Source organism: Bacillus cereus (genome assembly GCF_002564555.1).
Lineage (GTDB): Bacteria > Bacillota > Bacilli > Bacillales > Bacillaceae_G > Bacillus_A > Bacillus_A cereus_K.
On the sequence record NZ_NUVD01000024.1, the window covers coordinates 230,536 to 345,878 of the forward strand.

Below are 115,343 nucleotides of genomic sequence, written 5' to 3' on the forward strand. Positions count from 1 at the left end.
GATGAAATCGGAGATCCACTCGTTCATTTAATTCGTAATGCGATTGATCATGGTGTTGAGACTATTGAAAAACGCCGTGATGCTGGTAAAAATGAGACAGGCACTATTAAATTAGAAGCGTTTCATAGTGGGAATCATGTCGTTATTCAAATTACGGATGATGGAAACGGTATTTATAAAGAAAAAGTATTAGAAAAAGCAATTAAAAATGGTGTTGTAACAGAAGCAGAAGCAAATAAATTAACGGACCGTGAAGTGTTTGATTTAATCTTCCAACCAGGATTTAGTACAGCCGAAGTAGTATCGGATCTTTCAGGACGAGGAGTTGGATTAGATGTTGTGAAACATACAATCCATAGTCTAGGCGGACATTTAATTATTGATTCTGAGGAAGGAAAAGGAAGTACATTTAGAATTGAACTTCCGTTAACGTTGTCTATTATTCAATCGATGCTTGTTCAAACAAATGATACACGTTATGCCTTACCTCTTGGTAATATTGTCGAAGCGATTCGAATTAAGAGAGAGGATATCCAATCCTTACAAGGAAAAGATGTGTTAAACTATCGCGATCAGATTATTGAAGTGAAGCATTTAAGTACTGTATTTGGTGAAAAAACAGTAGATGAGGCGTTTGCGTCATATGATAGTCAAATGGTTCCTGTGTTAATTGTTCGTAATACACATCGCAGCTATGGACTTATTGTAAACACAATTATCGGTCAAAGAGAAATAGTCTTAAAGTCATTAGGTGACTTCTTTGCAGAGAGTTCTAACTATTTCTCTGGCGCGACGATTCTCGGTGACGGACGAGTGGTCCTCATTTTAAACCCAGAAGGTTTATAATAGGAATGAAGGAAAGCCCCCCACTTGTATACAATTGGGGGGCTTTTTGGCTAATCGTTACTATTAAAACATGCAAACATAGAAATAAATACATATTAATATTTTATGTAATAAGTTTGTCAAAATATAATGAGTGAAATAAATTGAGAATTTATCCCACTATATGTGAGGTGGGAGTCGGTCTCTCCTTAAACGCTCGATTGGTGTGGGATGAAAAGACACCCAATGATTAAAGTTTCACTTTATATCATTTGATAGAAAAACAGAAATGAGGAGGCAGGAAAAATGCCTAAGCAACATACAAAAGGGGATACGAGCACAAGTGTGCTAGAGAAAGAAAAAGAGCATTTAACGCCTCAAGAATGCGATATTCTTGGTGAAATCGCAAATATATCATTTGGTTCAGCTTCGACAGTATTATCAACAATTTTGAATAGGCAAGTAAGTATAACGGCTCCTCATGTAGAGTTAGTAGATTTATATGATACAAGAGATGTTGAGATTCCGCATGTCGTACTAAATATTCATTTTACAAATGGATTAGATATGGAAAATCTTCTTGTACTCAAGCAAGATGTTGCTTTATCTATTGCTGATTTAATGATGATGGGGACAGGTGAAGTGGAAGAAGGGAAAGAACTTGGTGAATTAGAGCTAAGTGCAGTACAAGAAGCGATGAATCAAATGATGGGATTCGCCGCAACGTCTATGTCGGAATTCTTCCAAGATACAGTAGATATGTCTCCGCCGACAATTAAAGTTGTAAAGCTATCAGAAGAGATGGAGAAAATCTCTGGCAGTGATGGGAATAATACGATCGTTAAAGTATCGTTTGATTTAAAGATAGATAATCTTGTAAACTCTAAACTTGTACAAATTGTTTCAGTTGAACATGTGAAACAAATGGTAAATAAATTAATGCAATTATCTAGTGAAGTAGAAGAAAAAGATGAACCAGCGGAAGTGTTGAAAACTGAGGTTGTAGAGGAACATATTGAAAAAGAGCAATTAACACAAGAAGAGAAAGATGTACTTGGTGAAATTGCGAACATTTCAATTGGCTCTGCCTCAACGGTATTATCTACACTTTTAAATCAGCCAGTTACGATTAGTACACCACATGTGGAAGCAATTAATGTGCGTCATTATGATGGAGTGCCCGTTCCGTTTGTTATTTTAAATGTCGATTTTGTTGAAGGACTAAAGAATGAGAACATGTTCGTATTTACGAAAGATGTTGCTTTGACAATGGTAGATTTGATGATGATGGGAACAGGGGAAATTGACCCTGAAAAAGAGCTTAGTGAATTAGAGCTAAGCGGTATTAAAGAGATTATGAACCAAATGATGGGACATGCAGCAACAGCGATGTCAGAAATATTTAAAGAAAAAATGGACATGACGCCGCCAAATGTTAAATTTGTTACGTTAAAAGAAGAAATGGAGTACTTGGGAGAAGCAATGGTAGTAGACGAACTCGTCCAAATTACGTTCAACCTTGAAATTGGTGATCTTCTTCAATCGAAAATGTATCAAATTTTACCGATTGGAGAAGCGAAAGAAATGGTAAGACGACTTTTGTATCCAATGGTGGAAGAGGAAGAAGAGATTGCCCCGGAAGAAATTGAAGAAGAGATTGTGGAACCTGTTGTTCAACCAATTGAATTTAAAGAAGTGAAAGAAATTGAGCCAGTGTATATGGATACGTCCCTTCTACAAAATGTAGAAATGAATGTTAAATTTGTATTTGGAAGTACAGTGAAAACGATTCAAGATATATTAAGTTTACAAGAAAATGAAGCGGTTGTACTGGATGAAGATATTGATGAACCGATTCGTATTTATGTAAATGATGTATTAGTGGCATATGGTGAACTTGTGAATGTAGATGGATTTTTCGGAGTGAAAGTGACGAAAACGCTGTAAGGCGTTGAAATAGGAGTTTGAACAAGTAGATGAAAAACGTAAAGTTTTTTCTAGTTTGCTGGCTATGTATACACGTGTGCTTGTTCTTCCCTTTGCAAAGTCAGGCGGAAGAACAAATTGAGCCAGAGCAAAAAACAAATGAAGTGAACGTGCAAGAAGAAAGTAAGGAAGTTCAAAAACAGCCAGAACGAGTGGAAATGAATCAAGGTGAAGATGAACAAAAAGAAGTAGAAAGTGAACAAGAGAATGAAAGAAAGATAGAAACGGATCAAGGGGTTATTACAGTAAATAAGCAGGAACTAAAAGTTGGCGAAGAAGTGCGAATTGCTGTAGAACCAAATAAGAAAAACATCCAAAGTATGACAGGTATACTGCAGTTGCAAAAAAATGGTGAGCAGTATGCACAAGAAAGAATGCTATCTTTTGAGTATGAAGAAGAAACGAATCTATGGATTGCTAACTATAAGGTCGGAAGCTTTGATTTGCAAGGTGATTGGAACCTTCAGCTTGTTCAAAGGTATAAGGAGAATGAGAAGGAAGAGCTTCTAGAAAATGAAGTGAAAGTTCCACTCGTTCGTATTAAAAATGAAACGCCAACTATAGATAAAGAATTGCCGAAGTTACATACAGTTACTATTGATGAAGCGAAAGAGAACTTAATTGAACGGAAACAGGGAGATTCTATACATATACGAGTGAAAGCGTCAGATATAGAATCGGTTGTGAAAGAAGCTCGCGTTATATTAAAAGGGAAAGAAGATAAAGAGATTACTTTTTTATTAGATTACAATAAGCGCGACAGGGATTGGCAAAAAGTATTTGAAATAACGGATGAGTTGCCAATTGGACCATACAAACTATTTGTGGAAATAATAGATGTGGCAGGAAATAAAATTGTGGTGGAAAGTGAATACATCGTTTCTGTTTTGGAACAAAAAATAGAAGATAGTAAAAAAACAGAAGAACAAGAGAATCAAAATAAATTAGAAGATAAGAAAGAAACTGAGGAGCCGGAAGATTCGAAAGTAGAGACCACGCTTCCAGAAGAAAAACTGCCAGGTGTTCAAATTCCAAAGCAAAATGAGAAAGAGAAAGAAGAAATCAACAACGTTATAAAAGGGCCATTGACAGATGATAAGCAAGTAAGTAATGTGAAGGCTCAAAAAGAAAAAACAAACAAAAATAACAATCAAGTCGTTTCAAAAAAGACAGAAAAAATAGAAGAACCGCAAGAGAAAAAGGAAGAAAAAAGTGAACAGGATGTACAAGCTTCCAATGTATTTGCTATAATGTCAGGTTTATTCGTATTGTTTTTAGTTTTAAAAAGTAATAAAGAATGGGGCTAATTATTTCATAGTAGTGGAGGCGCTTAAATGGAAATAAACCGTACGACAATTGAAAATAAGACGCTACAACCATTAAAACAGCCGAAAGCTATCTCAGAACATGAAATTCAGAAAGAACGAAAGCGAAGTTATTTAGTTTTTACTGGACAGTCCAAAATCATTATGAAAAATAGTGAAATAGGAATTTTGCTCGCAAGTTTAGGTGATGGAAAAATTGTGAAAGACATGCTTTCTAAAGAGATGGATACAGTGTTGCAACTCTTTAAAAAGTTGCATACGTTATCTGACGAAGGAAGGCAAACAGAAAAAATATATGAACAAGTAATTAGAAGCCTGCAAGGGCTTGTAAAGCAGGCATATATAAAAGAACTTCCCTTATTAGATGGAACGTATGATTTCGCTGAAGTACAACTATCATTTGGTAGAAAAGTGCATATTCCGTTACTAGATGTAAGTGCACTTATTTCTAGAGTGGAAAGTGATTCTTCAGAAGGAAATATAAATTTAATGGTAACGGTTATTACTGCTTATATGACGAAATTGTCAAATGAAACGGTTTTAATTAGCGGCATGGATCGCATGACTAAAGAACGAGATGTAAGTGTATGGAGAGCGCTCGCGGAAATGAATATGGCACAATTATCTCAGGCGTTGAAACACACAATGCAAGAACATAAATGGTCTATGACGTTTCTTTTTCTCTTTGTATGGGTTGTTTGTATTATTTTAATTCAAGTTATATAAGAAAATGAACGGAACTCCAAATTATGGACACAAAAAAATCCCTGTGATTCGGGGTTATTTTAAACCGATTAATCCGTATCAATTATTACTATTAGTTAGTTTTTTTGAATTGGATTCTACAATTTCTCGTTATGAATTTAGCAAAAAGATATAAAAAAAATCANNTGATTTTTTTTATATCTTTTCGTAGAAGAATGTATCAAATCGCTGAAGATTGTAGCGTTCAGGTGTTAAAATTTGTTCTGTACTACCAACAAATAGTACGCCACCTTTTCGTAAGGAACGGCTAAATTTTTCATATAGTTTTACTCTTGCTTCTTCTGTAAAGTAAATCATTACATTACGACAAATAATTAGATCGTAATTTGTATCAAATGACTGCATGAGTAAGTCGTGTTGTTTAAATGTAACGTTTTGCTTAATGTTTTGGTGTAATGTATACATGTCGTTCTCTTTTGTAAAATAGCGCTCTTTCAAATCGGTAGGTAATTCTTTTAAAGAACGCTCTGCATATTGACCACGTTTTGCTGTTTCTAATATATGAAAATCAAGATCCGTTGCTTGTATTTCATAGCGAAATGGAGCTAGATGTTTCGATAAAATTAAAGAGAGTGTGTATGGCTCTTCACCGGCAGCGCAAGCGGCACTCCATATTTTTAGTTTTCCATTATTTTGTTCAAGTAATTTTGGTAGCGCTTTCGTTTCTAGCGTTTGCCAGCGTTCTTTATTTCTGAAAAACTCTGAAACGTTAATGGTAATATAGTCAATAAAACTTAAAAATAAAGTTTGATCGGCACGTAAATGGCTTAAAAAATTAGTGTAGTTTTCAAAGCCTTTTCTAGTAATAAAAGCATCGATTCTACGGCGCATTCTATCTTGTTTATACGAAGCGATATCCATATTGAATTGCTGTTTAAAACTAGCGATAAAATGATCATAATCTTGTTCAATTATCATATTTACAATGGGCACAATAACGATATTGTGCCTCCTCCTTTACATCATACGGATTTTTTGTTCAAAGCTTTTTTTCATCTGCTTTTCATGTAAACCTGGTAAATCATAAATAACAGCATCAATCCCTGCTTCTTTTGCAATGTCAACAGGAATGACTGATGTATGTTTGTCTCCATTATAAAAACAAAGAACTAAATCGGTATCTTCAATAACTTGTTTTACAAAAAACATATAATCTGATCGGTAAATGGAGTCGGTAGGGTAATCAAAAGCAACGTACTCGGCCCCATGTTTTTTTAAGTAATCAACGACTTCTTGAAATTCATCTGTTAATGTTTGTAATGGTTGTAGCGTGTAAAGGCATAAATTTTGAGCAAGTCTTTCGTTTTCAATGAAAAAACGAAGAACCTCATTTTCGATAGATTTATAACATAATATATAAATTTTGTGTTTGTGAGCATAGTCAGTTAAAAATTTTTTAATTTCTTCTTGATCTAATGCTGTTAATTGATTTGAACCACAAAGAAAAATATTCATAGAATTGTGCCACCTCATGCTAAATTGTAACATATCTTCTATAAAAAAATAACTGCAAAATAGTAGTGTTCAGAGTATAATTATAAATAAATGGATTTTACGATTAAGTTTAGAAAGAAATAAAAAAATAAATAGGTGATATATATGCTGCGTTCTATCTCGCATAACCCAATTTTATCGCATATACCGCCTGCTACTCAAATGCCGAAAGAAGCTAATGTCAGGACAGGACTTGCATTTTCGGATAATTTGCATGCAGATCCGAAAAAAGATAAATTGCTAGAACAAATGGAAGCGTTTGTCGATAACATTGGAGAAATTAAAGAGAAAATAGAATTAGAATTAACGCTTGATAATGTGATGGAATACAAAAATACAGTAAAATCATTTTTGAATTTTTACGTTGATAATGTACTGCAATATAAAGATGTCATGTCTCGTCACCCACGTTACGGATATTCACAGAAAATGACGATTGTGAAACAGGCGGAAATTGGATTAAATGAATTAGAAGATGTTATGAACTTAATTAATACAAAAACAGGACATTTAGAAATGCTAAATCAAATTGGAGAAATTCATGGTTTAATTGTCAATTTAGTCTTGTAAAAGGAAAGGAAGCTATATGTACATACAATTATATGAAAAGCTTGTTATTATTCAAAAAGCGTATGAAAATATTCAAACGCTAGGAGAACAAATATATGAGAATTTAAAACATAAAAATGTAACTGCAGTTCAAAAGTTGCAAGTAGAGCAATTGCAATATATTGATGGTTTAAAACAATTATCAAGCTCATTTGAAGAAATGGTTGTTCAGTTTTGTAAGGAACAGGGAGTGAAATCATTTCGCGTGAGTGCGTTATTTTCGTATTTTTCTCATGAAGAAATTGAAAAAATAGAAAAATTACAAAGAGACATAGTCGGACTAGAAGAGAATGTAAAAATGATTCTTTTGAAAAATCAATATTACTTAAACGTACTATTAAAAACTACAGAAAGTATTGTGGATTCGGTTTCTGAATACAATTTGGAGAGAAACAATAATTCGCAAATCTTTATGAACGAACTATTGTAAAGGGGAAGTGAAGCATTATGAGATTATCTGATTATAATACCCCGCTTTCAGGCATGTTAGCGGCTCAAATGGGTTTACAAACGACAAAGCAAAACTTATCTAACATTCATACTCCTGGCTATGTTCGTCAAGCGGTGAATTACGGATCTGTTGGAGCGAGCAATGGCTATACGCCCCAGCAGCGAATTGGTTACGGTGTACAAACGTTAGGTGTTGATCGTATTACTGATGAAGTGAAAACGAAACAGTTTAACGACCAATTATCTCAACTCTCCTACTATAACTATATGAATTCTACTTTATCACGTGTAGAGTCTATGGTTGGGACGACAGGGCAGAATTCATTATCTAGTTTAATGGACGGGTTCTTTAATGCTTTTCGTGAAGTTGCGAAAAATCCAGAACAGTCAAATTACTACGATACATTAATTGCTGAAACAGGAAAATTCACAAGCCAATTAAATCGTCTTGCAAAAAACTTGGATACAGTGGAAGCACAGACGACAGAAGATATTGAAGCGCATGTAAATGAATTTAATCGCCTTGCTGCTAGTTTAGCAGAAGCGAATAATAAAATTGGACAAGCAGGCACACAAGTGCCGAATCAGCTTTTAGACGAACGTGATCGCATCGTTACAGAGATGTCTAAGTATGCCAATATAGAAGTATCTTACGAAAATATGAATCCAAATATCGCGAGTGTAAGAATAAATGGTATTTTAACAGTAAATGGACAAGACACATATCCACTTCAATTAAAGAAAGAAAAAGAGCCAATGTCTGTTGAAATTTATGGTTCTAAAATCCCTTTAACTAATGGAGCAATTCAATCGGCAATAGATACGAAAGCGAAGATTGCTAGTTATAAGAAAGATCTTGAAGACTTAATGAGTTCAATGAAAAAACAAGTGAATACAGTGATGGGGAAAGATTTCTTCGCTGGAGATAATGCGAAAAATATGAAATTAAATCCAGAATTCGAAAAAGATGTTTCGAAAATGAAAATATCTGCTGAAACAGCAAACAAACTGGCAGGAATTACAGATGGAGATTATAAAGAAGGTCTTTCATATAAACAAGCATTAGACCAACTTTTAGTTGGTGTAGCATCTGATAAAAGCGCAGTGAATGCTTATCAAAATATTCATAAAGACTTATTAGACGGTATTCAACAAGAAAAGATGAGTGTCGAAGGCGTTAATATGGATGAGGAAATGGTGAATTTAATGGCCTTCCAGAAATACTTCGTAGCGAATTCTAAAGCGATTACTACGATGAATGAAGTATTTGATAGTTTGTTTTCGATTATTAGATAACATGTAATAAAAAGAAAAAAGCACTTTCTTTATGTTGGAAGAGAGTATCAGGCAGAGTGTAGAAGCGGTCAGTGCCTTTAAGTGGACAAAGCCAAGTAAGCCGAGAGATATGAGGCGGTTATAGGGGAAGTTAGTTAATTAGAAAACTATGTTTCTTCACAAACAAAATAAAAACATAAGTACTTTTTTATGGTGTAGAGAGAGGTTGGCGCAGCTATAGAAGGGAATTGACGTACATAGATGTGGTTTCTTCTTTATGCCAATTCAAATATAGATAAAGGAGAAGATAGGGATGAGAGTATCTACATTTCAAAATGCAAACTGGGCGAAGAATCAGTTAATGGATTTAAATGTACAGCAGCAATATCACCGAAATCAAGTAACTTCAGGGAAGAAAAATCTTCTTATGAGCGAAGATCCGCTAGCAGCAAGTAAATCATTTGCAATTCAACATTCGTTAGCAAATATTGAACAAATGCAGAAAGATATAGCGGATTCTAGAAATGTGCTCAGTCAAACAGAAAATACATTGCAAGGTATTGTGAAATCGTTAACGAGAGTGGATCAATTAACGATTCAAGCATTAAATGGGACGAATAGCGAAAAAGAATTAAAATCAATTGGAACGGAAATCGATCAAATTCTAAAACATGTTGTCTATTTAGCGAATACGAAAGAACAAGGACGCTACATTTTTGGTGGAGACAGTGCAGAAAAGCCACCGTTTACAGATGACGGTACATACCAAGGTGGCGAAAACGATGTAATGTGGAAGTTGAATGATGGTTATGAAATTAAAGCATTTCGTAAAGGTGATGAGCTACTAACTCCTGTTATTCAAACGTTATCCAAGATGAAAGATGCTTTACAAAGTGGTGATCAAAAAGCATTGCAACCGTTTTTAGAGGAAAATAAGAAAAACTTAGATAATGTCATCAACCGTACGACAGAAGTTGGTTCAACGATGAATACTGTAGATACGTTCAAAACAATTTTAAGCGAACAAAACTTAGCACTTCAAGAAAATCGTAAAGAAATTGAAGATGTTGATTTAGCAGCAGCTATATCAGAGTTAGCGTACATAAATGCAACATATGAAGCGACGCTGAAGGCAGTTAGTACGATGAGTAAAACGAGTATTTTAGATTATATGTAAAGGATAAGGAGTGAGGAATATGGCAGGGACAATATCTGATTATGGTGGCAGGCAGCAAATATGGAATTTAGGAAATAACATGATAGATACATCGAAGTTAGTAGATTTAGAGCTACAAGCATTGGAAATGAAAAAATCACCATTCACTACGCAAAAGCAAACATTAACAAATGAAAAAAATGTGTATGCAAGCATGAAAAAAGAGTTTGGAAACTTGATGCAAGTATTTAAAGATTTGTACGCATTTAAAGGTGACGAAAAGAAAACAGCTCTATCGAAAGACGGCTTTATGATGGCACAAGCGGATTCCACTACAATTCCTGGAACTTATACAATTACAGTAGAACGAATAGCAGAAAGGCATCAAATAAATACAGGTTCACTTACGCCATCAAAAACTCCTGAAGGTACACAAGAAGAATTTAGTTTAGATTTAAAACTTGGAGTAGATGACGTATTTCAGATAAATGGAAAAGAAGTTAAAATCTCGAAAGATATGACATATAAAGATCTTGTCAATAAAATTAATAATGGGAATTATGGTGTATCGGTATATACATTGGGAGACCAACTATTTTTCACGTCTACTACTGCCGGGGAAAGTGGGAAGTTGAAATTAACTGATGGTGCAAATGGTTTTTTACAAAAAATAGGTCTAGTAACTTCTGCGACAAATGGCGATGGAACGAATGCAATTGCACATCAAGTGACAGGAGCGGTAAATGCTGAATTCACAATAAATGGAGTTAAAGGGAAGAGTACGACAAATAAAATTGATACAATTCCAGGATTAACTATTAATTTAGAAAAGGTAACTACAGAACCAATTACATTAACTGTTGAAGATTCTGATATAAAAAATTCGATAGATTTAATCAAAAAAATGAAAGATGAGTATAATAAGGCTGTTAAAAGTTTAGATTTATTTGCTGGTGAAAATGGAGTAATGCAAGGGAATAACGTTTCATTTGCTATCAGTAATGCAATGACAAGTATTTTTAAATTTTCTCAAGATGGTAAGTATTTATCCTCTTTCGGGATTCAAATTGATAAAACGGGGAATATGACACTTGATGAAGAAAAATTAAAAATGGCTTTTAAAGAGAATCCAGAATCTACGAAACAATTTTTCTTTGGTTTCAATGGTATAGGGCATGATGCTGAGAAAAAGTTTGATGGTATATTTGGAGATGAAGGGATTATTGGGAAACGCTCAAAAAGCATTGAAAAGCAAGTAACTGATTTAGAGAGAAAAATTCAAGATATTGATACAATTAATAAGGAAAAACAAAAAACAATTATTGATAAATATGCCAAGTTAGAAAGTACATTAGCGGAATTGGATAGCCAACTAAAAACAATTCAAGCAATGACAAAAACAAAAAGTGATGATTAATGAAATCTGAGGGTGTGATTATATGCAAGCATGGCAACGTTATATGCAAAATGATATTATGACGAGTAATCCAATTAAAAATACAATATTTGTATATGAGAGATGTATCGTTGAATTTCGTAAAGTAGAAGAACTTTTACATACATTTAAACTACAAGAAGGGGACGATCTTCTTGAAAAATTAGAACGTATTTTTGAAGAATTAAAGTTGCAATTAAATCCTGAGATTACGAAAGACTTATATGATAGTCTTTACAGTTTATACGATTGGATTAGTATTCAAATTCAAACGATGAAAGTAACGCGTGAAGCGAAAGACATTGATGCAATTGTACAAGTGTTACAAGATTTAATAGACGGTTACCGCGGAGTACTGGAAAATGAACAATGATATTTATCGAGCGTTTGTCAGCTGTTTTAATCAAATCGGTGAATTGCAAGTGTCAGATGAAGAGTTTGCTGAGAAGAGTGCGATGTTAAATCGCTGGATGATGACATTGGATGAAGAAGCGCGTGCGCAAGTTGCGGCAGAGGTGAGTCCGTTAATTATTAAGGCAGCTCAGCATATTCGAGATAAGCAAAAGATTTTGGAAGAAATGATAATGGAAAATGATGGGCGGATGAAAGCTAATTCATTTTACGGTAAATATTAATTATAAAGTTTGGGAACGAAATCCCCTTGTTACAAGGGGATTCATTCTTTTGTGTAAATAAAGAGTTCCGCTGATTGAGGTGTCGCTTTATGACTGTAATGAAAAAATAGTAGCCATCTAAATAATGTGAAAATCGATTTTAATTTGTAGTTCGTATATTGAAATGTTATAGGGATTACTGTGCGTATACAGTTTTTTGTATTCTTTTTCATATTTTTGTATTTTTCTAAAGACAATAATGAAAAAATGGAATAAAATATGTAAGGGTACTTAATAGGTAATATTTTAATAAATACATATAGGAAATTAAATAATGAAGTGAAACTTCCATCAGTGGATCATTATGTTCGAAATAGCAAGGGAGAAAAGGAAGGGTGTGGAATATGCCGGATTTAGTGAGCGATGTAAGTCACTATATGAATTACTTAGTGACGAAACGAAATGCGGTTTCTAGTAATATTGCAAATGCGAATACACCTGGCTATAAAGCACAAGATGTAACATTTGCTGAGCAGATGAATAAGAGTAGTGCATTATATAAAAACAATGCTGCAGATTTAAAAGGTAATCCAGATTTATACCAAACGAGTGAAATGCACTTACCGACAGTAAATACGAAAAATACATACGCAAAGATTCAAACGAAGTCAATGCAAACGAATAAAGATGGAAATAGTGTGGATGTAACGACAGAAATGCTAGATTTAATGAAAGCAAACCAATTATATGGTATTTCAATTAACGCGATTAATACACAATATGCAATTAACCAGGCAGCACGTGGGCGTTAAAAGTAGAAGGAGAGACAACGATGTTTCAGGCAATTAATGCAAGTGGCTCAGGGCTAACGACAGCGAGAAAGTGGATGGAAGTTACTTCTAACAATATTGTAAATGCGAATACAACAGCAGCTCCAGGGGCAGATTTGTATGAGCGCCGTAGTGTAGTACTTGAATCTAATAATAGTTTTGCGAATATGTTAGATGGGGCTCCTGCTAACGGAGTGAAAATAAAAAGTATTGAAGCAGACAAAACGGAAAACTTAGTGTATGACCCGACGCATCCGCATGCAAATGAAGAAGGGTATGTACGTTATCCGAATATTGATGTGACTGCTGAAATGACGAACGTAATGGTTGCTCAAAAAATGTATGAAGCAAATACAAGTGTATTAAATGCGAATAAAAAAATGCTCGATAAAGATTTAGAAATCGGCCGAGGATAAGGGGGAATGGGAATATGAAAATCCAACCAATGTTAAATACACAGCCGTTTGGAGCGATTCAGTCAATTGGTGCACCGAAAACTTCGCAAACATCTGCAGCTCCGGGAACAAAGTTTATTGATTTATTGGAAGATATGAATCAAACGCAAAACAATGCCCAAATAGCGGTATATGATTTATTAACAAAAGGGGTAGGGGAAACCCATGACGTTTTAATTCAGCAAAAGAAAGCTGAATCCCAAATGAAAACGGCAGCTCTCGTACGTGATAATCTAATAGAAAATTATAAGTCACTAATTAATATGCAAATTTAGGAAAATGGACGGGTGTGTTTAAATGGAAAAGATAAAAAATGTTTTCCAATCGTTAAAAACGTGGCATAAGTTAGTGATTGGTGCTGCGCTTTTAGCGATTGTAACAGGAGCACTTTTATACTTCACCTTGCCAGATAAATATGTTGTTGTATATCAAAATTTAAATGATACAGATAAGCAAGAGATTACAGCAGAATTATCGAAGCTAGGTGTCGAGTACCAATTAGCAGCCGATGGTTCGATTCGTGTGCAAAAGAATGATGCTCCATGGGTTCGAAAAGAAATGAATGGAATGGGCTTACCGTTTAATTCTAAAAGCGGTGAGGAAATTTTATTAGAAAGCTCGCTCGGTTCAAGTGAGCAAGATAAAAAAATGAAGCAAATTGTCGGCACGAAAAAGCAATTGGAGCAAGATATTGTACGAAACTTTGCAACAGTTGAAACGGCAAATGTTCAAATTACATTACCTGAAAAAGAAACGATTTTTGATGAGGAAAAAGCAAAAGGGACGGCAGCGATTACTGTTGGTGTGAAACGTGGACAATTATTAACAGCTGATCAAGTTGCTGGTATACAGCAAATGATTAGTGCGGCAGTACCTGGCGTAAAAGCAGAAGAAGTAAGCGTTATTGATAGCAAAAAAGGTATTATCTCAAAAGGAGCAGATGAAGCACATTCTAATAGTTCCTCTTCTTATGAAAAAGAAGTAGAGATGCAGCATCAAATTGAAGGTAAATTAAAGCAAGATATTGATGCAACATTAATGACGATGTTTAAGCCAAATGAATATAAAGTGAATACGAAAGTGTCTGTAAACTACGATGAGGTTACACGTCAGTCAGAAAAATATGGTGATAAAGGTGTACTTCGTAGTAAACAAGAGCAAGAGGAAAGCTCTACTGCACAAGAAGGGGCAGATACGAAGCAAGATGCTGGTATTACAGCGAACGGTGAAGTGCCAAACTACGGTACGAACAATAATCAAAATGGTAAAATCGTCTACGATAATAAAAATGGAAACAAAACTGAAAACTATGAAATAGATAAAACGGTTGAAACGATTAAGAAACATCCAGAATTAACGAAAACAAATGTTGTTGTATGGGTAGATAATGATACGTTAGTAAAACGAAGAATTGATATGACAACTTTCAAAGAAGCGATCGGCACAGCAGCTGGGCTTCAAGCTGATCCGAATGGCAACTTTACGAACGGACAAGTTAACGTTGTAACAGTTCAATTTGATCAACCGAAAGAAGAGAAACAGAAAGAACCAGAAGAAAGTGGTATGAACTGGTGGTTAATTGGCGGAATTACAGGTGGATTGTTAGCGCTTGCTGGTCTAGTATGGTTCTTCTTAGCGAGAAGTAAGAGAAAGAAAGAAGAAGAGGAATATGAAGAATACTTAGCAGAAGATGAAGTTGCTGCAAGTAATGAAAGCATTTTGGAAATTCCTGAAGAAAAAATAATACCAGAACCAAAAGTAAAAACTGAACCAGAAGAATCGAAAGAGCCAACGTTAGATGAACAAGTGCAGGATGCTACGAGAGAGCATGTAGAAGGTACTGCAAAAGTCATTAAAAAATGGTTAAACGGACAGTAGGGGAGGAACAACGATGTTAGATGAAATCTCCTCCAAAGAAAAAGCTGCCATTCTCATTCGTACATTAGATGAAGAGGTGGCAGCAAAAGTCATTGAATATATGACGGCTGAGGAAAAAGAAGTGTTACTTCGTGAAATCGCGAAGTTTCGTGTATATAAAACGGAAACGTTAGAAAATGTACTAGGGGAGTTCTTATATGAACTAAATGTAAAAGAATTGAACCTGGTGACTCCAGATAAAGAATATATTCGTCGCATATTTAAAAATATGCCAGAAGACGAGCTGGAAAAATTATTGGAAGACCTTTGGTATAACAAAGACAATCCATTTGAATTCTTAAATTCATTAACAGATTTAGAACCACTTCTTACAGTACTTAATGATGAATCACCACAAACGATTGCGATTATTGCTTCGTATATTAAGCCGCAACTTGCTTCTCAATTAATTGAGAGATTGCCAGATCATAAACGAGTAGAGACGGTAATGGGTATTGCAAAGCTAGAACAAGTAGATGGTGAATTGATTAAGCAAATCGGTGAATTATTAAAGGCGAAATTAAACAATATGGCATTTAGTGCGATTAATAAAACAGATGGCTTGAAAACAATTGTGAGCATTTTAAATAACGTTTCACGAGGTGTTGAAAAAACAGTCTTTCAAAAGTTGGATGAAGTCGATTATGCGTTATCTGAGAAAATTAAAGAGAACATGTTTGTCTTTGAGGACTTACTCGGCCTTGAAGATCTTGCACTTCGCCGTGTATTAGAAGAAATTACAGATAATGGTGTTATTGCGAAAGCACTTAAAATTGCAAAAGAAGAAATTAAAGAGAAACTATTTACATGTATGTCTTCAAACCGTAAAGAGATGATTCTAGAAGAATTAGATGGCTTAGGACCACTTAAGCTGACGGATGCTGAAAAAGCGCAGCAAACGATTACAGGTACAGTGAAAAAGCTAGAAAAAGAAGGAAGAATTATCGTTCAAAGAGGTGAAGATGATGTCCTTATTTAAAAACAGAATTCCGAAGAATTCTGTTTCTTTTTCTGAAGAAACGTATGAATTACAATTTCCAAAACCAATTCATGTTCAAGAAGAAATACAAGTAGATCATGAAGAAATTCGCGCACAGCAAGAATCGTTGCATATGGAAATGAATCAGCTAAGACAAGAACAGCAAACGTTAGAACGAGAACGTCAGCAGCTATTGCAAGATAAAGAAGAGTTTCAAATGCATATTCATGAGCAAATGGAGCAGATGGAATTAGCACGTATACAGTTTCAAAAAGAGCAACAAGAAACAGCATATGAATGGACAGAGTTATTATGGGATCAATCTTTCCAGTTAGCAGAGAAAATCGTGAATCAAGCGGTAGATTCACGATTACTAGATGTTTTGCCCATTTTAACTGGCATCGTTCAAACCTTGCCTACTTCATTTGAAAAATTAATTATAACGGTTCATCCAGAAACGTTTGAACGCATTCAAGAGGAGAAAGAAAATGCGAAAGAATATTGGCTTTTGCAATTAGTTGAATGGAAGTATGATTTCTCCTTACAGTTTGGTGAATTTATTCTGGAAGAAGAGAAAGAGTTTTTTGAATTTAAATTTGCACCTATATTTGCGAAACTTCGTCACAAATGGGAAGAAGAGAAGTTGTTTGAGGAGCAAGGTGTATGAACCGCTTGTTAATGAATGAGAATGATAAATGGAATATGTTCATTGAAACACCGCTATATACGAAAGTTGGTAAAGTTCATAGTGTACAAGAGCAGTTTTTTGTAGCAAAAGGGCCAAAAGCGAAGATCGGAGATGTTTGTCTCGTTGGAGAACATAACGTCTTATGTGAAGTGATTGCGATTGAAAAAGAAAACAATATGCTCCTGCCATTTGAGCAGACAGAAAAAGTATGTTACGGAGATTCGGTCATATTAATTGCAGAAGATGTTGTTGTACCTCGTGGTGATCATTTACTTGGAAAAGTGTTAAGTGCGAATGGTGAAGTGATAAATGAGAACGCTGAAAATATGCCATTGCAGAAAATAAAATTAGATGCCCCGCCTATTCATGCATTTGAGCGTGAAGAAATTACCGATGTATTTGAAACGGGAATAAAATCAATTGATTCTATGTTAACAATTGGTATCGGTCAAAAGATTGGTATTTTCGCTGGATCAGGCGTTGGTAAATCTACTTTACTTGGAATGATTGCGAAAAACGCAAAAGCTGATATTAACGTTATTAGTTTAGTGGGAGAACGTGGGAGAGAAGTAAAAGACTTTATTCGAAAAGAACTAGGCGAAGAAGGAATGAAAAAAAGTGTCGTTGTTGTAGCGACTTCAGATGAAAGTCATCTTATGCAACTTCGTGCCGCAAAGCTTGCAACATCTATCGCCGAATATTTTCGTGATCAAGGAAATAACGTACTACTCATGATGGATTCTGTTACCCGCTTTGCTGATGCACGTCGAAGCGTTGATATTGCAGTGAAAGAGTTACCGATTGGTGGTAAAACATTGTTAATGGAAAGCTATATGAAAAAACTGTTAGAGAGATCTGGGAAAACAAAAAAAGGGTCTATTACAGGTATATATACAGTACTCGTTGATGGAGACGATTTAAACGGCCCTGTACCAGATTTAGCGCGTGGTATTTTAGACGGTCATATTGTATTGAAACGTGAACTTGCAACGCTTAGTCATTATCCTGCTATTTCAGTGTTAGATTCAGTAAGTAGGATTATGGAAGAGGTTGTGTCGCCTAATCATTGGCAACTTGCAAATGAAATGAGAAAAATCTTATCTATTTATAAAGAAAATGAATTGTATTTTAAACTAGGAACGATTCAAGAAAATGAAGAAAATGCTTATATTTTTGAATGTAAAAATAAAGTAGAAGGTATAAATATGTTTTTAAAACAAGGTCGATCAGATAGTTACCAATTTGATGATATTGTTCAAGGGATGCACCATATAGTATAAGACCTCGTGCCCTGGAGGTCTTATTTTTTTGTTTTTTATTATTTCACAGTTTTTTTTGGAAAAAAACTATATAATAGAAAAAGAGAGCGTTATAATAGGAAGGGGCTATGAAAACAGGTGGATAAGCAGCAGTACGACACGATAAAATTGCAAATAAATCAAGAAAAAGAACATATTTTAAAAGAAGTGTACGAACTAACAGCTGAAAAAAGAAAAATAGAACAAAAAAAAGAATATGATTTATATGTTGTGAAATCACGTAGCAAAGTCGTACAAACAAGGCAACGTATTATGGCTGGCATGCTTTCTTCACATACGTTTTCACCTGAAAGAATAGAAGAATGGAATCGGAAAATTAAAAAAACAGAAGGTTTTATTCGAAAAAATGAAAGCCTTTTAGAGCAAGTAAAAGAAAAAGAACGTGTTATTGATGAAATGTATCAAGAAGAGTGTAAGAAACTTGCGAAAGCACAAGAAAAACTAGAAGAAAAAATGCTTCTTGATTTGAAAATGTGTATGAATGGGTGAGGTGAATGTAGTGATACAGTTTGTATTACCGGTGCAACAAAGTTTACCTCCGCAAAAAGAAAAAGGGCTTGAAGTACAAGCGAAAAATGAAAATTCTTCATTCGACCATGCGATGAGAATGGAGAATAAAAAGCAGCCAAAAACGGAGAAAACGAAACGAGAAGATGCACCAGAAGAACGAAAAGATAATATTCTTTCTAAAAAAACGGTAACGAAAGAAGAGCCTATTGTAAAGAAAGACGAAAAAAAAGAGACGGAACAGTTATTATTAGCTGTATCTGAGCAAATGGTTGCAATTGAGCGATTACGTGTGCAGCCAGAATTGTTATATCAATACATACAAAAAATACAAGAGTTATATAAAGAATATGGAAATATAAAACTTAACGAATTGCCCGTAGCTGAATTACAACAATTACAAGGGCTTCTTTCAAATATGGATATTAATAATGCTATATGTTTAGAAGATACAATGCAAATAGTGTTAGACAAAGTGACGATGCCAGAGCATACGATACAAGCATTGAACGTTGTAGAAACAGAAACTTGTAATATTGCAAAGCAACAAGAAGAGTCTAAAGATATAGAGGTAGACATTCTAAAATCAGAGAGCGGCGATCTAAAGATAGAGCAGCTAGAAGTTGATTCGTTAAATGATTCAAGTTCTGCGGGTGCGGAGTTATTAAATAGAGCGGCGAGTTCTGATCAAATAGGAAAAGCGAATAGTGGTAGTGAGAAGGTTGCATTATCTGACTTAGGAAAGAGAATGGAAGCGCAAGTAGATGCACTGCAAAAATTTGTAGTGAAACAAGAACGTGTTTTATTCCAGCTAAACCCAGAAAAACTTGGTACATTAACTGTGTTTATGAAAAAACATGGCGATCAAATTGATGTTCATGTCGAAATGGAAAAACACGATGCGAAAAAACGTGTTGAAATCATTTTTGACGAATTGAGGCTAAAGTTAAAAGAAAAAGAAATCAATATTCAAATTAGCTATTCAGATAAAGATGAAAACCGTAAAGAACAGCGAGAACATGAGCAAAGACAAAAACAGAAATTAGCAAGTACGAAACATGAGAAACAACAATCAAAAGAATTTGCGGGATTATTGGAGGAATAAAGCGTGCCAACAGTTGGATTAAATACAACGAGTACAAACCACATTCCGTTACAAGCAGGGGCGCAGAGCAATAACGCGTCTATTAACGGTGTACAATCGCCAGTTCAACAAACAAATGGAGTATCAGCAGGAGAACAAAAGACCCCTGGAGTAATGGGGAAAGATGATTTTCTAAAACTCTTTTTAGCGAGTTTCCAACATCAAGATCCATTTAATGCGATGGATATGAATCAAATGATGAATCAGACAGCTCAGTTATCTCTTATGGAACAAGTACAAAATATGACAAAAGCAGTGGACTCTTTAAGAACGACAATGTATTCGACAGCACTTGATGGCGGAATGAAGTTTTTAGGTAAGTACGTAAGAGGTGTTGACGGTGAAGGGAACAAAGTGACTGGTCAAGTAGAGACAGTTCGCCTTGCAGAAAATAACGACGTTCAGCTCGTTATTGATAATAAAGTCGTATCTCTTCGTTTCGTTGAGAGAGTATCTGATAAACCGATTGGAGATACGAATCCAGAGGATGCTAAGAACGACGATCAAAAAGCAACTGAAGAAGTGAAAACTACAAATTCGTAAGGAGTGTCCATACGTTATGATTAAAGCGTTATATACAAGTATTACAGGAATGAACGCAACACAAAATGCATTAAGTGTAACTTCAAATAATATCGCCAATGCACAAACAGTTGGCTATAAGAAACAAAAAGCAATGTTTGATGATCTACTATATAACAATTCGATTGGTGCAAAAGGTGACGATAAATACGCAGGAACGAATCCGAAAAGTATCGGTAACGGTGTGAAAATGAGTGGTACGGTTACGGATTATAGTGATGGTACAATTACGTTATCAGGTGGTAAAACACAAGCGGCGATGGAAGGTAATGGCTTCTTCGTTGTAGGTGATTCAAAAGGCGGAAATATGGAATTTACGCGTAAAGGTACGTTTGGGATATCTCCAAATTACTATATTACGAATACAGAAGGTCAATACGTATTCGCATACCCTGCAGATGAATCAACTGGTGAAGTTGATTTATCTGGAATTCCAGGGCCATTGCAAATTCCAATGGGAACAGCTATTGGTGGTATTCGAACATCAAAAGGGACAATTAAAGGAAATATTCCAACTGATGCAAAACAAATTACACAAGATTTGCCTGTATACGATAATGCCGGTAATACATGGACAATGCGTGTAGAGTTTAAACAAGATAGTGAACATAATTATACATATAAAGTACAAATGCGTAATGATTCGAAAAAAGCAACAACATTTGAAGATGTTAAAGGTGCAACTGGTAAAATGACGTTTGATGCAGTAGGAAATCCAAATCAAGAAAAACCAGGAGCATCTATCCCATTTGATGGTGGAACAATAAATTTAGATTTTAGTAAATTAACAAACCATCCGACAGATAAAACTTTAGCAGTAACAGAAGTAGATGGTAGAGCGGCAGCAACTGTAAAAGATTGCTTTATTGCTGATGGCGGATATTTGATGGTAAAATATTCTGATGGCAGTATGAAATCTGCTGGCCAATTAGCTGTCGCGATGTTCCCGAACGAAGGCGGACTAATGAAGACAGGTAATGGTAACTATACAGCGACGAATACAACTGGTATTTTAGCACTTGGTGCATCTGGTCAAAACGGTGCAGGTAAAGTACGTGGTGGTGCACAAGAAGGTGCAAACGTAGATTTATCTGTAGAGTTTGTAGATTTAATGCTTTATCAACGCGGGTTTCAAGGTAATGCGAAAGTAATTAAAATTTCAGATGAAGTATTAAATGAAGTTGTAAACTTAATTCGATAATAAATCATAAAGAAAAATTGTAATGTAGTAGAAAGGGTTTTTTATTCGTATGACAAGACAAGAGCGAATTTTACAATTGCCTTTTTTCGAAAATAAACGTGAACTTGCCGAGCAAGTGTTAAAAATGGAACGAGAAGAGCATGTATATTTACCAGATCAATTTGAAATTAAGCAAGTGCCTCCGTATTCATTTGGTGAAAAACAAGCAATCATTGGCCGTATCCATGAGTGTTATTTCGTCAGTATTGGTAGTGATGGTGTTTGGAAGTATCAACTGTTTAAGGACGAGATGAAGTGCCGTGAGTTTTTTGTTACGTTATCAGGGATTACGGATCAGCAAATTGCATTTTGGTTCAATAACATCGAGTTACTTAAAAGTTTTTAAAAGATCTTAAAAGCCCTTTTTTAGGTTTTAAGAGAGGACCTAGTGATGTTTTGGAGCGGTTAGTGCCTAAGAGAGGCTCGACTGGTGTGTAAGGACAGAGGTATGGAGAGTTACTGAGGTAGTTGAAGAAGATTTAAGCGAAGTGTGGTAGTGGTCAGTGCCTATGAGGTTACTTGACTGGTGTGTAAGGACAGAGATGTGGAGAGGTACTGAGATGGTTAGGGATGAGATAATCATTTCATAGCAGGCCAGTATCTTTTTGATAGTTTGATGACGATAGATTTTTATAAAAGGAGAGGTGAGGAGGATGGCGCAGAATAAGTATCGCGTTACATTCATTTCGCCGAGTGAGGTTGAGCAACGGACTGTAATGACGGCGAGTAGTTTGCCAGATTTAATTCGTAAAGTAGAGAGTATTATTGCAGATCCGAACGGTTATTTTGTGAATGATAAAAAAAATAATTGCTATTTTAAAGTGATTAAAGAAAATGTTACATTTATTCAATATGAGCTACTATTTTCGGATAAGGAAATTCATATTGAAAAATTAAAACATATAGCACCGGTAGTATTGAAACGATTATTTGAAAAAATAAACGACCCGGAACTATATGCACTCGCGTTACTTGATGTGGATATAGCGACGAAAGAATATGTACTAGAAGAAATGAATCCAGAGTTAAGAATAAGAGTGGAAACAGAGTTTTCAAAAAAATGGGAAGCAATGCCGACAGAAATTGTGGGAGCGCAAGAAGTGTTGTTAGAGGCGCTTGCTTCGCTTATACAAGATTAAACGTCTTTATTAATGAATAAATTGTTCGACTATCTATATTTTTTGTATAGGTAGTTGACTTTTTTGTTTTAATAAAGCTTAATAATTAGATATAAGGAATTAATAGAAGGGGAGCGACACCTTTATGTCACAAGCACAAAGTATTTTATTAGAAAGCGGAACAAATGAATTAGAGATTGTTACATATACAGTTGGTGAAAATCTATTTAGTATCAATGTAATGAAAGTACGTGAAATCATTAATCCATTCCCTGTTACAACTGTGCCAGAATCTCATCATGCAGTTGAAGGTGTTGTTCAAGTACGTGGTGAAATTTTACCTGTTATTAACTTAGCAACGGCTTTAAATTTAAAATCGACAAAGCCACTGGATCAAACGAAATTCATCATCTCAGAATTAAACCAAATGAAAGTTATTTTCCGCGTTGATGAAGTGCATCGTATTCAACGTATTTCGTGGGAACAAATTGATGAACCAGCTTCGTTATCAATGGGACTAGAAGAAACAACATCTGGTATTGTAAAACTAGATGGAAAAATCATTTTATTATTAGATTATGAAAAAATTGTTTGTGAAATTAGTGACAGTGGTTATGAAAAGAAAACATTATCTGGTTTAGAGCAAAAAACAGATCGAGCTGAAAAAATTATATATATCGCAGAAGACTCAGCAATGCTTCGTCAAATACTAGAAGAAACATTATCTTCAGCTGGATATACGAAAATGAACTTCTTCAGCAATGGTGCAGAAGCATTAGCACACGTTGAAAAACTAGCAAAAGAGCAAGGTGAAAAAATGTTTGAACATATTCACTTGCTTATTACCGATATTGAAATGCCGAAAATGGACGGACACCATTTAACGAAAGTGATTAAGGATAGTGAAGTGATGAATCGCTTACCAGTTATTATTTTCTCTTCATTAATTACAAATGAATTATTCCATAAAGGTGAAGCGGTAGGAGCAAATGCTCAAGTAAGTAAGCCAGATATTCAAGAGTTAATTGGTTTAGTTGATAAGTTAGTGTTGTAAAAAGCGCTTTTTTTAGCTGGAATAGAGGCTCTAGCCATGTCTGGTAGCGGTCAGTGCTTAATAGAGCTTCATACGATGTAAGACCAGAGATATGGAGTAGGTTTGGTAAGTAGAAGAAGTGAGTCTTCGCTTGAGGGTTTGAAGAACTGTTTTATAACTCTATTCTTTTTGTGAGGAGAAGGGAACTAGCCATGTGTAGTACTGGTTAGTTCCTTTTTAGTATTCTATACTTTGTACAGGCAAAAAGATTAAACGTTCCCGGAGTGTTTGTGAAATACTCTCTACTTGGAAATTTTCGATTGGTTTAATTAATAAGTAGTGTGCTTTTTATTTGAAAATATAAGAGAACGCATCTTTGGATTATGGTAGTAAGAATTCGTGGTAACGCAAACTTTTTCGGTGAAAATATATTCGATATACCATATAATGTAATTAATGTGCAATTATACATATTAATTAAAAAATACTTTTTTCTATTTCTATACTTTCTATACGTTTTTATATGTTTATTATTTGACAGACAATTTGGAAATGTTATAATATGGATATGTAAAAATTGCTATTTTCTTAAAAGACATGGGAGTCAAATGAGAATTGTGAAAGGATGAGGGGGAGTGGCACAGATTATGTATCACCACACAACAATCAATGTATTAGGTCTTTTACAAAACATGTCAAATAATAAAATGAACGATATGAAATTAGAAGCGGAATTTAAAAAAATAGAGAAACAATTCCGAATAAAGTATGAAGAATTAGTCGACTTATATAATAGAATGGTATTATTTCAAATAGATGTAGAAAAAAATGGTGGGATGCGAGCGTACGAAAAATCAACAATCACGTGGTTAAAGTCTGAATTAGAGTTGCTATATGAAGTATATCAATTTTGTCAACGTCACGGTTTAAACATCGCGAATATTTCAAAATATGTTAGTAAAAATGAACTGAATCTATTTCAAAAAACAGAAAGTCAATTGCAAAATACGTATTATAAATTAAAAAAATGTGAAATACCGTTTGAAAATATTGAAAAACAAAAACCAGGACGTAAGCGTAAATATATACCAGTAAAAGAAACAACCGTTGCAACACAAAAAGAAAATAAGCAGGAATTAAAAGAAGAAGTCCAGTATAAAGAAGATGAAAAAAGTCTCGTAACAGTTATATCTGGCATCGTTGATAACTTTGAAACGATTAGTCAATGTAGTGAAAGAAAAGAAGATGAACTACATCAGTTTATGGAAGGGATATATAAGCTTTCTAGCATGGCTGCAGAACGTGCAAAAGAGGCAAAGAGTACACGTAGCCTAGAAGGTGAATTACAGGTGCTACAATCAGAAAATGAGAGGCTAAAACAAGAAAAAGAAGAACTTGTGCAAGATATTAAAGATATGACACAACATTTAGTTCATTTCATTATAAGTTCTGATATCGATCAAATTCGTAAATTACCAACTTTCGTACAAGACTGTAAAGTAGAATTACATAAACTGGGACTATATAACGCACAAGACGGAAAAATGAAAATAATGGTTGACCGTAGAGGACAAGTTATGACGGTAACGTCATAAAGTATTGGTTGCAAAACAAAAGGGAGATACATCGTTTATATGTATTTTCCTTTTATTTTGCACGAAACTTGATTGTTCGGAAGATTATTAGAAGTATGGTTTTCTTCTTATTTGTCGTTATAGTATACTCCACCGTAATATTCATACGTCTTTCATTCGCATGCAACGATTACCTAGCGTGCATATTTAAAATATTCGTACTGAAATGCCATAATAGGTAATTCTTATAGATTAGTGGTATAAAGCTAATAAACGGCTATAAAAAGAAAAATGGAGATTTACTACTTTTATCTTTTTGTTTCTATACAAGGGACTAGGTCAAAATAAGCCCTGACCACTTCTAAATAGGGCTAGAGCTTCTTTTTAAGTTGAAAAATTATTAATCTATCTATATAGAAAAAATAAACCTCTCCGCAAGCAGAGAGGTTTATTCATGAAGCTAACTCAAATGGTTTATTGTAATAATTTAGAAACCATTTGAGGAGTTTGGTTAGCTTGAGAAAGCATGCTGATGCCAGCTTCGTTCAAGATTTTGAACTTCGTCATCTCAGACATTTCTTTTGCCATATCAGCGTCTTCGATTTGAGAAGCTGATGCTGCCATATTAGTAGCTTGGCTGTTCACATTGTTTAAGTTGTGATCTAAGCGATTTAATTGAGAACCAAAAGTTGCACGCATGTCAGCAACTTTTTGGATAGCTTTATCAAGTTCTCCAATGGCACCAGCAGCATCATTATCTACAGTTGATGGTGCTGCTGCTGGAGTACCGCCACCGCCATCTGATGATGCTATAGGTGCTCCGATAGTTTTTGTAAGTCCAAGTCCTGTAGCACTTGCATTAACAGCTGTAATAACAAGGTTGTCACTAGCTACATCAGAAAGCTGAACGCTAATATTCTTATCTGGTCCGGCTGCAGCTAATAAACTTTTTCCGTTAAAGTTAGTTTTTCCAGCGATGTGATCAATTTCTTCTTGTAATGCTTTAAATTCTAAGTTTAGAGAATCTTGATCTTTATCGGCATTCGTACCATTGGCAGATTGAGTAGCAAGGTCACGCATACGAAGTAAGATGTTAGAAATAGAATTTAAAGCTGAATCAGTTGTACGTAGAGCAGACATAGCATCTTGCGTGTTACGTGCCCCGACGTTTAATCCGCCTTCTTTCGCACGCATACGAGTAGCGATAGCAAGACCAGCAGCATCGTCAGCCGCGCTGTTAATAGATTTACCGCTAGATAAACGATTCATCGCATTGTTCATTTTATCTTGGTTTTGACGCATGTATTCTTGCGTACGCATGCTATTAATGTTTGTATTAATTCTCATGTAAAGAACCTCCCATAATTTCTACTTGTTACTATCAAATGGATTATTGTAATAATTTAGAAACCATTTGAGGAGTTTGGTTAGCTTGAGAAAGCATACTAATACCAGCTTCGTTCAAGATTTTAAATTTCGTCATGTTAGACATTTCTTTTGCCATGTCAGCATCCTCGATTTGCGAAGCGGCCGCCGCCATATTAGTAGCTTGGCTTGTTACGTTGTTTAAGTTATGGTCTAAACGGTTTAATTGAGAACCGAAAGTAGCTCGAGCGTCAGCAACATTTTGGATTGCTGTATCAATTTTTTTCATTTCGCCTGTTGCCGCAGTTATAGCAGCTGCAGGATTAGTAGCATCTGTTAAACTTCCAATCGGAGCGCCAAGTAGAGCTTTTGATGTTGCATCAATAGCTGTAATATCAAGATTATCACTTGCTGCATCAGAAAGTTGAATTTTAATGTTTGTACCCTTTGGTCCCTTCAACGGATCCTTATCGTCACCGTTTGAGTTTAAGAAAGAATTCCCATTAAAATTAGTTTTTTGAGCGATATGATCAATTTCTTTTGCTAATTCTTGGTACTCTTTGTTTAAAGAAGCTGAATCTGTAAGGTTATTTGTCCCGCTCGATGCTTGAGTAGCAAGGTCACGCATACGAAGTAAGATGTTAGAAATAGATCCTAAAGCAGCGTCGCCAGTACGTAGGGCAGACATGGCGTCTTGCGTATTACGTGCTCCAACGTTTAATCCGCCTTCTTTTGCACGCATACGAGTAGCGATAGCAAGACCAGCCGCATCGTCAGCTGCACTGTTAATAGATTTACCGCTAGATAAACGGTTCATAGAAGTGTTCATTTTGTCTTGGTTTTGTCGCATGTATTCTTGTGTACGCATGCTATTAATATTTGTACTAATTCTCATATTAAGAACCCCCAATAGTTTTTAATTATATATAATTCCTCTCTGTACTACAGAGAGGAAGAAACCAACAAATGAATTATTGTAATAATTTAGAAACCATTTGAGGAGTTTGGTTAGCTTGAGAAAGCATGCTGATGCCAGCCTCGTTTAAGATTTTAAATTTCGTCATGTTAGACATTTCTTTTGCCATGTCAGCGTCTTCAATTTGAGAAGCGGCCGCCGCCATGTTAGTAGATTGGCTGTTCACGTTGTTTAAGTTGTGATCTAAGCGGTTTAATTGAGAACCAAAAGTTGCACGCATATCAGCAACTGATTGGATAGCTTTGTCAAGTTCTTTAATTGATTCCGCAGCATTCCCGGTAGATCCAATAGTCTCCTTAAGTTTGAGACCAGTTGTTGTTGCATCAACAGATTTAATTGTAAGTTTATCGCCAGATACATCAGAAAGTTGGATATCAATATTTGCTCCCTCTGCAGCCAATAAATTCTTACCATTAAAGTTAGTTTTTCCAGCGATATGACCAATTTCTGTGCTTAATTCGTTGAATTCCAATTGTAAAGAATCTTGATCTTTAGTACCATTTGTACCATTAGCAGATTGAGTAGCAAGGTCACGCATACGAAGTAAGATGTTAGAAATAGAGTTTAAAGCCGAGTCAGTTGTACGTAGAGCAGACATAGCATCTTGTGTGTTACGCGCCCCAACATTTAATCCGCCTTCTTTTGCACGCATACGAGTAGCAATAGCTAAACCAGCTGCATCGTCAGCCGCACTGTTAATAGATTTACCGCTAGATAAACGATTCATTGCAGTGTTCATTTTGTCTTGGTTTTGACGCATGTATTCTTGCGTACGCATGCTATTAATGTTTGTATTAATTCTCATTGATAAGAACCCCCGTTAGTTTTTAATTATTTATAAGAAATCTCCCAATATAATACAGAGAATAGATTTTCACTTGGTATGTTCAAATGGATTATTGTAATAATTTGGAAACCATTTGAGGAGTTTGGTTAGCTTGAGAAAGCATGCTAATACCAGCTTCGTTTAAGATTTTAAACTTCGTCATGTTAGACATTTCTTTTGCCATATCTGCATCTTCAATTTGAGAAGCGGCTGCTGCCATATTAGTAGATTGGCTGTTTACGTTGTTTAAGTTATGATCTAAACGATTTAATTGAGAACCGAATGTTGCACGCATGTCAGCAACTGTTTGGATAGCGGTATCAAGCTCAGTAATAGCACCATTAGCTTTTGTCGCATCACTAATATCTTTTACAATGCCAAGACCCGCAGCTTTGGCATTAACACCTGAAATCGTAAGGTTATCACCAGATACATCAGAAAGTTGAATTTTAATGTCTTGACCTGTTGCGCCAGTTAATAATGTTTTACCATTAAAATTAGTTGTGTCAGCAATGTGATCAATTTCTGTTTTTAATGCTGTAAATTCTAAGTTTAAAGATTTTTGGTCATCTGTACCATTTGTACCATTAGCAGATTGAGTAGCAAGGTCACGCATACGAAGTAAAATGTTAGAAATAGAGTTTAAAGCCGAGTCAGTTGTACGTAGAGCAGACATAGCGTCTTGCGTGTTACGTGCCCCAACGTTTAATCCGCCTTCTTTTGCACGCATACGAGTAGCGATAGCTAAACCAGCAGCATCGTCAGCCGCACTGTTAATAGATTTACCGCTAGATAAACGATTCATCGCAGTGTTCATTTTGTCTTGGTTTTGACGCATGTATTCTTGCGTACGCATGCTATTAATGTTTGTATTAATTCTCATGTTAAGAACCCCCATTTTTTTATATTGATTTTTCTGTTAATTGTTAAACGTAAATATGCAAAAAAAACAATTTCGAATTAATTGTAATCCTTGGTATATATCGTGTCAACGAATAATTGTAATTAATAAATATGTAAAAATAACAGTTTAACAATCTAGTCATTTTTTTATTGCAAAGGATTATTGCAAACTTTAAAAAAAAACTCTAATATTAGATTATCTTTGTTTACCGAAAAGGTGATATTATGGTAGTTGGAAATATAGTAAAAGAAGTACTTACATATAAAAAAGGACAAATTCAGCAAAAGTTAAGTAGTCCACAGGCGTTCGTTAGCAGTCGTTTTCAAGAGAAGTTGCAGAGTGAACCTGCGAAGGAGACGAAGGCTACTGCGCAACCGGCGAAAGTAGAGGATATGAGTCAGCCGGTACAATCTACGAAAATAGAAACGGTTGTGAATAAACAAGAAGAACCTATTAGCAATGTAGAGGAAGTAAGTAAGCCTGAAGAAAAGCCTGAAACGAAGCAAGTAGATGAAGTACAAGTTGCGCAAAAAGAGTTTGAACGACGTTTCCCAGAAACGAAAAATGAGGCTACTGATACGTGGGGATTAACGAATAAGTATAATATTCAAAAAATACGTTCTTCAAATGAAGGGAAGTATGAGGATATTATTGATCGCGTAAGTCGTAAATACGGAATTCCGAAAACGTTAATTCAAAAAATGATTGAAGTAGAGTCTAATTTTAATCCGAAAACGGTGTCACATGCAGGGGCAATGGGACTTATGCAACTTATGCCAGCGAATGTGAAGGAGATGGGGATAAAAAATCCATTTTCACCAGCTGAAAATATTGAGGGCGGCGTGAAAGAGTTAAGCGGTTATTTAAAGAAAAATAACGGTGACCTGGTACTTGCGCTTGCATCGTATAATGCGGGCCCTGGTAATGTAAGAAAGTATGGAGGCGTACCACCGTTTAAAGAAACGCAAGGATATATTAAAAAAATATTAAATATCGACGTTTCAAAATAAAAAATTTCATTACATATAGAGAACATGAAATTTTCGTGAACATGATATGGGAGTTGGCTAGATTTGAAATTACAAGATGATATTCCGTTAACAATTTATTTTGAAATCGGAAATACGAAAAAGAAAATTGAAGATCTGCTTCATATTACGAAAGGTACATTGTATCGCCTTGAAAATTCAACGAAAAATACGGTGCGTCTTATGCTTGAGAATGAAGAGATTGGAACCGGAAAGATTTTGACGAAAAATGGGAAAATGTACGTTGAAATCGTTGAATTGAAAAGGTAGGGAAGGGGATTTTCATGAGTGGCGATAAATTAAGCCAAGAGCAAATTGATGCCCTGCTGAAGGCGGTGAATGAAGGCGAGGAAATGCCAGCTTTCGCACAAGGGGCAGGGAAGCAAGATAAATTTCAAGAGTATGATTTTAATAGGCCGGAAAAATTCGGTGTTGAGCATTTACGTAATTTGCAAGCGATTGCGTCGACTTTTGGAAAACAAACGTCACAGGCGTTGTCAGCACGTATGCGTATTCCGATTGAACTCGAGCCTTCGACCGTTGAGCAAGTTCCGTTTACGAGTGAGTATGTGGAGAAAATGCCGAAAGATTATTATTTATATTGCGTTATTGATCTTGGCTTGCCAGAGCTTGGAGAAATTGTTATTGAGATTGATTTAGCATTCGTTATTTATATACATGAATGCTGGCTTGGCGGAGATAGTAAGCGCAATTTTAATATGCGTAGACCACTTACTGCATTCGAGTTTTTAACACTTGATAATATATTTGCGCTTCTATGTAAAAATTTAGAGCAATCATTTGAAAGTGTTGTTGCGATCAAACCGACATTTGTAACGACAGAGACAGATCCAAATGCATTAAAGATTACAACGGCGAGCGATATTATTTCATTATTAAACGTAAATATGAAAACGGATTTTTGGAATACGACGGTGCGTATCGGTATTCCGTTCTTATCTGTTGAAGAAATTATGGATAAGTTAACGTCTGAAAATATTGTCGAACATTCTTCGGATAAGCGTAAAAAGTATACAACTGAAGTAGAAGTGAAAGTAAATCAAGTGTATAAACCTGTTCACGTTGCAATTGGGGAGCAGAAAATGACGATGAGTGAGATTGAGCAAATTGAAGAAGGCGACATTATTCCGCTTCATACGAAAGTCTCTGATCAATTATTTGGTTATGTAGATGGAAAGCATAAATTTAATTGTTTTATCGGGAAAGATGGAACGCGTAAGGCGCTCCTATTTAAAAGTTTTGTAAAGTAGGAGGATCCATATGAAGCATGAAGTATCTCCTGTGTCATTAATGGGATTAGAAGAATTTGTAGGAAAACGAAATGAAGCAGGTAAAGCACATATTGATACCGTTTCAGATATTTCGATTGAACTTGGTGTAAAGCTTGGGAAGTCATCTATTACGCTCGGTGATGTGAAACAATTAAAAATTGGCGATGTTCTTGAAGTAGAGAAAAATTTAGGACATAAAGTAGATGTATATTTAAGTGATATGAAAGTCGGCATTGGTGAAGCGATTGTAATGGACGAGAAGTTCGGCATTATTATTTCTGAAATTGAAGCTGATAAGAAGCAGGCTGCGCTTATGAAAGCGCAAAGTCAAATGCAAGATAAAGAGTAGAGGAGGAGTCATATGTCGTATATGACGACCTTATTTCAAGTCGTTTTACTGTTTGGTGCGCTCGGCTATGGTGCTTATTATATGACGAAAAAGACGCGCAAACAGCAGTTTTTTAAGCAGGGTGAAAATGGACATATTCAAGTGAAAGACGGTGTTTTTTTAAATCACCAAACGAGCGCCTTTTTGTTTGAAGTGGACGGAAAGCAAGTGTTTACTGTTATTAGCAATAACGGTGTGCAGTCCGTGCAATTAACAGGAACAGGAAATCAGTTTCAACAAGCGCTAGAAGATGCGGTGAAGAGTGAAACGAAAAAAGTAGAGGATCCATCATGAGAATAAAGAAACAGTTATCATTATTAGCCGTTATTTTCGTATTTTCTATCATTTTTTCAATTGTTTTTGTAAATCCAGCGTATGCAGCCCCGAACGGTTTTATTAATTTCGAAAATGGAAAAGAGTTTACGAGTAATTCCAGTGTACAGCTATTTGCACTCGTTACCCTTCTATCATTATCTTCTTCTATCGTTCTTTTATTTACGCATTTTACTTATTTTATGATTGTTCTTGGAATTACTCGTCAAGGGCTTGGGGTTATGAATTTACCACCAAACCAAGTACTTGTTGGACTCGCTTTGTTTTTATCACTATTTACAATGCAGCCAGTGTTAGGGCAGTTAAAAAGTGATGTGTGGGATCCGATGACGAAAGAAAAAATAACAGTAAGTCAAGCTGCGGAGACGACAGCGCCTATTATGAAAGAGTATATGTCAAAGCATACGTATAAGCATGATTTAAAAATGATGCTGAAAGTACGCGGAGAAGAGGTACCGAAAGATTTGAAAGATCTTTCTCTATTTACGCTCGTACCATCCTTTACGTTAACGCAAATTCAAAAAGGACTCTTAACCGGGATGTTCATTTATTTAGCGTTTGTCTTTATAGATTTAATTATTAGTACACTTTTAATGTACCTCGGGATGATGATGGTACCACCGATGATTTTAAGTTTACCATTTAAAATACTCGTTTTCGTATATTTAGGTGGATATACAAAAATCGTCGATATTATGTTTAAAACAGTCGCCTGAAGCGTTTGATGCTATGTGATAGGAGTCATATAAATGAATACGTCACCAATTATAGATATTTTTCAAACCTTTTTTTATAAAGGGGTTATGATTTTAATGCCGGTTGCCGGCGTAAGTATGATTGTCGTTATTATTATCGCTGTCATTATGGCGATGATGCAAATTCAAGAACAAACACTGACATTTTTACCGAAAATGGCGAGTATTGTGCTCGTTATTATCATTTTAGGTCCGTGGATGTTTCAAGAGTTAACGACGCTTATTTTAGATTTATTTGATAAAATTCCATCGTTATTGCGTTCGTACTAAGATAGGTGAACTGAAATGAATATGGAATTATGGGCGGCAACGTTTTTTGCGTTTTGCCGCATTACTTCATTTTTATATTTTTTACCGTTCTTTTCAGGACGATCAATTCCAGCGATGGCAAAGGTTACATTTGGACTTGGTCTTTCGATTACAGTTGCCGACCAAGTTGATGTTTCTCATATAAAGACAGTTTGGGACGTCACAGCATATGCGGCAACGCAAATTGTAATTGGATTATCTCTTTCAAAAATTGTAGAAATGCTGTGGAACATTCCGAAAATGGCTGGGCATATTTTAGACTTTGATATCGGTTTATCACAGGCAAGCTTGTTTGATGTGAACGCAGGATCACAGTCTACTTTACTAGCAACATTATTTGATATGTTTTTTCTCCTTATTTTTATTTCACTTGGCGGCATTAATTATTTCGTTGCCACGATTTTAAAGTCGTTTCAATATACAGAGGCGATTTCAAAATTGCTGACGACTAGTTTTTTAGATAGTTTACTCGCAACGTTATTATTTGCAATTACATCAGCGGTTGAAATCGCTCTTCCGCTTATGGGAAGCTTATTCATTATTAATTTCGTCCTTATTTTAATTGCGAAAAATGCCCCGCAGTTAAACGTTTTTATGAATGCGTACGTAATTAAAATTACGTGTGGTATTTTGTTTATTGCGATGAGTGTACCAATGCTCGGCTATGTGTTTAAAAATATGACAGACGTATTACTTGAAGAGTATACGAAACTATTTAACTTTTTCTTAACGAAGTAGGGGGACGCGTATGGCAAAGGATAATAAAACAGAAAAGGCCACCCCGCAGAAGCGTAAAAAATCGCGTGAAGAAGGGAATATTGCCCGGAGTAAAGATTTAAATAATTTATTTTCCATTCTCGTATTAGCAGTTGTCGTTTACTTTTTCGGAGATTGGCTTGGTTATGAGATTGCGAATTCCGTAGCGGTGCTGTTTGATCAAATTGGAAAAAATACAGATGTGACGGAGTATTTGTATTTAATGGGGATTTTACTACTAAAAGTATCTGCTCCTATATTAATACTCGTATACGCTTTTCATTTATTCAATTATATGATTCAAGTCGGCTTCTTATTTTCTTCTAAAGTCATTAAGCCGAAAGCATCACGTATTAATCCGAAAAACTATTTTACGAGACTATTTAGTCGTAAAAGTTTAGTAGATATTTTGAAATCACTATTCTATATGGGATTAATCGGTTACGTTGCGTATGTTCTCTTTAAAAAGAATTTAGAGAAAATCGTGAGTATGATTGGGTTTAACTGGACTGCGTCACTTACTGAAATTATTAGGCAAATTAAATTTATCTTTTTAGCTATTTTAATTATTTTAATCGTTCTTTCTATTATTGATTTCATTTATCAAAAGTGGGAGTACGAACAAGATATTAAGATGAAAAAAGAAGAAGTAAAGAGGGAGCATAAAGATAATGAAGGGGACCCACAAGTAAAAGGGAAACGAAAAAACTTTATGCATGCAATCTTGCAAGGAACAATTGCGAAAAAGATGGATGGTGCAACGTTTATTGTAAATAACCCGACGCACATTTCAGTCGTACTTCGCTACAATAAACACGTTGACGCAGCGCCAATTGTCGTTGCAAAAGGGGAAGATGAGCTCGCATTATATATACGAACGCTTGCCCGTGAACAAGAAATACCAATGGTGGAAAATCGTCCACTTGCTCGTTCTTTATATTATCAAGTCGAGGAAGATGAGACGATTCCAGAAGATTTATACGTAGCTGTAATTGAAGTTATGCGCTATTTAATTCAAACGAACGAACTTGAAGTGTAATAGCGCGTTTGGAGGGGATCTCTTTGTTTAAGATGGATTCTGCTAGAACCTATTTTTCTATCTTTTTAGCAGCGTCATTCGTTGTGGCGCTCTTAATTCCACTTCCACCATTTATACTTGATATCATTATCGTTTTTCTACTAAGTATGTCAGTACTTATTTATATGCGAGCGACAAGTATTAACGAGTGGGATGAATTAAAGTCATTTCCGACGATGTTGTTATTAATTGGGATTTTCCGCGTATCGATTAACGTTTCGACGACGCGAGCGATTTTGACAGATGGAAATGCGGGTCATGTTATTGAAGAATTTGGCCAGTTCGTAATTGGCGGAAACTTATTAATTGGTATTGTTATTTTTATAGTATTAATCATATTCCAGTTTATCGTTGCAAACGGTGCGTCTCGTACAGCTGAGGTTGCGGCTCGTTTTACACTTGATTCTTTACCAGGGAAACAAATGTCTATCGATGCTGATTTAAACCAGCGAATTATTACAGAAAAAGATGCACAAGAAAAACGAAAAAAGTTAAATATGGAAACAGAGTTTTACGGAGCGATGGATGGTGCCGGGAAGTTCATTAAAGGGGACGTTATTTTCGGGATTGTCATTTTATTCGTAAACATTATTTTCGGTTTAATTGTCGGAATGATGCAGCAAGGAATGAGCTTTGGAGAAGCGGCTATTCATTATACGCAGTTAACTGTCGGTGACGGAATCGTAAACCAAATTGGTTCGTTAATGCTTGCGATTTCGACTGGTATTATCGTAACGCGTGTATTTGACGGATCGTCTGATACAGTAACAGAAGGTATCTTTAAAGAGTTATTAGCACATGAAGTCGTTGTATACGCGCTTGGTGGCTTATTTATTGCAATGGGTTTATTTACACCGCTACCATTTCTACCATTTGCTCTCGTTGGGGGAACAATCATATTCTTAGGAATTCGCAATAAAAAGCGAATAAAGAGAGAGAAAGAAGAGGAACTTCAAAAAGAGATAGAAATGATTCAAAGCGATGAAGAGCAACTGCAGCAAGTGGAAGACTCATTTGGAGTCTTTACAGATAAATATCCAATTATTGTAGAGCTTGGATTAGATTTAGCGGCTCTTGTAAAACAAAAAATTAATGGGGAAACGGCTCGTGATAAAGTTGTTCTGATGAGGAAATCGATTATTACCGACCTAGGTATTAACGTTCCTGGAATCAACTTTAAAGATAATACGAGTTTTAGACCACGTGGACGTTACATTATTCGTATTAAAGGTGCGAAGGCAGCTGAAGGTGTATTAAAGTCTGGTTATTTATTAGCGCTAAAAACACCGAACGTAATGGCGGATTTAGATGCGGAACCAGCGAAAGATCCAATTTTCGGTGAAGACGGTTATTGGATTTTAGAGCATATGGTGCAAGATGCACAAATGAAAGGCTATCAAGTGTTAGAGCCACTTAGCATATTAATTACGCATTTAGATGTTGTTATTAGACGTAATCTTCACGAGTTAATTCAGCGTCAGCACGTGAAAGATTTAATTAACTCACTTGAAAATGATCACGGCGTTTTATTGGAAGAGATTAAGAAAAAAGAAATTGATTTATCGCTCGTCCAAAACGTTATTAAACAACTACTAAAAGAAGGAATTTCAATCCGTGATTTACCAACAATTATTGAAGGGATTATTGATGGGAAAGAAATTTATCAAAACCATGTTGATGGTGTAACATCATTCGTTCGTGAATGTATTTCAAAAGTTATTTGTGAACATGCGAAAAATCCTGACGGGAAAATTTATGCGGCGCTCTTCTCTGATTCAATAGAATTAGATGCAGATGTTGTAAACAATTCATATCAAGGCTACTTATTAAACTGGGATTTAGATTTGGAAACACGTGTTGTTGAGCAAGTACAGCGCGTATTTAAACAAGCCCGTTTAATGGGAAGAGAACCGGTACTGTTAACGCGCAGGAAAGATTTCAGATTTGCGATTGTAAGACTTCTTGAGCGATATCAAATAGAAACACAAGTGCTTTGTATTAGTGAATTAGCACCAGAAATTGTTGTAGATCAAATTGCTTATATTGAATAGTAGGGGGTGAAGTAATGGAAAGTACAGGGGAAAAAGAAGCGTTAATGCGAATAAAAGCAGCTTCGAAAAATGAATTGTATCGAAAGTTATTTGACCAATATGGTACAGATTATTATTACGTTGTCGATGAAAGTGTAAAACGAAATATCCCGTTTTTTTGGAAAAAGAATTATGAAATGTTAGTTGCTTTTCCTGAGGATAAACAGGAAGAAGTGAATGAAGGAACAGCTCAATTTCATGAACAATTAATGGATGTTGTAGGTGATCTTTCAGAAGAAATTGTGAAGGCGAATGGAATTCAATCGGTCTTGCACAATTTAGAAAACGTAACGACCTCTATGTCATATGCGGCGATGCAAACAGGAAATAGTGAAGAATGGGCAAGGAAAAAAGAGAAACTATTAAAGCTGTTTGAAAAAGGAATCGTCGTTGTGAAACAGACGGAAGAGGCGAAAGTAACGAAAAAGAAACAAGTCGTTCAGGTTAAGGAAGAAGAAGTAGTTGTAAAAAAAGGACAGTAACAATCTGTACCGTTTATTATTCAAAAAGTGATCCGGTTATTAGAACAAAACGATGTGGAACAATATTTCATTCATGCATATGCTGAAAAGTTAAAAGTGAAGTTTGAGAACGCAACGATGATTACAGAAGAGGAAGTCATCGGATACATACTGGAAGATATGAGATCTCATTTCAATACGGAAAACGTCTTTGAAAAAGAAGTGCAAACAATTGCCTTAATTGGTCCAACTGGCGTTGGGAAAACGACGACACTTGCGAAAATGGCGTGGCAGTTTCATGGTAAGAAAAAAACGGTTGGTTTTATTACGACAGATCACTCTCGCATTGGGACAGTACAACAACTACAAGATTACGTAAAGACAATTGGATCTGAAGTTATTGCTGTGCGTGATGAAGCTGCAATGACAAGAGCGCTTACTTATTTTAAGGAAGAAGCACGCGTCGATTATATTTTAATTGATACAGCCGGAAATAATTATCGTACGTCAGATACAGTGGAAGAAATGATTGAAACGATGGGACAAATAGAACCAGATTATATTTGTTTAACGTTATCAGCTTCTATGAAGAGTAAAGATATGATTGAAATTATTACGAACTTTAAAGATATTCATATAGATGGTATTGTGTTTACGAAATTTGATGAAACAGCAAGTAGTGGCGAATTGTTGAAAATTCCAGCAGTATCATCGGCTCCCATTGTATTAATGACAGACGGCCAAGATGTGAAGCAACATATTCATATCGCTACAGCTGAACATTTAGCGAAACAAATGTTACAAACATCGTAGAAAAGAGGTGAAGAATAAGGCGTCTGCCTTATTCAAACGAGTATGAACGGTCTTTATATAGGTTCTATGGGTATGATGAATTACATGCAGCGTATTAATGTTCATTCGAATAACGTTGCAAATGCTCAAACGCCAGGGTTTAAAGCAGAAACTATGATATCCAAAGTATTTGATGTACAGGACACATATCGCAGCGGAGATGGAGCCACGACAAATATCGGTTCGGTCGATTACGCCGTAGTACCAGCTGCGACGCATGTGAACTTAGTGCAAGGAAATGTACAAATTACAAATAGTGCTACAGATTTCTTTTTAGATGACGGTGCGGCCGGAACATCATCATTTTTCGTTACAACTAAAAATGATGAAACGTTTTTAACGAGAGATGGTAGTTTTACATTAAATAGTGATCGTTATTTGCAAACATCTTCAGGTGCTTTCGTAATGGGAGAGAATAATGAACGTATTCGTATTCCAGAAGGAGCAAAGGTCGCTGTACAAGCAGATGGTACATTATATGATGAAATAACACAAAATAATATTGCCCGCTTGCAAACAAAAACAGTAGATGCAGAAACGAATAATCGCCTTGTGCAACGTGAAAACAAAAGCTTTACACTAGCAGAAGGTAACATTGCTGGTTTACCGAACGGTACAGGGATTGTGAAAAATCATATGCTAGAAAATTCAAATGTAGATATGACGAAAGAGATGGCAGATCTTATGACGAGTCAAAAAATGATTCAAGCATCACAGCGCGTTATGACTTCATTTGATAAAATTTATGAAAAAGAAGCGAATGAAATATTGAGATAAAGGAGACTCCCATTTGTGGGAGCCTCCTTTATTAATTTTAAAATTCCGAATTATCAGTTGACCGTCGTTTCTTTCTTATTTATATTAGTAGGTATAATTATAACTACTACCGGGAAGTTCGATCGTTGCCACAGAGTATGTTCGGCACGATATTATGGTGGAAGAAATCACGAAAGAATTTGGTACTGATAAATTAGATACGTTATGGCGTGAAAATATAGATTTAGTCCATGTCGTAACAGGAAAACGTAGTATGGAAGAAAGGGAGGGAGAAAATGGTGAATAAAGCTCAAGCACATATGACACTGCAGAGCGAGGATACATTTCAGCAAGGTGTAAAAGATTGTCTGCCGACAGTATTTGGATATTTGAGCATCGGTATAGCAGCTGGTGTGATTGCAAAAACAGCAGGTTTCTCCATCATTGAAATTGCTTTTATGTCCACTTTAATTTATGCAGGTTCTGCTCAGTTTATATTAGCAGGTATGTATGCAGCAGGTGCTCCTGCTTCCGCAATTATTTTTACCGTGTTCTTTGTTAATTTGCGTCACTTATTAATGAGTGCCGCACTCGCACCTTACTTCACAAAGATACCTCTTTTTAAAAACTTAATAATTGGTTCGCAAATTACAGATGAAACATTCGGCGTTGCAGTGCAACAAGCAGCACAAAAGGGCTATTTAGGCGAGAAATGGATGATTGGACTTAATGTAACAGCATATTTAAATTGGATTTTCGCTACAGTTATTGGAGGACTTTTTGGTGAGTGGATACCAGATCCTCATACATACGGGATGGATTATGCGTTACCAGCAATGTTTATCGGGTTATTTGTTCTCCAGTTAATAAGTAGCAAACCGAAACTAATAATTCATCTTAGTGTTGCAATTGTAGCGATTATTATTGCGTACGTTTCGCACTTATTTATGCCAGATAGTATAGCTGTTATTATCGCAACACTGTTAGCTGCGACGATTGGAGTGATGATTGAAAAATGGAAATAAGATTAGACGTATTATTACTTTTACTAGCGGCAGGAGCTGTCACACTCGTACCACGTATATTACCTCTTCTCGTATTTAGTAAACTACAAATTCCAGACTGGGGCTTAAAGTGGTTAAATTACATACCGATTGCAATATTAGCAGCACTTTTAGCACAAGTACTATTTATGCATGAGACAGTGCAGTGGGATTATCTTATCGCAGCAATTCCAACATTTCTTGTCGCGATATATACTCGTAGTTTATTAGGAACAGTATTAACTGGAGTGATTGTGATTATTTTGTTACGTTTCTTTTTCTAAACAGGATTACGCTTATATAGTAGCGAAAGGTGTAATAACATGAAATATATAGGGGTGGTGTTATGATACTTTTAACGATAGGGGCAATTTTGTTAACGTTGTTTATTTTCTTTATTATCGGCTTCATTACGTTTATGATGTTTGTTGATAAGGCGACACCTCAAATTTATTACACACCTTGTGAATCAGTGACAGTGAAACCTAAAGGTAAACATAGAAGGAAGAAAAGTTGATAGCGTGCTTTTCTTCCTTTTTCTTTTACATCCCCGAAAGAACTAACAACAATAACCCAAATAGAAAACTAATAAAAGAAAGAAAACTGATACATATGGAAAACACCTGATTATTTTTCCATTCACGTATGGATACGATAAATCCTAAAATACAAAGGAAGAACCAAATGGGTAAGAATAGGAACTCGCTAATTTTCTTGGGGAGTAACGAGTAAAAATTTGTTAAATATAGCATCCAATTTGTAAAGAATAAAATGCAAACGACAATAGATTGTAAGAAGGGACGTTTTAAAAATGTCCCTTTCTTAACTGATATAAAGAAAAGGGATATTGCTGAAATAAAAGGAATGACTATGAATATGAGTAACAGTAATGTAAGTCACATGTAAACCTCCTTTACAATATTGTTTTCATAAGGAATGAATCTATTAGATTGTATACTTGCTTTGTAGATTGCTCGTTATATTTTTCAGAGTACGGATTTAGGAATCCATGTTCACCATGTAGTTGTTTAATTTCTAATAAAGGGTTATTTTGTTGCTGCAATGTTTTCATTAAGGAGGATACTGAAAAACTAGATTCTTTTTCAGGGAAAATAAGTAGTGTAGCACATGTAAGTTTCATGTGAACATAGTCGCGTATGCGAGAACCGTAACATCCAATGATAAAATCTAGTTTTGGATTGTTACTACATAGCCATGAGATGGTAGCTCCAACACTAAAGCCGATAAGTCCTATATGTGTGTAACTATTGGACAGCTTAGTAACGAATTCTTCAATCTGTTCTTTTCCATAATCAAATCCAATACGATTCATAAAATGATGATATGCTTTTTCTTCATCACTATAATGAAATACGTGCTGCGATTGTAGGAGGTTAGGACAGAATACATCTATATGGGATGAAGTGAAGTGGTCAATAACTTGATGCATATGATTATTCACACCGTATATTTCATGTACAACAATAAGGGCTAATTTTTTCTTCATCATTACAAATTCTCCCTTTGAAACGTATATTCTTTCTCTACAAGGCAGATACGAAGATGAAAGTTTTCATACCATTGCTCACGGCCTCTTTTTTTCGCTTCTTTATGCAAGGCATTGTTTTTCCAATCTTCAATTGCGTCAAGTGATTCCCAATAAGAAATTGTTATTCCGATTCCCGAATTACCGCGCGCACTTTCTACACCTAAAAATCCAGGTTGCTGCTTTGCGAGTTTCTCCATTTTTTCGGCAATGATGCTATAGTCTGTTGTATCATTTGATAGATTAGAAGTGAATATAACTGCATAATAAGGATTAATTTTTTGTGGCGTATTCTCCATACAAATTCCCCCTGTAAAATCATTTCATAGTTTGAATTTTAGCACGAAATAAAAAGAAAAGAAGCATGAAGCTTCTTTTGTTACTTGTATTTATTTATAGAAATTAAATAATTCAGACATATAAAATATTAAGAATTAGAGAAAAAAGTATGGAATTTCCATTTTGTATTCTAGGTTTAATTATAATTAAATAGTATATTTGAATCTGTAAATTCCTATGTTAAAATGTTTAAAATTCAAATTAGCAATATATTTCATTAACAAATAGTAAGATTTATATTAGAATAATACGTATAAAGTATATACATATAATATACTAGTAAATTGTAATTAAGGAGGTGACCTTTTTGCACAATAGGATAAAAGAAAATAAAAAAATATTAAATGCACTTGTAGTTGTTATGAGTTTATTTTTACTATTATCGCAGTTCCAGTTTTTGAGTCCGATCGATACTGTGAGTGCAGCGGTAACAGATGACGAGGGGTTCGATAAACCTACTTATCGATCTATTCATAAAGGAGATATGTATTCCACTGGTAATGTGAATTTAGGAGTCAAGGCTGATCCGGCAAGGGAAGATAAGATACTCTATTCTGATGTAGATTATATGGCGTGGGAGACTACACCAGCTAGTCAACAGAGGCAATTAATAGATGTTGACGATGATCCAGAAACCTCAAATTCTTCTAAGGCATACATTCCTATTCCAGATGAAGCGGAAATTGAATGGGCGGGATTATATTGGAGTTCAACACGCTATGAATTAACACAGCAAAAATATACTGCGCCTATCAAATTTTCTACCCCAACTGGAAGGAGTTTTGATGTATCTCCAAGTTATACTTACTATGGAAGTGGATTAGCTTACGGGTTTGGAATAAATGGTACGTATTATTCCAATTATGCAGATGTGACGCAACATTTGAAAACGTCTAATTCAAAAGGAGGAAGCTATACGGTAGCAAATATTCCTTATCCGAATTCATACTATGCTTATAGTAGTGGGTATTATTCGTTTGCAGGATGGTACATGCTAGTTGTTACGAAAGATAAATCAAAAACGAGAAAAGCTTTTACTGTTTATGATGGTGGATTAAAAAGAGCATCCGGCTCAGGGTTTAAAGAATTTGCTGTACAAGACTTCCTTGCTGATAGTAAAGGAACTTTAAATTCGAAAATATCTGTTTTTGCGGTACAAGGAGATAGATATTGGAAGGGAGATACGCTTCAGATTTTCTCGAATAATGATTGGAAAGCTGTAACTGATAAGCTGAATCCAGCTGATAATATCTTTAATTCAGCTATTTCCGAGTATGAGGAACATATGCGTGATAAATATCCAGGTAAGTTCAGCCCTGATTATCGGAATAATTTAGGGATTGATATAGATTTAATTAATTTACCAGAAGGATATATTCAACCTGGACAAAAAGAAGTGAAATTAAGAATAGGTACAAATGGTGATGATCATGTTTTAAATACTCTCGCTTTTGCAGTCAATGCAACAGCGCCAGAACTTGCTATTGAGAAATCAGTAGTTAATGCAAAAGAAAAGTACGAACCAGATGAAGAAGTCGTATATCGATTAAAAGTAAAAAATATTGAACCGAATTCGAGTGCAGTTGATACGAAAATTGAGGATGTGCTAGATTCACGATTAGAATATGTACCCGGTTCAGTAAAAATTATTTCTGGTCCGAACATAGGAGAGAAAACAGATCAAACAAAGGACGATCAAGTTGATTATGATGTAAACACAAGAAAGTTAACGATAAGAATCGGTGAAGGGGCAAGTGCAACGAAAGGCGGAATTTATACTGATAAAATGCCTGAAACTATCGTTGAATTTAAGGCGAAAGTAAAGGCGGAAAAGATAGAAAGTGAAATTCCAAATATTGCAGTTGTTCAAGGGATCGATGAGCTGACAGGAAGGAAAATTGAGGCAAACGATTCTAATAAAATAGTAGTGAAAGTAAAGCCTGATCTTGACGTAAGAAAAGGTGAACTCAAGGCTGTAAAACTAGCTAAAGATGTAAACGGTGGAACTCTTAAAGTAGGAGATAAACTAGAGTACACGATAAAAGCTAAAAATAGTGTAAACGACTCTATATTACAGTCTGTAAAAGTAACCGATAAATTACCTGAAGGTGTAGAGTATGTTCCGAATACATTGAAGATAGATGGAAAGGAACAAACAGATGCGGAAGATGATGATAGTGCATATATAAAAGATGGAATTATATATGCCAATATAGGTGACCTTAATGGAAATGAGGAAAAGGCAATTACATTTGAAGTAGTTGTCAAGCCAGAAATGGCAAATAAGAGAATAAAAAATAGTGCAGTAGTAGAGTCTATTAGTGTACCAGAACAAGAGAAACCAGAAGTCGTAACGTTGGTTGACTGGATGTACGGACAACTAGAGTCGAAAAAAGAAATAATTAGTCTGCCAAATGAACAGGTTCATGTCGATGATGAAATAGAGTATAAAATCAAGATGCGAAATACAGTAGAAAATGGACTTATTAAAGACATGCGTCTAATAGATAAATTACCTGAAGGAGTAGAGTATGTAGTAGGTAGTATGAAATTGAATGGGAATTCATTGACTGATGTTATAGATGAAGATGCGGGATCATATGAGGATCATACAGTTAAAGTTAGTATTGGTGATGTGTTTGATACAGAAGAACGAATTGTAACATTCAAGGTGAAAGTTACAAAAGAATCATTAAAAACGAAAGAAATCGAAAATATAGCGGTTGTGGAAGGGAAAACACCAGATGGTGAAGATTTACCACAAGAAAAACCGAATGTAAAAACGAAAGTGGAAGCGAAAGAACCAAAGATTATAAAGACAGTTTCTGATGCAGATGAAACAGAGGTAGAAAAGGCAACATTACAAAGTGAGAATGAAGAGTTTACATGGCATGTAAACTATCATTTCGGAAATGATGTAGTAAATCTCGAAAAAATAGTATTACAAGATAATTTAGAAGATATTTTAAAAGTTGAACAAGTAAGATTAGTAAATGCAAATGGTGAAGAGATAGAAGGTATACCAGAAATCGATGAGCAGTCGAAAAAGGTGAAATTTGAATTACCGAAGCGAGAAGGTAGTTATGAATATCTTATGAATCAAGTATACACGATGCATATTAAATCAAAGCTGGATATAAGTACAGGTGTAGAGCCTCTAGAAACGTATATTGCAAATGGTGGTATACAAAATGAAGCGGAGTTACTATTTGATCAAAAGGAATTTGTATCAAACGAAGCGGTTATTGTCCCACCATCTTTCGGAAAAATAGAGATTGAGAAAGTAGATGCGATAGACGAAAGACTTAAATTAGAAGGCGCGGTATTCCAAGTGATAAATAACGCTGGGAATGTAGTATCTGAATTAACAACGAATAAAGATGGTATAGCGATTTCTAATCCATTGTTAGTAGGGAAATATACGTTGAAAGAAGTACAAGCACCAAAAGGGTACATGCTTATGCAAGAGCTAATTGAAATTAATGTGACGCCCGGAGCATCGGTACAGAAAATAAAGGTACAAAATAATAAAAATGAATGGATGATCCCAGAAACAGGTGGCATAGGAACAATTGTTTTTTATGTAATCGGTGGAATGGTGATGTTCATAACAGCTTACTTGTTTTTTAGAAAAAGAAAGAGCGTGAAATAGGATAGTAGTTTGTAAAAAAAGTAGACATAATAGAGGAGTGAAGAATGATGAAAAGGATTTTTAGCTTATTATTAATATGTGTATTAGCTTTTTCAACTTTAATGAACATGACGGTAAGTGCTGAATCAAGAAGTACAGGTACTTTGACGATTCATAAGTATGAACAGAAGGATGGGAATCCTGGTGTAGAGGGTAATGGGAAGGCAGGACAAAGTGTTCCAGAGGGAGCAAAGCCTTTAAAAGATGTAACATTTGAAATTAAACGAATCGCATCATTTGAGCAAATAAATGATGGGAAAGTAGCGAAAGAAAGTATTAAAGATGTTACAGAGAGTGCTATTACAAAAGTAACAGATGCAAATGGGGAAGCAGTCTTTCAAAATCTTCCATTAGGACGATATGAAGTAAAAGCTATTAATGGACCAGAGCATATTGAACTAGATAAGAGCACTTTTATTGTAGATATTCCAATGACAAGTGCGGACGGTAAAGATTTAAATTACGACGTTCATATTTATCCTAAGAATGAAACGAAACGTGGATCAGTAGAGTTAATAAAAAAAGGTGAGGGAGATCGTGTATTAGAAGGTGCGGAATTCCATTTATTTAAGGAAAATGAAAACGGCACAAACACGCAAATAAAAACACCGCATCCATTAGTAACAGATTCAGATGGTAAAATTCATGTGGAGTCTTTAGAGTATGGGGAATATTATTTTATTGAGGAGAAGGCTCCAAAAGGCTATTTAACAAGTAAAGAAGAATATCCTTTCTCTATTAAAGAAACTGGTAAACTAGTTAAGTTGGAGAAAGATGTAAAAAACTATAAAGAACCTACAATTGAAAAAACGATTAATGATAGTTCGAAAAATGCGGGAATAAATCGTGAAACAGAGTATACGTACGATATTAAAACATTGCTTCCTGAGGATATTCAAACGTATAAAAATTATGTCGTAACTGATGTTTTAGATAATCGTCTAGAAATCGTTGGGACTCCAGTTGTAATGATTGACGGTAAAAAGGTTGATGAGAGTATTGTTAACGTAGTTGTAGCTGGACAAAAGGTTATGGCTTCAGTAGAAGATTTTTCGAAAGTAACAGGGAAAGAATTACACTTACAGATTACTGCAAAAATTAAAAGTGATGTTCAATCTGGAGTGGAAATTCCGAACAAAGCAGTACTTGATTTTGTAAACAAAGATGATGTTACATCAGAAAAAGATGGAAAACCATCTAATGAAGTAGTGGTTACACCGACAATGGGAACTATTGAAATTGAAAAAGTTGACGGTAAGAATAAGAAGTTGAAATTAGAAGGCGCAAGGTTCGAATTACGAGATAAAAAGGGAAATGTTGTAACAGTAAACAAAAAGAAAATGGATGATATCACCGATGCAAATGGTATTATTACATGGAATGAAATCCCATATGGTGAATATCAAATTGTTGAAACGGTAGCACCAAAGTATGAAGATGAAGACGGTGCGGTAGAACAATATCAAAAATTAAGAGATCCGATTGATATTAAAATAGATAAAGATCATAAAGTAATTGAGTTGCAAGTTGAGAACAATAAGAGTGGATGGATTATTCCAGCAACAGGTGGTATGGGAACGATTCTTTTCACAGCAGTTGGTCTGTTATTAATGGTGACAGCAGCATTTATTTTCTTTAGAAAGAAACCTGTGAAAAATTCTTAATTCATATTTTATAATAATTGAGTTTGGAAAAGAGGAAAGGCATATTGCTTTCCTCTTTTCCACATTTTATCCGAAGTGAAAGAGGATGTTATGAAACGAAATATTATTTTTGGAAGTATTTTTTTACTAGGGTTAAGTATATTTCTATATCCGACTGTAAGTAATTGGTTTGCAACGAGAACACACTATTCAGAAGTAAGTGCGTATGATGAAGCGGTAAAGAAGTTGGAGCAGGAAGAGATTAATCGTAAAGAAACAGAAGCGCGAGAGTATAATAAGAACGTTCAAAATACGACGCAAACATTTTCGGACCCATTTCATGAAAATAGTGATGAGGGAAAAAGTTCATATGTAGATATGTTAAATATCGGCGATGTTATGGGATATATAGAAATTCCTAAAATAGATGTGAACCTTCCGATTTATCAAGGAACGACGGAAGAAGTGTTAAGCCGCGGGATTGGACAGTTAAATGAATCCTCATTACCAGTAGGAGGAGAAAATACACATACAGTTTTAACTGGGCACCGTGGCTTACCTTCAGCACTAATGTTTACTCATTTAGATAAAGTCGAACAGAATGATATATTTTATATACATTCATTAGATAAAGTACTTGCCTATAAGGTAGATCAGATAAAAATTGTATTACCAAATGAAAAAGAAGATCTATTGGTTGTACAAGGACAAGATTATGCAACGTTAATTACGTGTACCCCTTATGGAGTGAACACACATAGGTTACTAGTGAGAGGGCACCGGATTCCCTATGATATTGTAGAAAAAGAAATGATAACAAAACCTATCATTTTAGAAGATTGGATGTTTGTTATTCCTATTGTTATTATTTGTATCAGCCTCCTAGTAATCTATTTAAAAAAACGAAAATAGTATGTATTGTGTGGTGAGCGTGTGAGAAGGTGATTAATAAGTTTAGTATTGTTCCTTGCAGGTTTATCTCTATTTCTATATCCATTGGTTGCTAATTATATAAATAATTATGTATATAAGACACAAGTGATCCGTTATGAAAAAATGGTTGATGATTTAAAAACAGAAGATGTAAATGAGAAGTTTCGTAAGATGCAAACATATAATAAGTTGTTAGGAAAAACTAGTGATGAAATATATAATAAAAGAAAAATGCCACTTCAAAAAAATTGAAGTGGCATTTTTTATATTTCCTCTAAGCTATTAACGGGAACCGTTAATTCGCGTTCTGGATTTCTTACTTCATATATGCGGGCGGTTTCGTTGCTTTCGTCGACGTGTTGAATCGTAACAGGCATGCCTTGAAAACTGACATTAGCTTGTTCAGATGACACAGAAAGCTCTTTTGCACGTTGAATATTCATTTATATTCCTCCCATCATTATTATCTTTGCTAAAAAGGAGGAATAATATACCATTTAGAGACATTCTTAAAGTTTTTGTATTATTTGTAATGTTTCTTTAATGAATGAAGAGAATATGGAATCGGGATAGGATTGTATCTTTTGAGCGGCTTCTGTAGCTTCCTCAAGAGCTCTTTTTTTATCGTTAAGTTTTACATAACAAAGAGCGCGATATGCCCCTGCTGTTGTAAGCCATGCTTGATCAAGTGGATGACTCATATAATCTGGCATGATAGCACTTTGTAATGTTTTTAAAGCTTCTTCGTAATGTTTTAAACCGTACAAAGCTTTTCCTTTTTCAAGATGATACAATCCATCGTCTTGAAAAATTGGCTCATCTTTTAGTTTTTCTCGAAATTGTTCTAGATGTTCTAATGCGATTGTATATTCATTAGTAATTGTGTTGTAGTAGTATGCTTTTAAAATATCAACAATCGCAGCAGATAAAGTATCTTCTGTGAAAATGGCAAATTGCTCAGATTTTTTTATGTAGTGTAAATATTGTTCTTTATCAGCCGTGATGACTTTTTGATAAGATAATATGCGGTAAAATTCATCTGTTTTATAATACACTTGATGTGTTTTTGAAAACGCGAGTGCCTCTAATATCGTTTTTTCACATTTTTCATAATCGCCACATGCTAGTAAAATAATGGCCTCTTTTAAACATAATTGAATGTGTATAATAAGATCCATTTCTAAATGTTTCGTTTCATAATCATCTCGAATGCTAGCAATTAGCTGCAAACATTCCTCATACTTTTTACGTGTGAATAGCGCGTATGAAAAGGTTAATTTTGTTTCAGTACTGTCCCGGTATAACGTATATTTTTCAAATATAGAGGTAGCTTTTTCAACGTAAGACTCAATATTGTAATCTTTCATTATAGCCGCTCCGGTAATAAATTGTTTATATAAACGAGCGGTATTTAAAGTAGGGGGCATCTCTTTTTGAACGATAGGTAGTAAAGTGTCATATACTTCATCGCATTTATTTTCCTTTATGAGTTGCTCCATTTTTGTAATGAGTTCTACAATTTCTCCATCATCTTCTTCTAATAAAAAACTCGTTTCACATTCAAGTTTATCAGCGATATATTGTAATGTTTTCATGGAGGGGGTAGCTTTGCCATTTTCAATTTGACTTAGCATACTTTTTGTTAGTTCTGAACCTGCTAGTTCTGCTTGAGTAAGCTTTTTTTCTTTTCGTAATGTTTTTATTTTTTCACCGAGAGTAGTCATATGATTGCTCCTTTATAGTTAAAAAAGTTAAATACAATTAAACTTTTTTGTTGTAAAAGTTGGAAAGTTGATTATATAATAAGTTTAACACAATTTAACTTTTAAGGGGAGAGTGTCAAAATGGGAGATGTAAGTATAGGTCAAAATGATTCAAGAATGAGGGTTGCAACGAGAAATATCATTTTGATGATAATCGGAAAAATAACGTCTTTATTAGGTGCAGGGATATATACGTTTGCAATGGGATTATATGTATTAAAGACAACAGGGTCAGGGATGGGATTTGCAACTACGCTTATTTGCGGATCACTTCCAAGGATGATTTGTGGACCAATTGCAGGTGCTGTAGCTGACCGCGTTAATCGAAAATGGCTTGTCATTGGTACTGATTTGTTAAGTAGCTTAACAATGCTTATCATGTTTATTCTTGCTACTATGTTTGGACCGTCACTTCTGTTTATTTATGTTTCAGCAGCATTATTATCAATTTGCGCAAGTTTTTATTCTGTTGCGTTTACTTCATCTATTCCTAATTTAGTTGATGAAGGACGTATTCAAAAAGCGAGTGCTTTAAATCAAACGGCAGCTTCTTTATCAAATATTTTAGCGCCGATTATTGGCGGAGTTGTATTTGGTTTCTTGTCAATTAAGTCGTTCTTTTTATTAAATAGCATTACATTCTTTTTAGCAGTTATTGTGCAATTATTTATCGCATTTGATTTATATAAAAAAGAAGTGGCTGAGAGTAAAGAGCATTTCTTGATGAGTATAAAAGAAGGTTTTTCATATGTAAAACGACAGCATGAAATATATGGTTTAATGAAAATAGCACTGTGGGTAAACTTTTTTGCGTGTGGGCTAACCGTTGCACTTCCGTACATTATCGTCCAAACATTGCATTTATCTTCAAAGCAACTCGGTACTGTAGAGGGAATGTTAGCAGTCGGAATGCTAATTGGTGCGATCGTTTTATCAGTACGTAAAGAAGTGAATAATCTGTTTCGTTCTATTTATATTGGGCTGTTTTTATTTGCGGGTTTGAGTTTATGTACAGTCGTCCCATTGTTAGTTACCATTCCGAAAGTAGCAAGCTTCATTTACTATATGGTGTTTATGCTTTTAACGGGTATTTCAATGATGATAGTAAATATCCCGATGCAAGTACATATGCAAAAGACGACAGATCCAAGCTATTTAGGGCGTGTATTCGGCCTGCTTGAAACAATTGCTACTGCAATCGCGCCGCTTGGTATGATTGTATATGGATTATTATTAGATATGTTGCCAACTAGCATTGTAATGATGTCATTAGGCGGAGGTTTATTGTTAGTTGTATTAGTTGGAGTAAAGCAACATATGGCGAAAAAACAAGTGGATGTGTCGGTTTAAAAATAAATAAGAATTTTGAAGTTAAAGCGTTATTTTATTTGTGAGTATAAATAAAATAACGCTTTTTTATGTGATGCTTTTCCAAAAATGAGTGGTAGAAGTAAATTATTTTAGAGAAATAGCTTAATAAAAAATTTGCAATCTTATTATTTATTTATAAATGACTAAATTAGTATTATAGTTTTTGAAACTCTTTTTCATGTATGTTACAGTAAAGTGAGCAGACAAAGAAAAGGAGAAAACATCATGAAAAAAATAAGTTTTGTTATGCTTTTTCTGTTAGTCGTAATGACTGGGTGTAGTAATTATGACACGTATATTGAAACAGGTATGCAATCATTGAAAAGTGAAAAATATAGTGATGCGACAATGTGGTTTGAAAAAGCAGAAAAAGAAAAATCAGGAAATGAAGCGAAGTCATATAAAGAAGTCGCCGAGATAATGGATCACGGAGCAACCGCATTAAAAGACGGTAAATATTTAGAAGCGAAAGACATTGCAAATGAAGTGTTACAAAAGAAAAAAGACGATGCACTTGAAAAAGCTGTAACATCAAATGCAGAGAATATGCTTCAAAAAGCAAAAGATGTGGAAGAGAAAGTAAATGAAAGAGTGGCAAAGAGGAAAAAGGTAGAAGAAGCAGGGATCGATAAACTTATTGAAGCTGTAGATAGTATAGATGACGTGAAGGAAAAAGAGAAAAAAGTTTCAGACGCATTAGATAAGGCTGAAGAGGCGCAAGCAAAAATTGAAGCGAAGAAAAATAAATAGAGTTATAGTTTAAAAGGCTGTCGTATATAACGACAGCCTTTTAAGCTAAATCAGCTGAAACAAACATATCACTATTTTGAAGATTTTTAGAGCGCAAACTATAAGCGACCACTTTCTTCTTATGTTGTTTTACAACATCGACATGCTCTTCATGACTATAAATATAAAATGTAAAATCCTTTTTGCCACGTTTTGCATTGATAATTAAAGGAGTTCCTTCATTTTGTGGTGGCGCATAATAACGATCTAAAAATAACCCTTCATTAAAATCATGAATAATTTGAGATTTCTGTTCACCTTCTAAGTTATTTCCATTGATTGTAACAGTAACATTTTCTTCTTCAAGCTGTGGGTGTGTTTCGTACCTGCTAATAATGGATTCAATAACAGAGTTCGGAAGGCTAGAAACGATAATTTTAAAAGCCCCAAATACAACTAACATTACAATAAACCAAGTCGTCATAGTATATCATCCCCTTTATTCTATTAAATAATATAACTCATATGGTAATAGTACATATGGTGAAGTTTTGTATAATTTGTGAAAATTTTTCCTTTTTTTGCACGTTTTTTAACAAATAGAGATCTTGAAAGAATAAAATGGAATATTTAGTTTGATAAAAGTGTAAAGGCGTTCTATTTTCTATAAGGGGGTTATGAAATGGGGAAACTAGACGGTAAGAACGTTTTTGTTACAGGAGCTGCGATAGGGAACGGAGCTGGAATTGCTCATGTGTTTGCAGAGTTAGGGGCGAAAGTATTACTTGTTGATATTTCGGAGACAGTTCATGATACTGTGAAAAAATGTTAGAAAAATCAATTTTGTTACAAAAAGTTGAAATCAAAGCATTTTATAAAAAAAAGGTTTATAATAAAAATATAATTAATTACAAGGAAGTGTAACTATGAGTACTGTAACAATCGTGTATGGTATTATTCTTTCTACAATTTTTGTTGTATTTTTCGTTGGGGTTTCACGTTATATTCATAAATGGAAAGAAGGCGTTGCGAAATTAAATCACATTGAGGAAGAACTAAGTGATTTAATGTTACATCATGGTAAGTAAAAGGTTTATTTTTAAATTTTAAAATGTGAAAGAATTCACAAAGACATGCTTTCATGATGAGAGCATGTTTTTGTGGTTTATAAATAAGCTTAATAACTCTTACATAATCCATTGGCAACAATCTTTGCGAAAAGAACTTAACAAAAATAGCCTTTTTTATAATATGTTAGGGAGTTTATAATATAAATATAGAAAAGTAAATAAAGGAAAAAAAAACTATGTATAAAGAAAAATTTCTGCATTCACCATGGATAACTGGAATTTTATTTGCTTTATGGTTCCTCATCATACCCCCTATCATCGCAATCATCCTTATCATTAACCGAAATAAGGAAATGAAGAAAGTACAAAAAGTTTGGGCAGAGAATGGGTTTGATAAAGTGGTAAATGTTAAAGAGCAAATAGCCAGTCTTAGTGAAGAGTTGCAAAAGATAACATTAACTAAACAAGAAGTTCTAGCGGATCTTGAAACTTTCAAGCCTATTACAGACCTAATCGAAGTGAGAAATAGCCTTTCCTCTCAAATTGATAATATGAATAAAGAAAAGGATGCCCTTGCAAAACGAATTGGGGATGTTCAATTACTTGTAAATCTAACTGAATCTAAACAAAAATTGAGCGAGGAGATTGCAGGATTCACATCCAATAAGCAAGCAATTATTCAAGAGATTGATAGTTTGCAAAGAGAAGTTATCCTTCTAAAAGAGGACATGCTTATGCAATCATTTGGATTTGTAAATCCGAAGTATGGTTTTGAAACGTCAGAGGCATTCAAAAGCAAATTGAATGAGATCCGACAAAAACAAAAGAAAATGGTTAAGGATAGAGAAGCTACATTGCATCGCTTGGACTGGACAATTGGAGATGATAGAAAGAAAGGTAAGGAATTCATACTTGATACAATTAAACTTACCTTGAGAGCATTCAATAATGAATGCGACAATATCATTACAAAAGTAAAATACTCTAACCTGGAAGCAAGTGAGCAAAGGATTAAAAAGATTTTTGATGAATTGAACAAACTCACTGATATGCAACAGGTATCAATTACGCTAGGTTATTTAAATTTAAAAATCGAAGAGTTGTACTTAAAGTATTCATTTGAACAAATGAAACAGGAAGAAAAAGAAGAGCAGCTTGAGATAAAAGAACGCATGAGAGAAGAAGCCAAAGCCTTAAAAGAGTTAGAAAAAGCAAAAGAGAAAGTGGAAAAAGAAGAAAAGCACTTCGAGCAAGCAGTTGAAAAGTTAAAATTGCAAATGACTGAAACAACTGAAAACCAACAAGCTAAATTAATTGAGAAGCTTAAAGAATTGGAAGCACAGCTGGAGCATACGCGGAAAAATAAAGAAGATGTATTGTACAGAGTACAAAACACGCGTGCCGGTTACGTGTATATCATTTCAAATATAGGTTCATTTGGTGAAAATGTATTTAAAATCGGTATGACTCGTCGTTTAGAACCTATGGATCGTGTGAAAGAATTGGGTGATGCATCGGTTCCATTTACGTTTGATGTACATGGAATGATCTTTAGTGAAGATGCTCCTGCTTTGGAAAGTGCCCTTCATCAAGCATTTGCCGATCAACGAGTAAACAAGGTAAATACAAGAAAAGAATTCTTCCGGGTTGAGTTGGCTGAAATAGAAAATGTTGTGAAGAAAAACCACAATAAGACGGTTGAATTTACAAAGTTAGCTGAAGCTGAAGACTTTAGAAAATCTATCCAACTTGAAAAGAAGCCTTTGCAAGCTGTTTAATATTTTTTCCTTTGAATTTAATTAAAACAAACATAACAAGAGTACCGATTGCTTAAATATATGTTTAACAAACGGGTACTCTTTTATTTATTACAGTTTTTAAGCTTGAATGCATTCTTTATGGTTCTGGAGCAAAAAATTCAACATATACAAGATAAAAAGGCTTACTATGTCTCTCGTATCAAATCAAATACACGTAATTATCAAAAAGATCCTACCCCTGATTATTTTCAAGCTGTAAGAGAAAAAAAGAAAGAAATGAAGCATTCTCCTCGTAGTAAACGACTCAGTTGTAATTGGACCACCCACATTAAATCGTTCTAAAAATGATAAGTAGACGAATGGATCGAGTATAGTAGTTACGTTAAATGGACAAATAACTTCGTGTGAAATAGAGTAATTATGTTTAATGATATAGAAGATCAAGTTGCATATCAAAGACTTAGAAATAACATAGATTATTTTATTCGTGATATTTTAGCAAGTGAGGAATTCAGGAAGAAATTAGAACGGAATAATTTTATTGTATAAACAAAAGAGTGCTTATGAAAAAAGCGCTCTTTTGTCATTATGTACAGGATATCTTAATACTCCCATTGAATATAGATTACAAATAAGAAAGGGAGTTGAATCATGACTACAATATATTTCGTTCGCCATGCACACTCTACATATACAAAAGAAGAACGGGAACGTCCCTTATCTGAAAAGGGGTACATGGATGCAGAGAATGTAACGCGCTTATTAAAAGATAAACATATTGATATTGTGATTTCTAGTCCGTATAAAAGAGCGATTCAAACTGTGCAAGGAATTGCGAATACATATAATTTATCAATACAAATAGAAGAAAATTTAAGGGAAAGGTTATTAAGTAAAGAACCAGTAGCAGATTTTAATGATGCTATGCGGAATGTGTGGGAAGATTGGACTTTTGCATATGAAGGCGGAGAGTCGAATGATGTAGCACAAAAGCGAGCTGTATTATGTTTGCAAAATATATTAGAAAAACATAAAGATAAGAATATTGTAATAGGTACTCATGGGAATATTATGGTATTACTAATGCATTATTTAAATTCGAAATATGATTTTCAGTTTTGGAAAACCCTTCATATGCCTGACGTGTATAAATTAACTTTCAATAATAATCGTTTCATTTCTGCTGAAAGAATAGAGTCTATAGGTAATCGAATAAATATTTTGTAAAAGTTTATCAAAAAAAGAGGAAAGAGGGAAGTTATTGTAGAAGTATAGCTTTGTAACATAAAAAATATGTGTTAAAGGAGGCTGTTTACATGTTTGAGAAAGAGAAAGAAGGGCTTATTGAAGTTCACAACGTATATGAAATTGCACCAGCAGATGGAGCAATTATTGGTATGGCAACGGAAGAAGAAATGGAAATTGCTGCTGAACTAGAGTTACAGTACTATGCCCATTCTCGTTTGTTAGAAGCAAATATTCAGTTAGACGGTTCCTCCTATAAAGAGTTACTTCAGGACTTTCAGGAGTACGAAAGAAAATCAATGAACTTTTGGCGCGCATTACATAAACGTTTAGCTGTGCCATGGGCGTGGGTACTACGTATTGATGTTGCGAATGGTCCTATTTATGTAAGCAATGAGAATTCGTATTATGAAGAAGATGACGAAGAAGATTATGAATAGATAAGTAAGGAAGCAGCTTTAGTTGCTTCCTTTTTTAATCCCGCTATTTGCGGGCAGTAAGACTCATAATCGGTGGGGATGGCCCCCACTGATTAAAGTTTCACTTTATTTGTAAGGAGCGAGTAGCTTCAATAATAATATCTGGTCGATCGTTTTCTATTCCGTGGCCAGCATGTTCGGCAAGAATATATTGGCTGTTTATTGATAGATGTAATTGTTCACGAATCAGTTCTTGCCACATAGCTTCAAGTCGTGTTGCTTCCTCTTTTGGCATGCCGCCCTCAATCAATTGAGTAATAGAATATTGAGGATCTCTGCCGATAATGATAAATGGTATTTCTACTGTTTTATATAATTCTTTTATTGAGCGAGCACAGTTTTTCCACTCCGATAGTTCAGAAGCTGTCGCTTTATATAATGAAGGGGATGTGGAAAATTCTATACAATGTTTTGAGTGATTGACGAGCATAGGCTTTAGTTCATTATAAAGTGTGTCTACATCCATTTTGGAGTATGTATTATATTTTTGAATCCACATATCATCCGAATCAGTTTGATCAGAAACCGGTAAATAAAGCTCATCTAATCGGTGTAAGTTCATAGATGTAGAATCAACTAAAATAAGTGCTTGCAGCCTATCTTCATGTAACATCGCAAAATGTTGTGCACATAAACCGCCGTAGGAATGACCAATTAGAATGATTGGCTCGTGAATAGCCAGTTTCTGTAGTAACATATGTAGTTCTTTTGTTACTTGTATTGTTGTACGCGGATGAATTCCCAACTCGCTTTTTCCATAACCTGGGCGATGATAAGAAACGACCGTAAAGTGTCTTGAAAGCTGTTCCATAATAGGAAGCCAATCATAAAATGAGCAAGTCATTCCGGTTTGAATGACTACAGTTTGTTTACTATTTCCTTTTATATATACTTCTAAATTCTGCCCTAATATCTCTACAAATGTATAAATCGTAATTCCCCCTAGGCTTGAAATGATTTTTGACAAGCAAAAACGATACACCAAACACCTATACCGAATAGGACAGATGTACTAAGTGAAAATGAATTTTTTAAACCGATATAGACGATAAATAATAGTAGTGCTGATGCAGGAAATCCATATAATACGCCTATAGCAAATTGACTCAACTCCTGTTTATTCCCACCTTCGAAAGAAATCCAAAATAGACTAAGTAGACTTACAAGAGGAAGGGCGGCAATAAAACCGCCTATCGTACTATAATGTTTAGCGACTTCAGTAATAACGCCGATAATAAGTGCAGAAACGAGTACTTTAACGAGGAAATGCATATTTTGCCTCCTTCGCTAATAACGAAAAGGCTTTTTCGAGTAGTTGTTGTTGTTCTTTTGATAACTGTGATTCTAATATTTTTATCTTTTCTTTATCTAGTAAAGTATGCTTTTCTAATACCTCAATTCCTTTTTCCGTTAATGTAAGGTTGACAACTCTTTCATCTTGTTTATTTCTTTCTTTAACGATGACGCCCTTTTGAATAAGGCGTTTTACGTGTTCAGACGCTGTGTTATGAGATAGGCTAAGCTCAGTAGCGACTTTTCCAATTGTTATATCTTTCTCACGGGAAACGATTTGTAAAATACGAATTGCTTGGTGGGAAAGATTGTCCTCATATTCATATCGTAAGTGATAATAAATGCTCTCCCAATGTTGATTAATGTTTTTCATAATGATAAATCCCCCTATTTTTTATATCGTATAATAAGATGTATTCGCTGATTTAGAAATAAAATCCTTTTATTTGGATAAAAAATGTTGAAAAAGTTTATTTTTATTGAAATATAAGGTAATCTATGTGTAAAGGTATACATATAGCAAGAGAGAGGATGATAGCTGTGAATACATTTAAATGGATTAGTCATGAACAGATGTATGTAGATGAAATACATGTTGAAAAATGTGGTCCTCTTTCAGTCGGCGTATACGGGGGAAATCAAGAGAGTGATGCATATGAAAGAGGAGATGCGGTGCTTGCTTGGTGGGATCCTGAATTTGAATTTGTTATGATTTTTGATACACATCACAAAACGAAAAATATACATTATATAATAGAAGCAATTTCAGAAAGAAAAGAGAAACTACAAGAGTTATTTTCATACCCAATACATTTAGCTTTTCATCATACACATATGTACTTATTAGCGTTATTTACAGATGAGTTGTTTATTGAAAAATGTGATCAAGATGATGAGGAGCTTGCATGCTTAATTTGTTTACGAAAAGGTGAATTTCTATATTGGTTATCAGTTGGTGATTGTTTCGCGTATTTATTCCATTCAGAGCAAACGAAAAATGGAAAAGGACGATTAAATAAGCGGAAGAATTACGAGTATATTGGCAGAAAAAATATTTTTGCAGCAAATACACCTTGTTTTACGTCAGGTGTAAGGGGATTAGAAAAAGGAACAAATCACATTGTAATGGCGACGGACGGTATTTTAGAGTGTGATAAACGAAGGTTTGATGATGATCAATCTTTAGTAGAAATATTACACGACGGAAATAGCTTACAAATTGAGCCAGTATTAACAAATGTACTGCAGTGGAAAGGGAGAGATTGTGCCACGATTATTGGATGGTCAATTGATACTGAAAATAAACAATGCGCGAATGAATAAATAAAAGGGAGTTCAAGGATTTTTGTCCTTGAACTCCTTTTTGTTAAACAATATGAATATGATACGTCTTTAACCATTTTGAAAGCTGTCACTTCGGTGATGACTTTTTGTTTTGTAGGATTTTCTTCTTTTCCGTCGAATAGATAGATTGGGAGAGGTGGAGAATAAGTAAATGAAAAAATTTATAATAAGCATAGAAGCAGTCGATGGTAAACAACATGAATTTGAAATTGAGTATAAAAAGACAGTAACAGTTTCTGCTATAGAAAATTCTATACAAGCAAGAGAATCTAGATTCTTCAGATTTGGAGATTGTATGGTTAATTTGGACAATGTATTCTCTTTGGTGGTAAAAGAGAAGAAGGATTAAATACAAAAAAAGCATCCATAATGGGTGCTTTTTTCTTTGTTACATAGAAATTACACATTAAACCAGTGAACATTCTAATAAGACAAGCATATGATGAATTCGTGGGACGAGTTATCATATGAGATGAAACTTGGAGCGCCATACTTATTTTTTGAAGGGTACCTAATGACAGGTACTCTTTTTATTTTGTACCTTTTAATTACGAAGAATGTAGTTGCAATTCGATTTAAGAACTAACAAAACAAACGAAAATAAATGTCTTACTTCCCTGTCTAAAAGTTGAAACATAATTTTTATTTTTAATCCTATTTTTAGTATCCATAAATGCGGCGAATGTCGCTATAGCACCACCTAGATCATAGACTTGGAATTTGTGGTGAAAAGCTAATCCTGTAATGAAATAAAATGCACACTAAGTTAAAGAGTGATCACATAAATAGTGTACTACATGAATTAAATTGCAGACTTGAGAAAGTTTTCTTCGAATGCAAAGTTATATGAGACAATGGCTAAGGGAAAGTATTCCATTACATACAAAAAAATAATAAAAAGATGAGAGAAAATTTTTTTCTGGACGTTATATAGAGTGTAAAAGCTTTTACAAAAAAATAAGGGGAATCGCTACATGAAATCAAATGAGAAAAATTTTATAAAAAGATTACAGCGACAAAAAGAAGATGCGCTAGAATTTGTTGTTGATACATACTTACCGCTCATAAAGGGGATAACGCATAAAGTTCTTCTTCCAGTTCAAAATGATGGACTCATAGAGGAATGCATAAATGATATATTTCTTTCCATTTGGAATAACGCAAATAAATTTCATGGAGAGCCGACTGATTTTAAAAAATGGATTGCAGCGATTGCAAAGTTTAAAGCAATTGATTATTACCGAAAAGCGACTAATAAAGTAGAAATTATTTCAGATGAGTTTCATATAAGTACGGAAAAATCGGTAGAAGATGAATTAATCGTTATGGAAGATAGAGAAGAATTATTGAAACTTATTAATCAATTAGAACCGTTAGATCAAAAAGTATTCATTATGAAATATCTCCTCGGCATGAAGACAGAGGAAATAGGAGAGAAATTAGGGTTAACTCGAGCAGCGATAGATAATCGTGTGTACCGGGGGAAAAAGAAACTACAACAAAATGCTACGAATATTAGTTTTGGAGGTAGTGCAATATGAAAGACATTTATGAGCTATTAAATGATATTGATATAGATGAAAAAGAACTTGAGGAAATTGAGACTTCGGAAATTGAAAAAGAAAAAGTGAAACGTAACTTAAAACAATCGATACGTACGAAGAAAAAGATGAAAACTTGGAAAAAAAGTGTCGCTGCTGCATCTATTTTAGTAGGAGTATCAGTTGCCATGCTTGGCATCGGATTTCCTACATACGCTGGAGGACTACCAATAGTAGGGGATATATTCCGATTTTTAGATAATGGTAGAACAGGGTTATATGAAAATTATAAAGAGTTTTCGACTGAGTTGAATATGACGAGGGAGAGTAATGGAGTTAAGGTTACAATTAATGATGCTGTGTTCGATGGTAGAACAATTACAATCACATATTCTATTGAGAGTGATAAAGATTTAGGAGAGAACCCGAGTATATTTGGTTTTCCACAGGTGGAAGGGTCTAATGGTTCGGGAGGAAGTTCTAAAATTACGAAAGTAGGGGATAAAAAATATGTAGGTATGACTACAGCAAGTGATCACGGTAGTAAAAGAATGGACGTTGCAAATGTTAGGTGGAATATGGAATCAATTGATATGCATGAGGAAAAAAAATCAATAAAAGGGAACTGGAACTTCGCACTTAGTTTAAAAGCAATGGATAGTAAGGAAGCAAAGGTTAATGGGGTTTCTGAAAAAGAAGGCATAAAAGTAAATATAGAAAAAATGGAAGTAACTCCGATGTCATTTATTGTTTTTTATAATCAGGAAGAATCTAAGGCATTAAGAAGTATATGGGATAGTGCGGATGTGGAATTAGAAATAAAAGATGATTTAGGAAATCATTATGCTGGTGAAGGAAATGGCGGAAGTAGTACAGTAGCAGAGCCACATAAAAGTAGTTGGAGTGCTACATTCCAAAAACTGAACGGAAATGCAACAAAGCTTATTGTCACACCTCACGTGCACTTGCGAGTTCATACACCTGAAAATCATGGTGGGGTGGAGTATGTGAATGGGAAAGAGAAGAAAATAGAAGTGCCGAAAAAAGAAGCGAAGAGTAAAGATATTGTTCTAGATGATATTGTCATTGATTTAAAAAAATAAAGACAAGCGACTGCCTAAAATAAATAATTAGGCAGTCGCTTTTTGTTAAGAACTAGTAACAAGTAAAGCATGTGGATGCTGTATTTTATACTCATCTTTCCAAGGAATGTTTAGTTGCTCCCACGATTCGCCGCTATCACTGGATTGAAACACGCCGTTGTTATTTAAAGTGTAAAACGTATGTGGCTCAGCTGGATTTGTAGCAAACATCGAAATGACTGTACCAATTGCAGAGGGTAGTCCTTGTTGTACTTGCTGGAAAGGAGTGTCTCTCGTTTTTCGATAAATATAAGATTCATAAGGAATACGGTGATGAGCGAGATCAGCACTCGGTGCGGCAGAAACGAGAATCGTATTACAATCAGCTGGATCGATGGCCATGCTGTATAAATAATGATGTTCAAGTCCTTCACTGCATGATATCCAGCTGTTTCCACTGTTATAACTTTCAAGATATGCACGATCAGGTCCGCCCATAAATCCGTCTCCACATGATGCATAAAGACGATCGGGGGCTTCAGGGTGCATAAGTAATTGATGAGCATCAATAGGAGCACCGAATTTTTTATCAATCCATGTATGTCCTTTATCGTTACTTTGAATAACAGCACCAGCTTCGATTGAAACGTGGAGTGTATTTGGGTTGTTTGGATCAACTGTAATCCAGCGTACGTGATGGGTAAAAGGTCTAGGCGGGAAAGCCCACGTATAGGAAGATAATAGTGATTTCATATTTTTAAGTTCATTCCACGTTTCACCACCATTTTCTGAACGGAATAAAGCACTAGGTTCTGTGCCGACATAAACGACGCCATATCCGTTAACTTGTTCATTAGGGCTTATCGTAATAGAAGTGATCGAAGAATGTAAAATACCATCTTCTTTCGGAAAATCAAAATAACGATAAGAATCTCCAATTGGTCTCCATGAATCCCCACCATCATCGCTTAACCATAAACCTCGTCCAAATGTTCCGCAATAGACACGATTAGGTTGGAACGGATCAACGACAATACAGGTAGGTTGCATATTTTGTAAGTGATAAGTCGTTTCGCAGTTACCATCTTGTTCTTTTACTACAACAAGTTCACGCTCCATACAGAGAAATAAACGTTTCATTTTAGTAGCCTCCTTAAAATTTCTTTCATTAGTAAACAATATGAAAATAAAAAAGAAGTAGTCTTGTTTTTATTTGAGAAAAAGGAATTGCTTCAAAAGAAGCGAAGTGTGTATACAGAGGAAGCGGGCGTTTACGGGCAGTCAATTCGGGATAAAAATGGGGAGTTTGTTTCATACTAACATACAGATATTACACTTAAAGGAGTAAAAGTATGGGACATTCACATGATCACGGTCATTCTAAAAATAAAAAGGCGTTACTAATTGCATTCTTACTAACAACCAGCTTTATGATTGCTGAAGTTATTGGCGGATTTGTAACAAATAGTTTAGCACTATTATCTGACGCGGGGCATATGTTAAGTGATGCAGTATCCTTAGCTTAAGTTTACTTGCGTTTAAGCTTGGAGAAAAAGCAGCGACGGCTGCAAAAACATATGGGTATAAGCGCGTCGAAATGTTAGCGGCATTATGTAACGGGGGCGTTCTTATCGTCATTTCTATATACATTTTTATTGAAGCAATTCGTCGTTTTAAAAAACCAGTTGAGATTGCTAGTAATGGGATGCTTATTATTGCTGTACTTGGTTTGCTTATTAATATTTTATCAGCTTGGATATTAATGAGAGGCGGAGATGTGAAAGGTAATTTGAATTTAAGAAGTGCTTTCTTACACGTACTAGGCGATCTATTAGGGTCAGTTGGAGCGATTATTGCAGCGCTATTTATTAAATTTTTCGGATGGACTGCTGCAGACGCAATTGCTAGTATTCTTGTGTCTATTTTAGTCATTATTAGTGGGTGGCGTGTAACACGTGATACAGTCCATATATTAATGGAAGGTGCACCGCAGCACATAGATATGGATGAGGTGAAAAATACATTATTAACGATTGGGATTGTAAAAGAAGTTCATGATTTGCACATATGGTCTGTCACATCGGATTTTCAAGTATTAACTTGCCACCTGATTATAAAAGGTAATGAAACGCAAAGTGTATTAAAAGAAGCTACGGATGTATTAAAGGAGAAGTTTCATGTAGAACATGTCACCATTCAAGTAGAAATAGACGGTGAATTTAATCATAGCGAGACAACTTGCAAAGTATGAAAGAAAAAGGATTAGAAAAAGTGTCATAACATTTTTCGCAGGGCATACATATATATAATGTGGCCACGAATACTTTGTAAGGTAAATATTTCATAAGATTACTTTACTTATTAAGAATCATCTTTTATAATCAAAAGTGGTAATTGATAAAGATTATCATTTTCAATGATCGTAGAAAGGAGTTTTTTTAAAAGATGAGTAGTCAACTCCGTTTTGCTGTTGAAAATCGTAAGAGGTATTTAATTGATGAGTTAATTGGAGCTGGTGTGTTTAAAGTTCGCGACCGACAATTATACGAGCTGTCTTTAGAGGAATTGGAAAAAGAGTACGAAGATATGGAAGATTATGCGGATGTTCAGGCATAGCTATATAGATTATTAAGGAAGAAGCTGGTTACACAAAAGTGTAACCAGCTTTATTATTTCATAGAAATTATTTTATGCATGGTAAAATATTGTAGAAGGGTTGGTCGTAATATGCTAGCAGGATTTTTGGTTTGTTTATTTGATGGTTCTTTTTAAAGAATAAAAATCCAACATTTTTTTTATTTTCCATTGCGAAAAGTAGCATCTACTTTTACAATAGAAAGGGTTGTAAATATATTATACTGGAAAAATAAATCGAAATAATGTGAAAATTTTGTTTTGTCTTTGCTGATTGTATACTACATACATGTAAGACGACATACATCATGTTATCGATCTGTAAGGAGAGAAAAAATGAAAAGTGTAAGATTACCATCGATGCCAGAAATCATAATTCTATTATTACTATTTCTTGCTGTTGTCTTTTCCTTCCAAACGATTTTTGATCTCCCAATTCAATTAGCGCTGTTTATTTCATGGTTTTTAGTAATTGCGCTTGGGTTAAGATTAGGATTTCGTTATCAAGAATTGCAAGATGCAATTACGAAAGGGATTTCTAACGGATTAGAAGCAATACTTATTTTAGTTGCAGTAGGTGCTTTAATTGGAACATGGATTGCTGGTGGGGTAGTACCAACATTAATCTATTACGGATTAGAATTCATTCACCCTAGCATATTCTTATTGGCAACGTTAATTATTTGTTCGATAACTTCTATCGCGACAGGAACATCTTGGGGAACAGTAGGAACAGCCGGTATTGCTATGATGGCAATTGGTGAAGGGCTTGGATTGCCATTACCACTTGTTGCTGGTGCAGTTCTTTCAGGAGCTTATTTCGGAGATAAATTATCGCCACTTTCTGATAGCACAGTTCTTGCAGCCTCTATGGCGAAAGTAGACGTAATTGCTCACGTTCGAGCTATGCTTGTATTAGACGTTCCAGCGTATATTATCACCGGCATTATGTTTACTGTAGCTGGCTGGATGTATGGCGGAGATAATGTAGATTTAAATCGAGTAGAGTTTTTAAAAGAATCTTTATTAAAACACTTTGATATTAAAATATGGATGCTAGTTCCAGCAGTAATTGTCATTGCACTATTAGCAATGAAGAAGCCTTCTATGCCGACAATTGCTATGGGAGCTTTAATTGGTGCAATTTGGGCAACTCTTTTCCAAGGAATGCACTTTGGAGAGGCAATTGGAACAGCATATAACGGATTCTCAATTCAATCTGGCGTTGAGTTTGTCGATAAGTTATTAAATCGTGGTGGAATTAACGGTATGCTTGGTTCAGTGGCCGTTATTATTTTCGGCTTAGGTTTTGGTGGACTACTTGAAAAGCTAGGTGTTCTAAAAGTAATCGTATCAAAATTTGAGAAGAAATTAAATTCTGCAGGTAATGTAACGTTATCTACTTTAATCGTTGCGTTTTTAGCGAATGTATTTGGTTGTGCGATGTATGTATCACTTATTTTAACACCGAAGATTATGGAAGATAGCTATGATAAATTAAAAATAGACCGCCGTGTATTAGCGCGTAACTCAGAAGTAGGTGGAACGTTAACTTCTGGTATGGTTCCGTGGTCGGATAATGGTATTTTTATGGCTGGTATTTTAGGTGTGGCAACGTTCTCATATGTTCCGTTTATGTGGTTAAGCTTCGTTTCATTAATTCTGGCAGTTATTTACGGATATACAGGCAAATTCATTTGGTATGTAGATGACGCTGATAAAGGAAAGCAAGCATCATAAAAAAATACCTTCTGCGATGGCGGAAGGTATTTTTTTTATATACGAGTGAGAATTCTTATCATTTGTATGAAAGTCTGTTAAAATGAGAAATGTAGGTATTATATTTTCAAGGGGATGAAAAAATGGAGTACAGAATCGAAAGAGATACATTAGGAGAAATAAAAGTTCCAGCTGATAAATTATGGGCAGCTCAGACGCAGCGTAGTAAAGAAAATTTCCCAATTGGAACAGAGCAAATGCCGCTTGAAATTGTAAAAGCATTTGCGATTTTGAAGAAGAGTGCAGCACTTAGCAATCAAAAATTAAGAAAGTTATCAGAAGAAAAAGCAGAAGCAATTGTGGAAGCAGCTGATGAAGTGATTGCAGGGAATTGGGATGAGCATTTTCCGCTTGTCGTATGGCAAACGGGTAGTGGTACACAATCGAACATGAATGTGAATGAAGTAATTGCAAACCGTGGAAATCAAATTTTGAAAGAGAAGGGATCTAACGTACATATTCATCCGAATGATGATGTGAACATGTCTCAAAGTTCAAATGATACATTTCCAACAGCGCTTCATGTAGCATGTGTAATTGCAGTAGAAAATCACGTATTACCAGCGATTACAAAGTTAAAAGAAACATTAGCAGAAAAAGTAACTGCATTTGAACATATTATTAAAATTGGTCGTACGCATTTACAAGATGCAACACCTTTAACGTTAGGGCAAGAAATTAGTGGATGGCACCGCATGCTTGAAAAAACAGAGCGTATGATTGCAGACAGCAATACATATATGAAAGAGTTAGCAATTGGTGGTACTGCGGTTGGAACTGGTATTAATGCGCATCCTAAATTTGGTGAGATGGTAGCAGAGGAAATTAGCCAATTTACAGGTAAACAATTTGTTTCTGCACCAAATAAGTTTCATGCATTAACGAGCCATGATGAAGTTGTATTTACTCATGGTGCATTAAAGGCATTAGCTGCTGATTTAATGAAGATTGCTAACGATGTGCGTTGGCTTGCAAGTGGTCCACGTAGTGGTCTTGGAGAAATTATTATTCCGGCAAATGAACCAGGAAGCTCTATTATGCCAGGTAAAGTAAATCCAACACAAAGTGAAGCATTAACAATGGTTGTAGCACAAGTGATGGGGAATGACACGACGATTGGATTTGCTGCGAGCCAAGGTAATTTTGAGCTAAACGTATTTAAACCAGTTATTGCTTATAACTTCTTACAATCAGCTCACTTATTAGCAGATGCAATTGTTTCATTTAATGATAATTGTGCAGTTGGTATTGAAGCGGATGACAAAGTAATTAATGAAAATGTGAATCGTTCATTAATGCTTGTAACAGCATTAAACCCACACATTGGATATGAAAATGCAGCGAAAATTGCGAAGCATGCTCATAAAGATGGGTTAACGTTAAAAGAGGCAGCGCTGCAATCTGGATTATTAACAGAAGAGCAATTTGATGAAATTGTAGATCCGAAAAAAATGATCGCTCCGAAAGAGTAATAGAGGAAGCCAAGGTTCTTAGTTTAGAATCTTGGCTTTTTTTTGATATTCATTTTTAATTCCTTTTTATGTTTCCTCCACTTGCACTACTGCAAGCTCCAAAATATATTATTTATTAGCAGACGTATTCATTACTTTTATATGTGGGCAGTTCTCTTTTAAGAGTGAAATGAATTTTTCTTCTTCTTGTGGTACGAAGGTTGTCACAGAGTCGAATAAATTATAATTAATTTCTAATTGCTGCCTAGTCCATTTTTTTGAATGAAGGTTTTTGCCGGAATATTTAATATTACGTATGTCTTCGAATGGAATTTCAGTACGCAGTATGAAACCGTGTTTTACAACAAGAGATGATTCCGTTATATTGTAGTGCGAAAAATAGAACGAAGAAAGATTTACGATATTTAACAGCATCATAAGAGTGAAAAAAATAGAGTTTTCATTTTGCAAGAATAGTGACATGAAAAAAATAAGTATAAATAATGTAATGAAAATGACGTGAAATGGATTTTTTTTCGCTTTGAATTTCAAATAAGTCACCTCGATAAAGTGTTCTTTAAATAAATTAAATCACAATATCTTAATGAAACGTGAGAATATGCAAGATTGCATATTTTTTAGATTTATTATTCGTGTAAAATTTTTTGATGGGATAAATTTAAAGGAAGCTTTTTAATAGTGGGGTGGCATGAAGTGTCTTACAAGAATAGAAATATAGCGCTAATCATAATTAGTTGTATGATGATTATGAGTGGTTGTTCAAATAAATTTATTGAGGATGGGAATCGAAAACATGTATTTGTACAAGCGAGTAAATGTTTAGTAGAGATTGTTCACAAAATATATAAAAGGTAAAAAGGTGTTTCTATAAACGGAAACACCTTTTTTGTAGTTAAAATTAAAGGTTTGAAGGATATTGAACATTGGGCGTGTTTCGTTACAGACTGCACTTTAATTAGTTTATAAAAGTAAAATCTAGGAATAATCTCTTTTTTTAGTGTCTGTATACAAAAAGGGTAGATGTTTTTATAAAAGTTTATAAAATAGACAAACGAAATATTGAATTGTTTGCTTTTAGTGTGTTAAGATGATGGAGCGATAATAAACGATATTGTAATTTGTTTGTTTTTTAATAAACATTTTGAAGGAGTGTTTAGTATGGACGATATTTCAGAGAAGTTTTGGGATGCTTCAGTAGAGGAATTAAAGAATGGGTATGTGTTTGATGAGGGAGCAGAGGAATATATTTGTTTAGCTTGTGGAGAAACGTTTATTAAAGGGGTTATTTATCAAGATAATCAAGTTTTGTATGAAGCGGAGAAGTTTGTGCAATTGCATATTCAAAACGAGCATACATCTATGTTTGATTATTTATTAAATATGGATAAAAAATTTACAGGTTTAACGGATTTACAAAAGAAAATGGTTCAGTTTTTCTATATGGGACTGAGTGATAAAGAAATTGTAAAAGAGATGGATGGCGGGAGCACATCGACGATTCGCAATCATCGATTTACATTGCGAGAGAAAATGAAGCAGGCGAAAGTATTTTTAGCATTAATGGAATTATCAGAAGAAAAATCGAAAGTGCAAACGAAATTTGTACCAATTCATAGAACAGCGACGATGGTGGATGATCGTTATAATATTACGGAAGAAGAAAACGATGAAGTATTAAAAGCGCATTTTACAGAAGGGTTAGATGGACCGCTTTCTAAATTTCCGAAGAAGCAAAAGCGTAAATTAATTATATTACGTCACTTAGTGAAGAAATTTAATAGTAATCAAAAGTATTCTGAAAAAGAAGTAAACACAATTTTAGAAAATGTATATCCGGATTTTGTGACTTTAAGAAGATATTTAATCGAATATGGATTTTTAGATAGGACAGCTGATGGAAGTCAATATTGGGTGAAGTTGTAATAATGCGGAAAGAAAATGAATAGAAGCACAAATTTATAACAACTATACAAAGAGAAAGAGGCTGAAAAAACCGATTTTTAATAAAAGGAGAAATGAAATTTGAAACCACCTGCAGATAACAATAAAGAAGGTGCAGAGTCACATAAGTTAGAAAGTGAGAGTAAACCGATATGGAAATCGATGTCCATGTTTTTAGTACCACTATTATTAAGTAATGTACTACAATCAGTTGGACAATTATTTGGCATGGTAGTAGTAGGAAGATGGCTAGGGGTAAATGATTTAGCAGCTATATCGGCTTTCTTTCCGCTATTTTTCCTACTCGTTTCATTTGTAATTGGAATTGGTTCGGGTAGTTCTATTTTAATTGGTCAGGCGTTTGGTGCTAAAAATGAAGAACGTTTAAAAGCTATCGTTGGTACGACGCTGACGTTTACTTTTATTATCGGAGTTGTGTTAGCGATAATAGGTAGTATTTTTGCGATGGATATTATGCGCTTTATGGGAACGCCAGAAAATATTATTGACATAAGTGTACATTATGCACGGATTTTATTTATTTCTATGCCAGTTTTGTTTTTATATTTTGCATACACAACATTTATGAGAGGTACAGGAGATTCTAAAACGCCATTTTACTTTTTAATTGTAAGTACAGCGCTAAATATGATTTTATTACCAGTTCTTATTTTTGGCTGGTTAGGAGCTCCGAAATTAGATGTGTATGGAGCAGCGTATGCTTCAGTTATATCTACAGTTATTACGTTTATTGTCATGCTAGTGTATTTAAAGAAGAAAAATCACCCACTACAACTGGATACAACGGTAAGAAAATATCTTCGAATGGATTTGGAGTTATTAAAGCTATTATTACGACTTGGTATTCCAGCGAGTATTAATATGATATTAGTTTCATTATCTGAAATTGCGGTAATCGCGTTTGTAAATCGTTACGGATCGGATGCAACAGCAGCTTATGGCGTTGTGAATCAAGTTGCAAGTTATGTACAAATGCCAGCTGTTAGTCTTGGTATTACTGTCTCCATTTTTGCGGCGCAATCAATTGGTGCGAATCAATTTGATCGATTGCAGAAAGTTGTAAAGGCCGGAATTATTATGAATTACATCATTGGCGGTGTATTGATATCTCTTATTTACTTGTTCTCAAGAGATATTCTAGCACTATTTTTAACAAGTCAAAATACAATTGAAATTGCTCATAGCCTAATCATGATTACATTATGGAGTTACTTAATTTTCGGTCATGCACAAATTATTAGTGCGACAATGCGAGCAAGTGGTACAGTACTATGGCCAACTGTAATCAGTGTTGTATCAATTTGGCTTGTTGAAGTACCTGTGGCGTATTATCTTTCTTACCATACGAGCCTTGGTATAGAAGGGATATGGATTGGGTACCCAGCGGCATTCATCGTCAGCTTAATATTACAGTATGCATATTATAAGCTTTCATGGCAGAAGAAACGAATTACACGATTAGTGAATTGAAAGATGAAAATGTCCCTAAGTTATTATACTTAGGGACATTTTTTGTTGATGAATACTTATAAATAACTTTTTAAAGTTATGTCAAAATGTTGCCTAATGAGTTTTCCATTACTCATATAAAACTCCCATGCTTTCTCTGGTTCACCGATAATTTCAAATGAATCTGCTGTAATATATAAAGCGCAATTATCTTCTAGTGCAATGCCCTCTATATTACCTTGATGAGTTTGTAAAAACGTATGGAAGGCATTCATTCTATTTAATTGATTGTAATGGGGGCAAAATCTTTTGTTAACAATACTCCATCCACTACTTTCTATATAGCCAGAACCTCCATAGTCTGAACGTATGCTAGATGTGAACCAGCACATAGCACCGGCACTATATCCTGCAATAAGTGTGCCGCGTTTTAAAGCAATTAGTAACTTTTCATCTAATTTATGTTCTTTCCATTGTTCAAGCATGTGAACGTAATTCCCACCGCCAAGATAGATTAAATCAGCAGAATCAATCATTTCAGCTATTTCATATTTAGTAGGTGTTTCGTTTATAATACGTAAAATTTGAACCTCACAATGTAATTGTTTTTCAAATGTTTCTAAAAATAACTTTATATATCCTTCATCATCATGACTAGCTGTTGGAATGAATAATACTTTTGGATACTGTTTATTTGTTAATTCTATAAGTCGTTCATTAATATGCAAGTGATTTGAATCTTGTAAATCACCGCCACCAATGACAGCTAATTTCATAGTAAAGCACCACCTAATCATTTTTATTATGTAAAAATTCGATAGAAAAGAGTTACATTCCTTCTCTAATGTAATGAATAAAGTGAAAATGTAATTTGAATATATTGGGATAGTAAAGGAGGCAGTTGCTATATCGAGCAATGAATTAGAAACAGTTTATTGCTATATGATACTGCATACTATTGTTTCAAAATATGGAAACAATATGTTTAAATGGATGTAATGATGCATGAATTAATATTGGATTATTGTTTATATTTTAAAAAGGTATCAGAAATATCGGTGATTTCGCAAAAAAGCTTTTTACTTTTTATGGGAAAATGTATTACAATATGATGAAGTTATTTGGATATATTTATTTGGTATGGAATGAAAAGAGGAGCGTGAAAAAAGTGGATTTTCGATTTGAATTTACAACGAAGTTGAAAGAATACTTAGATGATGAGAAAGATGAAAAAGTAATAAAAGATGGACATAGAGATATAATTTTTCATTATTTATATGCATTAGAGAGTGAAATTGGCGTTGTTAAAAATCCTAACTTTACTTTTTTTGCATCAGGAAGACGCTCACATATAGTATTAGAAAACATTGAATTTAAAACAGAGGTAAACGTAAAAAGTAACATAATTGAGATTACGAAAATAGTCGATAATGTGGCTATTCCGTTGGATACTATAGTAGCCAAAAATCGGGAATTATTTGCACTTGGGCGTAATGAGAAGTTTAGTGTACAAATATTAGAACAGTATCTCTATGATACATTTGGAGAGAAGTTAGGTTTACAATGAATGGATATTCATAATTAGTGGCTATTAGTTTATATCATTGGTGTTTGACCTTTCATTTAGTTTGTACTACAATCTGTAGTGTGAAAGGAGTCATACGATGTTTACCCAAAATTATAAGTTAAATGAAGAAGGGCTAAACCATTTCTTTGGACCGCTTGAAGCAAAAATTATGGAGGTTGTTTGGTCTACAGAGGGTATTACCATTAAAGAGGTGCAGCAGAAATTAAGTGAAGAATCACAGGTGAATTTTAATACTGTTATGACAGTTATGAACAGGTTAGTAGAGAAGTCACACTTAGAAAAACAGACTGTGAAAAGAAGTGGCATATATCGTGCTGTACAAACAAAAGAAGAGTTCTTATCCAATCAAACGAAGAAAATGACACAGGAATTAATGGGGGAATTTGGAGATTTAGTTGTAAATCATATGCTAGATGAGTTAGAGCAGGTTGATCCGACTTTAATAAAAAAATTAGAAGACAAATTGAGTCAATTAAAAAAAGAGGATCAATAAAATGAAATGGCAAATGCGTAAAATCGTATTGTTAGCAGTAATTGTCAGTACTCTCTTTTTCAGCATGTTAGTGTATTACGTTACATATCCATTTCTTTTTCAAAATAAGGCGTTCTTTCTTTCAAAATTTTGCTTGTTTGAGTTAGAAAAACATATGAAAGAATTATCGCTGATTCGTATTATAATAGCTGTATTGTTATTACTTACTGTACTAATCGTGTGCAAAAGACTATGGCGGCAATTTTTCTATAGTACAAAATTGCAAAAAGTACTTTTCCCTTTCATTAGAAAAGGAAAACAAATATATATACTGCCGACTATGGAAGTTGTAGCCTTTACAATTGGGTTATTTCGTCCGAAAGTTGTTATGTCAGAAGGAATGCTTCAGACGTTTTCAGAGGAAGAAATTGATGCGATTGTTTTTCATGAAGAATATCATCAAAATAATCGGGATCCGCTAAAATTATTTTGTTTTACGTTGTTAGCGGAAGGAATGATGTACATCCCGATACTAAAAGAGTTGTTACAACGTTATCAGACGTATCAAGAGTTAGCAGCAGATAAATATGCGATGCAAAAAATGAAATCTTCATTCGAATTAGGTAGTGCGTTATTGAAGATAATTAAAATAAAGACAATGGAAAATCGATGTGTTACAGCTTCATTTGCAAAAACAGCAATCAATTTACGAATCGAGCAAGTGTTAAATGAAAAAGTTATTAAGCTTAATATGCCGTTACATACTAATTCAGTATATGTAACATTAGGTTTATTCTGTATGTCGATTGTACTTATTGTCGGAGAGTGCATATAGCCTCTTTTTTTATGATTTAACACTACTTATTGTAGTGCGAATAGGGGGAAGGAAAGTGAAGAAACTAATTGCTATTATACTAGCCGGTGCACTTATTTGGGCTGGAGTTAACTTTTATAATTCAAAGAAAGAAGAAAAGGAAAGAAAAGCGAAACAAGCAGAATTACAGGAAAAAGAAGTATTACCACAAGTAGGATTTAAAGCACCTGAAATAACATTAAAAGGGTTAGACGGGAAGTTATATTCATTAAATGATGCGAAGGGAAAACCGTATATTATTAATTTTTGGGCATCGTGGTGTGGCCCATGTGAAATGGAGGCACCTGACTTAGTTCATTTGTATGACAAATATAAAAAGGATGTTGAAATTTTTGCAGTAAATGCAACAATCGGGGATCCAGTACAAGAAGCGAGTGCATTTGCAGAGCGTCATGGATTTAAGTTTCCTGTTTTATTAGATATGGATGGAGTAGCTGGAATAGATTATAAAGTATTCTCGATACCAACGACGTTTTTTGTTAACAAAGATGGAATTATAGTAGACCAAGTACGAGGGGCACTACCTCCAGATCAATTAGAAGAGAAATTTAAGAAATTAATTGATAATTAAGAGGGGATTTCATAGTGATGGAGTGGATCGTGAGGTTACAACCCGTATCTCTAATAATTGGAAGTCTATTTGGATTTATGCTGATGAAACGAAAGATGGAGCACCAAACTGTATCATATGAAAAGATGATGGATGCAGTAACAAATGGTTTTCTTATTATCGTATTTATATGGAAATTTGCACCGGCAATTTTAAATCCAGTATGGGCTTTGGGGTCGCCATTGCAAGCATTATTAGCTGTAGGAAGTATGCAGCATATTATAGTAGGATGCGTAATTGCGAGTATATACATTGTTTGGAAAAGTAAAAAGGAGCAATTTTCGCTTCGTATTTTACTTGACGTATTGCCTTTTGGAATAAGTATGAGTATTATTTTTTATTTTCTCTTTCATCAAAAATTAGGTGTACAGACGACATTGCCTTGGGGTATGAAAATATATGAATCTAAATTTTTATATCACCCTATCTTCGTTTACGAGATTATACTTGCCTTTTGTGTAATCAGTTGGTTATGGATGAAAAATGAAGAATTAGGAATTGGAAAGAATATAAGTGTTTTTCTAATTTTTGAGGGGCTTGCTCATATCGTTATTTCGTTTGTTAGTGAACAAAATTCAGTTCTATTTGGTCTTTCAATACAGCAAATCCTCAGTTTTTTTGTTATTAGTTTAGGGATTTTGTTAGTACCAAAAAAATAAAAATAGCCATGTATGGAGTGAGTCCACGCATGGCTATTTTTTATATTAAAAAATCGGTGGAGTAACAGAAAATAAGACAATCGCATTTTTCTCGAATTGATTTACCCATTTATGCTTTAAATAAGCAGGTATTTTTACACTATCACCAGTTTCTAATGTGTATTCTTCTTCATTTAAATACAATGTAATTGTTCCATCTAATACGAAAGCTAATTCTTCTCCTTTATGCTCTAGAACATTTTCTGATGATGCAGTATTCGGTGGGATGGTCATAATTGCCGTTGCTAAATTTCCTGTGAAATCAGGTGATAGCATTTCATATGATAAATTATCGATAATCATTTTTTTTCGTTTATGAGAGCGTACGATTAAATCGTCTGTATTTGTTTCTTCAAGTAAAAAGCTAAACGTTGGAACATCAAGAGCTTTTGCGAGTACTTTTAATGTTTGAATAGAAGGGTTAGCAGAACCACGTTCAATTTGACTGAGCATAGATGGTGTGATTTCAGCCATCTTTGCTAGTTCTTTACTAGTTAACCCTTTTTCTTTTCTTTGTTTTTCAATCTTTTTTCCAATATCTATATTTTCCATAACGCATTCTCCTTAATGAATATTAAATTATATTTAAGTGAATTAAATTAAAATTAACTGAAACTAAATTTTATGTTAAACTATATTTAAATTAATTTAATTATAATTTATTGTGTGGCGAGCTACAAGGATATGAGGAGGAAGAGGAATGAAGGAGATAGAGGTATTAAAAGAACGATTCCCATTAGTAAATAACCTGATTGCAACGGAAGAAGTATTTTGGATAAACCCGAATATAAAAAAATACGAATCAGCAATAAAAGGTTCTCCGCTGAATGAAGAAAATGTAAAAGATGCAGAAGAGAGATTAAATCGTTTTGCACCATATATTGCGAAGGTTTTTCCTGAAACGAAAGAAATGGGTGGCATTATAGAATCGCCTTTAGTGAAAATACCTTCTATGAAACAATCTTTAGAGAAAAACTACGGACAGCCAATATTAGGAGAATTACTATTAAAATGTGATAGTGGGCTTCCAATATCAGGATCAATAAAAGCTAGGGGCGGCATTTATGAAGTATTGAAACATGCTGAACAATTAGCTCTGCAGCATGGAATGTTAACAGAGGAAGATGATTACTCCATTTTAGATAGTGATACATGTAAAGAGTTTTTTGCAACGTATTCTATTGCGGTAGGTTCGACAGGAAACTTAGGATTAAGCATTGGGATTATGAGTGCGAAACTAGGTTTTAATGTAACTGTTCATATGTCAGCAGACGCGAAACAATGGAAGAAAGATTTATTAAGAAGTAAAGGTGTAAATGTTATTGAATATGAAGCGGATTATAGTAAAGCGGTAGAAGAAGGAAGAAGGCAAGCAGATGCTGATCCTAGCTGTTATTTTGTAGATGATGAAAACTCACATGATTTATTTTTAGGATACGCAGTAGCAGCATCGCGATTACAAAAGCAATTAGAAGAGTTAGAGATTGTAGTAGATGAAGAACATCCTTTATTCGTTTACCTTCCGTGCGGAGTAGGGGGTGGACCTGGCGGAGTGGCATTTGGCTTAAAGTTATTGTATAAAGACAACGTCCATTGTTTCTTTGCAGAGCCGACACATTCACCATGTATGCTACTCGGATTAATGACAGGACTTCATGATAAAATTGCTGTTCAAGATATCGGTATTGATAATGTAACAGATGCAGATGGACTTGCGGTAGGAAGACCATCTGGATTTGTCGGTAAAACGATGGAACCATTTTTAAGTGGAAATTACACAGTAAGTGATGAAGAGTTATATAGATTGTTAAAAGAATTGGCTGATACTGAAAATATTTATTTAGAGCCTTCTGCATTAGCAGGTATGATAGGGCCAGTGAAAGTATGTAAAAAAGATGAGTATTTACAACAGCAACAGTTAACAGAGAAGGTGAAGAGAGGTACTCATATTGTGTGGGGAACGGGTGGTAGTATGGTTCCAAAAGACGTGATGAATGGGTATTATAAGAAAGGTTTAGAATTAACATTATAAGAAAAATGAGGCTAATTGTAGCCTCATTTTTTATTTATATGGCATATGTATTATTATAAAATCTTTGTTATTTTCACACTAGTTCTTTATAGTATATATAGAGGATTGCTACTATCGATTAAATATAATAAAAAAGCTTTATTTTACATAATAAGAGGATGTGTATACGATGTCATTACAGACTAAATATATAGCGGGTATTTCGCTTGGAGTTATGGGGGTAGGCTTTGCGGCTTCGATTCCTTTTCAAGGAACGGTAGCAGGAGAAATTATACAAGGGGGATTTGAAGCCGGATTGGTTGGTGGGCTTGCGGATTGGTTCGCGGTTACAGCTTTATTCCGTCATCCGATGGGAATTCCAATCCCGCATACAGCTTTGTTACCTAAAAACCGTAAACGGGTAACGAAAGGGCTCATTAATACGTTAGAAAATGAATGGCTGACGAAAGAAAGTATTACGAATAAAGTAAAAGAAATGCAGTTAGCGCAAATGGTGCTGCAAATTGCTGAGAGAGAAATGCAGTCTGATGCTGTGAAAAAGGGGATTGTAACGATTGCGGAGAAAGCGATTGTTGCAATAGATACGGAGAAGCTAGCTGTTATTATTGAAAAGGAATTAAAAACGTATTTGCATACAATTAATACAAGTAACATATTACAAGTGCTTGTTGATCAATTAGTTGTGCAAGAATATGATGAGAAGACACTTGATTACATATTAGTAAAGGTGAAAGATTGGACAGCGCAAGATGAAGCTCGTTATCAGCTTGGAAGCTTAGGAATGAAGGCGATGGAAAATATAAAAGTAGATGGATTCTTGCAGTTTACTTTAAAATCGTTTATGAATATTGTGGATGAAGATAAAATTGGCGGCATTCTGCAGAAGTTTATCATAAGCAATATTAACAGCCTACAAGATGCTGATAATAGCACAAGACAACTTATATTAGCGAAGATTCGTCAAGAAATTATTAATGTAAAAGAAAATGAAGCTTTACTACAGGAATTAGAAAAGTGGAAAGAAAAGTGGATTGCGAATTGGGATGCTACCGACAAAATAAAAGAGATGCTGGAGCAAGTGCAACAAAGAGCAGTTACCTTTGTGAAAAATGAAGAGTTTGCGGATAAATATGTTGTGCCATTTTTAAAAACACAAATGAATAAATTACAAGCAGACGCATTGACTGTTCAAAAAATAGAAGACTGGTTACAAAAGCAAGTAGTGAATTTAGTTGAAAAGAACCATTCGAAAATCGGAAAGCTTGTACAAGAAAATCTTGATAAGTTAGACGATAAAACATTAATCGAAATGATTGAAAATAATGTCGGGAAAGATTTGCAGTGGATCCGTGTGAACGGAGCTGTTTGCGGATTTATGATTGGATTAGTGTTAGAAGGAATTAAAGCGATTATATAAGAAAAACCTTCCACAATTGTGGAAGGTTTTTCTTATTTTTCGATAACGCTCATATCCAAATTATAAGCTTTCTCAATATTTAATTTGTACGTTCCATTTCCAGTTTTAATCGTATTTTTATACCAATGTTCTTGCTCGTTTAATTCTGGATTTTCTTCTGAAGAGTTGTTTTCTTTTTTCGTTAAATCTTCTACTTGTCCCCAAGGTGTATTTCCAATAGCTTCTTTTTGATTTGTTACTGCTGTTAGAGATACGTCACTCTCTTTTATTAAATGAACAGATACACCTGAGCTTTCTTGTACAAACCAATTGTTTTGTAATTGACCTGGATAAAGAGAAAGATCTCGATTAGAAGCACGAATTTCTACATGTTTCGTTTGTGGGAGTACAAGCGTCGGTTTTACTCGTGGTTCATGACCAAACATTCTTTGATGAAACGGTAATGACTTTAATGTTATATACATTGTTTCCCCAGTCGTTTGAACTGAAAGAAAATCTTCTTGTTTTAAATTGAGTTTTTCATTTCCTTTTGTCGTCATTTCGTATGTTCCAAGAAGGCTAACTTCATTTGAGTTTCTGCCGTCTATCGTTAGAGGATAATTGTCTGTACCTGCATCCACTACAATTTTATTGATAGATTCAGGAATATCAAGTTTACTTTCTGGAATCGTGTTCGTTTGTCTAGTTGTATTAAAGGCGTAACGAACTTCTTCTAGTAATCCAGTTGATAATAAACAGTAAAAAGCAATTCCAACGCTTCCTAAAACCCCGATAAAGAAAATACTAAAAATATCATATTTAATAAAAGATTGTTCCTTCTTAGAAAGTAGAAGGTATAGTAAAATTTCAGTGCCAAGTATGATAAGTAAAACAGGCCACCACGCTGTAAGTGTATCTAATACTTGAATGCCTTTTACGACTGAATATAGTAAAAAGCACCCTAACAATATAATGGAAATGCCCATTGAGAATGTTCCAACACGCCAAGTCCTCATTCTTTTGTCCCACCTTTGTTTTCTTTATTTCCAAGTAACAATTTAAAGCCGCCACCAATTAAGAGGAGTGCAACAATAGATGTTTGGAAATAGCGATAATATAGTTCGCTAAGATGAATGTTAAATATAGTTGCAAAATAATCGTCCAAAATAGGAAGGAGTGTTTGATCTAATAATTGATAACCACCTAATGCAATTAATCCAATACCGATCCATCTTTGATGATTTATGAAATAATCAATAATAGGTTCGTCATGTACGCGTTCTTTTCCGTATTTTGCAGTTTGTTGTAACGCATCAAAAAAGCTATAAAACCAAATGATTGGTACTAAAAATAAGAACGCAGAAAGTCTTAATAAGTCGAGTAAATAAATTGATAGTAAAAAAGCTGCCATAAGCTGAAGACCACGGCGCTGTAAGCCTAAATACATATGTCCAGCTCCAGGAAACATTGCTAAAATAGAAGCGAATGTTTTACTTTTCTTTCCTTGTTCTCGATGTTCTTCAAATTCTTCAAAAATAGTACGATCAATTAGTTGCTCACCACGTTCTTTTTTCTGGAGTTGTTGAACAACATCAAAGAAGTTGTAAATCCATAAAACAGGTAACGTAACAAGGAATATAAGAAAACTACCTTGGTTAGTTAATAATGTAACAAATATAATCATACTGCCTAGACCTGCGCAAGCGACTAAAAATGTAAGTCCGCGTTGCATAAGCCCTAATTGGAAATGACCAAGTCCAGGGATGATTGATAGGAGAATGATATAAAATCGTTCGCTCTCTTTAGAGGGCTCTGTCAATTGTCCGGCTGCTGCTTGTTTTTTCGATTGATTTATAATAGTGATGACTAAATCTAGTAAGTTGATTACCCATAACATGGCTAGTAAAAAGAGGGAAAGAAAGGTAATCTCGCGCTCTCCTAATTGTGTCGTCCAAAATACCGCAAAGGTAAATAGAAATAAAGATCCTCCGCTATATAAAATAAAACGTCCAATTTTCTTTAAATATAAGTGTCCAAGCCCAGGAATTAGCCCTAATACAAGTGCTAAAAAGGGATTTTTATTCATGCTTTAAACCTCCGTCCTTTTTTGATGTATCCACTGCTTTGTTTACAATTTGTTGCGAGATAGAAGTCTCATTATGTTTCGAAGATTTTTCGAAATTTGATGTCGCTGTGAAAATATAATGGAATAAACCACTTACCATAAAAATAATTGTAGCCGCAGTCGCAATTATGTAGTGAATGATCGTGCGCTTTAGTTGATTCGATTTCATAGTTTCATTAGATTGTAGCGTTTCAAAATTAATTTGCGTCATAACTTCGTTTGTAAATGAATCATCATTTATCATTGGAAGGTTTTCAGTTTGTTCATCAATACTTTCCATATAAAGTGTTAAACAATAATCACATTCATAAAGATGTTCGTCCATAGATTCGCGTTCATTGCTTGTTATAAGATCTAGTATGTAATTGTGCCAATCTTCTTTTGAATAATGGGTCATAGAAACTCTTCCTCCTTCCAATGCTTTTTAATCCACTTTCTTGCCCGATACAGTTTCATTTCGACTGTTTTCACTTCGATGTTTTCCTGCAAAGCAATTTCTTGATAGCTTTTTTCTTCTAAGTAATGTGCGAGAACGACGTCACGGTAATTTTCCGGAAGTTCTCTTAGTTTTTGAGCAATCAACAATTTTTTCTCTTTCGTCAATAATAAAGCTTCAATATTGTGAGAAGACTTTATAGTTTCTTCAGTTTCTTTACATAAGGAAAGTTCTTCGTTTTCTCTAGCTTTTTTCCTTTTATAATCAATAGCGTGATTAGTAGCAATACGTGCCATCCACGTTTTTAAACCGCGAAATTGATAATTAGGGAGAGAGGCGTGGATTTTTACGAATACTTCTTGTGTAACATCTTTAGCATCTTCTTCATGTCTTAAAATAGAAAAGATAACTTGAAAAATATAATGACGATATGTTTGTACAATGATGCGAAAAGCATGCTCACTTCCCTGTTGTGCTTTTTCAATTAATTGTTTTTCCTCAATAGTCGTCTCCCTCCTTTTTGACGCATTCTATTATATAGACGTAAGAAACGATAAGTCACCCTACACATGTTGTAAAAAAAGAATAATATATTTTTAGAGAAGGGGCTATATGAAAAAGGTGTGAAAAAATGGTAGAGAGAAGTATATAATGAGCAAAGAGGAAATGTTACGAAGAGAAAGGATGTGAATGTTAGTAGGGGATGTCCATACTAACAAACATGAAAATTAAAATATTAATAGCGGATGATAATTCTTTTATTAGAGAAGGCATGAAAATTATTTTAAATACATATGAAGAGTTTGAAGTAGTAGATACTGTAAATGATGGGAAAGAAGCAGTGGAATATTGCAAAAAGAACGAAGTTGATATTGCACTTTTAGATGTTCGTATGCCAAACATGAACGGGGTAGAGGCGACGAAGTTCATTTGTGAAGAAACGAAAACAAAGCCGCTTATTTTAACGACGTTTGATGATGATGAATATATTTTGGATGCAGTAAAAAACGGAGCGAAAGGTTATTTATTAAAAAATAATGATCCGGAGCGTATTCGTGATGCAATAAAAGGCGTTTATAACGGCCAAACTGTTATGCAAGATGTCGTTCTTGATAAAATTAAGTCTAATTTAATGGAAAGTAAAGAGGAAGAATCTAAAATAGATAAGAGTCTGTTTACTGAAAGAGAGCTTAGTATTATCGCATTAATTGCGAAAGGTTTTTCGAATAAAGAGATTTCGAAGCAACTTTTCATATCGGAAGGAACAATCGCAAATTATATTACATCAGTTTTAGGGAAAACGGGACTAGAACATCGTACGCAAATTGCGATTTATTACTTAACAGGGAAAGTGGATTAATGATATGGAATTTTGGTTAACTGTAAGTAAATTAATTGTCTTTATATATATTGTGTTCAGCTATATTCATTTAAATGTTGCGAACTTACCGTGGATTATACTTACTTTGCTTATATATCTTTCTATAAATATAATGATTTCCATTTTTAAAAAAGATACGTACAATAAAGGTTTAATTCTCGTGTCAGTTGGCGTAATCATATTGTTTACGTGGAAGGTTCATCCACTGTTTATTTTGTTTTTACCTTTGAACTTATACGAAATTACATTCCATTACATAGAGAAAATTTGGCCACGCTTTGTCATTATGATGCTCCCGATTGCTATTACAGATGAAAATATTCGAATGACGTATGGATTAATTGTTGCATTTTCTTTTCTCATTTTAACTATGGCAGATCGTTATATCGCTCGAGTATTAAAGCTTGAATCACAAAATGATAAGATGCGAAAAGATATGCAACGACTGACGAAAAGTTTACATGAAAATAAAGAGTACATAAGGCAATCGGAGTACACGTTTAAGTTAGAAGAGAGAAATCGGTTATCACAAGAAATTCATGATAAAATTGGTCACTCGATGACGGGTGCACTTATTCAAATGGAAGCAGCAAAGAGATTAATGGAAATAGATAAAGTGAAATCTGCGGAGTTATTACAAAATGCCATTCACATTTCGAAAGATGGCATTGAAAGCATTCGGGTTACATTAAAAAACATGAAGCCACCAACAGAGCAAATTGGCATTCATCGTATGAAATTATTCATAGAGGAATTTGCAGGTAAGCATGATGTGAACATTCCTTTCGTTTATAAAGGCAACTTAGATATGATTTCTCCAATTCAGTGGAAGGTTATCGGTGAAAACGTTACGGAGGCGTTAACAAATGCAATGAAATACGCTGATGCGACAGTTATTTCTATAGATATTCATGTGCTTAACAAGATGGTTAAAGTACAAGTGAAGGATAATGGAAAAGGTGCAGTGCTTGTGAAAAAAGGTCTCGGTATTATGGGTATGGAGGAGAGAACAGCATCTGTAAACGGGAAAATTATTGTAGATGGGACAAGTGGTTTTTCAGTAACGATGTTGTTGCCGATATAGGAAAGTGTGATGAGGATGAATCATCTCATATGAAAAAAGTGAATATTCTCATGTGAAAAGAATGAAGTTCTGCACTGAGCAGGTTCATTCTTTTTGTTTATACTGATAGCAGAGAAACCGAAATAGGGGTGAAATGATGAATACATTGGAAATTAAAAACTTAACGAAAAAATTTGGTGATTTCATCGCGGTAGATAATATGTCTTTATCTATTAAAGAAGGAGAAATATTTGGATTTTTAGGATCAAATGGTGCTGGTAAGAGTACAACAATTAATATGATTGCTGGGTTATTAAGAAGTAATGAAGGTGAGATTAGCATACTAGGAAAAAATATAAAGAAACATACTCGATTTGCGAAGATGAACATCGGTATTGTTCCGCAAGATATCGCAATATATGAAGAGCTAACCGCCTATGAAAATGTGAAATTCTTTGCTGGATTGTACGGATTAAGAGGGGCTGAACTAAAGGCGAGAGTAGAGGAAGCACTTCAATTTGTAGGTCTAAGTGATAAACATAAAAGCTATCCGAAAAACTTTTCTGGCGGGATGAAACGAAGACTGAATATCGCTTGTGCGATTGCTCATAGACCGAAGTTAATTATTATGGATGAGCCGACAGTTGGAATTGATCCGCAGTCAAGGAACTATATTCTTCAGTCAGTACGTAAATTAAATGAAATGGGAAGTACGATAATTTATACGAGTCACTACATGGAAGAGGTAGAAGAGATGTGTACGAAAATAGCAATTGTAGATCACGGTAAAGTAATTGCAGAAGGCACAAAAGAACAGTTAAAAGCGATTATTACCGATACGAAAGATATTTGGATCGAAGTGAAGTCAGTAGAAAACTTAGATGTAGAAAAATTAAAAGAGATAAGCGGTGTGAAAGCTGTTCAAATCGAAGAGAACGTAATTAAAGTGAATTCTGATGCAGGATTAAATAATTTAAATAAAATTATTCAACATTGTATTAATCACGATATGGAGATTCGTTCGTTAGAGGAGCAGGCTCCGAACTTAGAAACAGTATTCCTTACGTTGACTGGAAGAAATTTACGAGACAAATAAAGGGAAATGAAGAAAAGGTAAAGGGAGGTTCATCAATTGAACATCTTCAATATTGCAGTTATGCATATTAAAAGAGATTTCAGGGACGTAAGAAATTTAGTATTTATGTTAGCATTTCCGATTGTACTTATGCTTGTGTTAGGAACAGCGTTAAGTAACGCGTTTAATAGCGATAGTCAATCGATTAAGGATATACAAGTGCTATACAAAGATGAAGCAAGTAGTACGTTTTCACAATCATTTGAAGCATTTACGAAAGAAGTCGATAAATCAGGTATTCATTTTAAAAAAGCTTCTGAGGGCATAGATGGGAAAGAAGAAGTGAAGCAAAATAAATATGCTGCCTATATAGAATTAAATAAAGATAGTGTGAACGTTTATGGAAGCGATAGAAGTAGTATTGAGGGAAGTATTGTTGAAGGAATGCTTACAACATTTGTTGATAAGTACAATGTAGCAATCGAAGTTGCGAAAGTAGATCCAAGTAAGGTTAACGCAGTTATTTCAAACGGAAATCATAACGATTATATAAAAGAAACATCCTTACAAGCTGCTAAAAAACCAGGTTCTATGGATTACTATGCAGTTGTAATGACGACGATGATCACACTGTATGCTGCAATGGGAGCGAGTTCTTTAATTCGAGGAGAACGGATACGTAAAACAGGAGATCGTCTCATTGCAGCGCCAATAAGTAAGGCTGAAATTTTCATTGGAAAAGTGCTAGGCAGTCTAGTAGCGAACGCACTGTGTATATTACTTGTCATTTTATTTAGCAAATTTGTTTTTCAAGCGAATTGGGGCGACCATCTTGGAATCATATTTATTATTTTATTAACACAAGTCTTTCTAGCAATTAGCTTTGGTTTAGGGATTGGATATATTACGAAAACAGGTGAAGCATCTAGAGCAATTGTTTTAGTTATAGTGCAATTAGCTTCTATTTTTGGCGGAGCATACTTCGTAGTAGAAGAAAATGTCGTTACGAACTTATCACCATTAACGTGGGCAAATACAGCTGTTATGAAAATTATTTATGCGAATGATGTAGGGGCAGCATTGCCGGTAATATCTTTAAACCTTGGGATTTCAGTACTCTTTTTAATCATTGCGATTATTGCATTACGTAGACGGGAGGGGCTATAGTATGAAAGATATTTTATGGCTCATACAAAAAACGTTATCTGTACTTTTGAAAAATAAAAAAAGTTTACTCATTATTATTAGCTTGCCGATAATAGGAACGCTCATCTCCTTTTCGATATATGGAAATATAGGGCAAGGAACGTTAAATATTGGGGTTATAAATAAAGAAAATCAGCCGATAGCAAATGATACAGTGAAATTTTTAGAAGGGTTAAATCATGTAAATGTGAGTAAGATTAAAGAATCGGAAGTAGAAGATAAACTCACCTCAAAAAAACTTGATGGTGTTATTACATTAGAGTCTGGTTTTTCCGAAAGTGTTCGGGAAGGGAAGCCGAGTCACATTGAGATTTCATCGATTAAAGGCGATCAAGTAACGGGATTTATAAAATCATATTTATATAACTATGTTGATAACATCTCTGCGATTAGTAAAGTGGCAGGGGCGGATCAAAGTACATTTGATACTATGTACGCAGGATATCAAAAAAGTTCATTTAAAGTAAAGTCTGAGACACTTGAAGATATTTCAAAAAATAAAGATATGACAAATCAAACGATGGGCTATCTTATTATGTTTATGCTATTTTCAGCAGCGAACTTATCAGGTTATATTTTAAAAGAAAAAGAGAATAGAACGTATTTTAGGTTATTATCAACGCCGATAGATGGGAAGAAATTTATATTATCTAATGTCGGGGTAAATATGATGATATTAACAGTGCAAATTATGATTACAATCCTATTTCTAACGAATGTTTTTCATACGAATATCAATATGCCTTTCATAGTGATGATGGGTGTACTAATGCTATTTGCTTTAGTAGCGGTTGGGATGTCATTAGTAATTGTCGCTTTTTCGAAAAACTCAGCATCGGCAAATACGATGCAAAATATGGTCATTGTACCAACATGTTTACTCGCTGGATGCTATTTTCCGTATGACATTATGCCAAAAGCAGTACAAAAAGTAGCTGATTTTCTTCCGCAACGATGGTTGTTAGACACAGTATCAAAACTACAACAAGGAATACCATTCTCAGAGTTGTATTTAAACATTTTAATCTTATTCGCCTTTGCGATTGCATTCTTCTTAATTGCTATTTATAAATTTGGAAGAAATAATGATGCGAGGAACTTTGTTTAATATAAAGAGGGGTGTGACGCTAAGTCACATCCTTTTTGTATGAAGCATGAAATCTAAATTCGAATGACAAAATAGAAAGGTGGAAAGAAAATAAGCGGAAGGAAATCAAAATGATTAAAAAAATATTGCGAGGTACTTCTATTAGTATTGCTATTTTAGCTTTTATTTTAATTTGGATGCATATAGATGTTACCCTCGGCAGGAAAATGGAAGCCGGGAAAAATATGCCGACAGAGTATGCGCCTCATTATAGTGACTTTCAATTATATGTAGAAGGAAAGTCGTTTTATAAACAGTTGTTTACTGATATAAGAGAAGCGAAGCAATCTATTTACACTTATTTTTATATTTTATCGGATGATAAAAGTAGCCATACTTTTTTAAACTTATTAAAAGAGAAAGCGAAAGAAGGAGTAAACGTATATTTATCGGTTGATTTAATTAATGATTTGTCTTTTGAAAGAAAGATGAAAAATGAATTGCGAAAAAGTGGTGTTCATTTTACATATAGTAGAAACCTTGAATTGCCATTTGGATTTTATTCTTTGCATCACCGCAATCATCGCCGTATTACATCGATTGATGGGGAAATTGGTTATACAGGTGGATTTAATATGGGAGATGAATATTTAGGGAAAGATAAGCGTTTTGGATATTGGCGTGATTATCATGTGCGGATAAGAGGAGAAGGAGCAAAGGACTTAGAAGAACAGTTCGCTTTAGATTGGAAACGAGATACGAAAGAAAATATAAAGAGAAGTACGAATAAAGCTAGTAAAGGGAACACGTTACATACTATGGCTAGTTACAATGGGCATCACGTCGCTGAAAAATATATAGAGTTGATAAAACAAGCGAAGCATTCGATCGTAATAACAACACCTTATTTTATAGCGAAAAATAAAGAATTAATGAAGGCTTTAATTGCGGCGCAAAAACGTGGCGTTATAGTAAAAATACTTTGGTCATATAAACCAGATATTCCTCTTATTAAAGAGGCGGCATATCCGTACATACGTGAAGCTGTTAAACATGGAATTACTGTATATGGCTATAAAAAAGGGATGTTTCATGGGAAGTTAATGCTTATTGATAATGAATTGACTGTTATCGGTACAACAAACATTACAGCGCGTAGCTTCTATATAAATGATGAGCTGAATTTGTATATTCATGGTGGGCCAATTGTGGCACAAGTTAACGAAGCGCTAACGCAAGACTTTCATGATTCGAAAAAGATGACAAAAACGTTTTTTGACAACTTATCTTTCTGGGAGCGTTGTAAGGAGAAATTGTCGGGATTGGTTGATTTTTATTTATAATAATTAAGAAAGGGTGTCTACAAAAGACACCCTTTTTGATGAAAAATAATTAATTTTCATGCACCAGCATCGAAACGTCATCATTAATCAAAGTTCCAACATGCTCACCTAAACAAATTCTTTTCATCACCCCAGGCTCATCAAAGTTAAAGACATGTGCAGGTAAATTGTAATCCCGAGCAAGTAATAAAGCGGCTTGATCCATTACTTGTATGTTCTGCCTAACAATATCGTTATAGTTTAGTTTTTTATACATTTTTGCTGCTTTGTTATGCTTTGGATCACTTGTAAAGACGCCGTCGACCCCTTGTTTTGCGACTAATATAGCGTCACTATTCATTTCAATGGCTCTTTGTACACTTGGGTAATCTGTTGTAACGAACGGTTGCCCGTTACCGCCTCCAAAAATAACGATATAACCGTTATCTAAATGGTGGACTGCACGCAGGCGAATATATGGTTCAGCTACTGCATTAAAAGGGATGGAAGTCATAACGCGTACTTCTTTATCAGTTTTACTTGTTAAAACGCCGCGAAGCATTAAGCTGTTAATAATTGTACCTAACGTCCCGATATTATCAGCTTCTACACGATCAATTCCCCATTCTTCAGCGAGATGACCTCTGAAAATGTTACCGCCACCGATGACGATGGATACCTCGATACCTAGGTCAACAATGGAGATAATTTCGTTTGCGATATGTTCTAATCGTTTGGAGTTAAAGCTATTTCCAGATTGATCGGCAAGTGCGCCACCGCTTAATTTAATTAAGACTCGTTTATAAGGCTTCATAACAATTCCTCCTATATAGATCGCAATAAAAAAGGAACAAGGGCGAATGCCCTTGTTCCTTTTTAAGAAAATGAAAAAGAAAAGAAGAGGATAGGACGAATTTCTGTACATAATTTTTCATAACATCCACTCCTCTTCATTTCGATTTATTGTAAGTGTATATCTTTTTGATTATACAAAATAATCTAATTACTTTTCAAGTTTATTTTATTGATTTTTAACAAAATGGTGTCAATGAAAAAGAAAAGAAAAATTTTCGAATTTTTTGTGACGAACTTGTAGGTTTTTGTCTGATTTTGTAGGTTTGCTTATATGATGTGTGAGTAGCTTTTATAAATACGAAATGAAAGCGTTCGCATAAAGGGGATGAACATAAATGAAAAAATTCGGATTGGCAACACAAATTTTTGTCGCGCTCGTTTTAGGGATTGTGGTAGGGGCAATCTTTTATGGAAATAAAACGGCGATTTCTTATATCACACCAGTTGGGGATATATTTATTCACTTAATTAAAATGATTGTAGTACCGATTGTTATTTCAGCATTAATTGTTGCGGTAGCTGGTGTAGGAGATATGAAAAAGCTTGGGAAACTAGGCGGAAAAACAATTCTTTATTTCGAAATTATTACGACTATTGCTCTTTTGATGGGATTAATTGCAGCAAATATCTTCCAGCCGGGTACTGGCGTTGATATGAATAATTTACAGCAAAGTGATATTTCTTCTTATAAAGAAACGGCAGATGCCACAGAGAAGAAAGGTTTTGCTGAAACGATTGTTCACATTGTACCGAAAAACGTATTTGAATCTATTGCACAAGGTGACTTATTACCGATTATATTCTTCTCAGTGTTATTCGGTTTAGGAGTTGCGGCAATTGGAGAAAAAGGAAAGCCTGTCTTTAACTTCTTTGAAGGTGTGCTCGAAGCGATGTTTTGGGTCACAAATCAAGTTATGAAATTTGCACCATTTGGTGTATTCGCATTAATTGCAGTTACGGTTGCAAAATTCGGTGTGGCAACACTACTTCCTTTAGGAAAACTAGTGCTAGCTGTATACGTAACTGTTATACTATTCGTTGTGATTGTATTAGGTATTAATGCGCGAATGGTTGGAGTAAACATTTTTACACTAATGAAAATTTTAAAAGAAGAACTTATTCTTTCATTTACGACAGCAAGTTCAGAAGCTGTTTTACCTAATATAATGAGAAAGATGGAAGAGTTCGGTTGTCCAAAGGCAGTTGCCTCTTTCGTAATTCCGACAGGTTATACATTTAACTTGACTGGGTCAGCTATTTATCAAGCGTTAGCGGCATTATTTGTTGCACAAATGTACGGTATACACATGTCACTAACAGAGCAAATAACGTTATTATTCGTTCTCATGTTAACATCTAAAGGTATGGCGGGAGTTCCGGGGGCATCATTCGTTGTTGTATTAGCAACGTTAGGATCAATGGGATTACCACTAGAAGGCATTGCATTAATTGCGGGAATTGACCGTATTTTAGATATGATCCGCTCAGCTGTCAATGTATTAGGAAATGCATTAGCTGCCATTGTTATGTCGAAGTGGGAAGGCGAATTCGATGATGAGAAAGCAAAACAATATGTAGAAACAGTCAACCAAGCAAAAGCAGCATAAGAAATCGTTTAGGAGTGAAAAGTCATGGCAACATTAACTGAAGTTAAAAATGAAGTGCGAATTGAAAAAGATTTTTTAGGTGAAAAAGAAGTGCCAAATTTTGCGTACTACGGCGTACAAACAATGCGTGCAGTAGAGAATTTCCCAATTACAGGATACAAAATTCATGAAGGCTTAATTAAAGCGTTCGCAATTGTAAAAAAAGCAGCAGCACTTGCTAATGCAGATGTAGGAAGATTGGAATTGAAAAAGGGTGGTGCGATCGCAGAAGCATCACAAGAAATCCTTGATGGGAAATGGCATGATCATTTCATCGTTGATCCAATTCAAGGCGGTGCAGGAACTTCAATGAATATGAACGCAAATGAAGTCATTGCCAATCGTGCTCTTGAATTATTAGGAATGGAAAAGGGAGACTATCATTATATTAGTCCAAATAGTCATGTAAATATGGCGCAATCAACAAACGATGCATTCCCAACAGCAATTCATATTGCAACATTAAATGCATTAGAAGGCTTATTACAAACGATGGGTTATATGCATGATGTATTTGAATTAAAAGCAGAACAGTTCGATCATGTTATTAAAATGGGTCGTACACATTTACAAGATGCTGTGCCAATTCGTCTTGGACAAGAATTCAAAGCATACTCTCGCGTACTTGAACGTGATATGAAACGTATTAAACAATCACGTCAACATTTATATGAAGTAAACATGGGAGCAACTGCAGTAGGTACAGGCTTAAATGCAGATCCAGAATATATTGAAGCAGTTGTAAAACATTTAGCTACAATTAGTGAATTACCACTTGTTGGTGCAGAAGATTTAGTAGATGCAACGCAAAATACGGATGCATACACGGAAGTATCAGCAGCACTGAAAGTATGTATGATGAATATGTCTAAAATTGCGAATGATCTTCGTCTAATGGCATCAGGTCCACGTGTTGGATTAGCAGAAATTATGCTACCAGCTCGTCAACCAGGCTCATCAATTATGCCAGGTAAAGTAAACCCAGTTATGCCAGAAGTTATTAACCAAATCGCGTTCCAAGTAATTGGTAACGACCATACAATTTGTCTTGCTTCAGAAGCGGGACAATTAGAATTAAACGTTATGGAACCAGTACTTGTTTTCAACTTACTTCAATCTATCAGCATTATGAATAACGGCTTCCGTGCCTTTACAGATAATTGCTTAAAAGGAATTGAAGCGAATGAAGATCGTTTAAAAGAGTACGTTGAGAAGAGTGTAGGAGTTATTACAGCCGTGAACCCTCATATCGGTTATGAAGCAGCAGCTCGCGTTGCAAAAGAAGCAATTGCAACAGGTCAATCCGTTCGAGAACTTTGTGTGAAAAATGGTGTATTATCACAAGAAGACTTAGAGTTAATTTTAGATCCATTTGAAATGACTCATCCAGGGATTGCAGGAGCAACTCTTTTAAAGAAAAATTAAAAGAAGAGGGGGGACAATCCCCTCTTTTTTGTTTACAATATAGAAATGTTATATAGGAATAGAGGTAGGGATGTTATGAGTAAGTTTACAGTGGCTTCTAATGGTTCATTAGAAACAACATTAAGAGGAGTAGAAGTATTATCAACACCACTTTTAAATAAAGGGGTAGCTTTCACGCAAGAAGAAAGAGAAGAATTAGGTTTAAAAGGGTTATTACCGCCAGCAGTTTTAACGTTAGATGAACAAGCGCGCAGAGCGTATGAACAATTTTGTTCTCAGCCGGATGATTTATTAAAGAATGTATACTTAACAGCGTTACATGATCGAAATGAAGTGTTATTTTATCGTATTTTAACAAATCATTTACGTGAAATGTTGCCCATCGTATATACACCTACTGTTGGTGTAGCAATTCAAAGATATAGTCATGAATACCGTAAACCACGCGGTGTTTATTTATCAGTTAACGATCCTTCAGGCATTGAAGAAGCATTTGCAAATATCGGTGCAACAGCTGAGAATATTGATTTAGTCGTTGTAACAGATGGAGAAGGTATATTAGGAATTGGTGACTGGGGCGTTGGTGGGATTAACATCGCAATCGGAAAATTAGCTGTTTATACGGCTGCTGTTGGAATCGATCCTAGCCGTGTGTTACCGGTAATTTTAGATGTAGGTACAAATCGTGAGGAACTATTAAACAATCCATTTTATATTGGAAATCGTCATCCACGTATAACGGGTGAAGCTTATGATGAATTTATTGATACATTTGTTCAAGCGGTAAATAAACAATTCCCGAAAGCACTTTTACATTGGGAAGACTTTAGTTCTCGAAATGCACGAAAAATTTTGGATAAATACCGTCATGACGTATGTACGTTTAATGATGATATTCAAGGTACAGGTGCAGTTTCACTTGCTGCAGTATTATCGGCAGTAAAAGCTTCTGGCGTACCTTTAAGTGAACACCGCGTCGTTGTATTTGGTGCTGGTACAGCTGGGATCGGTATCGCAGATCAAGTTAGAGATGCAATGGTCCGCGTCGGCTTATCAGATGAAGAATCGCATAAGCGTTTCTGGTGTATCGATCGAAACGGATTAATTACAGAGAATATGGAAGATCTTCTTGATTTCCAAATTCCGTATGCAAGAAAAGAAGCGGAAGTAAGTGAATGGAAACAAAATGATGTGATCGGACTTGCTGATGTTGTAAAACATGTAAAACCGACAATTTTAATTGGTACATCAACTGTTGCGGGCGCGTTTAAAGAAGAGATTATTAAAGAAATGGCTTCTCACGTAGAAAGACCAATCATTTTACCAATGTCGAATCCGACGCCACTTGCTGAAGCAAAACCAGCAGATTTAATCGAGTGGACAGAAGGAAGAGCGTTAGTTGCAACAGGAAGTCCATTTGAACCAGTTACGTATAACGGTGTAACGTACGTTATCGGGCAATCAAATAACGCGCTTATTTTCCCAGGGTTAGGCCTTGGAACGATTGTTGTACGTGCTAGCGTCATGACGGACGGAATGTTCGCAGCAGCTGCTGAGGCAGTTGCAAGTATGGTAGATACAAGTAAGCTAGGAGCACCTATCTTGCCAGAGGTGGAAGAATTACGTGATATCTCAGAATTGGTTGCAATTGAAGTAGCGAAAGTTGCAGTTGCAGAAGGTGTTGCTAGAGAGAACTTAAGTGATAACGATATCAAGATTGCAGTGAAAGAAGCAATGTGGACGCCTGAGTATCGTCAAATAAAAGCGGTAGAAAAGGTTAGAATATAGAAATAAAGCCCGTTTATAATTATAAGCGGGCTTTCACTTTGACTATTGAAAAAAGAATAGGAAGTGGCACCTTTGAAGTGGAATCAATTATGGAAGAATGATATGTCCCTTTTAATTATATTAATGATCGTTGTTCCGATTGCTGGAGAGCTAAATTTTCATCCTTTTAACGACACGTTTCGTGTTAGCTTTGGGACACCTCTATTCTTCTTTTTATTACTATTTTTAAGAAGAGTACCAGCAGCAGCTGCAGGTATTCTTGTCGGTCTATGTGTAGTCTTATTCCGTGTATGTCTTGACTGGATCATGCAAGGTTCATTTCATATGACGGAATCATTTTATTTGCGCTATCCTGTATTTTTCTATTATTTTATTTATGGAAGTCTTTTTTCGCTTTGTAGGGTGAATAAGTTTCATCAGAAGCCAATAGTTATTGGATGCCTTGGAATTACAATTGAAATTATCGCAAGTATGTCAGAACTTGCGATTTATCATATGGTAGTACTTGGTACAACAATAACGGTTTCTGAAGTAAATAAGTTAATTATTATTGCTATTTTTCGTAGTTTCTTTGCACTTGGTTTTTTAAATATGATGAACTTATATGAAACGAAATTAAAAGAATCACAAGTGCGAAAAGAAAATGAAAATATGTTAATGCACCTTTCTAATTTATATGTAGAATCTGTTCATTTGAAAAAAACGTTACAAAATGCGGAGTTAATTACACAAGAAGCATATCAATTGTATCGGAACTTGCAAGTGATTGATGATTCGAATGGTAAAACAGCATTGAAAATAGCGGGGGAAGTACATGAAATAAAAAAAGATAATCAAAGAATTTTTGCAGGATTGTCTAAACTATTATTAGATAAAAATGTGGCTGAGTATGTAGAAGGGCATGAACTTGCGGAAATGATTGTGAGAATAAATGAGAAGTATGCTGAAATGTTAGAAAAAGATATACGCTTTTCTAAACATATAGAAGGTGAGCACGCTGCATATCACGTGTATACAGTCTTATCAATCTTTAATAATTTGGTTGCCAATGCAGTTGAAGCAATTGAGGATAGAGGTCTCATTAGTATTAAGTTATATAAACGAGATGAACATATATTCTTTGAAGTAATTGACGATGGTCCCGGTATTGCACAAAAATATAAGAAATTAGTATTTAAGCCCGGCTTTACTTCAAAGTATGATCAAACAGGAACACCGTCCACGGGAATTGGACTTTCTTACATAAACGAAATGGTAACAGAGCTTGGCGGAGAAGTGAGGTTAGAAGATAGAGAAACTGGCAGAGGGTGTAAGTTTGTCGTTTGTTTACCGGAGTGTAGTTTAAAGCGGGAAGGGGAATAGAGTTGTTTTATTATATCATAGATGATGATGAAGTTTTCCGTTCGATGCTTTCGCAAATTATTGAAGATGGCGATCTTGGGGAAGTAATTGGAGAAGCGGAAGACGGAGCGTTTATTGAAGCAGAACAGTTAAATTATAAGAAAGTGGACATTTTATTTATTGATTTACTAATGCCAATGAGAGATGGGATTGAAACAGTTCGCCATATAGCGTCTTCTTTCACTGGTAAAATTATTATGATTTCCCAAGTTGAATCGAAACAGCTCATTGGTGAGGCATATACACTTGGTGTGGAGTATTATATTACGAAACCACTAAACAAAATTGAAGTTGAATCTGTTGTCCGAAAAGTAATGGAACGGATTCGCTTAGAGCGTTCCATATATGATATTCAAAAGTCATTGAATAATGTGTTTCAGTGGGAGCAGCCGCAAATGCGTAGTGAACCAGTGCAAGAAGCAAAAAAGATAGCAGATTCAGGACGTTTCTTACTATCAGAGCTCGGGATTGCAGGGGAGAATGGAAGTAAAGATTTACTTAGTATGCTGGAATATTTAAATGGACAAGAAAAAGCGGAGACCTTTGAATTTGGATTTCCAGCGTTAAAAGAAATTTTTCATCATATTACGATAAGAAAATTAGGAGATGTAGCTTTAGATACGGATATTGATAAAGAAAAAAAAGCATCTGAACAAAGAGTGCGCAGAGCGATTTATCAGTCGTTAAATCATTTAGCCTCTTTAGGATTAACAGACTTTTCAAATCCTAAATTTGAAAGCTATGCTCCGAAATTTTTTGATTTCACGGTAGTTAGAAAACGGATGACAGAAATGACGAAGGATGAAGTGGCAGCTTCTGGGCATATACGAATTAATACGAAGAAATTTATTCAAGTGTTGTATTTTGAGGCGAAGCGGTTGATGGAGGTAGAGTGAAAAGGTGCTTATAAGTAAGCATCTTTTTTTTATTAAATTCACATTTTAAATTTTCTTGTAGAGCATGTAAAATGTTAAGTAAGAGAAAATGGTTTTACATTAAGGAAGTGTCAAAGCAATGAGTTTTACATTAAATAAATCAATTATTAAAGAAGTATGCGGAGAAACCTCATATAAAAGAGGCGAAGCTTATTATAAAGCAAATAAAGTCATAGTGAATCATTATGATGAAAATAAAGAAATTTGTGAGGCGACGGTAAAAGGAAACGAAGATTTTCATGTTACAGTAGAAAAGGCTAAAAAAGGTGATGTTGTTGCGAAATGCAGTTGTCCTTCATTAGCGTCTTTTCAAACGTACTGTCAACATGTTGCAGCAGTTTTGATACAAATAAATTATAATCAGCAAACGGGTGGAATGCTCCCCGTTAGTAGCGGAAACATGAGCGGAAATGACCAATTAACAAGTGGGATGTTTCAGTTGTTTGCAGACAAACCACTGAGGCCAAAAAGTAAACAACATCGTTTTGATACACGTGAAATACTTGCGGTTGAGTTTATTTGTACGCCAGTAGCTTCAAAACATGGTGGGGCACTGCTAGGTATTCAGTTGAAACTTGCCAAAACGTATTCCGTAAATAATATTAGAGAATTTCTGTCCAAAGTGGAGAAAAGGGAGTCTTTTAATTGTACGAATGAATTTACATATACACCAGATGTACATAGTTTTAGGCAAGAAACGGATGCGATTATTCAACAACTTATTAAAATGTATCATAACGAAAAAATGTATGAGGATACACTGGAAGTACATGCAAAACAAGATGATAGTATGATTTTAATACCGCCAGCTTCTTGGACAGACATGCTTTCTTTACTGTCTAAAGTTGAGTGTGTGAGACTTGATCAAGATGGACAAACTTTTCATAGTTTACATATTTCCAAAGGGCTACTTCCTTTACATTTTGAGTTTAATAAAGGAAATAACGGTGGGTTTACACTTTATATTGATGGCTTGCAACAAGTAGAAGTAATGGATACGTATAGTTATGCTCTATTTGGAGGGAAACTGTATCAGTTGAACGCGGAGGATTGTAAGCGGCTCATTGAATTGCAAAAAATGATGAATCGCTCCAGCAGTAACCAATTATACATTCCAGCGGATAAGATGGAACACTTTGTAGCGAAAGTTGTACCAGGTTTAATGAAGCTAGGAACTGTGAAAATAGATGAGATAGTATCAGATCGTGTTGAAACACCCGTACTAAAAGCGAAATTATATTTAGACCGAGTGAAAAATCGCTTGTTAGCGGGTATCGAATTCCACTATGGAAACGTCGTTATTAATCCGCTAGAAGAAGACGGACAGCCGTCTGTTTTTAATCGTGATGAGAAAAAGGAAAAAGAAATTTTAGACATTATGAGTGAAAGTGCCTTTGCAAAAACAGAAGGCGGTTACTTTATGCATAATGAAGAAGCTGAGTACAATTTTTTATATCACGTCATTCCAACGTTAAAAGGCTTAGTTGATATTTATGCGACAACAGCAATCAAATTACGGATTCATAAAGGAGATACAGCTCCTCTTATTAGAGTGAGAAGAAAAGAAAGAATTGATTGGTTATCATTCCGTTTTGATATAAAAGGAATACCGGAAGCGGAAATTAAAGGTGTATTAGTCGCTCTTGAAGAGAAACGTAAATATTACCGATTAGCGAACGGTTCGTTATTATCACTGGAGAGTAAAGAGTTTAATGAAATTAATCAGTTTGTAAAAGAATCAGGTATTCGAAAAGAATTTTTACATGGGGAAGAAGTGAATGTTCCGCTTATTCGGAGTGTGAAATGGATGAACGGACTTCACGAAGCTAATGTTTTAAGTTTAGATGAGTCTGTTCAAGATTTAGTTGAAAGCATTCAAAACCCGAAAAAATTAAAGTTTACAGTGCCGCAAACTTTACATGCTGTAATGAGAGAGTATCAAGTGTATGGATTCGAGTGGCTGAAAACACTTGCCCATTACCGTTTTGGGGGTATTTTGGCAGACGATATGGGGCTTGGGAAAACGCTGCAAAGTATTGCCTTTATAGATTCTGTCTTGCCGGAAGTTCGAGATAAGAAAATGCCCATATTAGTCGTTTCACCGTCATCACTTGTTTATAACTGGCTTAGTGAATTGAAAAAATTTGCTCCGCATATTCGAGCAGTTATTGCAGATGGGAATCAAGCAGAGCGCCGAAAAATTTTAAAAGATATAGCGGGATTTGATGTTGTGATTACGTCATATCCATTACTGAGAAGAGATATAAGATTGTATGCAAGACCTTTTCATACACTGTTTCTTGATGAAGCACAGGCTTTTAAAAACCCTACAACGCAAACTGCGAGAGCGGTAAAAAATATTCAGGCTGAATATCGTTTTGGATTAACGGGAACACCTGTAGAAAATTCATTAGAAGAGCTATGGTCTATCTTCCATGTCGTCTTCCCAGAATTATTACCAGGAAGAAAAGAGTTCGGTGATCTAAGGCGTGAAGATATTGCGAAGCGGATCAAACCATTTGTATTAAGAAGGTTAAAAGGTGACGTATTAAATGAGTTGCCAGATAAAATAGAGCATCTACAATCATCGGAGTTGTTACCAGATCAAAAGAGATTGTATGCTGCGTATTTAGCGAAATTAAGGGAAGAAACGTTAAAACATTTAGACAAAGATACGTTACGCAAAAATAAAATTAGAGTTTTAGCGGGATTAACAAGATTACGCCAAATTTGTTGTCACCCTGCTTTGTTTGTTGATGATTATAAGGGTAGTTCAGCTAAATTTGAACAACTGTTAGAGATTTTAGAGGAATGTAGAAGCACAGGGAAGAGAATTCTTATCTTTTCTCAATTTACGAAGATGCTTTCCATTATTGGTCGTGAGTTAAATCGTCAAGCAATTCCATACTTTTATTTAGATGGGAGTACACCTTCGCAGGAGCGTGTAGAGCTATGCGATCGATTTAATGAAGGAGAAGGGGATCTATTCCTTATATCTTTAAAAGCTGGCGGTACGGGCCTTAACTTGATGGGTGCAGATACGGTAATATTATATGATTTATGGTGGAATCCAGCAGTTGAGCAACAAGCAGCAGATAGAGCATATCGAATGGGGCAAAAAAATACAGTGCAAGTTATTAAGTTAGTAGCTCACGGAACAATTGAAGAAAAGATGCATGAATTGCAAGAGAGTAAGAAAAATTTAATTGCTGAAGTGATTGAGCCGGGAGAAGAGAAATTATCTTCTATTACGGAAGAAGAAATACGAGATATTCTAATGATTTAATATGAAAAAGCTATGCTTTCAAATTTATGAGAGCATAGCTTTTTGTTGTAATAATTATATTTTGTTTTGTACAAAGTAAAGAAATCAAATGCTATTTAAATTACTTCTTTGCACCTTTACTTTTGTATGGTTTTGCAGCTGCCTTTTTCTTTGCACTTGATTGCCAACGATTCCATCCTTTACTTCCTGTACCTTGTCCTACACCTTTTTTCGGTTTTGCTTTCGTTTTACTCATATGATCACTCCATTATATAAAAAATCTGATTTGATAATAGTCAATAATTTAGAAAATACTCTTGATAAATGACTATGTTTGCTTTAAGGAAAAACAAACTGCTTGAATGCTATAGTATATCATGAATTTGCAAGTAAACTGAAAGGAATTACAAAGAAAATGAAAATAATACGAAATACTGCGGATTCAATTTTTCGAACGATCACATTAGTGGTTGTATATATGTTAGTTTCCATTAGTGAAACATTTTTTGGATTGAAGAGACAAAGAAAATAAAAATATTATATTAGGAACAATCAATAAAGCTATAAAATAAAGAATTGAAAAATATTTTTAAATTTTTTGTTGACTTTCTCGTGTTTTTGTATAGAATAATCATTAATAAAATGTTTCAGAGATGTGACAACAAAACGACTATGAAAGGACGAGTAGTAGTAGGATGTAGTCTAAGCGAGTCAGGGGTGGTGTGAGCCTGATACGAAGCCTATTATGAAGAACCTCCTGGAGTTGCTAACCGAAATCCTTTATAGGAAAGTAGACTTAGCCGGGAACTTCGCCGTTACAAGAAGAGCAGTATCGAGATATTTCATCTCCGTACTGTATAAGTGAGCAACCTCTGTTGCTAATTTGGGTGGTACCGCGGAACCAAAGCCTTTCGTCCCAGTTTTTTGGGGAAGAAGGGCTTTTTTTGTTGGCTTCTTTTCACAACATCCAAACATTTTAGGAGGAAACCACCATGTATCAATCATTAATGACAGTAAGAGAGACGCAAATCGCAATTAAGGAAGTTAAAACATTTTTCGAGGATCAATTAGCAAAACGCCTTGAACTATTCCGCGTATCTGCACCATTATTCGTAACGAAAAAATCAGGATTAAACGATCACTTAAACGGTGTAGAACGTCCGATTGAATTTGATATGTTACATTCAGGAGAAGAATTAGAAATTGTTCACTCACTAGCGAAGTGGAAAAGATTCGCATTACATGAATACGGATATGAAGCTGGTGAAGGTTTATATACGAACATGAACGCGATTCGTCGTGATGAAGAACTTGATGCAACGCATTCTATTTACGTTGACCAATGGGATTGGGAAAAAATCGTTCAAAAAGAATGGCGTACTGTAGATTACTTGCAAAAAACAGTACAAACAATTTATGGAATATTCAAAGATTTAGAAGGTCACTTGTTTGAAAAATATCCGTTCCTTGGAAAGTATTTACCAGAAGAAATTGTTTTCATTACTTCCCAAGAACTAGAAGATAAATATCCAGAATTAACACCGAAAGATCGTGAGCATGCAATTGCGAAAGAACACGGTGCAGTCTTCATTATCGGAATTGGTGATGCACTTCGTTCAGGTGAAAAGCATGACGGACGCGCAGCTGACTATGATGACTGGAAATTAAACGGTGACATTCTATTCTGGCACCCAGTACTACAAGCCTCGTTCGAATTATCATCAATGGGAATTCGTGTTGATAGTAAATCACTTGATGAGCAGTTAACGAAAACTGGTGATGACTTCAAACGTGAGTATGATTTCCATAAAGGTATATTAGAAGATGTACTACCATTAACAATTGGCGGTGGTATCGGACAATCAAGAATGTGCATGTACTTCTTACGTAAAGCACATATTGGTGAAGTTCAATCTTCTGTATGGCCTGACGATTTACGTGAAGCTTGTAAGAAAGAAAACATTCATCTGTTTTAATAGAATTATGAGGGAGAGTAGCTCAGGAATAGAGTTACTCTCTTTTTTACTTTGTAAAAGTGAGTTTTACTAATAACTGAATTCATTATTATGAGGGAATTCAAGGGCGGATTAGAAGGAAAAGATTGCAAGGATATATGTGATAAGAAGTGAGAAGAGTCCGTTATATTTCCTAGGAAAGGGTAAAGTGAATAATTAAATTGGTTTATATTGATTTTTGATATTAGTGATATGTTAAAGAACTGTTTGGATAGAGTATTGAAATCTATGTGTAAAATGAAAATACATTTTTAAAAGCTCAAACAAGCATAACCACGTTCTAAAATTAGGACGTGGTTAAAAATATAGAGGTTTCATTTATAATGAATTTCTGCTTGGCATAGCCAACAATTTTTAAAAAAATATCACTTACTTGTTATCAAGTTCTTCCGCTAAACCGATTAAAATTCCTTCGGTTCCGCGAATGTAGCAGAGACGGTATGAGTTCTCGTATTGAACTACTTCGCCAACGAGCTGAGCACTATGCTTAGTAGTAAGCCTAGATACCATTTCGTCAATGTCTTCAACGGTGAACATGACGCGCAGATATCCGAGGGCGTTTACAGGAGCTGTTCGATGATCTGCTATAGCGGGCGGGGTAAGAAATCGCGAAAGTTCAATTCGGCTGTGGCCATCTGGCGTAACCATCATAGCAATCTCCACGCACTGAGAACCGAGTCCTGTTACGCGACCAGCCCATTCACCTTCGACAGTGGCGCGCCCTTCGAGTTTTAACCCAATCTCCTCGAAGAAAGAGATTGCGTTATCAAGGGATTCTACAACGATGCTAACATTGTCCATTCTAAGTAATCTGTTGTTTGCCATAGTCTGTATCTCCTTATATGTATAAATTTATTATCTAATGATCCTCATAATTATACTAAAATCTCTTCTAAACAAAAACCACCTTGTCACAGTGTAGAAAAATGTGACAAGGTGGTTTCAGGTATAGTATATAACATCTTGTTAACGAACAACACTTCGAAAATCTTCTACTATTGAGATACGCATGAACTTTATCCTTTTCGGCAAGAAGACTCCATCTGATTTGTGTTACGGGTGAAGCCCAACAATTCAGGTGGAGATGAATTGCCGTCAACAGGTAGACGAAACAATTTTGTTTCTTTTGTCTTACGATATAATCTGCCCTAGATAAGGAGGGAATATATCGTAGGACAACGAAATTAGATAATGATAATCATAATCATTTGGCTACTTGAACCAAAAAGAATTACGATGAAGACCATGTTCACATTTTGTTCCGTTCTAAATATTGATTTGTCAAAAGTAATTAACAGTTACAAAATTATTTCTTTCCTAAGAAAAAAACACGATCTTAGGAAAGAAATAATTGTAATGAACTCTCTGAGAAAGGTGGTGAAAACAATGGCTAGAAAGAAAGCAGTGAAAGTATTACGCAAACAAAAGAAAAGAGAAACCATGCAACGATTCACGCAGAAACAGAATATCGGACGAGCTTGCCTCACAGCTAAAGAATTTCGTTTACTTCAGCGCATGTCGCATAGTTCAAAAGCGTTACGAAATGTTGGATTGTACACCATTAAACAAAGTTATTTGATCCATAATAAAATGGCTACTGTAAAAGAAGTGGACAATGCCATGCAGGCTGATATGAACTACTGGGGTATGCAATCAAATTCTGTTCAAGCGATTCGTAGAGCCTTATTTACAGAAGTGAAGAGCTTTTTCAAAGCGTTGGAACGGTGGAAGAAAAAACCTGAAACCTTCACAGGTCGCCCAAAGTTTCCGAATTACTCTCGTTCAACTGACAAACGAATCATTGAAATCTATCAAGTTCCAAAAGTGGATGATAGCGGGTATTGGATCATTCCGATGAGTGTTGCATTCAGAAAAAAATTCGGTTCCATTAAAATACGTATGCCTAAAAACTTGAGAAATAAAAAAATCTCCTACATTGAGATTGTACCGAAGCAAAAAGGTCGGTTCTTTGAGGTGCATTATACATATGAGATGCACGTGTCTCAAATGAAGAAACCATCTACGACTACGAGTAACGCTTTGAGTTGCGATTTAGGTGTAGATAGATTAGTAAGTTGTGTGACAAATACAGGTGATGCATTTTTAATTGATGGAAAAAAACTGAAATCCATTAACCAGTACTTCAACAAAACGATACGTAATCTGCAACAGAAAAATATGGACAATGGAATTTCAAAACGTATTGTAACGAATCAAATGGCTGCACTTTGGCATAAACGGGAACGACAAATAAATGGTTACATTTCACAAGCGGTAGGCTTGTTGTTCAAAAAAGTGAAAGCATGTAACGTAGATACAATTGTCGTAGGGTATAACGCTGGTTGGAAACAAAAATCTGATATGGGAAAAAAGAATAATCAAACATTTGTTCAAATCCCATTTCATAAACTGATGGCAGCGATTGAGAATAAATGTGTAAAAGAAGGTATACGATTTTTAAAACAAGAAGAAAGCTATACTTCAAAAGCTAGTTTTCTTGATAAAGACAGGGTTCCTGTTTGGTCTAAGGATGATAGAACTCATTATCGCTTTAGTGGTAAACGAATCACGCGCGGTCTGTACCAAAGTAAAGCAGGAACATGTATCCACGCTGATATTAACGGTGCGCTGAATACATTGAAAAAATCAAAAGTTGTAGAATGGGATGACAACCTCAAAGTGAAAACGCCGATTCTATTAGAAGTACAAAAACGTAAGGCTGTTGCTTCGCGCATAGCTTAGTGGGTGCGTCAACCATCCATGTGTACTCGACTTGTCGGGGCTTGTAGCACACGCCGGATTCATCTGAGTGGTGGCTTCTTCTGCAAGGAAGAATTGCTCTTTTTCGAAAGGGTGGTGCAAGTGGGGAAACGAACGTTCGTTGCCAGTACCAACCAAAAACATACTTGGGGTGTTACCATAAGGTGGCATGAATGCTAGAGCGTCAAACAGTCTAGTGATAGACGAAAAGACCTAGCATTCAAACTCAAGCCCCCACTGAAACGTTTTATCTCAGTGGGGGTAGTTGACTTCGTGAATGTTATCATGTCCAAGTAGTTTCAAGAATTTGATACTGGAGTTGTTATTCGATAGAACAATTTTTACTTTCTCGCAAAACATTCCTATCCTATTTTTATTTATATAGGAAGGAAATAGATTCATATAATTTGTTTTAAGTTTTACTTAACTCATTTGCACTAAAGGCTCAATTTTCGCCATAAATGATTGATGCAGCGCCTCAACACCTGTAACTAAATGAAGGCGGTCAATAACGACAGATACTTTAATTTCTGAGGTACTTACCATTTTAATATGAATATCTTCTTCTTTTAAAGTAGTGAACATATTTGCAGCGACACCTGGGTTAGATACCATACCAGATCCTACAATTGATACTTTTGCTAAATGATTTTCATGTTCTACTGACTCATAGTGAAGAGTTTCTTGATTTTGTTCCAACACTTCTAAAGTTTCTCTTAAATCATTAGAGTGAATGGAGAAGGAGAGATGAACAGTTCCTTCATTTGTAATACTTTGAATGATAATATCTACATTAATGTGTGCCGCTGCTAATGTAGAGAAAACTGTTGAAAGTGAGCCTTGTTCCAATCCTTTAATTGTGACACGTGTAATATTATCCTCAAATGCAATACCTTTAACGATTGATTGTTGTTCCATGTTACATTCTCCTTTTACAATTGTTCCGTTTTCTTGTTCCATACTTGAGCGAACTTCTAAAACTACATTATGATTTTTAGCAAATTCAACAGCACGTGGATGTAATACGCCAGCACCAAGGTTGGCTAGTTCTAACATTTCGTCATAAGAAATTTCATCTAATTTATAAGCATCTTGTACAACTCGTGGGTCTGTCGTATATACGCCGGTCACATCTGTATAAATATCACATTTTTTCGCTTTAAGTGCAGCGGCTAATGCGACAGCAGTTGTATCAGAACCACCTCGTCCAAGTGTTGTGATTTCATTTTCTTCACTTACTCCTTGGAAGCCAGCTACGATAACAATTGTTCCTTCAGTAAGATAAGACTGGATACGATCTGTGTTAATGTCAGTAATCCGTGCACTACTAGGTACAGATTCTGTTGTAATACCAGCTTGCCAGCCTGTTAATGAAATGGCGTTATAGCCTTTTGTTTGTAGTGCCATTGTTAATAATGCAATAGTCACTTGCTCTCCTGTAGATAGAAGCATATCCATTTCACGTTTACTTGGATTTTCTGTAATAGCGTTAGCAAGTGCTACAAGATCGTCTGTACTTTTTCCCATTGCTGAAACGACAGAGACAATGCTATGACCTCGTTCATATTCTTCAATAATTAAATTTGCTACATGTTGAATGCGTTCGACGCTTCCGACAGAAGTACCGCCAAATTTTTGTACAATCGTTTCCATTACGAATTCCTTCTTTCGTCCATTTTTAAGAATAGGTTAGGACATATACAAATCCCAATATTCCTGTAGTTACCAGAGAGAAAAACAAAAAACACCATCTCAAATAAGTGAGGATGGTGCTGTTACAGGAAAAGGGAAACAGAAAACGGAGCTAATAAAAAAACCGCCAAAAAAGGAAGATCATAAAAATGATATCTCTTTTTTGTAGATAGCTCTTCATACGTACACGTCTGTACATATGACAGTTCTGTTTCTATTCGAAAACAGCCCCAATCGATAAATGCAGAGAAATTTATCAATTTCGGCAATACTACCTTTCATCCAATTTCATAGACATCTCTGTGTCTCCATTAGAATACTCATAAGTATTGCAACCTCTATCTCACGTTTTAGGCGAGAGTGTTTGATTTATGAAGTTGTTGGTAACATTTGTTTTATAATAATTTAAATTTTTCAGGGAATCAAGTGTTTTGTGTATGTTTTTAAAAATTCTTTCTTTTCATTAAAGAAGCTTGTGAAAAGAATAGCAAAATAAATTCGCAGCATGTACATTAAAAATATAGTGTATAGGAGGTGGGGGGATGAAAAGAAAACAGTCTATTTATGTTGCGACAGAAATGAACACAACAATGGAGAAATTATGGGAATATACGCAAGAACCAGATATACATACAGAGTGGGATGCTCGCTTTACTGAAATTTCGTATTTAGAGAAAAAAGAAGGAGAACCACAGAGGTTTTTATATAAAACAAAGATTGGATTTGGACTTGAAATAGCTGGAGAAGGGGAATCAATAGGTGAAATTAGAAAAGAAACTGGAGAACGGATTTCATCTTTAAAATTTTGGACAGACAATCCATTATCACTTATTCAAATTGGGCGTGGGTATTGGAAATATACACCGAATAAAGAATACATTCATTTTGAAACACAATATGACTATGAAACAAGATTTGGTCGTATAGGAAATGTGATAGATTCATATATGTTTCGTCCGTTATTAGGCTGGGCGACTGCTTGGAGTTTTGATGCCCTTAAATTATGGTTGGAAAAAGGGTTTCATCCTCGTTTATTAATTAGAAAAACAATAACGTATTGGCTCGTTTGTTTTTTGTTCGCTTTTGTATGGCTATATCAAGGGGGTGTACCGAAAATAATCTCTGCCCATCCAGAAGAAGTGAAAATGCTTTCGATGATTATTGGTTCAACTGAAAATAGTATGCTTGCTCTCAAAATAATTGGATTGTTAGAAGTGTTTTTTGGTGTTATATGGATATTGCCGCTTCCAAAACGAAAATTATTTTTACTGCATATTATGTTGTTACTAGTCTTAACCTTAGCGGCAGGACTTACGAATATCGCAAGTTTTACAGAGCCGTTTAATCCAATTACATTAAATCTGCTTCTAATCGGATTATCAATTGTCGGCTATATGAATAGCTTCGATTTGCCAAGTGCAAAAAATTGCAAGAGGAAGAGAAAGGGATAAATGTATGGTTAATATTTATGAAAGGCTATTAGGGGATTCTTATAAAAAACTTCATCCAAAATTACAGAAACGCTATGAGATTACAGAAGAAAACAGCTTCATCGGAGAAGGGAAGATGGATGAAATTTATGGAGGTTCTTTTTTCGTTAAATTGATTTTGAAGATTGCATCGCGGTTTCGTATGTTTTTCTCAGAACGGGGAAAAAAGGTGCCTTTTGTGATACATAATACTGCTGGACGAGATAAACATGGAAAAGAAATTGTACGGTGGAATCGTACGTTTTATTTTCATAATAAAAAAAGATATTTTAACGCTGTTATGCAGTTGGATGAAAAAGCAAATGAAATTGTAGATTATTTTGGTGAACCACATATCCTCGTTTCTACATTGAATTTTCATATTGATGAGTTGGGAGCAATGCATATTTCTTCAAAGAAACAATGGCTTTTTATGTTTGGAAGAAAAATTCCGTTACCGAAATTTTTATATGGGGAAGCAAAAATTGTTGAAAGTTATGATGAAACACTACAATGTTTTCGAATTCATGTACAAGTACGAAATCCGTTAATTGGTTCATTATTTTCATATAAAGGAACATTTGTGGAAAGGGAATAAACGATATGAAAAATATAGTATTTGGGCTGGCTTGTTATATTGTTTTTCTAATATGTGAGTGGCCCGATGTAAATCCTGTTGAAGCAATTATATTATTATCTGTTTTATTATTTGTACCGATGGCTTTTTGTATTATTGATAAAAGAACAAGAGATGGATCGTATTTATTATGTTATAAATTTATAGCGTTTTTATACCCAATAGCAGCAATTAGTGCAATGTTAGCTTTCGTAACAAATCACTATTTCTTTTCGTTAATTTGGTTTATATATACAGGAATTGTTGCGTTATTTGGTGTAAGTAGACTACTAGAAAGAGGATGGAGGCCATTAGAAGAGACAGCTATCGATAGTGCCTTTATTTATTTGTTTTTAGGTGGTTTCTGGTTTTTTGCTTCAGTAGCAAAGATTTCGATTATGCATTTTAGTTCTGACATTGTTTTACTTACAGCTGCACACTTTCATTATTCGGCATTTCTATTGCCGTTATCAGCGGGTTTAATTGGGAGGAAGAGAGAAAAGAGAAGTAAAGTATATGATGCTATTACACTTATCATTGTTATATCTCCAATGACAGTTGCGATAGGAATTACATATTCGAGGATATTTGAATTTTTTGCAGTACTCATATATTTATGTGCGATTTATGGATATGGTATTTATGTTTGGCGAACAAAATTTAGTGCTATTAGTGCAAAGGTTCTCTTAATTATTTCGTCTAGTACGCTTATGGTAACAATTATGTTCTCACTCATATATTCATACGGAAATTTGAAACAAGTACTGACGATTACAATTGCTCAAATGGTTTGGATTCATGGTGTGGTAAATGGTATTGGAGTAGCATTACCAGCATTTGTAGGTTGGATGATTGAAAAGAGTGCTCCAAATTATAAGTACTATGGGAAACCGATGAGTCAATTAAGAGGAAACGTGAGAATTGGTGAGACATTTTTACAGAGTGGAAATTTAGTAGATAGTAAGGGATACAACGGTTTAGTAGATACAATGAATGATTTTCATAGTGAAGCATTTGACGTGACGAAGATTTCTATAAGTATTATTCGTTTTTACGAAAATACAGCAGCGTATGAGCTACAATCGAATATTAAATGGGCTCGTTGGTTCCGTCCATTTGCACTTTGTTATAAGAAAATGAGTAAACGAGTTGGACAAATACATTTAGGAATGGGCGATAAGTGGGAAACAATGTACGGCTCTATCATTGGTGTAATTGATGAGAAAGACGGAAGAGAAAACGTAAGAGCTTGGCTAAGAAAAAATGAAGCAGGAAAGTCTATTTTTTTAGCTCTGTATTCAAAGCATACGCATAAGAACGAGACATATATGAATATCGCATTGCCTTTACCTTATTCGAATATGACAGGTATTTTGAAAGTATGTAATGATAGCAATGATTTAATCATTACTAGTAAGTTGAGAGGAAATAGTAAGGGAGATGAGGGGATTTATTTACATACTCGTTTCTTTACAATACGTTTACCGTTAGCAGAGACGTTTATTATTAAAGAGGGAAATGGTCAAATGCTAACTGCTCACCATAAAATGTGGATATTCGGAGTTAAGTTTTTAGAAATTGATTATGAAATTAAGAAAATAGAGGAGAAGTAAGAAAAGCTTGGAGAGATTCCAAGCTTTTTTACGTGTGGGCAATTGTTAAAGCGTCATGCACCATGTCGTCTAGGAAATATAGCTGATTGAGATGTTTTATATTATTAAGTTGAATGATACGCGTAAAGTATACGTATTGTTTTGGAATTTTTACCATAACATCAATCATTTTGTATATAATTAAAAGTATAATAGTTTTAATTTTCTGTATTATTAATAGGATATTAGGAGTATCGGAAAAGAGGAGAGAAAAATGCAAGGGGAAATACAAACAGAAAAAGATTTGGGATATGTTGGTAAATTACTGTTGCCAGTTAAAGTATCAAGGCATTTTAAGTTTTTGTGGATAGGACAATTACTTTCAACTTTAGGGAGTTCTATAACAATGGTTATTTTGCCAGTCGTTGTTTACTCATTAACTGGTTCAACAGTCGTAATGGGAATGACTATGGCAATGTACATGCTACCAAATATTCTTGCTTTACCGTTTGCAGGGTTAGTTGTAGATCGAATTGACCGAGTAAAATTAATGTTATTTACAGATATAATCCGCTGTATATTAATGCTATTACTTGCATCGCTTATATTTATGGACTTGTTAACGATTACACTTTTATATGTCCTCGTTGCATTATACGGACTTATGGAAGGAATATTTCAGCCAGCATATTCTGCTGTGAGGGCGAAAGTATTCGTACCTGAAATTCGTAATGCAGCTAACGCACTCACACAAATGAGTAATCAAGGCATACGGTTAATTGGACCAGCACTTGGTGGATTAATCATTTCAGTTACATCTGCGGGAATAGGATTTGGACTGGATGCAGTAACGTACTTATTATCATTTGTATGTTTATTATTTTTAAAAGAAATTAAGTTTCAAAAAGTAAAATCGATTGAAAGGAATAAGATCGATTATAAAAAAGATTTTATGGAGGGCGTTTTCGTTCTAAAAAGTCATCCATGGCTGTGGATTACAATTCTAGTCTTTTCTTTCGTTAACATTTGTTATGCAGGTATTATCGTCGTATTAATTCCATGGTTGTTTAATGTGCATCATCATTTTGAAGCTTACGTGTATGGTCTGGGCATGGCATCTTCTGGTGCTGGTGCTGTAATTGCTGCACTAATATTTGGCGGGAAGCAGAAGTGGCAGAAGAGGGGATTACTTGCTTATGGAGGTGTTTTAATAAGTGGGCTGGCACTTTTAGTTATGCCTTTCGTTTCTTGGGCACCTGCTCTAATAGTTTTAATGGCAATTGAAGGATTCGGTATCATGATATTTGGTCTTATTTGGGAAACGAGTTTACAAGAGCTCGTGCCGGAAGAAGCATTTGGAAGAGTAGCAAGCCTCGATATGTTAGGTTCTTTCGCTTTATTGCCGTTAGGATACGTGGTTGTTGGCTGGTTAGCAAATGTGATAGGCGGAGAGATAACGATATTAATACTAGCTCTACTAGTGATCATAGCAATTGGAATTGCACTATCTGTTCCAAGTATTCGCAAATTTGATTAATTATATGGGCTGAAATGAAAGGAAGTATCGTATATGGTTGGAGATAGTCTCAATGATTTTTTAGTAGCGGAATTAGAAGGTGAATATGTTTTGCAAGAAAAGGTATTTGACGCAAAGAATTTCACTGTATATATGGCAACTCCTGTTGATAATAAAATAGAATATGACCGGCTTATCTTAATGAAGCATCTTTCTAATAAAGTGCCTTCTGTACATATTTGGGAAACAGGCATTTGTAAGAAGGCCACGAACATGGAAATTGTAAAAGAAGTGACAGAAGCAATCCAATTGGGTTTCATAAATAAAGACTAAGCCATAAAGTAGGACTTAGTCTTCATTAAATACAAATGTTTGTTTCATTTTTTTTCCTTCATTTACGGGATGACCGTTGTAAGAGAAATTCTTTTCTTCCCAAGTAATAACAACTTTAAAATTATGACTATTAAAATCTAATGGGAATACCATGTAGTCAAAGCTCGTATGACTTTTTGAAATGTTCGAATTTGATGTAATAGGTTTAAAGGTAGCTTTAGATGTAGGCGTGTTATCAAGTATTTCTACTGATACATTTGATACATCATGACCGATGTTTTTTACGAATAAACTATACGTATCATATACGCCTTGTTTTGGCTGGATTCCTTGTTTGTTTGAGTTATGAGATTTATCAATTTCGACATACCATTGTTTAGACTTTGATGCAATTGGTAGCGATTGAAATGTGTATGCACTAGCTTGCATTGGGAGTGCTATACAGATAAATGCAAAGAGAGAGAATATTTTTCGTTTCATCTTATGAGAACTCCAATTCTGTAATGGATTTATTTGTTATTATCTTCTTTTTACGAGAAAATATACCATATAATGTAAGGTCGTGAATGTTGGATTAGGAACCATTATATTATTTGTCACGCTTATAATTGGCAGCATTGTGTATGGAATAGAAAAGAGAATATTGAAGTAGATGTGGATTTAGAGAAGGAAGCTGTGTAGAGATTTTTCTACACAGCTTTTTAGGATATGAAAAAATTACCAAAATATGTTAAAATAACATTGTCATACAACAAGGGGGATTTGTTTTATGGAAAGTGGACATCTTGCTAAAGTAGATTTAACGAAAAGAATGGAATCGAAATCTAAGTACAATAAGAAACTCGAAAAATACCAAAGACGGTTACTAGCGCTACAACAAATTTTAAAAGAAGAAAAAATCGCTGTAATGCTTGTTATGGAAGGGTGGGATGCGGCGGGTAAAGGCGGAGCGATTAAGCGAGTGACGGAACATCTGGACCCACGTGGTTTTCAAGTAACTCCAATTGGAGCACCTGCCCCTCATGAAAAACGTTACCATTATTTGCAACGCTTTTGGCGGAAAATTCCTCAGCATGGGCAAATTACCATTTTTGATCGTTCATGGTATGGCCGTGTATTAGTTGAGCGTGTTGAAGGTTTTGCTACAAACGAAGAGTGGACGAGAGCGTATGATGAAATTAATGATTTCGAAAAACTATTAACAGATGATCATTACATAATAGGGAAGTTCTTCTATCATATTAGTAAAGACGAACAGTTGAAGAGATTTAAAGAAAGAGAGAACAACCCTCTTAAAAGATGGAAAATTACAGATGAAGACTGGCGTAATCGTGAAAAATGGGACGAGTATGTTGAAGCAATGGAAGACATGTTTGAAAAAACAAATAAGCCAAATGCTAAATGGAATATTATCGCGAGTAATGATAAATTATACGCCCGTTTGAAAACATTGAAAGTAATTATTTCATTAATTGAGGATTATTTCTTAGAGCGTAACATAGAATTACCTTCTTATTATTATGAAATAAAAGAGGGCAAGAAAAAAAACGCGGAATCTATGCAAGATGTCGGAGTTAAATAGTAAAAGACTTGTATGTGAAGTATGAAAGAGAGCTATCCCATAAGTTGGCTAAACCAAATTATGGGATAGTCTTTTTATTTACACTAGTATGGAGTTATAATCTGGGTTTAGTTTATTAAACTTATGAATATAATGCCTCTTATTATTAAAACCAACAAAATCTATTCCGATGCAAGTCTTTAAATTTTGTATCTTTCTAGTCGTGTTAAGTTTATAGGGACTTGTGGTTTTTCTGTGGATAAAGATTTTAAGTTTTTTAGATATAAAGGTACGAATGAAAAATGACATTGAATATGTAACGTTAAACATAGTACATTAACAAGAGGGCTTAATTTCAAAAGGAGGATAAGGAATTGTTAGATAAGGCGGGGGCTTTAATAGGTAATCATATGTACACAGAAGAAGAGCAGCAAAAATTATACAAACGAACATTACTAATCGTAAGCATTTCACAAATGTTCGGCGGGGCAGGGTTAGCTGCTGGAATTACAGTAGGGGCACTTCTTGCGCAGCAAATGCTAGGGACAGATGCATATGCAGGATTACCTACGGCTATGTTTACATTAGGGTCTGCGATAGCAGCTTTCATAGTAGGGAAGCTTTCGCAACGATATGGACGCCGAATTGGACTTGCAACAGGATTTATGGTAGGTGGACTTGGGGCTATTGGTGTTGTAATGGCAGCTTTAACAAATAGTATTATTCTTTTACTTATTTCTTTGCTCATATATGGTGCAGGTACCGCTACGAATCTACAAGCTCGTTATGCAGGTACAGATTTAGCAGATAAGAAGCAACGAGCAACTGCTGTTAGTATTACGATGGTTATGACGACTTTCGGTGCAGTAGCAGGACCAAATCTAGTAGGAGTAATGGGAAGGTTTGCTCATTCAATTGGAATTCCTGAACTTGCTGGTCCATTTATATTATCAGCAGCGGCATTTATACTGGCGGGTCTTTTCCTTTTTGTTATGCTTCGTCCAGATCCGTTAATTATTGCTAACATAATAGAAAAATATAAACAAGAACATACATATAAAGGGCAACCAGTAACAGAAGAAATGACAGAAAATAAACGGGGTGTTACTGTTGGAGCAATCGTAATGATACTTACTCAAGTGGTGATGGTTGCGATTATGACAATGACGCCAATTCATATGGGACACCACGGCCATGGATTAAGTGCAGTAGGTCTTGTAATAGGTTTTCATGTAGGTGCAATGTATCTTCCGTCTCTCGTTACAGGAATGTTAATTGATAAAATTGGCCGAACTACGATGAGCATAGCTGGTGGGGTGATTTTACTTGCAGCGGGTGTCATAGCTGCGATAGCACCGAGTGATTCTTTAATACTATTAATCGTTGCTCTTTCTTTACTTGGCTTAGGCTGGAACCTCGGATTGATTAGTGGTACGGCACAAATCGTTGATT

115 protein-coding genes, 5 pseudogenes, 1 riboswitch and 1 other annotated feature (2 of these 122 only partly in view) are annotated in these 115,343 nt (G+C 34.8%); of the genes and pseudogenes, 92 read left to right on the top strand and 28 right to left on the bottom strand.

Annotated features, from left to right (window positions below; genetic code table 11):
* The 4 genes from COI75_RS15725 to COI75_RS15740 all read left to right on the top strand — a co-directional run.
* Window positions 1-846, top strand: partial view of a chemotaxis protein CheA gene (locus COI75_RS15725; RefSeq protein ID WP_098380388.1) — the final stretch only. 1,158 nt of this gene lie to the left of the window's left edge; the window shows 846 of its 2,004 coding nt (coding positions 1,159-2,004); its start codon lies beyond the left edge, outside the window; the stop codon is at window positions 844-846.
* A gap of 285 nt (window positions 847-1,131) precedes the next feature.
* On the top strand, window positions 1,132-2,772 hold the full coding sequence (locus COI75_RS15730; RefSeq protein WP_098380389.1) for a flagellar motor switch protein: 1,641 nt from the start codon (window positions 1,132-1,134) through the stop codon (window positions 2,770-2,772).
* A 29-nt stretch (window positions 2,773-2,801) separates the two neighbouring features.
* Window positions 2,802-4,118 (top strand): transglycosylase, encoded by a 1,317-nt coding sequence (locus COI75_RS15735; RefSeq protein WP_098380390.1) that lies wholly within the window; start codon window positions 2,802-2,804, stop codon window positions 4,116-4,118.
* 27 nt (window positions 4,119-4,145) lie between these two features.
* Window positions 4,146-4,862 carry a hypothetical protein gene (locus COI75_RS15740; RefSeq protein WP_000405173.1) on the top strand — a complete coding sequence of 239 codons (717 nt, stop codon included), beginning with the start codon at window positions 4,146-4,148 and terminating at the stop codon, window positions 4,860-4,862.
* A gap of 174 nt (window positions 4,863-5,036) precedes the next feature.
* On the opposite strand, the gene COI75_RS15745 is transcribed toward COI75_RS15740, so the two are convergent.
* Window positions 5,037-5,819, bottom strand: coding sequence for a CheR family methyltransferase (locus tag COI75_RS15745; protein ID WP_000582902.1), 783 nt, complete (start codon window positions 5,817-5,819; stop codon window positions 5,037-5,039).
* A gap of 39 nt (window positions 5,820-5,858) precedes the next feature.
* On the bottom strand, window positions 5,859-6,356 hold the full coding sequence (locus COI75_RS15750; RefSeq protein ID WP_001020103.1) for a hypothetical protein: 498 nt from the start codon (window positions 6,354-6,356) through the stop codon (window positions 5,859-5,861).
* A gap of 144 nt (window positions 6,357-6,500) precedes the next feature.
* Here COI75_RS15750 and COI75_RS15755 point away from each other — a divergent pair, with 144 nt between their 5' ends.
* The 22 genes from COI75_RS15755 to COI75_RS15865 all read left to right on the top strand — a co-directional run bounded on the left by COI75_RS15755 (window position 6,501) and on the right by COI75_RS15865 (window position 25,341).
* Window positions 6,501-6,965, top strand: a complete 465-nt coding sequence (locus COI75_RS15755; RefSeq protein WP_000946320.1) for a YaaR family protein — start codon at window positions 6,501-6,503, stop codon at window positions 6,963-6,965.
* Between the two features lie 16 nt (window positions 6,966-6,981).
* Window positions 6,982-7,434 carry a hypothetical protein gene (locus COI75_RS15760; protein WP_000275901.1) on the top strand — a complete coding sequence of 151 codons (453 nt, stop codon included), beginning with the start codon at window positions 6,982-6,984 and terminating at the stop codon, window positions 7,432-7,434.
* Window positions 7,435-7,451: 17 nt separating this feature from the next.
* Window positions 7,452-8,750, top strand: a complete 1,299-nt coding sequence (gene flgK / locus COI75_RS15765) for a flagellar hook-associated protein FlgK (RefSeq protein WP_001239694.1) — start codon at window positions 7,452-7,454, stop codon at window positions 8,748-8,750.
* 292 nt (window positions 8,751-9,042) lie between these two features.
* Window positions 9,043-9,906 (top strand): flagellar hook-associated protein 3, encoded by an 864-nt coding sequence (locus COI75_RS15770; RefSeq protein WP_098380391.1) that lies wholly within the window; start codon window positions 9,043-9,045, stop codon window positions 9,904-9,906.
* A 19-nt stretch (window positions 9,907-9,925) separates the two neighbouring features.
* A complete protein-coding gene (locus tag COI75_RS15775; protein ID WP_000929222.1) occupies window positions 9,926-11,302 on the top strand; it encodes a flagellar hook-associated protein 2 in 1,377 nt (458 codons plus the stop codon).
* Between the two features lie 22 nt (window positions 11,303-11,324).
* On the top strand, window positions 11,325-11,693 hold the full coding sequence (gene fliS, locus COI75_RS15780) for a flagellar export chaperone FliS (protein WP_001149529.1): 369 nt from the start codon (window positions 11,325-11,327) through the stop codon (window positions 11,691-11,693).
* Window positions 11,683-11,955: a hypothetical protein gene (locus tag COI75_RS15785; RefSeq protein ID WP_001058072.1), complete on the top strand. Its 273-nt coding sequence runs from the start codon at window positions 11,683-11,685 to the stop codon at window positions 11,953-11,955. The genes fliS and COI75_RS15785 overlap by 11 nt, the downstream gene beginning before the upstream one ends.
* 383 nt (window positions 11,956-12,338) lie before the next feature.
* Entirely contained in the window at window positions 12,339-12,746 is a 408-nt protein-coding gene (flgB, locus tag COI75_RS15795; protein ID WP_033657088.1) for a flagellar basal body rod protein FlgB, read from the top strand.
* Between the two features lie 20 nt (window positions 12,747-12,766).
* On the top strand, window positions 12,767-13,180 hold the full coding sequence (flgC, locus tag COI75_RS15800) for a flagellar basal body rod protein FlgC (RefSeq protein WP_098380392.1): 414 nt from the start codon (window positions 12,767-12,769) through the stop codon (window positions 13,178-13,180).
* Window positions 13,181-13,194: 14 nt separating this feature from the next.
* The gene (gene fliE / locus COI75_RS15805) at window positions 13,195-13,494 is read left to right on the top strand and encodes a flagellar hook-basal body complex protein FliE (protein ID WP_098380393.1); all 300 of its coding nucleotides are present in this window, start codon (window positions 13,195-13,197) and stop codon (window positions 13,492-13,494) included.
* A gap of 22 nt (window positions 13,495-13,516) precedes the next feature.
* On the top strand, window positions 13,517-15,097 hold the full coding sequence (gene fliF, locus COI75_RS15810; RefSeq protein ID WP_098380394.1) for a flagellar basal-body MS-ring/collar protein FliF: 1,581 nt from the start codon (window positions 13,517-13,519) through the stop codon (window positions 15,095-15,097).
* A gap of 13 nt (window positions 15,098-15,110) precedes the next feature.
* Window positions 15,111-16,115, top strand: a complete 1,005-nt coding sequence (gene fliG, locus COI75_RS15815; protein WP_000883354.1) for a flagellar motor switch protein FliG — start codon at window positions 15,111-15,113, stop codon at window positions 16,113-16,115.
* A complete protein-coding gene (locus tag COI75_RS15820) occupies window positions 16,102-16,782 on the top strand; it encodes a FliH/SctL family protein (RefSeq protein ID WP_098380395.1) in 681 nt (226 codons plus the stop codon). The genes fliG and COI75_RS15820 overlap by 14 nt, the downstream gene beginning before the upstream one ends.
* On the top strand, window positions 16,779-18,083 hold the full coding sequence (locus tag COI75_RS15825; protein WP_001080940.1) for a flagellar protein export ATPase FliI: 1,305 nt from the start codon (window positions 16,779-16,781) through the stop codon (window positions 18,081-18,083). The genes COI75_RS15820 and COI75_RS15825 overlap by 4 nt, the downstream gene beginning before the upstream one ends.
* Before the next feature lie 117 nt (window positions 18,084-18,200).
* A complete protein-coding gene (locus tag COI75_RS15830; protein WP_000360863.1) occupies window positions 18,201-18,611 on the top strand; it encodes a hypothetical protein in 411 nt (136 codons plus the stop codon).
* The gene (locus tag COI75_RS15835; protein WP_098380397.1) at window positions 18,604-19,734 is read left to right on the top strand and encodes a flagellar hook-length control protein FliK; all 1,131 of its coding nucleotides are present in this window, start codon (window positions 18,604-18,606) and stop codon (window positions 19,732-19,734) included. Before COI75_RS15830 ends, COI75_RS15835 begins: the two co-directional genes overlap by 8 nt.
* 3 nt (window positions 19,735-19,737) lie before the next feature.
* Window positions 19,738-20,316, top strand: coding sequence for a flagellar hook assembly protein FlgD (locus COI75_RS15840; RefSeq protein WP_001143475.1), 579 nt, complete (start codon window positions 19,738-19,740; stop codon window positions 20,314-20,316).
* 16 nt (window positions 20,317-20,332) lie between these two features.
* Window positions 20,333-21,556 carry a flagellar hook protein FlgE gene (locus tag COI75_RS15845; protein ID WP_098448459.1) on the top strand — a complete coding sequence of 408 codons (1,224 nt, stop codon included), beginning with the start codon at window positions 20,333-20,335 and terminating at the stop codon, window positions 21,554-21,556.
* A 49-nt stretch (window positions 21,557-21,605) separates the two neighbouring features.
* Complete coding sequence (locus COI75_RS15850; RefSeq protein ID WP_000198177.1) at window positions 21,606-21,941, top strand: DUF3964 family protein; 336 nt, start codon at window positions 21,606-21,608, stop codon at window positions 21,939-21,941.
* 307 nt (window positions 21,942-22,248) lie between these two features.
* The gene (locus tag COI75_RS15855) at window positions 22,249-22,734 is read left to right on the top strand and encodes a LysR family transcriptional regulator (protein WP_098380398.1); all 486 of its coding nucleotides are present in this window, start codon (window positions 22,249-22,251) and stop codon (window positions 22,732-22,734) included.
* A gap of 124 nt (window positions 22,735-22,858) precedes the next feature.
* Window positions 22,859-23,767, top strand: coding sequence for a chemotaxis protein (locus COI75_RS15860; protein ID WP_000075947.1), 909 nt, complete (start codon window positions 22,859-22,861; stop codon window positions 23,765-23,767).
* 626 nt (window positions 23,768-24,393) lie between these two features.
* Window positions 24,394-25,341 (top strand): DNA-binding domain-containing protein, encoded by a 948-nt coding sequence (locus COI75_RS15865; RefSeq protein ID WP_141535123.1) that lies wholly within the window; start codon window positions 24,394-24,396, stop codon window positions 25,339-25,341.
* A 453-nt stretch (window positions 25,342-25,794) separates the two neighbouring features.
* On the opposite strand, the gene COI75_RS15870 is transcribed toward COI75_RS15865, so the two are convergent.
* From COI75_RS15870 to COI75_RS15885, 4 genes are all read right to left on the bottom strand, one after another.
* Window positions 25,795-26,667, bottom strand: coding sequence for a flagellin N-terminal helical domain-containing protein (locus COI75_RS15870; protein WP_001222372.1), 873 nt, complete (start codon window positions 26,665-26,667; stop codon window positions 25,795-25,797).
* A gap of 43 nt (window positions 26,668-26,710) precedes the next feature.
* Window positions 26,711-27,580, bottom strand: a complete 870-nt coding sequence (locus COI75_RS15875) for a flagellin N-terminal helical domain-containing protein (protein ID WP_001223017.1) — start codon at window positions 27,578-27,580, stop codon at window positions 26,711-26,713.
* A 76-nt stretch (window positions 27,581-27,656) separates the two neighbouring features.
* Complete coding sequence (locus COI75_RS15880; protein ID WP_001222379.1) at window positions 27,657-28,466, bottom strand: flagellin N-terminal helical domain-containing protein; 810 nt, start codon at window positions 28,464-28,466, stop codon at window positions 27,657-27,659.
* 91 nt (window positions 28,467-28,557) lie between these two features.
* The gene (locus COI75_RS15885; RefSeq protein ID WP_001222378.1) at window positions 28,558-29,370 is read right to left on the bottom strand and encodes a flagellin N-terminal helical domain-containing protein; all 813 of its coding nucleotides are present in this window, start codon (window positions 29,368-29,370) and stop codon (window positions 28,558-28,560) included.
* Between the two features lie 245 nt (window positions 29,371-29,615).
* Here COI75_RS15885 and COI75_RS15890 point away from each other — a divergent pair, with 245 nt between their 5' ends.
* From COI75_RS15890 to COI75_RS15965, 16 genes and pseudogenes are all read left to right on the top strand, one after another.
* On the top strand, window positions 29,616-30,401 hold the full coding sequence (locus tag COI75_RS15890) for a lytic transglycosylase domain-containing protein (protein WP_098448461.1): 786 nt from the start codon (window positions 29,616-29,618) through the stop codon (window positions 30,399-30,401).
* A gap of 63 nt (window positions 30,402-30,464) precedes the next feature.
* Window positions 30,465-30,689, top strand: coding sequence for a flagellar motor switch protein FliN (locus COI75_RS15895; RefSeq protein WP_000775712.1), 225 nt, complete (start codon window positions 30,465-30,467; stop codon window positions 30,687-30,689).
* Between the two features lie 14 nt (window positions 30,690-30,703).
* On the top strand, window positions 30,704-31,690 hold the full coding sequence (fliM, locus tag COI75_RS15900; RefSeq protein ID WP_098448462.1) for a flagellar motor switch protein FliM: 987 nt from the start codon (window positions 30,704-30,706) through the stop codon (window positions 31,688-31,690).
* Window positions 31,691-31,700: 10 nt separating this feature from the next.
* On the top strand, window positions 31,701-32,060 hold the full coding sequence (fliN, locus tag COI75_RS15905; RefSeq protein WP_000680032.1) for a flagellar motor switch protein FliN: 360 nt from the start codon (window positions 31,701-31,703) through the stop codon (window positions 32,058-32,060).
* Window positions 32,061-32,072: 12 nt separating this feature from the next.
* Window positions 32,073-32,393: a hypothetical protein gene (locus tag COI75_RS15910; protein WP_000121171.1), complete on the top strand. Its 321-nt coding sequence runs from the start codon at window positions 32,073-32,075 to the stop codon at window positions 32,391-32,393.
* Window positions 32,390-33,148, top strand: coding sequence for a flagellar type III secretion system pore protein FliP (locus COI75_RS15915; protein ID WP_001220579.1), 759 nt, complete (start codon window positions 32,390-32,392; stop codon window positions 33,146-33,148). The genes COI75_RS15910 and COI75_RS15915 overlap by 4 nt, the downstream gene beginning before the upstream one ends.
* 33 nt (window positions 33,149-33,181) lie before the next feature.
* Complete coding sequence (locus tag COI75_RS15920; protein WP_001098085.1) at window positions 33,182-33,457, top strand: flagellar biosynthetic protein FliQ; 276 nt, start codon at window positions 33,182-33,184, stop codon at window positions 33,455-33,457.
* 15 nt (window positions 33,458-33,472) lie between these two features.
* Complete coding sequence (locus COI75_RS15925) at window positions 33,473-34,234, top strand: flagellar biosynthetic protein FliR (protein WP_098380399.1); 762 nt, start codon at window positions 33,473-33,475, stop codon at window positions 34,232-34,234.
* A gap of 10 nt (window positions 34,235-34,244) precedes the next feature.
* A complete protein-coding gene (gene flhB / locus COI75_RS15930; RefSeq protein ID WP_001040123.1) occupies window positions 34,245-35,291 on the top strand; it encodes a flagellar type III secretion system protein FlhB in 1,047 nt (348 codons plus the stop codon).
* Between the two features lie 23 nt (window positions 35,292-35,314).
* Window positions 35,315-37,381 (top strand): flagellar biosynthesis protein FlhA, encoded by a 2,067-nt coding sequence (flhA, locus tag COI75_RS15935; RefSeq protein ID WP_098448463.1) that lies wholly within the window; start codon window positions 35,315-35,317, stop codon window positions 37,379-37,381.
* A gap of 14 nt (window positions 37,382-37,395) precedes the next feature.
* Window positions 37,396-38,694 (top strand): annotated as a pseudogene (flhF, locus tag COI75_RS15940) (flagellar biosynthesis protein FlhF).
* A gap of 42 nt (window positions 38,695-38,736) precedes the next feature.
* Window positions 38,737-39,510, top strand: a complete 774-nt coding sequence (locus tag COI75_RS15945; RefSeq protein WP_001013916.1) for a flagellar basal-body rod protein FlgG — start codon at window positions 38,737-38,739, stop codon at window positions 39,508-39,510.
* Between the two features lie 109 nt (window positions 39,511-39,619).
* Window positions 39,620-39,796: pseudogene (locus tag COI75_RS15950) on the top strand (TrmB family transcriptional regulator); the annotation flags it as partial.
* Window positions 39,786-40,514 (top strand): AzlC family ABC transporter permease, encoded by a 729-nt coding sequence (locus tag COI75_RS15955; protein WP_000247293.1) that lies wholly within the window; start codon window positions 39,786-39,788, stop codon window positions 40,512-40,514. The pseudogene COI75_RS15950 and the gene COI75_RS15955, both read left to right, overlap by 11 nt.
* A complete protein-coding gene (locus tag COI75_RS15960; protein WP_000405864.1) occupies window positions 40,505-40,816 on the top strand; it encodes an AzlD domain-containing protein in 312 nt (103 codons plus the stop codon). The genes COI75_RS15955 and COI75_RS15960 overlap by 10 nt, the downstream gene beginning before the upstream one ends.
* Before the next feature lie 62 nt (window positions 40,817-40,878).
* Complete coding sequence (locus tag COI75_RS15965) at window positions 40,879-41,049, top strand: DUF3951 domain-containing protein (protein ID WP_000602231.1); 171 nt, start codon at window positions 40,879-40,881, stop codon at window positions 41,047-41,049.
* A gap of 25 nt (window positions 41,050-41,074) precedes the next feature.
* Here the strand turns inward: COI75_RS15965 and COI75_RS15970 are convergent, their stop codons facing one another.
* Genes COI75_RS15970 through COI75_RS15980 form a run of 3 tightly spaced genes read right to left on the bottom strand, consistent with a single transcriptional unit; the run spans window position 41,075 to window position 42,377 of the window.
* Window positions 41,075-41,419 (bottom strand): hypothetical protein, encoded by a 345-nt coding sequence (locus COI75_RS15970; protein ID WP_232288636.1) that lies wholly within the window; start codon window positions 41,417-41,419, stop codon window positions 41,075-41,077.
* Window positions 41,420-41,445: 26 nt separating this feature from the next.
* Window positions 41,446-42,039: a dienelactone hydrolase family protein gene (locus tag COI75_RS15975; RefSeq protein WP_033657177.1), complete on the bottom strand. Its 594-nt coding sequence runs from the start codon at window positions 42,037-42,039 to the stop codon at window positions 41,446-41,448.
* A 2-nt stretch (window positions 42,040-42,041) separates the two neighbouring features.
* Window positions 42,042-42,377, bottom strand: a complete 336-nt coding sequence (locus tag COI75_RS15980) for an antibiotic biosynthesis monooxygenase family protein (protein ID WP_000432308.1) — start codon at window positions 42,375-42,377, stop codon at window positions 42,042-42,044.
* A 338-nt stretch (window positions 42,378-42,715) separates the two neighbouring features.
* Here COI75_RS15980 and COI75_RS15985 point away from each other — a divergent pair, with 338 nt between their 5' ends.
* The 4 genes and pseudogenes from COI75_RS15985 to COI75_RS27805 all read left to right on the top strand — a co-directional run.
* Window positions 42,716-46,069 carry an isopeptide-forming domain-containing fimbrial protein gene (locus tag COI75_RS15985; RefSeq protein ID WP_232288619.1) on the top strand — a complete coding sequence of 1,118 codons (3,354 nt, stop codon included), beginning with the start codon at window positions 42,716-42,718 and terminating at the stop codon, window positions 46,067-46,069.
* Window positions 46,070-46,116: 47 nt separating this feature from the next.
* Window positions 46,117-47,772: a SpaH/EbpB family LPXTG-anchored major pilin gene (locus COI75_RS15990; protein WP_000821086.1), complete on the top strand. Its 1,656-nt coding sequence runs from the start codon at window positions 46,117-46,119 to the stop codon at window positions 47,770-47,772.
* A 90-nt stretch (window positions 47,773-47,862) separates the two neighbouring features.
* On the top strand, window positions 47,863-48,663 hold the full coding sequence (locus COI75_RS15995; RefSeq protein ID WP_000827784.1) for a class C sortase: 801 nt from the start codon (window positions 47,863-47,865) through the stop codon (window positions 48,661-48,663).
* A gap of 36 nt (window positions 48,664-48,699) precedes the next feature.
* Window positions 48,700-48,891 (top strand): annotated as a pseudogene (locus COI75_RS27805) (class C sortase); the annotation flags it as partial.
* A gap of 56 nt (window positions 48,892-48,947) precedes the next feature.
* On the opposite strand, the gene COI75_RS16005 reads toward COI75_RS27805, so the two are convergent.
* Together COI75_RS16005 and COI75_RS16010 are read right to left on the bottom strand one after the other, a co-directional pair.
* Window positions 48,948-49,127: an H-type small acid-soluble spore protein gene (locus COI75_RS16005; RefSeq protein WP_001025746.1), complete on the bottom strand. Its 180-nt coding sequence runs from the start codon at window positions 49,125-49,127 to the stop codon at window positions 48,948-48,950.
* Between the two features lie 66 nt (window positions 49,128-49,193).
* Window positions 49,194-50,408 carry a helix-turn-helix domain-containing protein gene (locus COI75_RS16010; protein WP_000209212.1) on the bottom strand — a complete coding sequence of 405 codons (1,215 nt, stop codon included), beginning with the start codon at window positions 50,406-50,408 and terminating at the stop codon, window positions 49,194-49,196.
* Window positions 50,409-50,528: 120 nt separating this feature from the next.
* On the opposite strand from COI75_RS16010, the gene COI75_RS16015 reads away from it, so the two are divergent.
* On the top strand, window positions 50,529-51,797 hold the full coding sequence (locus COI75_RS16015) for an MFS transporter (protein ID WP_000503123.1): 1,269 nt from the start codon (window positions 50,529-50,531) through the stop codon (window positions 51,795-51,797).
* A 246-nt stretch (window positions 51,798-52,043) separates the two neighbouring features.
* Complete coding sequence (locus COI75_RS16020; protein WP_098380408.1) at window positions 52,044-52,568, top strand: DUF4398 domain-containing protein; 525 nt, start codon at window positions 52,044-52,046, stop codon at window positions 52,566-52,568.
* Window positions 52,569-52,608: 40 nt separating this feature from the next.
* Here COI75_RS16020 and COI75_RS16025 read toward each other — a convergent pair whose 3' ends face one another.
* Complete coding sequence (locus tag COI75_RS16025; RefSeq protein ID WP_098380409.1) at window positions 52,609-53,031, bottom strand: YfmQ family protein; 423 nt, start codon at window positions 53,029-53,031, stop codon at window positions 52,609-52,611.
* Between the two features lie 198 nt (window positions 53,032-53,229).
* Between COI75_RS16025 and COI75_RS26960 the strand changes: the two genes are divergently transcribed.
* The 6 genes and pseudogenes from COI75_RS26960 (at window position 53,230) to COI75_RS16050 (ending at window position 57,062) form a co-directional block, all read left to right on the top strand.
* Complete coding sequence (locus COI75_RS26960; RefSeq protein ID WP_170958489.1) at window positions 53,230-53,379, top strand: hypothetical protein; 150 nt, start codon at window positions 53,230-53,232, stop codon at window positions 53,377-53,379.
* Window positions 53,380-53,473: 94 nt separating this feature from the next.
* Window positions 53,474-53,635 (top strand): hypothetical protein, encoded by a 162-nt coding sequence (locus tag COI75_RS16030; protein WP_000109004.1) that lies wholly within the window; start codon window positions 53,474-53,476, stop codon window positions 53,633-53,635.
* A gap of 218 nt (window positions 53,636-53,853) precedes the next feature.
* Window positions 53,854-55,395: a DUF4041 domain-containing protein gene (locus COI75_RS16035; RefSeq protein ID WP_218006715.1), complete on the top strand. Its 1,542-nt coding sequence runs from the start codon at window positions 53,854-53,856 to the stop codon at window positions 55,393-55,395.
* A 277-nt stretch (window positions 55,396-55,672) separates the two neighbouring features.
* A pseudogene (locus COI75_RS27335) lies at window positions 55,673-55,795 on the top strand (cupin domain-containing protein); the annotation flags it as partial.
* Between the two features lie 233 nt (window positions 55,796-56,028).
* On the top strand, window positions 56,029-56,604 hold the full coding sequence (locus tag COI75_RS16045; RefSeq protein WP_098380411.1) for a histidine phosphatase family protein: 576 nt from the start codon (window positions 56,029-56,031) through the stop codon (window positions 56,602-56,604).
* A gap of 89 nt (window positions 56,605-56,693) precedes the next feature.
* Window positions 56,694-57,062: a hypothetical protein gene (locus COI75_RS16050; RefSeq protein WP_098380412.1), complete on the top strand. Its 369-nt coding sequence runs from the start codon at window positions 56,694-56,696 to the stop codon at window positions 57,060-57,062.
* Window positions 57,063-57,162: 100 nt separating this feature from the next.
* Here the strand turns inward: COI75_RS16050 and COI75_RS16055 are convergent, their stop codons facing one another.
* Genes COI75_RS16055 through COI75_RS16065 form a run of 3 tightly spaced genes read right to left on the bottom strand, consistent with a single transcriptional unit; the run spans window position 57,163 to window position 58,767 of the window.
* Window positions 57,163-58,083 carry an alpha/beta fold hydrolase gene (locus COI75_RS16055; protein ID WP_141530712.1) on the bottom strand — a complete coding sequence of 307 codons (921 nt, stop codon included), beginning with the start codon at window positions 58,081-58,083 and terminating at the stop codon, window positions 57,163-57,165.
* On the bottom strand, window positions 58,044-58,373 hold the full coding sequence (locus COI75_RS16060; protein ID WP_098380414.1) for a DUF3147 family protein: 330 nt from the start codon (window positions 58,371-58,373) through the stop codon (window positions 58,044-58,046). Before COI75_RS16060 ends, COI75_RS16055 begins: the two co-directional genes overlap by 40 nt.
* Window positions 58,357-58,767 carry a MarR family winged helix-turn-helix transcriptional regulator gene (locus COI75_RS16065; protein WP_098380415.1) on the bottom strand — a complete coding sequence of 137 codons (411 nt, stop codon included), beginning with the start codon at window positions 58,765-58,767 and terminating at the stop codon, window positions 58,357-58,359. The genes COI75_RS16060 and COI75_RS16065 overlap by 17 nt, the downstream gene beginning before the upstream one ends.
* 125 nt (window positions 58,768-58,892) lie before the next feature.
* Here COI75_RS16065 and COI75_RS16070 point away from each other — a divergent pair, with 125 nt between their 5' ends.
* From COI75_RS16070 to COI75_RS16085, 4 genes are all read left to right on the top strand, one after another.
* Window positions 58,893-59,717, top strand: coding sequence for a protein phosphatase 2C domain-containing protein (locus COI75_RS16070; protein WP_098380416.1), 825 nt, complete (start codon window positions 58,893-58,895; stop codon window positions 59,715-59,717).
* Window positions 59,718-59,889: 172 nt separating this feature from the next.
* Window positions 59,890-60,087, top strand: coding sequence for a hypothetical protein (locus COI75_RS16075; RefSeq protein ID WP_000713480.1), 198 nt, complete (start codon window positions 59,890-59,892; stop codon window positions 60,085-60,087).
* 625 nt (window positions 60,088-60,712) lie between these two features.
* Window positions 60,713-61,279, top strand: a complete 567-nt coding sequence (locus COI75_RS16080) for a sigma-70 family RNA polymerase sigma factor (RefSeq protein ID WP_098380417.1) — start codon at window positions 60,713-60,715, stop codon at window positions 61,277-61,279.
* A complete protein-coding gene (locus COI75_RS16085) occupies window positions 61,276-62,382 on the top strand; it encodes a DUF4179 domain-containing protein (protein WP_098380418.1) in 1,107 nt (368 codons plus the stop codon). The genes COI75_RS16080 and COI75_RS16085 overlap by 4 nt, the downstream gene beginning before the upstream one ends.
* A 45-nt stretch (window positions 62,383-62,427) precedes the next feature.
* Here COI75_RS16085 and COI75_RS16090 read toward each other — a convergent pair whose 3' ends face one another.
* Window positions 62,428-63,501: a WD40/YVTN/BNR-like repeat-containing protein gene (locus COI75_RS16090; RefSeq protein WP_098380419.1), complete on the bottom strand. Its 1,074-nt coding sequence runs from the start codon at window positions 63,499-63,501 to the stop codon at window positions 62,428-62,430.
* 212 nt (window positions 63,502-63,713) lie between these two features.
* Between COI75_RS16090 and COI75_RS16095 the strand changes: the two are divergent.
* The 4 genes and pseudogenes from COI75_RS16095 (at window position 63,714) to fumC (ending at window position 68,246) form a co-directional block, all read left to right on the top strand.
* Window positions 63,714-64,612 (top strand): annotated as a pseudogene (locus COI75_RS16095) (cation diffusion facilitator family transporter).
* 194 nt (window positions 64,613-64,806) lie between these two features.
* Window positions 64,807-64,977, top strand: a complete 171-nt coding sequence (gene fbpA, locus COI75_RS16100) for a Fur-regulated basic protein FbpA (protein WP_000098312.1) — start codon at window positions 64,807-64,809, stop codon at window positions 64,975-64,977.
* Window positions 64,978-65,331: 354 nt separating this feature from the next.
* Window positions 65,332-66,735 carry a Na+/H+ antiporter NhaC gene (gene nhaC / locus COI75_RS16105; protein WP_000843998.1) on the top strand — a complete coding sequence of 468 codons (1,404 nt, stop codon included), beginning with the start codon at window positions 65,332-65,334 and terminating at the stop codon, window positions 66,733-66,735.
* 122 nt (window positions 66,736-66,857) lie between these two features.
* Window positions 66,858-68,246 (top strand): class II fumarate hydratase, encoded by a 1,389-nt coding sequence (gene fumC / locus COI75_RS16110; RefSeq protein ID WP_000456626.1) that lies wholly within the window; start codon window positions 66,858-66,860, stop codon window positions 68,244-68,246.
* Window positions 68,247-68,354: 108 nt separating this feature from the next.
* Here fumC and COI75_RS16115 read toward each other — a convergent pair whose 3' ends face one another.
* Window positions 68,355-68,777 (bottom strand): PH domain-containing protein, encoded by a 423-nt coding sequence (locus COI75_RS16115; RefSeq protein ID WP_000669077.1) that lies wholly within the window; start codon window positions 68,775-68,777, stop codon window positions 68,355-68,357.
* 627 nt (window positions 68,778-69,404) lie between these two features.
* On the opposite strand from COI75_RS16115, the gene COI75_RS16125 reads away from it, so the two are divergent.
* Both COI75_RS16125 and COI75_RS16130 read left to right on the top strand, forming a co-directional pair.
* A complete protein-coding gene (locus COI75_RS16125; RefSeq protein ID WP_000340983.1) occupies window positions 69,405-70,169 on the top strand; it encodes a DUF2087 domain-containing protein in 765 nt (254 codons plus the stop codon).
* A 99-nt stretch (window positions 70,170-70,268) separates the two neighbouring features.
* Window positions 70,269-71,678: an MATE family efflux transporter gene (locus COI75_RS16130; RefSeq protein WP_000804130.1), complete on the top strand. Its 1,410-nt coding sequence runs from the start codon at window positions 70,269-70,271 to the stop codon at window positions 71,676-71,678.
* Window positions 71,679-71,734: 56 nt separating this feature from the next.
* Here the strand turns inward: COI75_RS16130 and COI75_RS16140 are convergent, their stop codons facing one another.
* Window positions 71,735-72,433 carry a peptidase E gene (locus COI75_RS16140; protein WP_000762110.1) on the bottom strand — a complete coding sequence of 233 codons (699 nt, stop codon included), beginning with the start codon at window positions 72,431-72,433 and terminating at the stop codon, window positions 71,735-71,737.
* A gap of 392 nt (window positions 72,434-72,825) precedes the next feature.
* Here COI75_RS16140 and COI75_RS16145 point away from each other — a divergent pair, with 392 nt between their 5' ends.
* From COI75_RS16145 to COI75_RS16165, 5 genes are all read left to right on the top strand, one after another.
* The gene (locus COI75_RS16145) at window positions 72,826-73,224 is read left to right on the top strand and encodes a DUF3942 family protein (RefSeq protein WP_002095771.1); all 399 of its coding nucleotides are present in this window, start codon (window positions 72,826-72,828) and stop codon (window positions 73,222-73,224) included.
* A 97-nt stretch (window positions 73,225-73,321) separates the two neighbouring features.
* Window positions 73,322-73,738 (top strand): BlaI/MecI/CopY family transcriptional regulator, encoded by a 417-nt coding sequence (locus COI75_RS16150; RefSeq protein ID WP_000495048.1) that lies wholly within the window; start codon window positions 73,322-73,324, stop codon window positions 73,736-73,738.
* A 1-nt stretch (window position 73,739) separates the two neighbouring features.
* Window positions 73,740-74,552 carry a M56 family metallopeptidase gene (locus COI75_RS16155; protein ID WP_000871948.1) on the top strand — a complete coding sequence of 271 codons (813 nt, stop codon included), beginning with the start codon at window positions 73,740-73,742 and terminating at the stop codon, window positions 74,550-74,552.
* Between the two features lie 55 nt (window positions 74,553-74,607).
* Window positions 74,608-75,162, top strand: a complete 555-nt coding sequence (locus COI75_RS16160; RefSeq protein WP_000733160.1) for a TlpA family protein disulfide reductase — start codon at window positions 74,608-74,610, stop codon at window positions 75,160-75,162.
* 17 nt (window positions 75,163-75,179) lie between these two features.
* On the top strand, window positions 75,180-75,860 hold the full coding sequence (locus tag COI75_RS16165; protein ID WP_098380441.1) for a prolipoprotein diacylglyceryl transferase family protein: 681 nt from the start codon (window positions 75,180-75,182) through the stop codon (window positions 75,858-75,860).
* Window positions 75,861-75,905: 45 nt separating this feature from the next.
* On the opposite strand, the gene COI75_RS16170 is transcribed toward COI75_RS16165, so the two are convergent.
* Window positions 75,906-76,451: a helix-turn-helix domain-containing protein gene (locus tag COI75_RS16170; protein ID WP_000427649.1), complete on the bottom strand. Its 546-nt coding sequence runs from the start codon at window positions 76,449-76,451 to the stop codon at window positions 75,906-75,908.
* A 148-nt stretch (window positions 76,452-76,599) separates the two neighbouring features.
* Here COI75_RS16170 and COI75_RS16175 point away from each other — a divergent pair, with 148 nt between their 5' ends.
* Together COI75_RS16175 and COI75_RS16180 are read left to right on the top strand one after the other, a co-directional pair.
* Window positions 76,600-77,931 carry a D-serine ammonia-lyase gene (locus tag COI75_RS16175; protein WP_000658448.1) on the top strand — a complete coding sequence of 444 codons (1,332 nt, stop codon included), beginning with the start codon at window positions 76,600-76,602 and terminating at the stop codon, window positions 77,929-77,931.
* Between the two features lie 169 nt (window positions 77,932-78,100).
* Window positions 78,101-79,348 carry a DUF445 domain-containing protein gene (locus COI75_RS16180; protein ID WP_000058316.1) on the top strand — a complete coding sequence of 416 codons (1,248 nt, stop codon included), beginning with the start codon at window positions 78,101-78,103 and terminating at the stop codon, window positions 79,346-79,348.
* 32 nt (window positions 79,349-79,380) lie between these two features.
* On the opposite strand, the gene exsE is transcribed toward COI75_RS16180, so the two are convergent.
* From exsE to COI75_RS16200, 4 genes are read right to left on the bottom strand one after another with little or no spacing between them, the layout of a single operon-like run.
* A complete protein-coding gene (exsE, locus tag COI75_RS16185; RefSeq protein WP_098380420.1) occupies window positions 79,381-80,343 on the bottom strand; it encodes an exosporium protein ExsE in 963 nt (320 codons plus the stop codon).
* The gene (locus COI75_RS16190) at window positions 80,340-81,413 is read right to left on the bottom strand and encodes a hypothetical protein (RefSeq protein WP_098380421.1); all 1,074 of its coding nucleotides are present in this window, start codon (window positions 81,411-81,413) and stop codon (window positions 80,340-80,342) included. Before COI75_RS16190 ends, exsE begins: the two co-directional genes overlap by 4 nt.
* Window positions 81,406-81,849 carry a hypothetical protein gene (locus COI75_RS16195; RefSeq protein ID WP_000150234.1) on the bottom strand — a complete coding sequence of 148 codons (444 nt, stop codon included), beginning with the start codon at window positions 81,847-81,849 and terminating at the stop codon, window positions 81,406-81,408. The genes COI75_RS16190 and COI75_RS16195 overlap by 8 nt, the downstream gene beginning before the upstream one ends.
* Window positions 81,846-82,391, bottom strand: a complete 546-nt coding sequence (locus tag COI75_RS16200) for an RNA polymerase sigma factor (RefSeq protein ID WP_346426399.1) — start codon at window positions 82,389-82,391, stop codon at window positions 81,846-81,848. Before COI75_RS16200 ends, COI75_RS16195 begins: the two co-directional genes overlap by 4 nt.
* A gap of 218 nt (window positions 82,392-82,609) precedes the next feature.
* Here COI75_RS16200 and COI75_RS16210 point away from each other — a divergent pair, with 218 nt between their 5' ends.
* The 6 genes from COI75_RS16210 (at window position 82,610) to cls (ending at window position 89,043) form a co-directional block, all read left to right on the top strand.
* Complete coding sequence (locus COI75_RS16210; protein WP_000694112.1) at window positions 82,610-83,248, top strand: response regulator transcription factor; 639 nt, start codon at window positions 82,610-82,612, stop codon at window positions 83,246-83,248.
* 4 nt (window positions 83,249-83,252) lie between these two features.
* Window positions 83,253-84,353, top strand: a complete 1,101-nt coding sequence (locus COI75_RS16215; protein ID WP_098380423.1) for a sensor histidine kinase — start codon at window positions 83,253-83,255, stop codon at window positions 84,351-84,353.
* Window positions 84,354-84,489: 136 nt separating this feature from the next.
* Window positions 84,490-85,428: an ABC transporter ATP-binding protein gene (locus COI75_RS16220; RefSeq protein ID WP_098380424.1), complete on the top strand. Its 939-nt coding sequence runs from the start codon at window positions 84,490-84,492 to the stop codon at window positions 85,426-85,428.
* A 36-nt stretch (window positions 85,429-85,464) separates the two neighbouring features.
* Window positions 85,465-86,574, top strand: a complete 1,110-nt coding sequence (locus tag COI75_RS16225; protein WP_098380425.1) for an ABC transporter permease — start codon at window positions 85,465-85,467, stop codon at window positions 86,572-86,574.
* 1 nt (window position 86,575) lies between these two features.
* A complete protein-coding gene (locus tag COI75_RS16230) occupies window positions 86,576-87,721 on the top strand; it encodes an ABC transporter permease (RefSeq protein WP_000651887.1) in 1,146 nt (381 codons plus the stop codon).
* A gap of 110 nt (window positions 87,722-87,831) precedes the next feature.
* Window positions 87,832-89,043 carry a cardiolipin synthase gene (gene cls, locus COI75_RS16235; RefSeq protein ID WP_000591889.1) on the top strand — a complete coding sequence of 404 codons (1,212 nt, stop codon included), beginning with the start codon at window positions 87,832-87,834 and terminating at the stop codon, window positions 89,041-89,043.
* A gap of 49 nt (window positions 89,044-89,092) precedes the next feature.
* On the opposite strand, the gene pyrH is transcribed toward cls, so the two are convergent.
* Window positions 89,093-89,836 (bottom strand): UMP kinase, encoded by a 744-nt coding sequence (gene pyrH, locus COI75_RS16240; RefSeq protein ID WP_000806135.1) that lies wholly within the window; start codon window positions 89,834-89,836, stop codon window positions 89,093-89,095.
* A 376-nt stretch (window positions 89,837-90,212) separates the two neighbouring features.
* Between pyrH and COI75_RS16245 the strand changes: the two genes are divergently transcribed.
* From COI75_RS16245 to COI75_RS16270, 6 genes are all read left to right on the top strand, one after another.
* Window positions 90,213-91,484, top strand: coding sequence for a cation:dicarboxylate symporter family transporter (locus COI75_RS16245; protein WP_000713286.1), 1,272 nt, complete (start codon window positions 90,213-90,215; stop codon window positions 91,482-91,484).
* A 24-nt stretch (window positions 91,485-91,508) separates the two neighbouring features.
* A complete protein-coding gene (gene aspA / locus COI75_RS16250; protein WP_000224170.1) occupies window positions 91,509-92,948 on the top strand; it encodes an aspartate ammonia-lyase in 1,440 nt (479 codons plus the stop codon).
* A gap of 75 nt (window positions 92,949-93,023) precedes the next feature.
* Window positions 93,024-94,736, top strand: coding sequence for an oxaloacetate-decarboxylating malate dehydrogenase (gene malS / locus COI75_RS16255; protein ID WP_098448481.1), 1,713 nt, complete (start codon window positions 93,024-93,026; stop codon window positions 94,734-94,736).
* A gap of 63 nt (window positions 94,737-94,799) precedes the next feature.
* Window positions 94,800-96,098, top strand: a complete 1,299-nt coding sequence (locus COI75_RS16260; RefSeq protein ID WP_080013231.1) for a sensor histidine kinase — start codon at window positions 94,800-94,802, stop codon at window positions 96,096-96,098.
* A 2-nt stretch (window positions 96,099-96,100) separates the two neighbouring features.
* Window positions 96,101-97,033 (top strand): response regulator, encoded by a 933-nt coding sequence (locus COI75_RS16265; RefSeq protein ID WP_000500293.1) that lies wholly within the window; start codon window positions 96,101-96,103, stop codon window positions 97,031-97,033.
* Window positions 97,034-97,151: 118 nt separating this feature from the next.
* Window positions 97,152-100,358: a DEAD/DEAH box helicase gene (locus COI75_RS16270; RefSeq protein ID WP_000011030.1), complete on the top strand. Its 3,207-nt coding sequence runs from the start codon at window positions 97,152-97,154 to the stop codon at window positions 100,356-100,358.
* Between the two features lie 100 nt (window positions 100,359-100,458).
* Here the strand turns inward: COI75_RS16270 and COI75_RS16275 are convergent, their stop codons facing one another.
* The gene (locus COI75_RS16275; RefSeq protein ID WP_000047587.1) at window positions 100,459-100,593 is read right to left on the bottom strand and encodes a DUF3934 family protein; all 135 of its coding nucleotides are present in this window, start codon (window positions 100,591-100,593) and stop codon (window positions 100,459-100,461) included.
* Window positions 100,594-101,000: 407 nt separating this feature from the next.
* Window positions 101,001-101,259 (top strand) — a binding site (T-box leader).
* Between the two features lie 70 nt (window positions 101,260-101,329).
* On the opposite strand from COI75_RS16275, the gene asnA reads away from it, so the two are divergent.
* Window positions 101,330-102,313 (top strand): aspartate--ammonia ligase, encoded by a 984-nt coding sequence (asnA, locus tag COI75_RS16290; RefSeq protein ID WP_000284915.1) that lies wholly within the window; start codon window positions 101,330-101,332, stop codon window positions 102,311-102,313.
* 408 nt (window positions 102,314-102,721) lie between these two features.
* Here asnA and COI75_RS16295 read toward each other — a convergent pair whose 3' ends face one another.
* Window positions 102,722-103,177, bottom strand: a complete 456-nt coding sequence (locus tag COI75_RS16295; protein ID WP_000002877.1) for a VOC family protein — start codon at window positions 103,175-103,177, stop codon at window positions 102,722-102,724.
* 561 nt (window positions 103,178-103,738) lie between these two features.
* Between COI75_RS16295 and COI75_RS16305 the strand changes: the two genes are divergently transcribed.
* Window positions 103,739-105,094 carry an RNA-guided endonuclease TnpB family protein gene (locus COI75_RS16305; RefSeq protein WP_000101449.1) on the top strand — a complete coding sequence of 452 codons (1,356 nt, stop codon included), beginning with the start codon at window positions 103,739-103,741 and terminating at the stop codon, window positions 105,092-105,094.
* A gap of 441 nt (window positions 105,095-105,535) precedes the next feature.
* On the opposite strand, the gene COI75_RS16315 is transcribed toward COI75_RS16305, so the two are convergent.
* Entirely contained in the window at window positions 105,536-106,765 is a 1,230-nt protein-coding gene (locus COI75_RS16315) for an aspartate kinase (RefSeq protein ID WP_000448016.1), read from the bottom strand.
* Between the two features lie 201 nt (window positions 106,766-106,966).
* A riboswitch (Lysine riboswitch) is annotated at window positions 106,967-107,153 on the bottom strand.
* Window positions 107,154-107,346: 193 nt separating this feature from the next.
* Between COI75_RS16315 and COI75_RS16325 the strand changes: the two genes are divergently transcribed.
* The 5 genes from COI75_RS16325 (at window position 107,347) to COI75_RS16345 (ending at window position 112,330) form a co-directional block, all read left to right on the top strand.
* Window positions 107,347-108,255 carry a DoxX-like family protein gene (locus COI75_RS16325; RefSeq protein ID WP_000823958.1) on the top strand — a complete coding sequence of 303 codons (909 nt, stop codon included), beginning with the start codon at window positions 107,347-107,349 and terminating at the stop codon, window positions 108,253-108,255.
* A gap of 4 nt (window positions 108,256-108,259) precedes the next feature.
* The gene (locus tag COI75_RS16330) at window positions 108,260-108,871 is read left to right on the top strand and encodes a DUF4166 domain-containing protein (RefSeq protein WP_000247276.1); all 612 of its coding nucleotides are present in this window, start codon (window positions 108,260-108,262) and stop codon (window positions 108,869-108,871) included.
* 5 nt (window positions 108,872-108,876) lie between these two features.
* Entirely contained in the window at window positions 108,877-110,502 is a 1,626-nt protein-coding gene (locus COI75_RS16335; protein ID WP_098380426.1) for a YndJ family protein, read from the top strand.
* A gap of 253 nt (window positions 110,503-110,755) precedes the next feature.
* On the top strand, window positions 110,756-112,018 hold the full coding sequence (locus tag COI75_RS16340) for an MFS transporter (protein ID WP_001161177.1): 1,263 nt from the start codon (window positions 110,756-110,758) through the stop codon (window positions 112,016-112,018).
* 33 nt (window positions 112,019-112,051) lie between these two features.
* Entirely contained in the window at window positions 112,052-112,330 is a 279-nt protein-coding gene (locus tag COI75_RS16345) for a hypothetical protein (RefSeq protein ID WP_000232596.1), read from the top strand.
* Window positions 112,331-112,345: 15 nt separating this feature from the next.
* Here COI75_RS16345 and COI75_RS16350 read toward each other — a convergent pair whose 3' ends face one another.
* Window positions 112,346-112,810 (bottom strand): hypothetical protein, encoded by a 465-nt coding sequence (locus COI75_RS16350; protein WP_000823162.1) that lies wholly within the window; start codon window positions 112,808-112,810, stop codon window positions 112,346-112,348.
* Window positions 112,811-113,099: 289 nt separating this feature from the next.
* Here COI75_RS16350 and COI75_RS16355 point away from each other — a divergent pair, with 289 nt between their 5' ends.
* Both COI75_RS16355 and COI75_RS16365 read left to right on the top strand, forming a co-directional pair.
* Window positions 113,100-113,912 carry a polyphosphate kinase 2 family protein gene (locus COI75_RS16355; protein WP_000443483.1) on the top strand — a complete coding sequence of 271 codons (813 nt, stop codon included), beginning with the start codon at window positions 113,100-113,102 and terminating at the stop codon, window positions 113,910-113,912.
* A gap of 353 nt (window positions 113,913-114,265) precedes the next feature.
* Window positions 114,266-115,343, top strand: partial view of an MFS transporter gene (locus COI75_RS16365; protein WP_098448466.1) — the 5' portion only. Its footprint extends 191 nt past the window's final position; only the first 1,078 of its 1,269 coding nucleotides appear in the window; it begins with the start codon at window positions 114,266-114,268; its stop codon lies off the right edge, out of view.

Coding starts and splice junctions, on each gene's coding strand:
- COI75_RS16070 (WP_098380416.1), top strand. CDS start 58,893: ATGTGTAAAGGTATACATATAGCAAGAGAGAGGATGATAGCTGTGAAT.
- COI75_RS15885 (WP_001222378.1), bottom strand. CDS start 29,370: ATGAGAATTAATACAAACATTAATAGCATGCGTACGCAAGAATACATG.
- COI75_RS26960 (WP_170958489.1), top strand. CDS start 53,230: ATGGGGAAACTAGACGGTAAGAACGTTTTTGTTACAGGAGCTGCGATA.
- COI75_RS16210 (WP_000694112.1), top strand. CDS start 82,610: ATGAAAATTAAAATATTAATAGCGGATGATAATTCTTTTATTAGAGAA.
- fumC (WP_000456626.1), top strand. CDS start 66,858: ATGGAGTACAGAATCGAAAGAGATACATTAGGAGAAATAAAAGTTCCA.
- COI75_RS16090 (WP_098380419.1), bottom strand. CDS start 63,501: ATGAAACGTTTATTTCTCTGTATGGAGCGTGAACTTGTTGTAGTAAAA.
- COI75_RS16195 (WP_000150234.1), bottom strand. CDS start 81,849: ATGACCCATTATTCAAAAGAAGATTGGCACAATTACATACTAGATCTT.
- COI75_RS16345 (WP_000232596.1), top strand. CDS start 112,052: ATGGTTGGAGATAGTCTCAATGATTTTTTAGTAGCGGAATTAGAAGGT.
- COI75_RS15745 (WP_000582902.1), bottom strand. CDS start 5,819: ATGATAATTGAACAAGATTATGATCATTTTATCGCTAGTTTTAAACAG.
- COI75_RS15920 (WP_001098085.1), top strand. CDS start 33,182: ATGAATACGTCACCAATTATAGATATTTTTCAAACCTTTTTTTATAAA.
- COI75_RS16275 (WP_000047587.1), bottom strand. CDS start 100,593: ATGAGTAAAACGAAAGCAAAACCGAAAAAAGGTGTAGGACAAGGTACA.
- flgC (WP_098380392.1), top strand. CDS start 12,767: ATGTTTCAGGCAATTAATGCAAGTGGCTCAGGGCTAACGACAGCGAGA.
- COI75_RS16170 (WP_000427649.1), bottom strand. CDS start 76,451: ATGGAAAATATAGATATTGGAAAAAAGATTGAAAAACAAAGAAAAGAA.
- pyrH (WP_000806135.1), bottom strand. CDS start 89,836: ATGAAGCCTTATAAACGAGTCTTAATTAAATTAAGCGGTGGCGCACTT.
- fliM (WP_098448462.1), top strand. CDS start 30,704: ATGAGTGGCGATAAATTAAGCCAAGAGCAAATTGATGCCCTGCTGAAG.
- COI75_RS16125 (WP_000340983.1), top strand. CDS start 69,405: ATGGACGATATTTCAGAGAAGTTTTGGGATGCTTCAGTAGAGGAATTA.
- COI75_RS15925 (WP_098380399.1), top strand. CDS start 33,473: ATGAATATGGAATTATGGGCGGCAACGTTTTTTGCGTTTTGCCGCATT.
- COI75_RS15755 (WP_000946320.1), top strand. CDS start 6,501: ATGCTGCGTTCTATCTCGCATAACCCAATTTTATCGCATATACCGCCT.
- COI75_RS16150 (WP_000495048.1), top strand. CDS start 73,322: ATGTTTACCCAAAATTATAAGTTAAATGAAGAAGGGCTAAACCATTTC.
- COI75_RS15990 (WP_000821086.1), top strand. CDS start 46,117: ATGAAAAGGATTTTTAGCTTATTATTAATATGTGTATTAGCTTTTTCA.
- flgK (WP_001239694.1), top strand. CDS start 7,452: ATGAGATTATCTGATTATAATACCCCGCTTTCAGGCATGTTAGCGGCT.
- COI75_RS16350 (WP_000823162.1), bottom strand. CDS start 112,810: ATGAAACGAAAAATATTCTCTCTCTTTGCATTTATCTGTATAGCACTC.
- COI75_RS15960 (WP_000405864.1), top strand. CDS start 40,505: ATGGAAATAAGATTAGACGTATTATTACTTTTACTAGCGGCAGGAGCT.
- COI75_RS16030 (WP_000109004.1), top strand. CDS start 53,474: ATGAGTACTGTAACAATCGTGTATGGTATTATTCTTTCTACAATTTTT.
- COI75_RS15945 (WP_001013916.1), top strand. CDS start 38,737: ATGAACGGTCTTTATATAGGTTCTATGGGTATGATGAATTACATGCAG.
- COI75_RS16335 (WP_098380426.1), top strand. CDS start 108,877: ATGAAAAATATAGTATTTGGGCTGGCTTGTTATATTGTTTTTCTAATA.
- COI75_RS16315 (WP_000448016.1), bottom strand. CDS start 106,765: ATGGAAACGATTGTACAAAAATTTGGCGGTACTTCTGTCGGAAGCGTC.
- COI75_RS16085 (WP_098380418.1), top strand. CDS start 61,276: ATGAAAGACATTTATGAGCTATTAAATGATATTGATATAGATGAAAAA.
- COI75_RS15870 (WP_001222372.1), bottom strand. CDS start 26,667: ATGAGAATTAATACAAACATTAATAGCATGCGTACGCAAGAATACATG.
- COI75_RS15820 (WP_098380395.1), top strand. CDS start 16,102: ATGTCCTTATTTAAAAACAGAATTCCGAAGAATTCTGTTTCTTTTTCT.
- COI75_RS15855 (WP_098380398.1), top strand. CDS start 22,249: ATGGCGCAGAATAAGTATCGCGTTACATTCATTTCGCCGAGTGAGGTT.
- fliE (WP_098380393.1), top strand. CDS start 13,195: ATGAAAATCCAACCAATGTTAAATACACAGCCGTTTGGAGCGATTCAG.
- COI75_RS16295 (WP_000002877.1), bottom strand. CDS start 103,177: ATGGCAAACAACAGATTACTTAGAATGGACAATGTTAGCATCGTTGTA.
- COI75_RS16355 (WP_000443483.1), top strand. CDS start 113,100: ATGGAAAGTGGACATCTTGCTAAAGTAGATTTAACGAAAAGAATGGAA.
- flgB (WP_033657088.1), top strand. CDS start 12,339: ATGCCGGATTTAGTGAGCGATGTAAGTCACTATATGAATTACTTAGTG.
- COI75_RS15835 (WP_098380397.1), top strand. CDS start 18,604: ATGGGTGAGGTGAATGTAGTGATACAGTTTGTATTACCGGTGCAACAA.
- fliF (WP_098380394.1), top strand. CDS start 13,517: ATGGAAAAGATAAAAAATGTTTTCCAATCGTTAAAAACGTGGCATAAG.
- fbpA (WP_000098312.1), top strand. CDS start 64,807: ATGAGTAGTCAACTCCGTTTTGCTGTTGAAAATCGTAAGAGGTATTTA.
- COI75_RS16015 (WP_000503123.1), top strand. CDS start 50,529: ATGGGAGATGTAAGTATAGGTCAAAATGATTCAAGAATGAGGGTTGCA.
- COI75_RS16155 (WP_000871948.1), top strand. CDS start 73,740: ATGAAATGGCAAATGCGTAAAATCGTATTGTTAGCAGTAATTGTCAGT.
- COI75_RS16050 (WP_098380412.1), top strand. CDS start 56,694: ATGTTTGAGAAAGAGAAAGAAGGGCTTATTGAAGTTCACAACGTATAT.
- COI75_RS16035 (WP_218006715.1), top strand. CDS start 53,854: ATGTATAAAGAAAAATTTCTGCATTCACCATGGATAACTGGAATTTTA.
- COI75_RS16080 (WP_098380417.1), top strand. CDS start 60,713: ATGAAATCAAATGAGAAAAATTTTATAAAAAGATTACAGCGACAAAAA.
- asnA (WP_000284915.1), top strand. CDS start 101,330: ATGTATCAATCATTAATGACAGTAAGAGAGACGCAAATCGCAATTAAG.
- COI75_RS15850 (WP_000198177.1), top strand. CDS start 21,606: ATGACAAGACAAGAGCGAATTTTACAATTGCCTTTTTTCGAAAATAAA.
- COI75_RS15975 (WP_033657177.1), bottom strand. CDS start 42,039: ATGAAGAAAAAATTAGCCCTTATTGTTGTACATGAAATATACGGTGTG.
- COI75_RS16220 (WP_098380424.1), top strand. CDS start 84,490: ATGAATACATTGGAAATTAAAAACTTAACGAAAAAATTTGGTGATTTC.
- COI75_RS16165 (WP_098380441.1), top strand. CDS start 75,180: ATGGAGTGGATCGTGAGGTTACAACCCGTATCTCTAATAATTGGAAGT.
- fliN (WP_000680032.1), top strand. CDS start 31,701: ATGAAGCATGAAGTATCTCCTGTGTCATTAATGGGATTAGAAGAATTT.
- COI75_RS15735 (WP_098380390.1), top strand. CDS start 2,802: ATGAAAAACGTAAAGTTTTTTCTAGTTTGCTGGCTATGTATACACGTG.
- COI75_RS15845 (WP_098448459.1), top strand. CDS start 20,333: ATGATTAAAGCGTTATATACAAGTATTACAGGAATGAACGCAACACAA.
- COI75_RS16180 (WP_000058316.1), top strand. CDS start 78,101: ATGTCATTACAGACTAAATATATAGCGGGTATTTCGCTTGGAGTTATG.
- COI75_RS15995 (WP_000827784.1), top strand. CDS start 47,863: ATGAAACGAAATATTATTTTTGGAAGTATTTTTTTACTAGGGTTAAGT.
- COI75_RS16045 (WP_098380411.1), top strand. CDS start 56,029: ATGACTACAATATATTTCGTTCGCCATGCACACTCTACATATACAAAA.
- nhaC (WP_000843998.1), top strand. CDS start 65,332: ATGAAAAGTGTAAGATTACCATCGATGCCAGAAATCATAATTCTATTA.
- COI75_RS16330 (WP_000247276.1), top strand. CDS start 108,260: ATGGTTAATATTTATGAAAGGCTATTAGGGGATTCTTATAAAAAACTT.
- COI75_RS16140 (WP_000762110.1), bottom strand. CDS start 72,433: ATGAAATTAGCTGTCATTGGTGGCGGTGATTTACAAGATTCAAATCAC.
- COI75_RS15980 (WP_000432308.1), bottom strand. CDS start 42,377: ATGGAGAATACGCCACAAAAAATTAATCCTTATTATGCAGTTATATTC.
- COI75_RS15910 (WP_000121171.1), top strand. CDS start 32,073: ATGTCGTATATGACGACCTTATTTCAAGTCGTTTTACTGTTTGGTGCG.
- COI75_RS15760 (WP_000275901.1), top strand. CDS start 6,982: ATGTACATACAATTATATGAAAAGCTTGTTATTATTCAAAAAGCGTAT.
- COI75_RS16010 (WP_000209212.1), bottom strand. CDS start 50,408: ATGACTACTCTCGGTGAAAAAATAAAAACATTACGAAAAGAAAAAAAG.
- COI75_RS16325 (WP_000823958.1), top strand. CDS start 107,347: ATGAAAAGAAAACAGTCTATTTATGTTGCGACAGAAATGAACACAACA.
- COI75_RS16215 (WP_098380423.1), top strand. CDS start 83,253: ATGGAATTTTGGTTAACTGTAAGTAAATTAATTGTCTTTATATATATT.
- COI75_RS16340 (WP_001161177.1), top strand. CDS start 110,756: ATGCAAGGGGAAATACAAACAGAAAAAGATTTGGGATATGTTGGTAAA.
- COI75_RS15965 (WP_000602231.1), top strand. CDS start 40,879: ATGATACTTTTAACGATAGGGGCAATTTTGTTAACGTTGTTTATTTTC.
- COI75_RS16065 (WP_098380415.1), bottom strand. CDS start 58,767: ATGAAAAACATTAATCAACATTGGGAGAGCATTTATTATCACTTACGA.
- COI75_RS16230 (WP_000651887.1), top strand. CDS start 86,576: ATGAAAGATATTTTATGGCTCATACAAAAAACGTTATCTGTACTTTTG.
- COI75_RS16175 (WP_000658448.1), top strand. CDS start 76,600: ATGAAGGAGATAGAGGTATTAAAAGAACGATTCCCATTAGTAAATAAC.
- COI75_RS16245 (WP_000713286.1), top strand. CDS start 90,213: ATGAAAAAATTCGGATTGGCAACACAAATTTTTGTCGCGCTCGTTTTA.
- COI75_RS15875 (WP_001223017.1), bottom strand. CDS start 27,580: ATGAGAATTAGTACAAATATTAATAGCATGCGTACACAAGAATACATG.
- COI75_RS15785 (WP_001058072.1), top strand. CDS start 11,683: ATGAACAATGATATTTATCGAGCGTTTGTCAGCTGTTTTAATCAAATC.
- COI75_RS15865 (WP_141535123.1), top strand. CDS start 24,394: ATGTATCACCACACAACAATCAATGTATTAGGTCTTTTACAAAACATG.
- aspA (WP_000224170.1), top strand. CDS start 91,509: ATGGCAACATTAACTGAAGTTAAAAATGAAGTGCGAATTGAAAAAGAT.
- fliS (WP_001149529.1), top strand. CDS start 11,325: ATGCAAGCATGGCAACGTTATATGCAAAATGATATTATGACGAGTAAT.
- COI75_RS15915 (WP_001220579.1), top strand. CDS start 32,390: ATGAGAATAAAGAAACAGTTATCATTATTAGCCGTTATTTTCGTATTT.
- flhB (WP_001040123.1), top strand. CDS start 34,245: ATGGCAAAGGATAATAAAACAGAAAAGGCCACCCCGCAGAAGCGTAAA.
- COI75_RS15860 (WP_000075947.1), top strand. CDS start 22,859: ATGTCACAAGCACAAAGTATTTTATTAGAAAGCGGAACAAATGAATTA.
- COI75_RS15880 (WP_001222379.1), bottom strand. CDS start 28,466: ATGAGAATTAATACAAACATTAATAGCATGCGTACGCAAGAATACATG.
- fliG (WP_000883354.1), top strand. CDS start 15,111: ATGTTAGATGAAATCTCCTCCAAAGAAAAAGCTGCCATTCTCATTCGT.
- COI75_RS15770 (WP_098380391.1), top strand. CDS start 9,043: ATGAGAGTATCTACATTTCAAAATGCAAACTGGGCGAAGAATCAGTTA.
- COI75_RS16190 (WP_098380421.1), bottom strand. CDS start 81,413: ATGAATAAAAATCCCTTTTTAGCACTTGTATTAGGGCTAATTCCTGGG.
- COI75_RS16025 (WP_098380409.1), bottom strand. CDS start 53,031: ATGACGACTTGGTTTATTGTAATGTTAGTTGTATTTGGGGCTTTTAAA.
- COI75_RS16005 (WP_001025746.1), bottom strand. CDS start 49,127: ATGAATATTCAACGTGCAAAAGAGCTTTCTGTGTCATCTGAACAAGCT.
- COI75_RS16020 (WP_098380408.1), top strand. CDS start 52,044: ATGAAAAAAATAAGTTTTGTTATGCTTTTTCTGTTAGTCGTAATGACT.
- exsE (WP_098380420.1), bottom strand. CDS start 80,343: ATGAGGACTTGGCGTGTTGGAACATTCTCAATGGGCATTTCCATTATA.
- COI75_RS15890 (WP_098448461.1), top strand. CDS start 29,616: ATGGTAGTTGGAAATATAGTAAAAGAAGTACTTACATATAAAAAAGGA.
- COI75_RS15775 (WP_000929222.1), top strand. CDS start 9,926: ATGGCAGGGACAATATCTGATTATGGTGGCAGGCAGCAAATATGGAAT.
- COI75_RS16060 (WP_098380414.1), bottom strand. CDS start 58,373: ATGCATTTCCTCGTTAAAGTACTCGTTTCTGCACTTATTATCGGCGTT.
- COI75_RS15750 (WP_001020103.1), bottom strand. CDS start 6,356: ATGAATATTTTTCTTTGTGGTTCAAATCAATTAACAGCATTAGATCAA.
- COI75_RS15825 (WP_001080940.1), top strand. CDS start 16,779: ATGAACCGCTTGTTAATGAATGAGAATGATAAATGGAATATGTTCATT.
- malS (WP_098448481.1), top strand. CDS start 93,024: ATGAGTAAGTTTACAGTGGCTTCTAATGGTTCATTAGAAACAACATTA.
- cls (WP_000591889.1), top strand. CDS start 87,832: ATGATTAAAAAAATATTGCGAGGTACTTCTATTAGTATTGCTATTTTA.
- COI75_RS16270 (WP_000011030.1), top strand. CDS start 97,152: ATGAGTTTTACATTAAATAAATCAATTATTAAAGAAGTATGCGGAGAA.
- COI75_RS16305 (WP_000101449.1), top strand. CDS start 103,739: ATGGCTAGAAAGAAAGCAGTGAAAGTATTACGCAAACAAAAGAAAAGA.
- COI75_RS15955 (WP_000247293.1), top strand. CDS start 39,786: ATGGTGAATAAAGCTCAAGCACATATGACACTGCAGAGCGAGGATACA.
- COI75_RS15730 (WP_098380389.1), top strand. CDS start 1,132: ATGCCTAAGCAACATACAAAAGGGGATACGAGCACAAGTGTGCTAGAG.
- COI75_RS16075 (WP_000713480.1), top strand. CDS start 59,890: ATGAAAAAATTTATAATAAGCATAGAAGCAGTCGATGGTAAACAACAT.
- COI75_RS15740 (WP_000405173.1), top strand. CDS start 4,146: ATGGAAATAAACCGTACGACAATTGAAAATAAGACGCTACAACCATTA.